A 115,343-nucleotide genomic window follows, 5' to 3' on the forward strand; every position below is an offset into this window, starting at 1 on the left:
CTGAAGACAGAACTCATTCATCATGAGGACTTTCAGACGCGGGAAGAGGCGCATCAGGCAATTTTTGAGTATATCGAAGTGTTTTATAACCGTCAGAGAAAGCATTCGACTAATAGCTACCTGGCACCGTTCGTGTATGAGCAAAAACTTGCCAAGGCAGCGTAAAAAAGTGTCCGGAAAATCCTTGCCATATCATCAGAGCCTGGTCCTCCTCCGACAGACAATATATCTACATGTTCAACCTCAAACCAAGAATCGAGCACATCACAAGATATATTGGTTGCACCATGATAGTTTTCCATGACGTGAACAACAAAATACCTTAGCAAATAAAGCTTTCTCTCTTCCTCACAGTCGTAACTTATCTCATTACCATCAAAGAATTGGTTCTGAAAACAGCCTAAACAATTTTCGCTTCTGGGCGTCTTTCTTTCACAATTGCCAAATGCCTATAGATTTAACTCATGGTAATAATCTGAAATCAAGTCATCCATTTAATAAATTCTTCAAAGATAAATTTAAAATAAGCAAGAAAGTAAAACAGGTGTCAGTTCTTTATATTTGACACTTTGTCAACCACTGTTGTCTTTGACCAATAAGTCAAAATCATACTACCATGGATTATACCATTGTCTTTTATTGACGCCGGGGAGCATGGGACCAGATAGCTCAGAGGGATGATGGTCTAGTTGGGAACTGAGTGCGACAGGGTAGTTTCATCCGATGTGTTCGGATGTGCATGATATAAAAATACCAGGCATGAGTGAATCCTGTTTTCTACGTATGGACCAGCCACTACTCCCTGAGCGAACCGCATCCAGCCCCCGACTCCATAAGTTGCTGCCCTGTGTTTCGAGCTGCGGGGGTGGAGAGCGTGAACCTAAAAATATTAAGCCTGCTTCAAAGGCTCAAAGAGTACACTGAGGTCTTCTGCGGTGATTGATGGTTTTTGTCGGCCGCTACCCTCACTCAGAATCGCATCGGCAATGGCTTTTTTCTTCTCTTTCAGCGCCTGGATTTTTTCCTCAACGGTGCCTTCGGTGATCAGTTTGTAGACAAATACCGGTTTGTCCTGCCCGATGCGGTGTGCACGATCACTGGCTTGATCTTCTGCCGCCGGGTTCCACCAGGGATCGTAGTGGATCACGGTATCTGCCGCGGTGAGGTTCAGGCCGGTGCCGCCAGCTTTAAGACTGATCAGGAAGACCGGGATATCACCGTGCTGGAAAGCCTCAATGGGTTGTTTCCGGTCACGGGTCTGGCCGGTCAGTTTTACCCAGGGAATACTGGCATTGTGCAGACGGTTTTCAATCAGGGACAGCATACTGGTGAACTGCGAGAAGATGAGTATCTTTCGACCTTCTTCTACCATGGGTTGTACCAGGTCCATCAGAAGATCAAGCTTGGCTGACTCCCGGATATTGGATGCCTGCTCCAGCTTGACCAGTGTCGGATCGCAGCATGCCTGCCGCATTTTGAGCAAAGCATCCAGAATAACAATCTGGGAGCGGGCAAGACCTTTCTTTTCAATCTCTTTTTGAACCCTGGCTTCCATACTGGCGCGGATGGTTTCGTACAGATCCCTTTGTTTGCCCTCAAGCGAGGTAGTGCGCAGAATTTCGGTTTTGGCGGGCAGCTCTCTGGCCACCAGGTCTTTACTGCGGCGCAACATAAATGGTGCAATGCGCTTTTGCAGTTTTTGGGTTTGTTGCTGGTTTCCCTGTTTTTCGATAGGGGTTCGATAAAAACGGGTAAACTGGTCCCTGGCACCGAGAAAGCCGGGCATCAAAAAATCGAACAGCGACCAGAGTTCACCCAGATGATTTTCCATTGGCGTACCGGTCAGGCAAAGTTTATGCACTGCGTTAAGGCAGCGCACTGCTCTGGCACTTTTTGCATTGGGGTTTTTTACCGCCTGGGATTCATCCAGGGCTAACAGGTGAAACCGGGTTTTTGCCAGTTGCTCAAAATCCCGCTGGATGACGCCGTAACTGGTAATCACCAGGTCTGCTTTTTGGATTTCCTCGCTGTCGCGTTTGGAGCCATGATGGATATGTACGGTTAAATCGGGTGTAAACCGGCTGGCTTCATGTTGCCAGTTATGGAGGAGGCTGGTGGGACAGACCACCAGACAGGGCGGGAGCTGGTCTCCAAGGCGTTGTTTTTCCAGCTGGATATGGGCGAGGGTCTGCAGGGTTTTGCCCAGCCCCATGTCATCAGCCAATATACCGTTCAATCCAAACTCTCTCAGGAACTGCAGCCAGGAAAGGCCATGCTGCTGATAACTGCGCAGGTTTGCCTGCAGATTTTTTGCCGCTTTAACTGACTTAAGTCGTTTAAAAGTTTTCAGCTTTTTGCTTAATGCCAGTAGCTTTTCACCACCTGCCCAAGGCAAACCAAGCTGTTCATACAGCTCCTGCCAGATTTCGGCGTGGTAGTTCTGCAGTTGGTATTCGTTTAATGGACGATCGCCAAAGAGTTCTAACAGTGTTCCGGCAATTACCCTTAACCGTTCAGCAGGCAGTTGAATAAACTTGCCACCGGGCAGGGCAATCGGAATCCGGGTGTCTTCCGGCATGTTCTTTAGTTCATCCAGTGTGGGCAGCTGATGAATCTGCCGGGCAAGCAAAGGCAGCAGGTCAATGGATGTGCCATCAATGGTGATGCCAAGACGCAGGTCAAACCAGTTGTTTTCGGACTCGTCCAGTTCTGCATACCAGTCATCATCGGAGATGGCTTCAAACTGGTAGGGGAAGTTGTCGTCAATCTCAATGATCCAGTCCTGCGCCTCCAACTCTGGCAGGACATTGGTCATGAAATGCAGCCAGTACCGGCGATGGTCTTCTCCGGGGAGTGCCATTATCAGGTCATAGGGCTTGAGTGCCGGGTATTGTCGGATAATATCACTGTGGCGCTGAAGTGCCGGTTCCATCCACGTTTGAAGCTGTTGCAGCAGTCGGTTTTCTTCCGATTTTTGACGGGGAATAACCTGGTGGTTATTGTTTTCTGCTGGAATGGTGTCTCCGGGACTTCCAAAAGGGATGCGATTATTGTTGTAGGCAAAGAAGAGTTTTGCCCGCGCCAACAGCTGATCCGTTTTCGAGCCTACCATAGGCAGGGTGTCTAACTGTAAAACGGGCTGTGGGGCAACGGTGATGGCGGTGATTTTTCTGGGGAGTTGTACACTTTTGCGCTCTTTGGTTTTCTCTCTCCCTTTAAAGAGCGATTTCAGGACTTTACTGGTCTCTTCAACGCCGGTTTCATCCAGAGGCGGAGCTTCCATAATGGCACCGAGTAAACGTACATCCGGTAAATGGGTTAATTCACCGCACTCGACCTGATCATGCAGTGTTTTCAAATAACAGGGAGGCGCGGTTGGCAGTAACTGCAACGGGTAGCCTGAACTGGCATCAAATAAAACAGGTCGCTGAAGCCCCTGGTCATCAAGTTGCCAGCGAATTTCCCCCTTCAGTTGTGGACCCTGAGCAACAGGCAGAAGTCTTTCTCCTGCCAGACAACGACCGGTACCCAGTATTTTATCAAGGAGCTCACGACCCTCTGATCCTTTAAGGCTGATCTGGGCATCATACAGGTCGATTCTAGCCTGTATATACGCCAGTTTGAAAATATGTTTGTCACCATCATTCATGCTGGCAGGCCAGTTGTTATGGTGCAGACAGTTGTAGGCGCTGGTATAGATCTTAGGCTTGCCAAAGCCTCCCTTTTTTAACCAACGGGATAAGTAGGGTTGAACAAAGATCCCTCCACTGTATGGGGTTTCATCGAGAATATAAACAACGCAGTTATTACTTTTTCCTGAATGGGTACCTGTTGATGCGGATAATTGACCGGAAACTTGCCGAGCCATTGCCTGCAGGTGATGTAGCCAGCTTGATCTGCGTTTTGTCAGGACTGACAGCTCATCTGTTTTTTGATCAGCTTCAGTTGGAACTGTTGAGGTATGATTTTCAATGCTACCGATTAATCGGTTAAGCCGGGGTGCACCATACTGCATTTCTCCCGCCAATAACAACGCAAGGGAATGTTTGCAATCGATACCAACAGGGCATGAACAAACGCCTGCAATGGGGTCTTCATCCGGGTCATCATATTCTGCCCCCAAGAAGACCTCAACGTCATAGTGGTGACCTTTACTCCCCATAACGGCACCCGACAATTTGTGTTCTTCTTCATCCAAGTCAACATAGAGCACATGATTATTTGCAAAGTAGTGTTGACCCTTTTTCAGCGTATTGGCGGTATAGAGTGCGTTCAGGTTAATGTTGAGCTTGGTCATGGGGAGAGAAGCCAAAAATAAATGTATTCATGTTGGTGTTGATTATGGTGGATTTTTTTGATCGAAAACATCAGTTTTTGACTTCGAAATAAGTTTTGAAATGTTGGTTCAAAAATGAGAGTTGGATTTTATCCTGAAGGGCTGGATGCACTAAAAATAGAGTCGTTTATCTTGTGAACGCTTGATATTATCCTTAAGCGATTCGATTTTTTAATACCGCCTTAAATTGTAGACAACAGATCAATGACATTCGCTTCGCAACACCGTCAGCCCTACACCGACCATCAGCCACTGGTTCATCTTCAGGGATCGGTGGAGCGGGTTACCTTCCACAGCGAAGCCAGCGGGTTCTTTGTGATTCGGGTCAAGTGCAGGGGGCAGCGTGAGCTGGTGACCATGACCGGCAACACGCCCTCGGTGACACCCGGTGAGTTTGTGGATGCCACCGGCATCTGGTTTAACGACCATAAGCACGGGGTGCAGTTCAAGGTTAAGCAGATCAAAACCGTCACACCCAATACCCTGGAAGGGATCGAGAAATACCTGGGGTCCGGCATGGTGAAGGGCATCGGCCCCCATTTTGCCAGGCGGTTGGTCAAAGCTTTTGGTGAACAGGTGTTCGATATTATTGAGGAGAATCCGGAACGGCTGATGGCGCTGGAGGGCATCGGTAAAAAACGGCGGGAGAAGATCACCTCGGCCTGGTCGGAGCAGAAAGTGATCCGGGAGATTATGGTGTTCCTGCAATCCCACGGTGTTGGCACAGCCCGGGCGGTGCGTATTTATAAAACCTACGGCGACGAGTCCGTGGCGAAAGTGCAGGAGAACCCGTACCGGCTGGCGCTGGATATTCACGGCATCGGCTTTAAAACGGCGGACAACCTGGCCATGCAGCTGGGGATCGACCGGGTGTCGTTAATACGCGCCCAGGCCGGGGTGCGCCATGTGTTGCAGGAGTGTTCCGGAGAAGGTCATTGTGCCCGACCGTTTGAGGCTCTGGTTAACGACGCGGTCACGCTGCTGGAAATACCGGAAGACACCATTAAGGAAGCGATTCAGTGCGAGATTAATGAAGAGCGGCTGACACCGGAGACCATTGGTGAGGTACCTTGCCTGTTTCTGACGCCGCTCTACCGTGCCGAGCAGGGGGTTGCCAACCATGTGAACCGCCTGCTTCAGGGACGTTCCGGCTGGTCTGGCATTGCCATGGACAAAGCCATTCCCTGGGTGGAGGAGAAAAACAACATTCAGCTGTCCGACTCCCAGAAAGGAGCAATTGACCTGGCGGTGCAGAATAAGTTCTGCATCATTACCGGTGGTCCGGGCGTGGGTAAGACGACAGTGGTGAACAGCATCCTGAAGATCATCCAGGCCAAGCGGGTTGAGGTGACGCTGTGTGCGCCAACGGGGCGTGCCGCCAAGCGTTTGTCTGAATCGACAGGGCAGGAAGCCACCACCATTCACCGGTTGCTGGATTTTGATCCGTCCGCCTTCGACTTCAAACGCAATGCTGAGAATCCCCTGGAAACGGATCTGCTGGTGGTGGATGAGTGCTCCATGGTGGATGTGGTGCTGATGAATCAGCTGTTGCGCGCAGTGCCTGACTCGGCTGCGGTATTGCTGGTGGGCGATGTGGATCAGTTGCCATCGGTGGGGCCGGGGTCGGTACTGAGAGATTTGATTGAGTCCGGCAAGGTGCCGGTGGCGCGATTGACGGAAATCTTCCGGCAGGCGGCCACCTCACAGATCATTACCGGCTCTCATGCCATCAACCGTGGCCAGGTGCCCAGGGTGACGAAAAAAGGGGAGGAGACGGACTTCTTCTATCTGACCGGCGAAGAGCCTGAAGAGTTGTTTGCCAAGTTGATGTCGGTGGTTACACGGCGGCTGCCTGAGACGTTTGGCTTTGATCCGGTCAACGATATCCAGGTGCTGGCTCCAATGAACCGGGGCGGACTGGGTGCCCGCAGTTTGAATGTGGCCTTGCAGGAAGCCCTGAACCCGGATGCCCACCCCCGGGTTACCCGGTATGGCTGGACCTATGCGCCGGGGGATAAGGTGATTCAGACGGTCAATAACTACGACAAGGAGGTGTTCAACGGCGATATTGGCCGGGTCAAAGCGATTGATATTGAGGAGGGCGAGTTGATGATTGAGTTCGACGGTCGGGAGGTACTTTACCCGGTCAATGAGCTGGACGAAGTGTCGCTGGCCTATGCCACCACCATCCATAAAAGCCAGGGCTCCGAATACCCCTGTGTGGTGATCCCCATGGCCATGCAGCACTTCACCCTGCTGGAACGTAACCTGCTCTACACCGGTGTGACCCGGGGCAAAAAGATGGTGGTGCTGGTGGGGCAACCCAAGGCGGTGGGTATGGCGGCCCGAAACCGAAAGTCGAACCGCCGGTTGACTAACCTGCAGGCGAGGTTGGGAGCCAATTAAAGCGACTTTTTGACGATACTCTCCAGAAGTTTGATTTGACTGGCAGGCATATCCTGTTCCAGTAACCAGCTGACAACGGCAAAATCCCGTGCCTGTTTTTGTCTCTGCTTACTTTCGCAGGCATTAGCCCAAAGACACATGCGCTGCATACGTTCACGCCAGACTCCTTTTTTGGGTTCAAGTACCTGGTCACAGACATCGCTGATCATCTTCTTCACGGTACCACCTGTGATGGTGAATGCATCCGAGATCAGCCAGCTGTCAGCAAAAGCAGAATTTGTCCAACTGACAGAGCGTTTTTGGACACTGGCAATCTCTTGATCGGATGGTGGCGTGTTGAAACTCAACAGTTCGGGGCTAAGGGTCTCAAATTGTGCCGACGCCGGATTCCAGTTATCGAGACCAAGCAGCTCCATGCCTTCCAGCATATCTGCACTGAGGCAGGTTTTACTGCTGAGATTCAAGGCCATAAATGGCGGGATAAGTTTCCGAATCAGTTCACTGGTTACTTTCTCAAAGGGAACGCCGTGTTGTTTTGTACTGGTAATGATGTGCTGGAGTTTTTTGCGGGTTTCTGGCGGCGACACGGAAATGTCGACAATCCCGACGGCTTCTTTAAGTACAAAATTTACCAGGCGGAATGCGCGAGGATGGTTGATATCATTGACTATGATCATCACTCCCTGGGCACCACTGCCATCCACGGAGGTCATCCATGCCTGTATCTCGCCATCGGTGGATACTTTTTTCCCGGAAGGGCAGACACCCAACTTACGGACATTTTTGATGAGTTTGTCAATGTGAGTCTGAACTGCTTTAGGCAGCCAGTTTCGAATACGGATCATTCGTTCCAATGTTAAGGGCGTGATCGCTTTTGGGTGGTTGGCCAGCAGATCTGCTATAGCGACAGCGCTCTTTTCCTGTTCATCCAGCACCAGTAAACTCAGGAAATCACCATATCGTGGGTTATCCAAAGAAAGTATCTGCTGGCCAATTAAGCTAATGCCTTCCGGTGGCATAAAGCCCATTTGATCCTGCCAGACGGAGGCAAATGTGAATTCATCGGGAATTTCTTCCAGCATGGCCTGACAGATCTTATTCAGGTCCTCCAGAGAAAAGTCACTTTTCGAGTCTTGCGAATCATGAGTCTCCGTTTGCCAATGATGGATGAACTCCATAAATGATTCTGACAGGTATTGCCGATGACCAGCCAGAACACCCAACAGGGGTGTCATTGCAACGCTGTCCAGTTCATCGTGCTCATAAGATAACATGATATTTTGTTCAACTTCCTGCCAGAAGTGAGTAGCCTGATGACTACCCTGACGAATCTGGATAAAGAGACTGTGCAGAGCAAACGAAAGGAGCGCGGCAACCGCATCAGACTCGTCTTCGTCAATGCCTTCAATACAGACGGCAAACAGGAACTGTGACAATGACTGGAGATCATAAAGGCGATGCCAGCTCTGAGGTGGTTCCGGTTGCTTACGGATGGTCGCGAGGTTGGTGACCGCATCTTCAATCAGTGCTTCTATCCAGTCATCTTGAGTACTGGTTTTATCGGGTGTTGCGCTTTCCAGAATGGTTACTGTTGGGCCTGAAGCATCGTGGTGGTTATAAATTTTCAGGTAGTCCTTTTTAATACTCTGAAGGTAGTTAATAATGGCTTCGGCATGCTTGAGCTTTTTCTTCTGGGCTGAACCATCAATCAAGCGCTGCAGGCACTGCCAGCAAGCGATAATCTCGGGGACTATCGTTTTTGCTTGCGTATCGGAACAGATCATCTTACGAGGGAATAGCTTGGTCATCACCTCGCGGGTTGATTTGAGATCTATGGACTCAAGTCCTTTACCCAGGTAGTTCATGTTCAGCTCCATAAACAAGCTGAACATCATGCCGCCAGATTTTTGATTGGCTTTTGAGAGTTTCTGATATTCAGGCGATTCATAAAAGATATCCAGAAACTGCTCAACCCAGTCCTGTAGTTGATCATTGCACTTATCAGGATCGCTCAGATAGGCGTTCTTGTTGAGCTTAAAAGGTTTTAATGACATACGAAATCTTAACCGGTGAACTGTGAATTGGCCGGATCATGCCAGATATACCATAGCGCATAAAGGGAATATGTTTTGGAGTACTATGGTAGTAATAAAATTATTATCAAAAAATTCCGCCACTGGTTCCCGCCCCATCGCCATATCTTCAAGCCCTTACGATACCTGTCGTAAGGGTTTTGTCGTTTATAGACCCTGTAAACAAAGGGTTAAACGTATGATGCTGTGGTTTGTGGCCTTCCGTATTTAAAGCTGTTTCCTCCCGTTTTTCTGACTTTTCTCTCTCCTCTCTGAAAAGCTGTGGTTTTGACCCTTGCGAGAATTACAGCGTTTAACTTTTTGATTCTATTATGCTTTCGCTGTGGTTTACGGTGTTGTAATTTTGTAGGTTCGCGGCTATTCCGGCGGTAGGGGCTGTGAAACATGTGCGAACTATCTTTGCTTTCTGAATCTATATTCGCTGTTGGCATCATTACCTGTGCGCGATTTTCACTATTCTCGGTCAGCCTCCTAAATGCCTGTCGACTTATCATCCTCCTGGTCAGTAAATATTTCAAACTCTGCACATATGCTTAACGAAATTGAATGGGTGCGATTTACTGGATCCAAAGGTGGCAGAAATGCTGCTGTATATGCTTTTATACATTGATCCGTGTGAGGGTTTTCTATTTTTTCCTGGATTCTGGTTTTAAAACCATTTTTTTTTTTATTCACCAATTGGTTGCCAGCGAAGACTGACAGGAATTTTGGATTACGTAATCCTGAATTATAAGGGCTCAATTGCGTATTGAGCAGAGCTGCAAGGAAATCATTATCGTTAATAAAGTCTGAATTATTTGATTTTTGATTAAATCCCGTTGTGAAAATGGTTTCCGGAGGCCTCGAATCGCCTCTATATACCATGCCAATATGGGATGGTGCTTTCAGAGTAGGAGTAAACCTGAAACGCTCATGCTGCCAGAATGGATTATGACTGAAGAACGCGTTTCGAGATTCTGACAGATAGGTTTTTCCTGGATATGCAGCAACCTCCCGGGCAAGGGCTTCGACTGTTTTAGTTGTTGCAGTTTGCCAGTCTGCAGGGGAGCTGGGTGGTTTGGTGATAATTGTTTCACTGATGTGCATGGTTTCACCTCTATTGGTCAATGATTATTAGAAGAACTGGATTTCCAGATTGCTCTTTCATCAGACGGAGTGTAAGTCAGCATGGCTTGAAAAACTCCAGAGGTTAATTGCATGAGTCCCCCGAGTCTGCAAATATAGGCAAATTTAGCTTTTTACACAGTTCGATAGTACAACTATAAAAAAGTTCCATTAATTTTGTGGGGTTTGTGCAGAATCTCTCTGGTTATATTGGTAAATATTAATAATGAAAACGATTGGATTGATTGGTGGGATGAGTTGGGAGTCAACTCTAAGCTACTACAAGGGAATTAATGAAGGCGTTAAGACATCTCTTGGGGGGTTACATTCAGCCAGGGTCGCCCTCTACAGTGTCGATTTCGCTGAAATTGAGAAGCTTCAGCATCAGGGTGAGTGGGATAAGACAGCAGAGATCCTGTCCGCTGCGGCTCGTTCTGTTGAAGCAGGTGGGGCTGATTTCTTTTTAATTTGCACTAACACCATGCATAAGGTGGCAGAGGCTGTTGAAAAATCCGTTGCTATTCCTCTGGTGCATATTGCTGATGCAACCGGCGAGCTTCTCGTTAAAGATGGTATAAAACGGGTTGGTTTATTGGGCACTCGCTTCACCATGGAGCAAGCGTTTTATAAAAATCGCTTGTCGGACAAGTTTGGTATAGAAGTTGTTATTCCGGATGAAGCTGAACGGGAGGTAGTCCATCAGGTTATTCACACAGAACTCTGTCTTGGCCAGATCAACAACGCTTCCCGCAACCAATATTTGAAGATCATTAGCAGCCTGCATAACCAAGGGGCTGAGGCAGTAATTCTTGGCTGTACTGAAATTGCCTTGTTGGTTCAACAGACCCAGACGACCATACCACTGTATGACACAACAGAAATACATGCGCAAAAGGCAGTGAAGTTAGCGATCAGTGAATAAAATAAACGGGTGGTAAATCGTAGACAGTTTCGAAAGTGCGTATACCTGAATTGCTGGAAGAAATAGCACCTCATCAATCGCTTGATGAGGCTTCAGGGGCTATGTTTGCCAGTTTGCTGAAAGCAGGCACTCTTCCCGGATGAGGAAATTACTTTTACTATCCCATCGGGGGCTACCAGTAATTATCCCGATTTTATCCGGTAGCAATGATTCGCGAACTGTGTGACTTAGTTTGCGTCCATCAACTCTGCTCATAAACCGCGCCCCTGAAAGTGGCGACAGTCTACTCAAATTTGATGTGGAAGGTTTTGGCACATATCAATATGTGAGGAGTACATTAATCAATCTTCGACATATATGGAGAGAAAAGGCTGATTATCTCGCCCCAATCCTCCAGAAATATGCCCGAGAGAGCGTGTACTGTATTTGGGCAGCACTTTTAACAAGTCATTTCTAATATGCCATTGCTGAGCCAGTTCCAGGAGGAAGGGTAATGCATCTGCCACTGATAACTGTCCCTTATAGCAATTGATATCAAAGGATTGTCTTGCATTGTCTTTCCCGATAACTTCAAGATAAATGAGCTGTGACCCTGCCAAAGATCGGTTTTGAAAAAGTACAGGGCTCAGGAAGTATTTGAAAATCGCATCATTAATAACTGTGAGTGATTTTATGCGGTTATGTATTTCAGTCAGTGTTAAAAGTGGGTAACACCAGTAAATATCTTCCTTCCAATGTTCTGGACTGTCAGCTTCCCATTTATATCCACGATTCAGGGCAAAAGGTTGACGATCATGTTTACCTTGTTGAATGAGGGAAACAAGAAAGTCCCAGTATTCCAAATATACTTTTAATGTTGCTTTATCATCCATCTCCTCTATTCCAAATAAAAGTGTGTCTGCATTTTGAATATTGTTGAGGATTTGACGTATGACCTCCTGCGGGACATTGAGAAATTTTAAAAATAAAGACCACTCCTCAATGGTTTTCTGCTCTTTTTCAAAACCCATCAGTATTCTGCGGTCTATGACTTGGCCAGGCTTCAGCTTAATAGATCGTTCTTTCTGGAATGCAGACTGGATACTGCAACAGCCGTGAAAAAAATTTTTTGTGTCGAGTCGCTGGAATAAATCATCGAATTTTTTTGGGGTTGAATTAGCAGATAGCATAATTGGTTCTCATGGCCATGATAGTATTGAACATTCTTAGGGTGGACATTAAGCTTACCCCTCCATTTTCAATGGCTTTTGAATGGAACCACGAAGGAGACAAAGAGCACGAAGGAAAAGAAAATCTCTTCTTTGTGCTCTTCGTGTCCTTCGTGGTTCCATCTTTAACTTCCCGAAGAGGGGAGTAGACGCTTAATGTCTACCCTAAGATTGAACATTAGGATACGGATGCATTTCGATTTTCTATCAAAGCAAAAAATCATTGAATGCTACTCGGTATTGCTGAAATTTCTATACGACACCGTGAACCTGCAATCAGTTGCAGTTGATCATTGTTGACCTCAACGGTGATGCCAAAGGTATCACTGGCCGCATCAATAATAGGGTCAAGAGTTTTTATCCGCGCTGTGAATCCTTGCTCAGAACCTTTGGTAAACAAAGTTATGGGGGTATCTTTTTTGATGTGTCCGTAAAGATCTGCCTGAAAAATGACCTGGGCATGCAGTGGGTCGAGACTAACCACCTGTAGAAAATGAGAGTCGTCGATATATTCCCCCGGCTCTTTAACAACATCGGTAATGACGCCGGAAAAAGGACTGCGGACTTCCCGCTGGCGCAGTCGGACAAGTGCTTCCTCGGCCTGCAGCATGGCAAGCCTTTTTTCGGTCAACAGTTCATCCTGCTCGTGGTCAGAGATCAGCTTATCTTTGTAGAGAGCTTCATTACGTTGCAGTTTGCGCTCAGCAAAATCCAGTCGAGCTCTCGCCGTTTTCAGGGTTGCCTGTTCGATATCTGAATTCAAAACCATAAGAACCTGACCTTTTTTGACGGTGTCGCCCCGTTGCACCTTCAGGTCACGAATGATACCGGGCACTTCGCTGCTCAAATCTGAACTTTTACTGGGCTCCAGAAGGCAGCTAAGCTGACCGAAATCGGTTGTGCTGGTCTGTGCGAATATGACCTGAGCACAGGAGGATAAAAGCAGTGCAGAAATAATGGTGGAGATTTGACGTTTAGTGCTGGTCATGGAATTCATACCCGCGAATTGGCAAATGAAAGAAGTTCCCGTTGATGCTCGTCACTGCGTAGTAAGTGTTTACGGGCTCGTTCATGCTTGTGTTCAAACTGGCTCTGGCAAAAACGGAAAGTTATTAATGCACACCAGTTTTTCAGAAATATTGGGAGTGGAAGATTGAATAGTTGTTGCAGTATCCCAGACCATTTTGAACTCAAAAGAGAGTCTTCAAGGGATAACAGGAGTTCATAACTTCCGCGGTCACCCTGGCGTGCACAACGGCCAATCAGCTGCCGGTCGATACGTGATGATTCGTGCAAGCCGGTAATAATGACATGAAGACCTCCGTTGTCGTCTGTTACTTCGTCGATCTTAATATCAGTGCCCCGCCCAGCCATGCTGGTGGCAATAGTGATCGTGCCGGGCGCACCGGCCTTGGCAACGATATCCGCTTCAAACTTATCCTGTCGGGCATTGAGAACCTGATGATCGATGTTCGCTTCGTCCATATACTGGCTCAGCTGCTCAGAGTCGGCCAGAGATAAAGTGCCAATCAATACGGGGCGATTTTTTGCTCTCAAGGTTCTCACCCGGGACACCACAGCCTGCCATTTTTGGTGCTCTTTCTGAAAGATTCTATAGTGGAGAAATTGTCTCCGACTGGTTTTGTGGGTGGGAATATCGACTACTGGCAGATTGTAAACCCTCCATAGTTCACTGCGTACATGACTGGTGGTTCCGGTCATACCCGACAGGTGATGAAAGTGACGGAAAAAGTTTTGAAAGCTGATGCTCGCCAAGGTTTCTCTGGGGGCCGATAAAGGGCAGTTTTCTTTTATTTCGATCAGCTGATGAAGCCCTTGCTCCCAAGTGCGATCCGGCATCATCCTGCCTGTGTGCTCATCGATAATAACGACCTTTCGTTGTTTCATCGAGTCATCAATCAAATACTGTTTATCGCGTTCGAAGAGATGCCAGGCCGTTAAGGCCTGTCTGATAAGTTCTAATCGGCGTACCCGTCCTTTCCAGAGCGCCCCGTGGTTTTTAGTGAGTTTGGCTATTTGCTCTTCACCGGAAGGAGTGATTTCGATATAGCGTCGATCTTTCCAGATTTTGTAGTCTTTACCTTCACACAGTTCAGGAACGATCGTCATGGCTTGAGCATAGAGTTCCTGCTGGACAGCGATGGGAGCTTCTTCTCCTGAGATAATCAGTGGTGTGCGGGCTTCATCCAGTAAAACGCTGTCCGCTTCATCCACGACGGCGAAGTGGAGGCCGCGCAGCATCAGTTCGTCTATATCAGTGGTTTTATGTTTACTGGAAGGGTTAAGCAGTTTCTGCGCATGAAGATTAAGCGAGCTGTTTTTACCTTCCAGAATGATGCTGTCTTTCAAATAATCAAAAGCCAGTTCGTTGTTAGTGCAATAAACAATATCGCAGGCATATTGCGACTGTCGTTCACTGGTTTGCAGCCCCTGAATAATAACACCAACACTAAGCCCCAGCCGTTGATACACCGGCATCATCAGTTCAGCATCGCGCTGTGTTAAGTAATCGTTAACCGTTACAAGATAGGATGGAATGCCTGCAAGAGCTGCAGCAGCAACGGGTAATGTGGCGGTCAGTGTTTTGCCTTCACCTGTCTGCATCTGGCCAATATTGCCATAGATAATGGCAAGCCCCCCCAGCAACTGGGAATCAAAATGATACATACCCAACTCACGACCAGACACTTCTCGTATAACTGCAAACGCTTTGGTTACTGAAGTGTGAGTGAGTCCTTTCTTCTGCAATACTGATTTAAGAACATGGATTTCGTTGTCCAGTCCTGAATCAGAAAGTGCAGATAAACCAGACTGATAGCTTTTTATTTTCCAGAGGAGAGGGTAGTACATCCAAACCTGAGCCTGAACAGGGCGCAGAACGATTGACGTTATCCAGCGCCAGATTCGTGCTGACATCTGCTGCCCGGGAATGGATTTCTGAGGGCGGTCTAGTGTTGAAGCCGGTCGTCGTTGTGGAAGCTTAAACATCAAACTGCCTCAGGAATAGTCGTCTTATATCTCGATACCACCTCCAGAATAGTGGCTCAGGGTCATGTTCAAAAAGCACATGCAGGCGCTCATCAAAGCGCTGGCGGGGTGCATTTTCAGCTTCAATATCGACCCGGAAGTAACCCTGATAACTTTGCAGTTCATATTCTCGATCTGGAGCAAGAGCGATGAGGCCACCACCTTCAGTTGATAATATATGACTTGGAAGAATGTGGGTTGATGAAGGATGTTGCCTGATAATCTCGGCGTGGTATTCCTGATTTGGAGAAGAGCTAAACTTCAGGGAAACTTGTTTGGTTTGATTCCTGACCTGATCGATATCACTCTCAGAAATCACCGTAGTTAGAGGTAAGTGGTCGTAATTGACGATGTAACCCAGTACATCACCACGTTGAAAGTACTTGCCATCAATGCCTGAACGATCAATAACCACTAACTCACCATCGGTCACTCCGTTAATAGTCAGTGCGCGGATACGTTCTGTGGCTTCCAGGAGTTCATTATTAATAAATTGCACTTCTTGGGAAAGAATGTCGGACTGAGTCCGGTCATCAATTGCAGCCTGGTATCTCAGCCTGGCTTCACTGGCCTGGGCGGTTAACACTTTCTTTCGGGCGATAAGTTCAGGGGCGTCCATAGTGAAAATGGAATCGCCGGCAGATACTTCAGAACCCGTTTCTGCCCACTGCTTTTCAATAAAGCCATTAGCCGGAGCCCGGATGATGGCTTCTTGCGGGATATAAACGACACCTTGGCTATAGGTTTGATAGGGCATCGGGATCATCAGCAATAGTGATAAAACAAGGCCAACGCAGATGCAGGAATATAGGTAAATGGTTTTTCTTTTATGCCAGAGCTGAGGGTCAGAGACTGGTTTGGCAATCATTTTGGTAATAGGTGCTAACAAGCTGCTCCAGATAGACCAGCAGGCCAGTAAAACACCAATAAAAAGATATTTGGAAGCAACCAGTAGCGAAATAGCCACCATCACGAACAGTCGGTATATGTAGGATAAAACAGCATAACCGACTAGCCAGATGGATTCTGAACGGCTTTGGGTGACGGATTTTAAGCCCTGAACCTTCAACAGGTATTGCTTCACCAGATAACCCACCTGAGCATTCCCTCTGGCGGCAAGGTTGGGTATTTCAAGGTAATCAGCCAGAACATAATAGGCATCGAAGCGCAGCAATGGGTTGCCATTGAAGAGCAGGGTAGAGAAACCGCCAATCAACATCACATTGAAAGCCAGTGCGCGCACGACACCCGGTTCAACACTGACCCAGATTATCATGGCAATAGCTGACATCAGCAGTTCGCCAAGAATACCAACGGCACCCACGAACATTCGTTGATATTTGTTATGAAAAGAAGATGCTGCGGATGCATCAACATAAGGCACTGGAAACATGACCAGTAGCATAACCCCCATCTCGTGTACTTCGCCGCCCCAGCGCTTAACGGCGTAGGCATGCCCTAACTCATGAATGAGTTTTACAAAGGGGTAGACTAGCGCCATCATCAGCAGGTTTTCTGTAGCCAATAAGCGGTCGCTGAGATTTTCTGTCAGGGGTTCCCAGTGAGTGATGGCCAGTACGCCACCCAGTAAAATAATGAATAAAAAGGCAATAGCGCCTAAACGGCTGAAGATGGCTATGGCAATAGATGATGTTGCAGAAAGAAATGCTTCCGGGTCTACCAATGGTATTCGTATGCTCAAGGGAGATTTAATCTGTTGCAGCCACTTGTTACGGATAACTTGTGATCGTTGTTTTTGTAATTGATCAATATCGGGCAGTTTGTCCGTTTGAATGACGTTAGCTTTGTTGAGCTGGCCCACCAGCTGGATAACTTCATCCTGAGTGGGTAGATTGTCCCCCAGCTCTTCACAGGCTATTTCCCAAATCTGTTGAAGAGTACGAGTGCCATCCATCAGGGCGATTATCTGATAGGCCGCAGGCTTGAACCGGTGGAACTGGCCTGTCACATGATCCTGAAGTACATACCAGACGTTGTCCCGATACACGTGGCGGTGGATATGGGCATGCTTTCTAAGCCGGACTTTAAGGTCTGCCACCTTATACCATGAGCTGCTGAACAGTGATCCTGACATCCGTTACCTCAACCCCACCAGGCCCATAGTTTAAGCTGAAGCCACTCCCGGGTTTCCCTTAGCCAGATGCCCAGAAGATTCCGCTCATCAATAATGATTTTGCCGATGCCTTCCATTCCGGGCTGTATAAGACTCGTGTCGGATAAGAGCTCACCCTCAACGATAAAGTAGGTAGAACCATCCAATGCTTCGGTTAAAGGCGTGATTTTGCTAAGGGTAAAATCAAAAGATGTTTCCGGCAGGGCTGAAAGATGAGCAGTACCTTCTTGTCCAGGCTGAATATCAGCAATTCTATTTTCCGGGACCAACATTTTTATGCGGTATTCATCCAGTTCAGATACCGATAATAAAACCTCTCCTTTGGTGACTGAGCTGCCAAGTCGCTGATCAAGGTCGCCGCTGATAACCAGTCCATCAAAGGGGGCGGTCAGGTTGGCTCTCATTAACTGGCTATTGACCAGCTCCAGCTGCGCTTCAGCCTGTTGAAGCTGTGCCGTGATGATATTGATTTTTGCCCGGTCCCTGAGTGCCAGGGCTTCCTGATACTGGCGATTAAGCTTTGCCTGTTCTGATAGCCATTTCAGTTTTTCCAGCCGCAGATCCCGATCATCAAGGCTGATGAGCGTATCTCCGGAATTGACTGTATCACCAGCGCGCGCATGGGTGCTCTCTATATAGCCATCATAAGGTGCCACAATTGCTCGCTGGGCTGAGCTTTCAATTCTGGCCTGGGTTGATAAGCGATAGGTGCCGGTTGCAAAGGTAAAGAATACAGAAAAGACGACTAACAACAGAGCGGCCAGTTTTCTTCCCGGGTAATTTGGCCCTGTAAGTCGTTTAAACTGGGTTTTCCAAGAGTCTACCGCTTTTTGCCACAGTGAAAGATCATTCTGACGTTTGTCGTTCAGAGAAGGGCTGATGAGACTGATAATACTCTGGCAAAGCGCTACCTGTTCATCGGTAAAAGGGTAGGCAGGGCTGGTTTCAAGAACAATGGCACCAGTCACTTTATGGTCGGAATATACAGGTATTGATAATATGCAGGCATCGCCCTGTAGCCCGGACAGTGCTTTATGGGCAAGCGTCAGTGCTGACCCATTGTTTTCTGTTTGGGGGAATCGAATAGGGCGGTCCTGATCGATAGATTCATCCATGACCTGTTCAATGGCACGAACCAGGTTCATTTTTTTGCCAAACTGTGTGTTGTGGGACAGGTACTTCAACGTCGTGTGATGGTTATGGTATTCACCCAGACTGACCCGATCACAATTAAAAAGAGTAGCCAGCTCTGTGACCAGCCCTATGGCTGCTGCAGAATAATTTGGTTCCGATAGCACTCTGGCGAGAATATTGACCCGGTCAGAAGTGCATTTCTGTTGAAAATTCAGCGCGTCAAAGCGGTGCTGATAATCAATAATCTCAAGCCCCGCAGTACTCCATTGAAGCGACGCCATCGCTTTTTGCAATGCTTCCTGAGAGTTGGCTTGCAGTGCAATGGCGACCAATGCTATAGGGCGCTGGTTAGGAAGAGATGGATCATTGGATTGTACCGGGTAGAGGAGAGCAAATGTTTCGCTACTGCTCCCATCACTATGCAGTGTACTGATTTGTGGTTGATCCCAATGGGAGAGTTGGCTGGCCAGTGCTTCCAGCCTTGGGAAATAAGTTGAGCTCTTTTGGCAGGATGCCACGTTGAAGAGCACGTTATCAGTTTGGACCATGATCAGGCTGCAATGCAGTCCGTCAATCATATAGTTCTGACCAAGCAGCCACTCCTTATAATAGTCAGCCGATGTCTGGTGAGTCAGCTGGCTATTGTCTTGTCGTATTTTTTCGGAGTCAGAAACTGCTTGTTCATCCATTGGCATTCGCTTCTATACGGCTGATTTTTTTTAGAAACCCATGGTGAAACTAAGGGTATTATTTTGTTAACTTTTGCACACTTCTTCTTGAAAGTGCTTGCCATTTATTTTTTAATCAACAGTTAAATAAAATATCAATAAAAAGTAAGTACGTATATACCCTTTCAGGGTGTTCGTCGAAATGTCACCGCTCAAGGAGGGGGTCGTGAACATGTCACCCGGTATCAAGGCTACGTCTCTGAAAAGGTTTATCCTTACAGTGTCATGGTTAACGGTAGTGCCTTTGTATTCTCAGGCTGCTGATTTGCTTGATGTTTATAAACAGGCGCTTGATCATGACCCGGTGTATCGGGCAGGGATGTTTGAGCACGAAGCTTCCAAAGAAATATACACGCAGGCTCGTGCGGTTTTATTACCAAGCCTCCAGTTTGAGTACAGCAAAACAAAATCAAAACAGGATATTGTCAGTTCAGACAATACGGTTTATGCAAAAGGCAGTACTTCGTTTCCCACCGATGAGCAAAACCTTTCACTGACCCAATCTATCTACAGCTACAGCAATTGGGCCTACTTCAAACAGGCAAAGGCCGAAGTGAGGAAGGTTGCTGCGGACCTGGAGAATGTGCGCCAGGATCTGGTGATGAGAGTAGCAGCTGCTTATTTTACGGTATTGCGAGAAAGCGACAGTTATCAGGCAATTGACGCTGAAGTAAAGGCGCTTGAGAAACATTTCCAGCTGGTGGATCGGGAATTTGCCAATGGTCTTGCTAATAGCACCGACTTACTGGATGCCGAAGCACGTTACATGCAGGCTCAGGCCGGTCAGATTGAAATAGCGAACAATCTCCATGATGCGCTCCAGGGCTTAAAGGAGATTTCTGGCAAGTTGCCAGATAACTTGAATGCTCTTGGCCAGAATCTGGCTTTGCAACGCCCTGACCCTTCTACGATGAAAAGCTGGGTGGATAATGCTCAGGCAAACAACCCGGCGGTTTTGTCCAGACAGAGTGCTGTCGACGTAGCCTGGCAGGAAGTGCGCCGCCAGAAAGGCGGTCATTATCCAACTTTTGATCTTGTGGTCACCCAGAGCGCCAGGGAAACCGGCGGCTCACTGTTTGGTGGCGGAAGTGAAGTGGATTCCCGGGATGTCCTCTTTCAAATGACCTTGCCAATTTATTCTGGTGGTGCGGTTTCATCAAAAGTGCGTGAGTCCATTAATCGTCATTACAAGGCTCAGGATGAATTAGAGCTGGCACTTCGTCAGGTGGCCCGAGAAGCTCAGGCAGCCTATACGGGGATTGTCAGTTCCATCAGTAAGGTCAATGCATTACAAAAATCCGTGGAAACCTATGAGAAAGCGGCAGAGGGTAAACGCACGGCATTTGAATCTGGCGTGATCTCCAGTGGCAGTGTGCTGGATAGTGAACGGTTGTTGTTTATTGCCAGAAGTGACTTCTCTGCTGCCCGTTATGATTATCTTATGAATCATCTGCGCCTCAAACGAGCGGCGGGTAGCCTCTCTGAAGCGGATATTGTGGGTATAAACCGGTTGTTGAATGGTGTCAGTTTATCAACGGATACAAATGCGTTATTGGCCTTTGGTGGCTGAATTCTAATGTAAGGGAATGAGGTAATAATAAATGAGTGTGCAACTGTTGATTTATGGACAGGTAGAAGCCGTCAATAAAAAACGTCATTCTGACTGGTCTATCAAGGCTGAAAACAATTATGCCTTTGCCAAAGAGGTTAACTCAGTACCTTTAATGGCAGTAGAGTTTCCAAAAGCGTCTCAGGACTACGCGATTGTCTTTGCTGGCAAAGACGACGGTGTGGTTCCAGTAGTTGTGATGGGCGTTCGTGAAGGTGAAAACGCCTATGTTGATGAAGAGGGGCAATGGCAAGCACCCTATGTGCCTGCGTTTATTCGTCGCTATCCGTTTGTTTTTGCGACCTCTGATGATGGAAAAACGCTGACGTTGTGTCTGGATGAAGCTTATGCCGGTTGTAATCAGGACGGTCGAGGAGAGCGCCTGTTTGATGCAGAAGGTGAACAAACCCAGTACCTTGAGAAAGTTTTGAGCTTTCTGCAGGACTATCAGACTCAGTATCAACGTACCCAGTTGTTTTGCAAAAAATTGAACGAGCTGGGTCTGTTGGAAGAAATGGGGGCGAAATTCACCCTGCCAGGCCAGGAAGAGCGGACCCTGACCGGATTTAAAACCATTAATCGTGAAAAGCTGAAAGGTATTCCTGCTGAAGAACTGTCAGCCCTGATGGCCAATGATGGCCTGGAGTTGATTTACCTGCACCTTCAGTCACTGAATAACCTGAATAAAGTCATTGAGCGACTGCCAAAGCAGGTTATCTCATCCTCTGAGATAGCCGATACTGAAAGCGCAGAAGCAGCAGGTATTCACTAAGGCTAATGTGGCTTTAGTGTTGATGTTGATAGGGCTCTATTAATAGCACGGCTTATGTCGTGCGTTTTGCTGTAAGGGTGTTGTTGATGTCTTTAATCGAAAAAGGTCTCCAGTCTTTGACCTGACCACCTGAGACTGGAAACCATTGGATTCAGAACAATAACAAGCGGACCGGCTAATGGATAAGCAAACCCATAACAGCAAATCATACCCGTCAGATATTGCTGCATCGGCTCGTAAGGGCTTATTTCCTAAATTAAACCGGTTGTTTGAGAAAATGTTCCGGCAGGAACGGCAGCAGGAGCGTCGTAAAAGGCTGGAAGACTTCTTCACTCTAGAGCAGTTGGAGCCCCGACTGCTGCTTTCAGCCGACCCCATTGCTGCACTGCAGGATAACGCACTCCAATTAGAGCAGGATGCCAAGGTTACACTTCAGGTCGTTATTAATGAAACTGATCAGCAACAATATCTTCGTTTGGTCGACGAAAATAAAACAGTGTTGGGTCAGAAGAAAATCAGTGATATTGCGGCGGGGAGCACTATTACTGTGACGGGGTCAGAAGGTGCGGACAGTTTAACAATTGATCAATCGTTCCTTGATCTGGGTGAGCAGTCTTTTGTGCTTCAGTTTGATGGGCGGGGCGGTAATGATACTGTCGCTGCAGGTGATGATGTCACAGACAGTGCCTGGCAGATTAACGGCGAAAATGAAGGCTCCATGGGCGCTAATGGCATTGTGGAGTTTCTGGATGTCGAAGCGCTTCAGACAAATCAGAAAAATCAGGCCGATGAATCCAGACACGTACTGGCCGCCATTAATGATGATTATCACTGGCTGATTGATAAAGACGAAGATGGTAAAGGTGTTCTGTCGACCCTTGAAGGTGTTGAAGGCAGCATTACACAGACACCGTCGAATACAAAGATCACCTTTTCCGGTTTTGATATTCTGGGTGGCAGTGGTTCAGATTATCTGGATTACAGTCAGAGAGAGACCGGTGTGGACGTTAACCTGGATCTGGAAACAGCCGCTGGTTTTGATGGCATTACCGGGTTTAATACCGTTATTGGCTCCAAAGCCAGCGATACGCTGACAGGCGATGGCAACGACAACCTGTTCATTGTCGGTGCTGGCGATAAGGTCGAGGGTAATGGTGGTTTTGATACGGTGCTCTTTGATCAGGTTGATGGTGACCTGAAGCTTAATGCATCCACAGAGGGGGGGGCGGGAGATGCAGTCAACGTTTTTGAATACGAAACAGGAACCTGGGCGAATGATGGCAGTGACTGGTCGTTTACATCCAGTGGCAAGCTGGAAGCAAAGGATGTAGATCTGCTGGCGGCGAGAGGTGATGACAGTAATAACCGCTTTGATTTTTCCGCTGCGACGGTTGAGGTTTATCTCGATGGTGGCAGTGGTGATGATACGCTGATTGGTGGCAGCAAAAATGACCTGTTGATCGGTGGAGCAGGTGCTGATCAGATTACAGGTGGTGATGGTTACGATCAGCTGATTGAAGTCCGGGCTGCTGACTTCAAGCTGGAAAATAACACGCTGACGATTGGTAATGACGGTTTAGATACTCTGGAGGGTATTGAATCCGTTTACCTTAAAGCGATCTCCAAAGCGGGAGATGTTTCAGGTTATAGACTGGATGCAAGGAATGCGAAGCACGAAGCAGACCTTGACCCTGCCCATGCAGATTATGATGCAGCCGCACATCGAGAGTACGACATTACCCTGGTCGGTACCGAGCTGGATGATGAACTTTATGCATCCTCCTATGGCGATACTCTGAGCGGCCTTGGCGGTGCAGATACCATCACCGGTGGTTCTGGTCAGGATACCCTCGAAGAAGATTTTGCCGGACGAGCTTCGATATCAGATGCATCCGGGAGTTATGAGCTTGATCTGGCTCAGGGGGCCTCTGAGGTTTGGGTATTTGATATTCCTACCGGCAAAACCAGTACCGGTTTTACGTTATCTATTTCAACATCTGATGGTACTTTTAACACTGACACCATTGCCTGGGATGCAGACGGTTGGGATATTGTTCGATCTATTGAAAAGGCACTGAACATACCGTTTGGCCAGATTGCTGTCAGTAAGACCGTTGATGGCAAGTGGCAGCTTGAATTCACCGGTTTGTATGCGGGAACGGGAATAGCCTCGGCAATCTCTGACAGTGAAAGTGCCAATATCGTTTCGATTACAACGAACGGTAATAAATCGGTTGATACCCTGAATAGCTTTGACAGTAATGACACATTGAAACTGTCAGGGAGTGAATTAGTAGACCATGTCAATCTATCTGCTTTTTCAGGAAAGTCAGAAATCACCACGTTTGGTGGCAATGATATCATTACCGGCACCCAGGGCATAAACATCATCAATGCCGGTAAAGGCAATGACTCTATTTTTGTTACCTCAATCAGCGCCGACTCCATTGATGGTGGCGAAGGTTACGACACCATTGTCGCTGATGTGAGTAATGTGGCTGATGCGGCCAGTGGCTATACCCTTGATCTTGACAATAGTCAGTTAATGCTGGGGGCAACGATTCTTTCGCATCAGGGCTTTGAATCGTCGGCGCTGATTGGTGGTGCTGGAAATGATATGCTGGATGCAGATGGCTTTCATGGAGTATCGGCCAGTACCAGCCTTGACAGTATTGCCGGATGGAATGCGCTTTCTGAACATACTCTGAGGCTGACTCTGGAAGATGGCAGCACAATTCTTGATATCGATGTCAGCTCCTCTTCAACCTTGCAAGAACTCATTGATCTCATCAATGCAGCAGACGACAGAGGTAGTGATAATCCCTTAATCAGTTTTGATCAGGCTTCTGCAGAACTGACATTTAATGGGCTGTCAACGCTGGGTGTGGCTGGTACTGACAACAGTATCCTTACGGTTTTAGGCTTTACTTCTGGCACTTCTGGTACGGTTATTAAAGGTGTGAGTTTAAGCCTGCTGGCATCTCTTCAACTGACCAGTCAGAAAGGGAATGGAGGTCAGGATAAATATACCGGCTCTAAGGGGACGGATTTCTTTATCATTGATTCCATAGACCTTGAAGTGGATGGGAAAGATGGCCGGGATATTCTGTCTGCTGAAACGACCAGCTTATATACAACACTGGTTATAAAAGACGATAAACTGACCTGGTCAGGTCAGGATGTTGACCCAACCGATTCCACTCAAACCATCGATGTTTCATCCTCCGTTACCATCGGTAATCTGGAAGCTGCTGAACTGCTTGCTATAGACGGAGCAGAGTTGCTGGATGGAAGCAGTGCCACACTGGATCTGGTTCTGGATGCTGCCACTTCAACGGCTACCTTGAAAGGCAGCTCTGGTGATAATGAAATTCGTCTCAGTGTGGATGGCCGGTCTGATGTAAACACTGACAAAGTCACCGTTGAACTTAATGATAATACCAATACGAATGAGGTTGTCTTTTACGGCAGCAGTGCTGACTTTACGGTCAGTGATTTTGGCTGGGCAACCATTACCGGTGGCAACTACGTTGCGGTTAAAGAGAGCAGCGATGATCTCACCATTAATAGTGATCTGATCTGGACGGGAGGGGATCTTAAATTCCGTGCATTGAATGGCAAGATTACTGTTAATGGCAGCATTCAAACTGATAACAGTAGTTCGACAGATCGTGCCGGTAATATTACCTTTGCTGCCCGCATTGTTGAGATAAACAACAATGTCACAGCGGTTGGCCAAAACACGGCAAGCAGCGGTGATATCACCATTGAAGCCATTGATGGGCGTAACCTGATATACGGTAGCCTAGAACAGGGTGCTGCATCGATATTGGCGGCACTGCCCGTGTACTATAACGTCGATCTGCAATCGGCCACGGTAACCATCGGTGATGTGACGATTCAGGGTAAAGATATCAATATTCTTGCCCGCGCGGAGTCGAACCCTGACAGGGATATGAATAACGATGATGGGGTTTTTGGTGAAAATATTCCCATCATTGATGATCTGGCAAACGAAGTTGAAGATTTCAAACTGATTGCTGGTGTCAGTCGCTCCGATGTGACCAGCAAAATTACCATCTCCAGTGGCACCACCCTCAAGGGTGATAACATCACCATCCATGCCAACTCCATCGCCAGAGTCAATGCTTCACCCATTTCCATAGGTCTTGCGGTGGCTGTCGGGGTGCTGGATACCGACGCCGTGATCGATATTCAGGGAACACTGGACGCTGAAGGTAATATCAGTATTACTGGTCAGGCAGATAATTACCTGAATATTGACGCTGAGCCATTGTTTGGCCTGAAGGGCTTTGCCGGCAGTGTTGCTGTGGGTGTGCTGAATTCAAACTCCCAGGTGATAGTGAACAGCGGCAGTAGCATTACCGCAGGTGGAAACCTGACAGTTAAGGCGGCAACGGTGGATTACAGCCTGGTGTCTGCTGCCAGTGAGGCGGGTAATTCAGGCAAGGCCGCAGCCAGTGTCGCGGTCCAGGTTGAAAGTGGTCATACCGAAGCTGTGCTTGCCGGTGATGTTCTGGTTAATGGGGATGTGATTGTAGAAGCGGCCCAGCAACAGGCGGAGCTGAATCCGACCAGTTCTGAAGCCATTGTTGATCGAGTGCCCAGTGTTCTTGATAAGTATGAAGATGCCGCGAAACAGAAGGTTGCCTTTAATAAAAAAGTACCCTTAGGCAAGTGGCTACAGAAAAAGGTTAAGCCCAGCGATCGTCTCAAGCCGACAAAAGCCACCGTCGGTATTGCTTTTGTGTATGCAGAAGACAGTAACCAGGTGCATGCTTATCTTGGTCAGGACAGTGCTGACAGTGATATTAATGCAGGCGGCAGCCTTGACTTACTGGCAACCGCCGAGAGTCGTCTGTTAACTGCAACATCTTCTACGTCCAGTACACCATCTCAATTAAGTCAGGTAGAAGGTACGGCAGGAACTGATACCAGCAGTGGCGAGTTTAAGCAGGTTCCGTTTGGTGCTGCTGTCTCGGTTACCATTGCGTCATTGGATAACAATGCTCAGGCACAGGTTCGGGGCAATACTGAGCTTGATGCACTGGGTGCCATTAATGTTAATGCAACGGCTCAAAACTTAACCGGCCTGATTGCGCCGGATACCACTATAAAATACGTAAAACCCAAGTTGGTTGATAAGTCTGAAATCGGTGGAAACTATAAGATTAATAATGGTGATCTGATTCGATTCGATGACTCAAAGTATCAATGGGGTAACACCGGAACCCCGCCAGAGATTGGTTATTTTGGTGCTGTATACAAATTTAAAGGTCTTAATGGTAGCTCCCTCACTCTGGCTACAGAGAATTTCAGTGATGGAACCCGCTGGGAATTGTTAGGGAATCAATATAGCAGTCTTCCCTATCAATTCTTTGGCGGTGATTCTGACTTGTATTTGCTGGATAACGATATCAAATCAGAAGCCGCCGGAGCGAAAACGTCTCTTGCACTGAATTTCTCATATCTGGATTCAAAACAAACAGCGAATGCCCTGGTTAAAGGGCTGGTGAAGATTAACCAGAAAGCTGACTTTATCAGTGCTTTTGATTCATTCAGTGATGCACCCGATGCTTCTGCTTCACGTAATCTCTCTATTACCTCAAATACCAATAATCAATCAGTAGACTGGGTGGGTAATAAAACTGCTACAACGTCGTCTATTGAAAAAATCAATAATCTCTACAAACTGCTTGGCGCTTCAGAGAGTGGTAACGGTGTCGGTGCCAGTGTCTTCCTGAATAATATCACCAATACCAGCACGGCTATGATAGAGACGGGTGCTGACATTTATGCAGATAAGGTCTCCGTTAAGGCGGATAGCGATGTTTTTGCCGTGAATCTCGGGTACGCCGGCGGTTCAGGTACAGCCAGCCTGGGAATTGCTGGCCTCTATATGCAGAACACCATTGATAGCACAACCATTGCCCTGATTCAGTCTGGAGTCACTTTGGTTGCTGGCGCAGATGATGGGGATGTCAGCGTTGAACGGCTGTCGGTTGTTGCTGATAACCGGGTTGATCTGATTGTTGCAGCAGGCGCGATGGGCAGTGCAGGCAAGCTGGGTGTGGGTGCGTCAGCGGCGGTCAGTGATATCACCAAAGTAACTAAGGCTTTGGTGGGTTCTGAAGACAATATGACCGAAGCGGGCTCAGTGGTCGTTAATGGTGACGCGCGTATTGCAGCGGACAGCGGAGGCCTGATTATTGGTACAGCGCTCAGTGCTTCCTGGGCAACCGGTAAGGTGACACCATCAGGTGGAGAAACGCCTAAGACAGAAAACACACCTTATGGTATCAGCGCAGCAGGTGCGTTCATTTTTAACACGATAAATAGCACTACTGTTGCCGGTATTCTGAATCTCTCCAGTTTCAATGCACAGAATCTTTCCCTGAAAGCCACGGAAAGCAGCGGTGTGTTTGCCTTCCCAATTACCTATGCCAGCGCCAGCGCTAACAAGGTTGCCCTGGCTGCTGCTGGCATTGGCTTAATGAACGATGCGACATTTACTGTGAGCTCCGGTATTACCAATGTTGGATCGGTGAATCTGACAACGCTGGATGTGCTGGCGAAAAACGACAGTATTGTGATTACCAGTTCAGTGGCTGCTTCCATCGCCGGTATTGCTGAGTCTTCAGTGGAAAGCAACTCCAGCAGTATAGCCCTGACAGGAAACGTGTCGGTCAACAATGTGACGGCGGATATCGATGCCTATCTTATTGATGTCGATGATCTAACGGTCACCGGTAAAAACGGTAGCGATGTTGCTGTCAGTATAGAGGCAAAAGATGAATCAGAGGTTTATGCCGTTGCCCTGGGTGTCGCCTATGCCGGTAACGGTGCTGTCAGTGCGACGATTGCTGAAAATAACATTAATAGCGACATAGATGCCCTGATCAGCGGTACCGACCTAACCGTTGAAACCGGAAAGATTAAGCATCAGGCAAAAAGTGAGGCAGATATGGTATCTGTCGCACTGGGTGCATCGTTTGCAGAAGACTCCAAACCGGACTTTGACACCAAAGTAGGGATTGCCGTTGGTGCGGCCATCAGCAATAACATGGTGCGCATGAACACACGTGCCCGCGTTATGAGCGACAGTGTGATTACACTGCCTGCCAGGCACCTTGATGACGCTCGTCTGGACATTGTCGCTGATAATGAAACCGATATTACTGCCGTTGTGGTTGGTGCCGCTATTGGGTCTCAAACCGGTGCGGATACAACCGTCACGTTAACCGGCTCCGGTGCTGAGGCGAACAACAAAGTCTATGGCGACACCGAAGCGCTGGTTGATGGTTCAATCATTAAACAGGCTACTTCCAATCAGGGCGCTTCAGACGAAGCGATCGGTGTGTTTCTGGATGCGGATGTCGATGGTTCGGTGACGGGTGTGGTTGTCGCTGCTAACCTGGCTTATGGCAGTGCCACGACAGGTGCTGGTGTAGTGGGAGGTATTGGCGTCAGCCTTGCTGAGAACACCATTGGTGGTGATCCGGACAATGGCGACAATGCCAACAGTTTACGAGCAGTCATTAATAACTCGGATATAGACATCACTGGTGAAGTCAGTACGAACGCAGAAAGCACTCAGAATATTTCATCGGTGATTACCGCTGCTTCTGTGGCTGTCGCCAAATCGGAGTCTGGTATTGGGGCTGGGCTTAGTGGTGTAGGTGCTGATGCCAAAAACACGGTGAAGGTTGATATTGACTCGGGTGTTAAGGCCAGCACAGATGGGCATACACTCCTGGCTGATAAACTCACCATTGACGCTAAAGACGACTCAGACATTTTAAGTACCGTTGTCGGTGCAACCATTGCCGGTGCCTATTCCGGAACATCCAGTACTGGCACATTGAGCATTGGTGTCTCTCTTGCAAAAAATGAGGTGAATACCAATACCAAAGCGATTATCGATAACGTTGATGTAGGTTCCTCAAGTCGTAAAACTGGTTCTGTTTCATTGAGTGCGTCATCCAACGCTGAGATCACTGCCACTTCAGTGTCGGCCTCACTGTCAGCCAGTTACTCCTCTGCATCGGGCAGCTCTGCGGCATTAAGTGGTGGTGGTGCTTCCTCAAATAATACGATTCTTGGGAATACGTCCGCTGTTGTCCGTAGCAGCGACCTCAAGAGCAATGCTGATCTTTCCGTTATTGCTGCCAATACATCAACCATTGATGCTTCAGTTGTGGCGGCTTCCGTTGCCGCTGCTGCAGATACCAGTAGTGGAAGTCTGGGTGTTTCCATCGGAGCCGCAGTCACCAGTAACCAGATTGGTGCTGAAAATGATCCTCTGGGAGTGAAGGCGTATCTGGAAAACTCGCAAGTGGATACCGCTGGTAATCTGACCTTTTCTGCGACCGGTGATATGACCATTAAAGCAGATGCCGGCGCGGGTTCTGGTGCTGTAGCAGGCAGCACTGGAGGCGCAGGTCTTTCTGCCAGTGGTGCGGGGGCAAAAGCCAGCAACAGTGGTTACGCGGATGTACTGGCTTACATTGATAATACGACAGCGACTGACGGCCATTCGATTTTTGCCGGGGCGGTCAGCATTACCGCGAAGGATGACAGCGAAATAACCAGCAAAGCGGTAGGTGCATCTCTTGGTGTCAGCTATGCGCCATCCAGTGCAACCGGTGCGGTCAGTATTGGTGTATCACTGGCGGAAAATGACCTGGATATCAATACAGCTGCCCGTATTGCCGGTGTCAGTGGCGGTTCTGCAGAACGTAAGCTTGGCAGTATTACCTTGTCAGCAGACTCAACAGCGACTATTGATTCTACCTCTGTCGCTGCATCTCTGGCAGGGACCTATGGTTCATCTGGATCGTTGTCCCTGAGTGGGGGAGGTGCATCATCCAATAACACCATTAACGGTGCTACCGAAGCCACTATAAATGGCAGTAACCTGTTCAGTAACTCAGATGTATCGGTGACTGCATCCAACACATCGACCATCAATGCAACAGTGGTTGCTGAATCCATAGCGGCATCAGGAAGCAGTGGTAGCAGCAGTGCAGCTGTGTCCATCGGTGCAGCGCTGACCAGTAATGCGATTGGCAACAGTCAAAGTGACCGTTATGGTGTTCTTGCTTATCTGAAAGATACCAGTATTGATGCTGACGGTGATTTAACCCTGTCCGCCACTGGTGATATGACCATTAATGCCAACAGTGGTGCTGGTTCTGCTGCGGTAACCGGCAGTAGTCAGGCTGCCATTGCCGGCAGTGGTTCTGGTGCCAGTGCTGAAAATTCCATCTTTGGCCAGGTTGCGTCGTTTATCGATAATACGCCAACCGGCCAGGCCACTGTCAGCAGTGATCGGATTATGGTGGGCGACCTGAGCCTGACAGGCACCAATACCTCAAAAATCACCAGTACGGCGGTAGGTGCTTCGCTTGCTGGCAGTTATGCCGCAGGTTCAGGTTCTGCCGGGATCACAGTTGGAGTTTCTCTGGCTGAAAACAAGGTTGATATTGATACAGTGGCCAGGCTTGACCATGTGAATGGAGGTAAAGAAGATCAATTAAACGGTAGTGTGTCTCTGTCTGCTTCATCCGATAACACGATCAAGGCACATTCCGTTGCCGCTTCTCTGGCTGCTACGTTTGGCTCTTCTGGCGCAATCTCTCTGAGTGGCGGCGGAGCCTATGCTGGCAATACCATTGGTGGCTCAACCGAAGCCCTGGTTGAAAGCAGTGACCTGTTCAGCAATGGCGACGTTTCCATTAAAGCGACCAATAAGTCGGATATAGATTCAACGACAGTAGCTGTTTCTGCGGCTGTTGCGGCAGACTCCGGCAGTGGCAGTGCCGGTATTTCCATTGGTGCAGCCATCACCGAAAACACTATTGGTACGAGTGATGATCGCCTCAGAGTCAAAGCTCTTATGGAGGATAGCGCTCTGACCATTGATGGTGATCTGAATATTGATGCGACGAATGACATGACCGTCGATGCTGAAGTTGGAGCGGGTTCGGCGGCTGTTGTGGTTAGCACTAATGGCTCGGGTCTCGCTGGTAGTGGCTCCGGAGTTGGTGCGACCAATAAGATTTATGGTGAGACGCTGGCCTGGATTGATCACAGCAGAGATATCAATGCAGGCAAAATAACAGTTAATGCCATTAACAATGCGTCCATCACATCTGTAGCGGCTTCTGCGAGCCTTGCCTTTGGTCTTGCACCCAGTGGTGGCAGCGTATCGCTTGCTGTAGCGGCTTCGGTTGCAGAGAACACTATTGATTCGATCGCAGGAGCCAAGGCTACAGGTCAAAATACTGGCAGGCCCAAATTCCTCTCTGAGTCCCTGGCTGTTAATGCAACCGATACGTCTACTGTTGATGCCCAGGTCGTCGGCGTTTCTTTAGGGGCAGCGGTTGGTGAGTCATTTGGTGGTACGCTGACCGTTGGCGCGGTGGAAGCTATTAACACCGTTGCTAATCAAATTTACGCAAATGTTGAATATCTGGATATTCAAGCCAGAAATGGCGGTGTGACCGTTGGTTCCCATGAAGGTACAACTGTTACCTTAAAGGCTGAAGCGGCTTCTGTTGCCATTGCTGGTGGTAAAGTTGGTGTCTCACTCGCCGGTGCCGGTGTAAAAGGTACCAATACAATAAACAACAGTAGTCAGGCATTAATCAGTGATTCAAAAATCACATTGGTTCCCCGTTCTGACTATGCAGGTTCAAGCCTGACTGATGAGCTGTTGGAAAGTGACCTGGTTGAATTTGCCGATGGCGTCTATCGCTATATTGGCAGTGATCTTGATCTTTCTCCTGATTTCGAGTCAGACGGCTACAAGTACGATGAAAATGGCAGTCGTGTAGGCGTGGCACAAACATCGGTAGAGAGTGGTGAGCAGTTCTACTTTATCGATGGTACTTATCGCAATAATGGCGCAACAGAGCTTTCGCTGGAGAAAGCCATTGCTGTAGCCGCTGCGCTGCGTGCTGAAGCGTTAGCATCAGAAGCGGGTAGATATGAAAGTCTTGCCAGCACAGCTCAGAGTAATGCGGATGCTGCCCAGGCATCGGCAGATGCGGCCCAGACTGAAGCAGATCGACTGGCTGCCCTTGCTGATACTGCGGTAGAAGCATCATTAAATGCCAGTACATCGAACGCGGTAGCAAAAGCCGAAGCGGCAGAGCTAGCCGTTGCTGCATGGCAGACCGAGCTTGAAAATGTAGTGAAGCTTCAGGAAACCGCTGACCAGCTTCAGGAAGAGGCCGATGTCTGGAATGCCATCTCTACATCAGCCAGATCGGCAGCAGATGATGCCCAGTCACTGGCAGAGAGTGCCGCTGCTGAGGCGGGGCTGGATGCTGCGGGAGTGTCAGCACTCAAACCGGATTGGTCACTGTTAGATCTTGACGAAGTTAAACGTACAACACCGGCAGATGACTGGATGTTGGTTTATGCCAATGCAGATTATGGCGATCAGGATGTTTCTGTTACCGCGGTTAATAATGCTGCTATTACCTCTGTCGTTGGAGCTGCCAGTGGCTCTGTGGGAGCCGGAAAGGGGGGTGCGGCAGCAGCCATCGGTGTAACGCTGTCCGAAAACACCATCGGATCCAATCATATTACCTCTGCCTACATTGAAGATTCGCAGATAACTTCACTCAACGACATTGTTGTTAATGCACAGTCACTGTCGACTATCGACAGCACCGTTTATGGTGCGGGTGTTGCCGTTGCCGCCGGTAAGTTTGCGATCGCTGGTGCTGGCGTTGGCATTGATCTTGACAATACCATCGGTGGCAGCACCTCTGCTTATGTCAATAACTCCGCCATGGTGGCTGGTAATGATATTTCCATCACTGCTGATGCTGATGGTCAGGTGGTTAAAGCGGATGCCGTTGCTGCTGCCATATCAGCAGCTATTGGACTGGGTGGCTCCTTTTCCATCTCCGCAACGGATATTGATAACACCATGGCTATGGCCGTGAGTGCCTGGCTGAATGTAGACGACAGCGAAAGTATTGCTAATCAGGATTACCGGGTATTTGCCGGCAACGATATTGAGGTTGCCAGCCATGCCAATGCCCTGATGAAAAATGTTGATGCGACAGCGGTGACCTTCAGTGCCGGTCTGGCCGGTGCCAGCGGAGGTGGTGTGGATATCACTAACCTGGTCAATAATCAGGTAAATGCAACCATCAGTGGCAGTGATAATAGCAGTGCTGTGATTGGCTCTATGGGGGATATCAATCTTAAAGCCAGTGAAGCGACCGATTTAAGCATCAATGTGACCAATGTGGCACTCAGTGCCAGCATTGGTGGCGCTCTTGGTATTGCCCTGGTTCGTAATGATGTCCGCAGCTCGATTTCCAGCAAGGTCAAAGATACTTCGCTGGAAGCCCAGAATATTTATATCGATGCCCAGGCGGATAATAACATCCATAAGACACAAGCCTTTGGTTTTGCTGCGGCGCTTGCGGCTGCCAGCGCTAACCGTGCCGATGTCGATATCACCACCACGGTGTCAGCCGTAACAGAGTCAGCCAAACTGACTGCGGTTGATGACGTTGTTATTAATGCCAATGCCACCAATTATGCCCGTGCCGATGCCAGTGGTGGTGCTGCCGGCGCGGTTGCTGCCGGTGCCATGATTGCAGATATTGAGCAGGGTAACGATGGTTCTGACGATGTGCTGGTGGAAATCGGTGATGGCTCACAACTGGGTGCTGCCAGTATTACGGTAAAAGCGTCCGGTAATGATGACCTTCTGCCAGAAACCATTGCGGCCTCCGGTGGCTATGTTGCTGGTGCTGGTGCAGAGAGTAATGTCACCAGTTACCAGGCTGTCGTCGCCAATATTGGTAAGGGTGTTGTGATTGAGGCAGATCAGTTTGACCTGAGCAGTATGCTCGATCAAACCGTCGATGCCAGTGCAGATGCCTTCACGGTGGCGTTAGCCTCTGGTGCCGGTGCCGGACTGAATATCATTATTAATAGTTACGCGGATGTGAATATTGGTGCCAGCACCGGCCTGCCGGGTTCTGATAATCCTTCATCCATTACCGCTCATGATATCAATATTAATGCCCTGAATCGCTTTGATAAATCACGGTTCAGTAACGGTAAATCCCTGAGAACCGGTTCTGGTAATATTGTGGGTGTCAATGTGATGGTGAGCCAGGCCATCCTGAACAATCAGGCGCGTATAAACCTGACCGATGATGTGCAACTGGTGGCAGAAGGCAGCTACGACGATAAAGCTTCCCTTCGTATTGAAGCCCGGAATGACATCACTACTGTTGATAGCATTACACTGGAAACCGTCAGTGCCGTAGGTGGCATCAATGCTGCGACCAGCAAGGTAGAAGCCAATTCTGATGCCAGGGTGAATATCGATGGTGCGGTGATAGAAAACGTCACGGGCAAAGTATTTGTGACCGCGAAAACGGATTCCGAGAATCGGGCCAGTGCCGATATTCTTGCGGTTTCCGGACTGTCCAGTGCGGCTACCGGTGTTGCGATTGCTACAACGAATGCTCGAAATAATGTCAGCATTGCCAATGCCACTATGAAGGCTGGAGACGTCTATCTCTATGCTGGTAAGAGTAGCCAGGGTGTGCTGAATATTCTTGAGAGCAGTGCCAATGTCGAACTGACATCAGTCTCTACCTCTGCCAATGTAGCAGTGCCGGTTCCAGATGCCGACATCACCGAAACCAATACCATCACTTTGGGTAACAACGCTGATATCAAGTCGATGACGGATATCACCATTGAAGCCCGTGAAGGTATCGGTGGTAGTGAGCGGGCGAAAGAGTCGGGGCTGACACTGTCTATATCCGGAGTTCCTTACGGTGTGGATATTGACCGTGAGGGTTCTGTCACTTCCAACAACCAGTTCTCGGTTGCAGATTCTGCCAAGGTGACAGCCGGCGTTAATAATAAATCCTTCCTGCAGATTCGTCCTGTGGCTGAGATACAAAGCATCCTTAACGACAGTAGTAAAGTCAGTGCTGATGGTGTCATCAATATCGATGCGCTGACCGATGACGATAAAAAACTGTTGTTTGGTGTAGATAATGCGCAAGGTGAAGTGGTTATTCCAGAATTGCCAGAGGATGTGGTGTATATGATGGAGGAGCTTGCGCTCAGCACCATCAACTTCCTGGTAACTCAGGATACAGTGATTGAGCACAACGGCAGTTATTACCAGTACACCCCTCAGAACAGCGCTGAAATCGACCTGCAGCAGGAAAATTACAGTAACAAAAATCGCTGGACCAAGTTGAATCTGACATTGGCGCAGATTGAATCTCTGGGCTACCCGATTTACGAAAGCTCTATTACTGACGCTCTTGCCAGCGCCATGACCGGTGAGTTCTTCGTGGTTAAACCCAGAGAGCTGGATTCACCTACCCTGACGTTTACCAATTTAAGTACGGTGCTGTTTGAGCAAAAGGCTCAGGTAGAGAGTTGGATTCGTGATCACAGTACGAACACTGAAGCCATTGCCCGCTATCAGGTTCAACTGGAAGAGATCAATAATAAAATTGATGAGCTTGGGCTGTCTGATTATGTCCATACTGTGGATGCAGGTCAGATTGTTAAGGCACCAGACGGCAATTACTATCAGAGCAAAATCAAACAGGAAAGCATTCTTGAGTTAGCGGACTATTCCGACACTACGTTGTGGCAGAAAACCAACTTAACGTCGGGTGCCTGGGATTATACCGATACTGCCCGCGCCACCAGTAAAGTTTACAATCAGGCACTGGATATCCTGATGGTAGACCTGCCGGATGTTTATGCAGCTCCCGGTTCCGTCTATCTGCAGATTGATGGCAAAAGCGCTGAATCTCTGGCTGCTCTGGACAATATGGACAACCTCCATGCCCGGGAAGGCGCAACCATTCAGATCGTTAATAGCACACCATTTGCCTTGCGTGTGAATGACGCCATTGTTCAAGACTCCCAGCGGATTGAAATGGTGGGTGGTTCCCTCAAAACCTATACGCCGGGTGCCGTTCAGATTAATTATAAGGATGTTAATTCCATTGCCATCCGTGGTGGTACTCAGTCCACCGATGGCCAGGGCGACAATTCTGACTCACTGAATGAAATTATTATTTATCAGGACAGTGACCCGCAGTTTATTAAAGATGCTTACGGAAATTTCACACTGCCTGAAATCCCTCAAGGGATGTACATTCAGGGTAATGTGGTGAATGAAAACGGTGGTGCCTATATCAATAACCGGGAAGGTTCTATTGAAGTCTCTACCCAGATTCGTGCTGAGACCGTCAATGTCTTTGCCGCTGGTGATTTCTCTCTGAACTCGGATGCGTGGTTTCATACCAATAAAGATCCACGCCAGTATATTAATTACCAGTTGATGCGTAACTTTGTTTACAACAAAGAAGGCAACTCGCGTTCTTATCAGACTGGTTTAAGTAATACCTCGCTGATCTACACAATGTTTAAGGCTAAATACAACGAACTGACCACCAATATCAATGTCGATAACTCCCAGATTGTCTCCATGGGCAAAATCACTCTGACCGCCCGTTACCTGAATATCAATGGGCTGATTCAGAGTGGGGTGAATACGGTTTATCTGGAGATTGATGAAAACTTCCGTGGTGGATCTAAAAATGTCGACCTGACCAATAAGAAAGGTCAGGCCATTGCGGGTGTCAGCTTTGCCAATCCGAATGACAGCAGTAATGTCAAAGTACCTGTCGATGGATACTGGGATGCTGTACGAAAGGCAATCATTATTGAAGACATTGTGCCTGCCGGTGGTGAGGTTGTAATTTCCGGTCAGATTATCAGCACAGGTAATGGACGTATTGTGGCGGCCAGTGGTTATGCTTCTGTCAATATCAACAATAACAGCGGTTATGAGCTGGTTATGAACGATATCGATAACCGTCAATATCGCGAAGGCAAGATCACCATCATTGACAGTAAGCAGCTGACCAGGGATGAGTACCAATACAATGGTTCTGGCGCAACTCACACGAAGTACACTGGCACATTGATTCCTGCCACCGGCAATGACATCGCCAGAATTGAATATGCGCAACAGAGCACCAGCAATGGCGCTGCGGATTCTTTTGCTTATAAAGTTGCTGCCGGTTCACGCTATGTATGGACAGAAGGCCAGAGCAAAACCAAAACAACGGTCCGTAAGTACGAGAAGAAGAGCTTTAACCTGTTTGGTGATAACTCGTTTGGCGACTGGCTGGTTAAGGATAAGAGCTATAAGTGGGAAACCATTGAGTTCACTGATAAGAAACCACTGCTTGAATCCGAGTCGGTGCTGCTACCAATTGAAGGGGCTGAGTCTGCAGATTATAAGGTGACTTATATTCAGACTGAGGGTGATCCTAATGTTTATGACTTTGATCGTGAATCCTGGACAACAGGTGGCGGATGGCTCCGCAAAAAAACGGTACACACCAAGATTACTGTGGTTGAGGGGCTGAAAGATTATTACACCCATTCCCTGAAAGCAGACTACGACATCGCCATTGATTTCCTCAGTGGTAATAGCCAGCCGGATGTGAATATTACCAGTAAGGGTAATATTACCCTGTCCGGTAAGATCAAAATGGCTGACGAAGGCAGCTTAAATATCCTGTCTACCAATGGTGCTATTACCATGAGTGACGGTGTTTATGCCCTGACTTCTCAGGCAGATATTGAAGCGAAAGGCACTGTCCGTGTGATTCTGGAGGGCAATACTACAGATAAAGGTCACCGCGTAGTGTCTAATACTGGCAGTGTCTATCTTGGTGTTGTGCAGGATGATAATCCCGGGGAAGGGAAGAGTAGTTCAAACAAGCTGTACATCGATGAAATCTCTGCTCGCCATACTGTCGAAATCAATGCCGGTGGCGGCATCTTCAAAGCCAGTGGCGGTGAAACGGTCTCTATTTCTGCCAATGTCATTGAGCTTCTGGCACTTGGTGGTGATATTGGGCACCTGACCATTGATTCAGCCACCCGAAATGATGCGGGTTACATCACTGTTGAGGCTCAGGGCAATGTTGCATTGACTGAGCACGCTGGTGATATGAATGTGAACCAGATTATTGCCGCAAAAGTCGATGGTGTTGGCAGTTCACCTTATGGTGTACAGCTGACCACCAACAGTGGTGATATTCTGGATGCCAATGATGATGAAGTGCGCGCCTCCAGTCTCGATACCTCTGCTGCCCAGCAGTTTTATGCGGAATCTCAGGTGACCAATGAAGCGGATGCAGTGACTGAACTGTATCACCAGTACTGGAATATCCTCCGAGATAATGGCTCAGTGGGCTATCTGTCCGATGTTACTGCGTACGACAAATACAATGATTTGTTTGAACAGCTTTCCGGCGATGAACTGGCAGATGCACAGAGTCGTATTGCGGCATTGAATAGCAGCCTGACGGTTGCCTCTGAATACGATATGTCCTTTGATCAGCTGACCGTCTGGAAAGCGACGGATGTCAGCTCTGCTGCTGGTACTATTAGTGAATTCGGAAGCCGTATTCAGCAACAGGTAAACAGCAATCGACCTGTATTTGAAAGTATTCTTTCTCCGGGCATTGTTGCGAAGCTCTACCCGGATACCCCGATTATTGGTGGCGCAGGAAATACCGGGTCAGCAGAAGCAGCCAATATCCAGACACTGGTCAGTGGTAGCGCAATTATCCTTAACGCTTCTGGCGGATTAGGCCAGACCGGTGACCGTATCACCATTGATATGAGCGGTGGTGTTGTTGCCCTGGAGGAGAGTGAGAAAGAGATCCTCGCCCAGGCGACAGGCAGTGATGTCGTCGCCACGGATTATGTCTTCTATGTATACACTGGTACGGCGGGTGATATCTCCCAGCTAGATATCAATTACAATGATGGTAACTGGACAGAAATCAGCAGCCTGGATGCATCCGCTAATGGTTTCACCTCAGTAACTTATGGTGACTATGTTCAGGTAGACCAGGACGGAGTACCCGTTCTTTATCAATACACGGGCACCAGTGACTCGATTGAACTTACCCAGGAAAACTTTGACGACACCGGCTCTCCATGGCAGCTCGTCAGTGTGACCAGTGTTGCGCCTGCCAGTGTGTTCAACCTGAACTCTGGCGATCTGGTGATGCAGCTGAACTCAGTCACGATTCAGCTGTGGGATGACTTGAACCTTCAAGGCGATGTTAACCTGACGGCACAAGCCGGAGAGGGCATTGCCATCGAACATGGCGGTGCACTGTCCATTGATCACATTGTAGGTGCAAGCTGGGTGCGACTGAACGTTGCCGGAGCATTGATTGACAGCGGTGAGCACAATACTGCTGCCCTGGTCAGTGCTGGCGACCTTGTTCTGATTACTAGTGGAAATATTCATTCCCAGGGTGATGGAGGGTTCCGTGTTCAGGTAGCGGAGTCTGCAAAACTGAGTGTCGATACCGTGGGTTCTGTTGATATCTGGCAGGTTGAAGGCAATGTCAGTATTGCGGGTAAGAATACGACGATTGGCGATCTGTATCTGGATGATGTGGCCGCTACCGGTGATCTTACCTTTACTGCTGGATTACTATCTTCCTTCACTCCAACCACTTTCGGTGCGGGGCAGGCAGATATTGTTGTTGAGAAAATCAGCACGACGGCAGGCAAGGTGACTCTGCAGGCTGCAGGCGATATTCTCGATGCTTATGACGATGCCAACAGTGCGATCATCAATATCCGTGCTCAGGATTTGATGCTGGTTGCTGGTGGCGGTATTGGCAGCCGACAGAACCAGATTGATAACTATCTGGACTTCAAACTTACCGGTGATGTTTCGGCCAATGCTCGCAGCGACGTATATCTGAATGCAATAGAAAGCTCTCTGAGCGTTGGTCAGATTACTTCCGATGCTAATGTCATTTTGGAGTCAGCCCAATCCATTCTGGATGGCGATCAGGACAATAATAATGAGTTGATCAGTCTGACCGGTGTTAGTGATATTACAGCGTCTTCTATTTTCCTTAATGCCACCAATGGCACCATTGGCCAGCTGGGTAATCAGTTGGAAATTGATACCACTGGCGGACAGCTGACCAGCCTCAGCGGTAAGAGCACGTACCTGAGAGAAGTGCGTGGCGACTTGTTTATCGCCAGTCTGGTTGCGGACAGCGATAACAGTGGTCGTGGTGATGCCAATATCTACCTTACCGCTGATGGTCGTGTTCTGAATGGTAATGCCTCCGGTGACACGATTACGGCAAGTGGCTTACGCATTGTTGCTGGCCAGGGTATTGGTGCTGCTGGTGATGCTCTCAGAACGCTGATTGATCATCTGGAAGCAGAAGTACTGGTCGGTAGTCTTATTCTTAATAATACCGGAGCCCTGATGGTGGGTGGCGTCAGTGATGAAATGGAAGGTCTGCTGGTGCAGGGCTCCATCGAACTGGTTGCACAAAGCCCGCTCACCATTAATGAAGATGTTATCGCCAGTACAGGCGATATCACGTTGACCGCGATGGATTCACTGTCTGCAGGTGATGATCTGACGGTAAATGCTGTTGAAATTGATGCTGAGTTGGGCAATCTGATTCTGAACGCTGGTGATAAATTTGAACTGAATCTGGATGGTCTGCTCAACGCCGCTCAAACGCTGACCCTTAATACTGACCTTGGCAGTGTGGACAGTGAATCTGGTGATATCAAACTTTACGGCAGCCTGAATGCTGCCACCATTCTGGTAAACACCGGACAGGGTGATGATGCAGCCCTGTTTGATGTGCAGGATATCGATGGCGATGTTGATGTCAATACTGGTGCCGGTAATGACCTACTGACCATTAACCAATTGGTCAGCCGTTTGGCAGAAGATGCCTTTGTGCTGGATGGTGAAGGCGGCACGGATACTTACACGATCTATCGCACTGGTAACAACGCGGACTATGTTGTTGATGTCCGTGATTCCGGTTCTGAAGCCGATGGTGCAGACACTCTGACCATCAATGGTACTTCAGAAGCTGACACCTTCCTGCTGCGGGCGAACTTTGTAGCAGCCATGCACACCGATAGTCAGGGCGAATACACTTCGACTGTCGAACGAATCAACTACGACCAGAATATCAATGCCCGCCTGACGCTGAATGGCCTTGATGGTAATGACAGTTTCTTCAGTGATGATAACAGTACTATTACGACGCTGGATGGCGGTGCTGGCAATGACCGTTTCCAGATTGGCCAGCTGTTTGGGTTGGATCGTAATACCGCGGAAGGCACCGTTGCTGCAGGTGATGAAATTGAAACCACCGAAACGACTCTTGGCTTCCTTAGTAAAGGTAATAGTCTGCCCATGGTTGTTTATGGGGGTGATGGTAAAGACGAAATCAAAGTTTACTCCAATAAAGGCATTACTAAACTTTATGGGGAAGACGGCGACGACAGTTTTGTGGTGCGCGCTTTCCTGAAAAAGAACACACTGCAAACCGCGGGTGGTGGTGATGTGGAGTTATTCGGCGGTGAGGGTGCCGACGATATTCAATACAGTATTAATTCACCACTGAAAATTGACGGTGGTAACGGCACGGACTCTGTTGTGGTTCTGGGTACCGAAGGTGATGACAACTTTATGATCACCGAAAAAGGTATCTTCGGTGCCGGTTTGAATATCAGTTTTGATGGTGTGGAACTGGCGGAAGTGGACGGGCTGGAGGGCGATGATACCTTCTATGTGCTCAGCACCAGTGATGATGTGGAAACCACCATTATTGGTGGTTTGGGTGCAGATACCTTCAATATCGCCAGTGATGTGACTAAGCCCATTGTTTCCTACTCAGTAGAAGGCCGCAGTAGCTTTGTTAACCACAGTGTGTTCAGTGATGACCTGTCCTACAACGATATTTTTGTGGAAGGCATCTCCCTGAACGTAGCCAGTAAAGAAAACGGTGCCATTGGTGTTGAACGTGATGATGGTGAGGTTGTGGTCAGTGAAGGCGGTGTTACTGACTTCTACGAGTTGCAGCTGAATGCACCAAAACCGTCGGATGCGACCATTGCTTATGTCACCGTTTCTGCTGCCAGAGCCTCTGGCAGCGATAAAGATAAAACCAATGGGTTGGCAGACAGTGTTCTGATTTCTCTGGATGGTCAGACTTTCCATGAGTCTCTGGTCATTGCCTACGACTCAGAAACCAACTGGGATGATGCCACCAGAATCTACATCAAGGCGGTGGATGATCAAGCTGCCGAAGGTCAACGGGATTATGTGATCAGCCACAGTGTCCGCAGTGATAACCCGGACTTCGATCAGCTGGATATCGATAATGTTGAAGTAGTCGTTAATGACAATGATATGGGTGGCATTATTGTCAGCCCCGTCAGCAACCTGACGGTGGTTGAAGGTGGTAGTGAAATCACCTTTGATGTCCGCCTCGCAACAACCCCTGAAATTGGGCAGGTTGTCACGGTATCTCTGGCTGAGATTATTCCTTCTGACTGGAGCAGTCAGCTGACTCTGAGTACTGATACACTGACGTTTGATCACACCAACTGGGCTGGCCAGTTTACGGTGACTGCAACAGACGATGGATCTGTTGAAAATCTCTATCGAGCAGGTATCACGCTCTCTGCATCTGGTGACTATGCGGCGGAGAGTGTGTCGTTGGATATTGACGTCGTGGATAACGACAGTGGTTCGGTCATTATTACTCAGACCGATGGCTCGACACTGGTGAGTGCGACGCAACAGGATGCTTACCAGATTGTACTCAGTAAACAACCTGCTGCACCAGTGACGGTAAATTTGCTGAATGATGGACAGGTACTGTTCAGCAGTGCTGATCCACGATTTGATGCCAGTACCAATAGTGTGACCTTCGGTATCGATGACTGGGATTCACCAATTGAGCTGACTTTGGCTGCTAACACCGGCTTCCAGCCTGAAACGGATTCTCAGCCGGTTCAGAACCCACCATTGCAGCCGCATACGCTCTCAGATATTCGCGGCAAACTGATTATCGAAGGTGGCACACCAGACGGTAAAAAGCGTGAACTGACAAAGGCCGTCATGTTGCCAACAGAGATTGACGGGCCATTGCCACTGGTTAACATTGAACTGAATGAAGATGAGCAGACCGATACACTGAATGTCTTTAACGATGGCAGCATCCAGAATGACTCCGGTATGTTGACTGAGGATACGATTACCGGACTCGGTATGACGTCAGGTAAGGGTATTGAATATCACGATATAGAAGTGCTCGAAGTTCTGCTGGGGAGTGGTGATGATGACTTCACCATTGAAAATACCGCTTCCAATGTGATCACCGTCGTACATGGTGGTGGTGGTAATGACACCTTGACTGTTAATGATAGTGCCAGTGAGGGAGCACTCATCCTCCTGGGTGATTCTGTTCAGAACGGTTCTACTTACAATGCAACATCGAACCAGAAGACCGAAAAGGCCAGAGAGTATACTAACCCCGGCAACGATGTGATTAATGCTTCAGGTGCCGGCGCTTCCGTTGTGATCTACGGTGGACAGGGCAATGATACGCTGACTGGCAGCCAATACAGTGACCATATTGCCGGAGGCTCTGGTAATGACAAGATCTATGGTCTTGATGGCGATGACCATATCTATGGTGATTCCGGTTTCAATCTGGACGTTTCAACTCGCCTGGATCTCTCCACGCAAATTTTGACCGTGGTAAACGATGCCGATTTGCTCAACGACAACCTGGATACTGCAGACCAGCTAACGGTGGGTAGTGACACCATTGATGGTGGTGAGGGCAATGACATTATTCTGAGTGACAAGGGTGAAATCGTACAACAGCTGGATACCAATCGGATTCTGACCACTGGTCTGGTAATCAGCATTCACAGTTCCCAACGTGATCAGGGCGGAGATGACATTGTTGATGGCAGTGCTGGTGAGGATGTCGTGATTGCCGGGTTTGGTAACGACACTATCCGTGGCGGCACAGGCAATGACATTCTGCTGGGTGACAATGGTCAATTAAATTATGTCGACGGTGATACTGACCTGCAGACACTGGACAGTGTTATTACTATCGACGCGGACCTGGGCGGTGATGATCACATTTCCGGGCAGTCCGGTGATGACATTATCTTTGGTGGTGCCGGCAGTGATTCACTCTATGGTGATGGCTTCGTCAATCGTCTGGCGATAATCGATGAGTCTGATAATGACATCATCATTGGTGATCTTGGTGCCATTGCTCTCGTTAGTAACCGAGCCGTTCGAATTTACAGTACAGACACCAACGTGGGTGATAGCGATACCATCCAGGGGAATGAAGACAATGATATTATTATTGCCGGTGCAGGTGGTGATGATGTTAAAGGCAATCAGGGGAATGATTGGATTCTGGCCGACTTTGGTGAAATAGATCTTCGTAATGGTCAGCAGGTGCTGAGTACCGCCTCTGGTGACAGCCACAGCACTGGCGATGATATTGTCGATGTTGGTGAAGGTGAGAACCGGGTTTTGGGCGGTCTTGGTGACGATCAGATTACAGCCGGCTCAGGCAGTGATATCGTTGTTGGCGATAACGGTGCTTTGACCTATGACAACGGTATTCTGGTTAAGTTAACCAGCCTTGATACAGAAACCGGTGGTGATGACACCATCAGAGCCGGTAACGGTAATAATCTTATTATTGCTGGTCTGGGTGATGACAATGTCATCACTGGCAATGGCAATGATGATATCGCTGGTGACAATGCCACATTGACCTTTAACGACAGTGGCATTCTTCGGGAAATGGTAACCATCGAAGCCACACTGGGTGGTGGTGATGTCATCAGCGCTGGCGATGGTAATAACCGTATTCTTGGTGGGCAGGGAGATGATGAGATCACCACTGGCAGCGGTAATGATCATATTGCTGGCGATAATGCCATTCTTGCCTATGATGACAGCGGGGTTATTACCCGTGCAGAATCCATAGCCCTTGCCTTTGGTGGTGACGATCTGATTGAGTCCGGTTCAGGCAATGACCTGATTCTGGGTGGCTTTGGTAACGATGAACTGACGGCAGGGGACGGTAACGATACCGTTATCGGTGATAACGGACAGGTTAACTTTGTTGGTGGTATTCGCAACGAAGTCTTCAGCACCGATATCAGCAACAGCACAGGTGGGAATGACGTTATCAACCTGGGCAATGACAGTGATCAGGCCATTGGCGGTGTTGGCAATGACCAGATGAACAATACATCGGGTGAGACCGTCATAATTGGCGACGATGGCAGCATTGTTAATGACTCAGCAGGGCGTTACCTCACAGTTCGGACCGGAAGCACAACCATTGGTGGTAATGATCGTATTGTAGGAGGTCTGAACCGTGACATCATGATGGGCGGCTTTGGTGATGACTTCCTGGATGGTCAGGCTGGTGATGATCTGATGGGGGGGGATGGCACACAGGTGACTCGCAGCCCATCAACCATTGTTATTGAAGCGGTAGACCTGTTCACTGGTGGTGTTGATACTTTGATTGGCGGCTCTGGCCTGGATCGTATGCAGGGGCATTTTGGTGGTGACTTCTTTGATGGTGACTTTAGTGAGGATGTCATGATCGGGGAATATGGTCGTTTCACCTTTAATGCCAATACCGAAGCGCAGCAGGCAACATTTGTTGTTTCTCTGGCACAGAATGGCCTTGATTTGATCAGGGGGCAGCAGACTAACCTGTTCAGTAATTTTGCCAAGCAGTTCTTTGCGGAATCGGGACTGGGGCAGGTAGCACGAGCCAGGGCTCTGGAAACACCACTGTTTACGGAAGACGCTCAAGAAGCCTTCGCACGATTAACGCCGGCTTCCCAGCAGAGAACTCTGGCTTCCAGTGAAGTAACCGCTACAGAGATTGAAGCGGAGCAGCAGGAAGTTCCGGTCGAAGAGGTACCCGTCAATGAGCAACAGGTGCCTGAAGAAGAATTGGTGCCGGTTGAAGGTGAGCCAACTGTTGAGCCAAGTTGTGAAGTTATTGATGATAACCCTGAAGGCTTCTGTGAACCAATGGGAGTGGCTCAAGTGCCTGAAAATCATTCAAGTGATGTGTCTGAGACGACATTGGAGCATCAAAGCTCAGGCATTGATTTAAAGGCGGTAATGGCTGGGTTTTCTGCCTGGGCAATTGTGCGGCCTGTTAGAAAACAACGGATTCGGTGAACTTCTGATTCGGAAATTGTGTAGTGCGTGTATTTTCAAAAAACTCCGCATTCGGTTCCCGCCACCCCGCCATACACTTTGACCCTTACGGTGTCTGTCGTAAGGGTTTTGTCGTTTATATGGCCTGTAAACAATGGGTTAAACGAATGATGCTGTGGTTTGAGCCTTTCCGTTTTTTAAGCTATTTCCAGAACACTGTTTAAAGAGTTGGAAGTACTTCAGCAAACACTTAACACCACCAGGGATTCAGCAACTCCCAACACATCAATTAGTGCATCCTTGCATTGTGTGCTTTAAATTTCTGGGCAGTCCGTGGCCATGCCAGCTCAGAAATCAGACCAGATTACATGGGAACGTCCAAGTGGAAGTTTCAGGTGACTGATCCTGCTTGCCCTCGTGTTTTTTCTCCATATAAAACTTTTGCCAGGGACCATCAGGATAGCCGAGGTCCTCAAAATATTTTTGTGTATAACTATCATTTCTATCCAATTGACTCTCATATTCTTCCAATGCTTTGGCCTGATCATCTTTTAGCTGCTTTTCATAGATTAACCTCTTGACATTACCATCCGATTCCAGGGCAACACTGCGCTTATCAAGCAATACCTCCTTAATCAGGTCAGCTGGCGTCTTCCCGTCATTATCCAGCTGCAACAGTGTTGACTCTCCAGTGATGTTCAGCTGATTTTCCAGCAGATACTCAAAGACCTTCGGATTTTGCTGCTGTGTAGCGAGATGCAGCAGACTGCTCTGGCTGTTTGTGCTGTGCATCAGATAGTCGTCAAAGTAAACCAGGCTAAACTCTCGCCTGAGACAGTTACAAAGCTCGGACACCACATCCAGGTTGCCAAACTCGGCGGCCACGCTTAGTAAACTACTGCCGGTATTATTTACCGTATTATTGAGTTTTCCAGCAGCTGACAGTTCGTGAATTAATTTTAAAGCACCCTCATTCCAGCTGTTATACAGGGCAAAATGCAAAGGAGTGTCACCGTTCATGGCAGGCATTTTCTTATCATCCTTTGTAATAATTGCCAGTTCGTCCACATCAATTGCGGAGGTGCATTGATCGATGATCCTCCAACATTGAGGGTCAGCAAGTGCTGCCTTCAACAGCACCCTATCCTTTGCCAGGCAGGCAATGTGGAGCGGAGTAAGCTGATGGGGAAGGTTCCAGCTATCAACCAGACGATCATCGTGGGTAAGCAGCTCTTCGGCAACGGCCCTGGCATTGTCAAGAAACGTTCCTAACTCTGCTGACTTCAGAAACTTGCTTGCCGACTCAGTGAACTCAGGCACCGCTGATGCCTTATCAGATTCATACATGGGACCCAGGACATTCTCCGGGGGCAGATTAATTACACCACCAGTACCATTCATAATATGCTCCTGTGTTAACTTATCAGTTGGAGCAGGTTTCCGGTAGAAAGTTCCCATAAGTCAGTGGTTTTTCTCGTTTTCTCTCCTCTGTCAATGAGCGGTTGGCTGATGGCTTTCTCAAGCTGGTGGAGATGATGAACCATTCACTTTGGGCTGATCTCGATATTCAGGCCATAGAAAACGCTGTCGTATAGGGTGCTTAAAAAATTTGACTGCGGTTCGAAGGAATACAGAAAAAGAGCCGATATTTCGGCCTCTGATTGATGATTAAACTCAGACAAAGACTTGGTCTGGCAATTCAAATTAACTTCAAAATTACCAGATCAGGTCTGAATCCAGCTTTACGCATCAATTACATTCAGGAATACCCTCAATAGAATCGGAGTATTGAACGGCCTGAATATAATCCCAGCATTTCGGATTTTTAGCCCACTCAGAAATCATTCTTCCAGAAGAAGACCCGTGCAGGTACTTTTGAACTTCAACTGACCAGATTGAGATCTGCTCTTTCAGATGGTTGGAAATATCCTGGTTATTCCAGATCATATCCAGATTCATTCTATCACCAAGCTTTAAGGACACCAGGGCCAGGGTATAGGCTGTGATGTTTGCCTGAAATGCCTGAAACTTTGGCCTGATCAGCTTAGTGGCAGCTTTAAACAAGATCCCTTTAGCAATCACTCTCTTAAAGTCAGCAAGGGTCGGAGTTTCTTCACCAGATTCCCAGCGAAACTCAGGCAATGTCGCCATAAATTTCAAGAAATTTTTCTGTGCTCCCTGAGAGACTACAGCAGGTTTTTGATCCCAGATGTTCAGAAACTTAGCCATATCCGGTTTGGTTACTTTTCTGGATGTAGGGATAGCTTTCTGAAGGGCCTTCTTTTTCGCAGGTGTACTGCCTTCACGTATCAACAGAGTTCGATAACTGCCTGCAGAACGCTCATAGAACCAGCGACTGACGCCATCCGGGCAATAAGTAGTATTAGCAAAATGCTCTAACTGCTTATGCAGTTCATGATGGGCCTCCAAATCTGAGTCATTTACCTTATTCTGGCTATTCGCATACTTGGAAATATTTCGAACCAGCGAGTCTTCACTGTCAGAATCAGAAGATCGCAATACAATAAGTTTTGCAGGCACTTTGACACTGGAAAGATCTACACCTTTATCTTTCTTCTTAGTGAAGTAAAGCGAAGCCGTTGTCTGACCACCATTTACAATCTGCATCCCCTTCAGCCAGGTGATCCCGGGGCCACCATCCGATGTCTTACCTAAATGCGCTTCGTCTGCAACAATAACCAGGCCATTATTGTAAGCCATAAAGCGTTCAGGATTTTCTTTCAGGGTATCCCTGATCCCTTTATTGACCTTGCCCGTCACCTGGAGGAATGAACGAACATTTGCCTCCAGAATTCTCTGGCCATATTTTTCATAGATAAAGCGCAGTGCCTCGCCAGGAATGACTGTCATGGCATAATCATACTCAGTCATTTGCCCCGGTACCCACACACAGGGCAACGCTTCACCAGCAACTTCTTCAAAGTTTACAACCAGTTCATCTCTGGGCTTGCCAGCGGATGTATGCCTGTACAACCGCTCAATATCCATTACCTCCAGCTTAATTGTCTTGCCCTGTATCTCTCTGGATTGAAACTGCTTTGATTTTGCATTCAGCACGCGGTCTGTAAGCACGTAAACCCGAACCTGGTCGAGACTCGGGTAAGCTGCTTCAACAGTTGCAGCAAACCCGTAAGCCTCGCTGGATTCATCCATTTTTCCAGACAGTTTCTTTTCAGCACACATGCTAAGAAAGCGCAGACAATAATCCGCTGCCTTTGTTGCTTCAGACAGAGGCAAAGACTGAAGTTCTCCTGAACCATTATACAGGCTGACAAACATATCCAGTTGATCAACTTCGTCAGATAATGCATACCCACTGAGCCTAACATTTGCCTTACTGACTTTAGCATCAAAGTGGCACACTACTGGTTCGAATGTCATACCGATGTCAGACATATGCTGCATCATAACTTCCGTGAAAACAGACTCCGGAAATGGATATGGCTCATCCGGCATATCCATTCGTTCATTCAGCAGTTCTTGAACTTCTGCCTGCGTCTGTCTTAAAAATTCTGCTAATTCCATTTCAAATAATACCTAACTGTCTGTACATCTCAGCTACAGGCACTTCATCAGATGCCGACTGATCGATGTCAATTTCATACCTGGCAGACCTGATTCCTGCCGGAACAGTACCCGGAGTCATTCTGGGGAGTTCTCCGCCCACTAACAGGATTCTGATCTCTGCAACTGAAAACTGCCTGATATAATGCTCACTGTGTGAATCAAGGTAACCTGCTCTCAACAGCCGATTATCAAATTCTGATAAGGCTTGTCTGTCCTGGGACATTAGCTCCCTGATAACACCAATCAACTCCGAAAGCGTCCATCCAGAAGGATTTCTACTCAGACGAACTGCCCCAAGAAAAATGGGTTGCACTACGGAATCATCCAGCTGTTCAAGGGAATGAATTTTTGCGGGAAAGCCCTTCTCAGCCAGAGTCGCTTTTACTTCAACAGCTCCATGGCCAAGCATAAAATCCTGCAATCCATCCAGTGGCCCATACCATGACTCAACAGCATTAAATGTGCTAAGTCCGGAGTCTGTCAGCTGTTTCAGGAAAATCAGCTCACCAAAAAGACCAACCTCGGCTTCTGGTCCGAGTGCTGCCCGGGGTTTGCTCATAAATTCCTGCCAGGCTCTTATTCGTCCAATAAATGCGCTGAACAGCGTTGCCGGAGGCATACCTGACTTTTTACCCACCATGGTCAGAACATCCCTGACCATGGTAAGAAATATCTCAAGGCTACCTGACTTCAGTCTTATAAGGCCTATCCATGTCAGCCCTTTACCAAGGCGCTCATCACGAATTTTTTCTACCCGAAAACCTTTGCCCTCAGGTAGCTGCGTGGACGATGGCTGACTTTCCAGATTAAAGCTAATCAGCAGTGCTTCATCATTTTCCGGAAAGTGGCGGGCAGCCATAATACGACAATCCCCCGGAGAGGTTACCGGTACAGCCTGCCAGCCGGTACCTGAACCCGGATTGTTTAATGCCTTCCAGGAAGCAAGGATCTCATCATCAATATGAAGGGTCATATTCCTGCTCCCAAAGTACGTTGTTCACTTCATACTTAACCTTTGTGCCGCTGTGACTTCCGGGGAAGCTGATACCAAAAGACACTATTGGTGGAGTATTCTCATCATAACTGTCATCAACGCCCTCAGGGCTCAGCAGGTAGATAAGCAGAAGCCCCCGTTCAGGGTGGCCGACTATATGGCCGGCACCAAATCCTCTGATTTTTCGCAGAGCAGGACCATTAGGCTGCTTTGGCGGCACACCTTCAGTACCTTCCGACCGGGCAGGATCATTCTTCCAGCTGTTCCGGGTTTCCGTCAGTGCTGCACTCCAGGCATCGTCGTCAAGGTCAAGTGCTTCATCCGCTGGCGACAGGAGTCTTCCAATAGAATAGCGATCCTCAGTAATCGTTTTAGGTGTACGTTTTACCAGCCGAACGGTACTGGACTCATTAATTGAGTAATTCCTCTTTTGACCCCCATTAATCACGGCTACTGTCCATGATGTCAGTTCGTGCTCTCTGGTCATGTTCTGAATAAAGTCTGAAAGCAGCCTGCTGTTGACTTTCGTGGCACCAAGGTGAGTTTTGTATTCGCTTAAAAACTGAATAACATCATCTGCAGGCACATTGGACCACTGAATACCATTACCGGACTTCTTACTGCCATTCCGGTTTCTGTCTGGAATCGGCTCAGGTTCACCCAGGCGAGCTGTGAGGCTGTCAAAGGCCTGCAGGTTTGACTCCAGAGAGTTTAAATCTTTTAAAAGAGAGACTGTTTCAACAGACTGCCCACTGAAGGAGAGGTAAAGGCTTTGAGCATTCCTCATTTTTAATCGGGAGGTAACCATCAGGACAGGATGCGAAGCTACCTTCAGTCCATATTCCTTTGGAGTCGCTCCACTTGCAGTCATCAGGTCAAACTCTTCGCGCAGTTCTTCTGATGCATCAGCAATATGTTCAAACCACTCAATAAGATCAATGGTTGTATACAGCCTGCACAGATCAAGATATCCCGGGCGATATCCAAACCAGCGCCCCATCTGCATCAAAGTGTCATACATTCTGGAAGCACGGAGGAAGTAACTGACACAAAGCCCTTCCAGAGTCAGCCCCCGGGCAAGTTTATCCCCACCAACAGCAATGACTTTCAGACCTACGGCACTGTCCGCATAATCAAGCGCTTCTTTCGCAAAACCGTTGATAGCTCTTACTTCAATCTCTGAGATAGCATCCGAAAGTTCTGCTTCTACCTGCGACCAGGTCAGCGTATTTTCATCCACCATATCAGGGTGCATGGAGTGAATGGTTTCTGTTGTTGTCAGAAAATCACTTTCCCAGAGCAATCGAAGTTGATGAATGACTGCGTCATGATCAATCCGTCGCACCAGGCGCTTCTTGAGCCAGTCCACATAAGCTGCCACCTGATCTTTCACATGCCCCTGAACGGATGTAAATCGAGTGACGTGTATCAGCATGGAGCAGTGCTCATCTTTCTGCCCTCTAAGCCTGCGCAGTGTACAGGCAAGCACAAATGCATCGACTGACTCCCTCAGAGACTCAGGTATGCCATGCTTCTGGTCACTTGATGGGTAATAACCATTTTTATGCCTGGTTGGCATCCAGCCTGATTTTTCATCTTCAGCGCAATGGTCATTTACCACTTTAACAAGAGGAAGGCCTCCATCCCTGCCATTTTCAGAAGAACGACCAAATACTTTTGCAGGACCGATGTAACTGGATGATGCTGAAAGGTTTGCGATAAAGGCTGATGGAAAAAGATCAGGCCCTTCTTTTTCAGTCTCACTACGGTTGTGAATGAAAATATTTGCGAATGGTGTCGCTGTATAGCCAACATAAGCTTTACGGGTAAAGCTATGAAGTATTCTTCGGGTCAACCTGTTTATTGCTGTGGGTTCATGCTCAAGGTCAGGTTTACCGAACTCATCATAAGCCTGGTCACCGGTATCAACCGATGCATTGTCCGCCTCATCATCTATGATCAGAAGAGGAAGGTGGGTAACAAGTTTTCTGCCTGTCTCAGGATCCTGAATATTGGCCACATGCTCCTGAATCCACTTCAGTAACCGCTCCAGAACCGATTTGTTCTTTTTCACAACAAACAACCAGGGTCGCTCTTCTGGGGATATGCCAAGATGTCTTGCAGCCTTGGTGTTAAAATCGCCTTTTTCTGAACGGTTAGTTGCAAAATTTGGTCGTATGGCCGGGTCTTTGTCAATCTCGCCCACACCAACAACGTGCATTTCATCCTGAATGATACTCGTCGTGAAACCCAGAAAGCCTTCGTCCAGTCGTATCTGAGTCTGGGAGCGCAGGTTATTGTGCATGCCGGCAAGCACAATAATTATTTTGTAACCGGCATCAGCCGCCTTGCAGATCAGGCCTGTATAGTTGCCCGTTTTACCAGACTGTACGTGCCCAACAACCAGCCCTCTTCGATCCCATGATCCCTGACGTTTTGGATCTTCAAGATTGCCAAGAATCTGATCTGTTGACTTATCCAGTCCTTCAACAATATTCCAGGACAGTTTTTTCTCCTGGTACTCACGGTAGCGCTGCCAGTAGCGCCAGCCCTGTTTACGGTCCTGGTTCAGCCAGGCAATATGGCCTTCGTCGTTGGTCAATAATGCATCATCACCAACCCATGTGCTCGCTCTGCGGATAAGCTCATCAATAATCGCACTCTCATCAGTGTCAGCTCTCCACTCTTTTTTCATATTCAGAACAAGATTCATCTGCTCCTGAATAATCGCTGGAGTAACCTGACTTTCTGCCTCAAGCATATTCTGTACAAAAATGAGGACCTTCTGTTCAGTGGGATTTAATGCCATTTTCCTTTCCTTGTCAGGCTGACTATTTCAGTGATGCGACCAGCTGAGGGTAATCATGAAACGGTTCTGTCTGAAGAAGCTTTCTTTTAGCCTCTTCAGCACTGAAACGTTTTTTACTCGTGAGGTTCTGATACATGACAGACAACACCTCAACCACCTCTGATGGTGCCTCACCATCAAAGCAGGTGCGTGGTGTTTCTTTATTTTCTGCTGTATCCAGCCATATTCGCTGAACCGGAATGGTTTCTTCCAGTATTCTCAGCATGGCTTTAATCTGCGGTAACAGAGAGCCAGCGTCATCCAGCACGGCCCTGACTGCAGGGTGCGCGTCATCCACTCTGTAACGTACGCCGCCTGCCGTCTGATCAGCACGCCATGCCTGAACCACAGTCTGCCCGTTACCCGTTCTTGCAGGTCGGCCTCTTGATGCAAAAGTTTTCCTGGCTCTTGCCCTGGTATCTTCAGCCAGGCGCATCAACCACTTTCTCATATTGACCGGAGGACGTGCGGTTGCCTTGCGAATATCTATTTTCCAGTCTGAGTCCACAGTATTGGGAATATCCAGCCTGATGCGTGCAAGTCTGTGCGCTTCTTCTTTAGTCCACGAACGGCCTCTGCCCAATCCGAGCCAGCTGCCCGCCAATAACAGTCTCCGGTTTCTATAAACATAAAAACCCTGCTGAGCAGTCCAGCCATCAGGTCCACCTGCTGACTCAAACTCTTTATCCGTCAACCTGTCTTTATGAGGTAAAACATGACACTCAACGCCGACTGTGCCACCTTGAGTTGCCTGTGATGCCAGCGGTGAGTTCCAGGATTTAGCGGGGTGGCCAGTCATAAATGGATCCCAGGGTTTCACCCTGCAGCCATTTATATAAATTTCAAAACGCTGACTTTTATCTTCAAGATATCGATGAAAAACCATCGCCAGATGTCGTTCAACTTGATCCATCAGCTCCATAAAATTATCTTCGGTAAAACCATCTGTGAGAATACGATCCAGCTTTTCCCAGAGAACAAGTGTTCCGTGATCGATATTTTTGACGGGTTCTACCAGGGGCAGCCCTGTATCTGACGGCCCTTCCAGCATAAACCAGCCATCACCAGAGCTTTCAACCAGTACATCAAGATCCCAGCGAAGACAGTTAAACTGATTATTCTGCGTTGTGGCAACTGTCAGGCTTCTGCATTGAGAAAAGGATGCAGTCTTCAGCCCCATGCCAAAACGACCAAGATCTGACTCCTCACGATCATCAAGAGGGTTCAGCTCACCCAGCCTCATTGCCTTATCGAGACCAGTAGCATCCATTCCGATACCGTTATCCTGGATTTCTATGCGTCTCTCTTCTCCCTGCCAGACAAAATTGATATCAACCCGGCTGGCTCTGGCAGCAATACTGTTGTCAATAATGTCTGCAAGCGCAGATGCTGTCGTATAACCAAGGCCGCGCAGGGCCTCTATCATTGCACCTGCCTTTGGTGGTGCGTGCCTTCTATTACAATCAGTCATTAGCCATCCTTAGCAAGGGTGTTTCCACAGCATCATAGTCAACAAAGATTCTCAAATGACTTGTTATGGCTGGAACTCTCAATTTCCGAAGTGCTTTTGCTTCAATCTGCCTGATTCGTTCACGAGTCACGCCATACTCTTGGCCTACTTCTTCAAGGGTGTAGTCAGATTTTTCATCAATACCAAAACGAAGCTCAAGTACCCTTTTTTCTCGATCAGTCAGCGTTTTAAGAACAGCTTTGAGCTTGTGATCCCGGTCACTCTCTATTTTTAAATCTTCTGGTGTAACAGAAGCAGGATTGGGGTAATCATCGAATGCGATTCCATCAGCATTCTCAGCCTCAAGAGAAATACACTTTTGTATTCTGATAACTTTATATTCGGGAATATCCAAGACTGTTGCTAACTCAGATACTAATGGCTCTCTACCCAGTTTTTGCCTCAACTCCCTGCTGACACTCTGTAGTTTATTGACACTCTCTACCATGTGGACAGGCAGTCGAATATTTCTGGCCTGATCTGCAATAGCCCTTGTAATGGCCTGGCGTATCCACCATGTGGCATAGGTTGAGAATTTGAACCCTCTCCTGTAGTCAAATTTCTCAACAGCTTTCATCAAACCAATGTTTCCTTCCTGAACCAGATCAGCATGATCAAGACCTCTGCCGTTGTATTTATTGGCAATCGAAAGCACCAGTCTGAGGTTGAAGGTAATCATTTCATCCCGTGCAGCAGTAATATCACACTGCAATTTTTTTACCCTGGAGCTGATACTCACTAGATTCTGGAAATCAATTCCTGTCTTTTGCCTTACGTTCTGTATCTGATCCTGCAACCGGTTGATTTCATCAGCATGCTGATCAAGTCTGCCTGCGCAAAGAGGATACTCTGCTTTAAGCTGATGATTCAGTTCGCTGCCCGGATTTTGACCTGCAGCACTCACCGCAGCCGTACGTGGAATCCTGATTTTCCGGGTATAAAGATTGATCAGAGATTTTTTGATCTCGCTGACCTTATCAATTGACTGGTACAGCGCTTTAACCAATATGTTCAGTGTATCCTCAGTGAGGACAAGACTCTTGAACGCATCCTGTACACCCGATTGATTTGATGAGCCTGGTGCATCGAGGAAAACTTCAAGAGCTTCAACAATTGCCTCAAAAGGGTATTCCTCACCAGGTTCCTCCAGCTCATCGTCATCATCTTCCTGTTCATCCGCGAACAGGGGGCCAGTAACTCTTTCCTCAGTGCTGTCCTCATCTGAGACGATGTGCAGCTCAGCAATCACTTTCTGAAGGGCCTGTTCAGGGTTATCCTCTCGAAGTGCTTCCAGGCAGAGATGAGCAAAAAGCTCACAGATAAACGGCACTTCAGACAATGTCTCCATGATGGCAACCCGGGCTGCTTCTCTACGCCTGCCATTCTCTACTTCCTGCCCCCGGGTAAGAAGCTCTTTACCGGGAAGGCTGGCGTAGTAGTAGCCCATGGGCTCATCCCTGGCATAAAGAATGTCATCAAGCAGGAGCATTGCCTCATCAATGGAAGCTGCATCATTATCTTCATAGCCATCAGAAACAGGCTCCCCCTCAAACATATGGCTGTCTATCAGGAAGCCATAACTTTCCAGCACTTGCCGGATATAGAAAACCTTTTCTTCCAGCCGGCTGTCAAGCTGCTCATATAAAGCATCATTCTGCAGGACTTTTGACAAATTACTTGGTTTGGACAATTGAGAAGCACGGGAACTTTTTAATATTGGATCTGCATACAGGTCAGTCACATAATCGGTAACAAAACTTTCCGACAAAGTACCCGTACGGGCACCCTCTTCAAAGAGCTTGCTGAACCCCTCAAAAACCCACTTTTTCCTGAAAAGTTCAAGATCAGGGTTATCCGAAAATTCTGGCAACTCAATAACAATGTCCGACCAGTCTTCTCCAGAATCAATCGGAATATGTTTTGTGATCCGTGACTGTATTTCACCGGCCTGATCTTTACTGTCGCTGTCTTCCTGTGGAGGAATATCTTCACTGGCTATCTCCCAGCCACCAAGATCTTCCTCTTCGCTGAATGAGGCTTCATTACCGGCAAAAATATGCGTTGAGCAAGAATCCTTATGGTCTGGCTGCGTTACATGATGAACATGGTCACACCCTTCTACAGAGACTATCCGTTTACCCTGTTCATGCTTTTCACAAACCGATACTGTTTCACATCCCTTCTCACTATTGGGAGAGATTTCTGGCTCAATATCTTCTATCTCCCAGATGTCAGCAACAAAATCATCACTGGATTCAAAGCCATTCCCGTTAACTTCACTGCTTTCGGTAATGCTATTGTCTGTCTCATTAATAGAACCAGCCACTTCAGCCAAAATGGCTGTATCTTCCACTGAACTCTCAGGAGGAGAGCTATTTCCCGGTGTATCATTCAGACTTTCTGAAAAACTTTCCAAGACAACTGTCTGCTTTCCGGAGCTCTCCTGACTGACAGCATTATCAATTCCTGCAATTGAATCATTATCGGATATGGCTGTTTCTGAGCTGGACGTATTCACACTGCTCCTGTCAGTCGCAAGGTGACCGTTAATGCCAGGCAGGTCTTTCAGGTTGCTGTCAGTTGAGGGCAGAAGTTCCACTTCCAAATGGGGCTTTATATACTCAGTAAGCAGATTCACAAGATGCTGATATTTTTTTTCTACTGCGTAATCCAGAGCCTTCTTACCACTGTAATCTGGCAGCTCAGGATCAGCACCATTCTCAAGCAGCAGCCTGCAGATCTTGAAATGCCCTTTTTGCACCGCAAGGATCAGAGGCGTGGTGCCATCACTGTCCTGTACGTTTACTGACGCTTTGGATTTAAGCTGAACCTGAACAGCCTTCTCAACACCAGTCAGTACCGCAAGTTTTAACAGACGACTGAAATTCCCCTTTGTACTTTTACTTATAGCTTTCATACCTGACTTCCCTGAACAACATACCCTGGCGCAATCAGCGCATTCTTTACGCCATAAAGCTCCAGTGGATTGCTAAGCCACAGATCATACTCTAACCCATCAAGGCTATAATCCATCGTACAGTCAACATTCCAGAACCGGAGGTAATAACCGGCAACTGCCGCACGAAGCTTAATCCTCAATGATTTACCGGTAATGCCATAATCCATCACTATGGCTTCTTTATACTTCTGCCCCGGATGCGGAACCAGGTGAAGTTCTACCCATCTATTCCACTGATCATCATTCTCAATGGTTTCATGTCGGGCAGAGCAGTCTTCCAGCAGTCTGGATTCAGAGATACGCGACAGAATAAAATCCCGGAACTCAGATCTTTTTCGATCATACGCTCTGACATGCCAGCGCTTGCCACTGTTAACCAGGGCCGAAGGTATTATTTCTCTTTCAGACCAGCCACTGCTCTTTGACAGGTATCTTATCTTAATGGCCTTCCCGGTCTTGATCGCCCTTGTCACTGTAGACAGGTTGTCTATATCAAAATCATTAAGGAAAGCCGGGATGATACAGTTTATCTGAGGAGGAAGGCTGCTGACGATATCACCAAAACCTTCAGTAAGAGCACCCAGGGCTCTTTGCAGTGAGTGACTGAAGACAGGGCTGAAGACGATAGATGGCCCATATATTTTTTTTGTCTGATCAAAAACAAGATTGTCTGCTGCGTACTTCCGATAAAGCGCTATATCTCTTGTAGCACCAGCAGGCCCCACACCAAATTTTTCAGATATGTCAGAGCGCCTGAGTTCACCAAGAAAATATAATCTGAAATCAATAAACGCCAACCGCTCACATTGACTGCGACTGAGAGAGTCCATGGACAAATCTGACATAATGCTCTGACAAAAATATATATTGCAGAGCATTATAACAACCCCGGTTTGTAATTAAATTGCGTATATTACCTGATCATATTGATTACATGTCGTATATCAAAAAAAACTGACAAATCATAACCTGGCAGGGTATGCTTTATCAGCCTGACACAACCAGACGCTGCCACAACCCACATACGACTTTTGAAATATGATGCGCCAGTAATGGCGGCACTGCATTTCCTACCTGGGTTCTCTGCTGAGTAGCTCCCCCTTCAAAGAAATAATTATCAGGAAAAGTCTGAAGCCGAGCAGCCTCTCTGACAGTGAGACTTCGACACTGAACAGGATCGGGATGGATATAATAGTGACCATCCTTTGATAAATGGCAGGTCACAGTCGTTGAAGGGCTTTCAGCTCTCTGAACCTTAAACCTGTCAACAAAAGACTGAGTATTTTGATGATCCGGATCAAGCTCTACCTGCTTCAACTGTTTGATGGATATCCTGTCATAAATTCCAGCTTCTTTTTTCAGGAAGTCTTTCACATTATTTACACGGGCCTTTTCCAGAACCCAGCCCGGAATCCCTTTGCCAAACTCCTGCTCAAGCTCTTTATACACTTTTGCATAACAGGCTGCATAAACGTAACGAGCCAGGTCGGTATCCATATGACCGCGGGGAAAATGGTTCAGCTCAGGAAGGCCGTCCGACTTGTTTTTATACCAGGACTTGAGAGCCTCTGAATCTGGCTGATCATTCTCCCACCGGTAGTACTCACCCAACTCTTCAAGAGAGTCAACTTTAGCCAAGATGCTCCGAATGGTGTCATCAACATCCTTCAGTACTGTTCTGATCCTTGCGTTAAAAAGACCATCAATGAATGGCTCAGCCCCATCACTCTGCAGAAGATCCTCAGATTCAAATTTGCGTCTGATTGCAGTGAGGCACTGCTGCAATTGCTCATTCCATTCACCTTCAGGCAAATCCATGGTGGATAAATGCCTGTCCAAAGCGTGAACAACATCCCCAATCAGAAAATGAATGTTTTTTTTCCACTCCGACTCAGCTTTGGCTGACGGCACAATTATACGACGACGCACGTCTGTATTGATAGAGCTCAATGTGCTGAACAGGGGCTGCAAATCACTTATTGCTGTTCCAACACTCACATTTTTCGGGACGTCAGTGGGTAGCTTTATACTCTGAAGCACAGCTTCCAAAGAAACATCTTTCAACAGATCAGATCTTATCCCAAGAAGAATCACCCTGTCCCTGTGTTGAGGAACACCATAATCGGATGCTCTCAGAATAAATCTTTTAGGGGCCAGCGTATCCAGCTGGCACTTATCGCCTGCGTAATAACATTCACTCCCGGCAGCCAGAGAGGCAATCACATACTTCTTTCCGGTATTGGTGTGCACACCCTTACCGAGCGCCAGTGCAGGGTCATGGAGTTCAGAAACCACTCGTTTCCATACAGGCTCTTTCGTTCCGTCTTCATTGGTAAACTGAGCAGACAGCATCCCCCGGACATTCTCCATAACAAAAAATGCCGGTTTATTTGCCTCCAGAACCCTCAGATATTCTTTATAAAGAGTTGCCCGGGGGTCTTTATCAAAAATGTATTGCCCCGTCTCATTACAGACGTACTGTTTCAGATCATTCCTGCTTCGCCTTGAACGACCTGCATTAGAATATGCCTGACATGGAGGACCACCGACCAGAATAAACTCACTTTCAGCGCCCGACTTACGGTTAAACCCTTCCATTGCATCACGAATAACAGGGCTGATGTTGCCTGATTTTTCTGGCACCTCATCTCCGCCCAGCTCAAACTGCAGGACATCATTTCTTGCGTAAAGGGCCGCAGCCAGAATATCGCTTAACTCATCAGAATATTCAGAGGCAAAAACTTGCCAGTCTCCATTTAGGCTGGATGCAATAACGTTCTCAAACATCTGAACACTGTCGGCTTTTGGAATATCAGCATGTAGAACATTATGAAGAATCAGTGAAGGTGACTGACGGACACCACTGGATCTGTCAGCCACATAATCAATATACACCCTGGGCGGAGCTGGTCGTTTCAATGTGTAAACAAACCAGCGCAGGAAGGCTCTCAACCTCAACGTGGTAAATGCTGACTTTTCTTTCTCAGCGGAGAGTATACTTTTGAAAGGATAAATATCACCGCAATCGCCTGATGAAAGAGTGTATGAAGAAAAACCTTCACTCAATCCGCCAGGCCCTGCAAAAATATCCACAAATGGTATTTTCTGATGCATGTCAGTCCATAACTCAAAAATCATAACCGCCAGGATACCAGGTTAGAGGTAACGTGGAAATGGTAGATATACTGGATAGCCTTTCCCGATCCCGAAATATGGCAAAAATCAAAAGCAAAGATACTAAGCCAGAGATGATTATCAGGAAGTATCTGCATGCAAAGGGCCTTCGATACAGACTTCATGATAAGCAGCTCCCAGGAAAACCCGACATTGTACTGCCAAGATTCAAAACAGTAATTTTCGTACATGGCTGCTTCTGGCACAGGCATGAAAATTGCCGTTTGGCTTACACCCCGAAAACCCGCTGTGATTTCTGGAACAAAAAATTTGAAGCCAATATAAAACGAGACCGGTTTGTTATCGCAACTCTGATAGAGAAAGGCTGGAGAATCATTATTGTCTGGGAGTGTGCTATACGCTCAAAGTCAAGGGATGAATACCTTATGCAAACTTATAATGAAATCTTCTCTGATCAACAAATAACGCACATACAGGATATGTGATGCGCATTCCGGAGCATTCGGCCACCCTCCATCGGAGCACAGCGATGCATCGGTTTGCAGCTTAGAACGTATGTTCGGACTTCGCCAGTTTTGCTTGTTTCGTTCGCGGTGACTCACCCTTCAGAGGAACGCGGTGAGCGTTATGAACCAGCTGGTCCAGATTCGCATCTGCCAGTGTCGAATCACCGTTCAGTTCATGCCAGTGATCAACCGGCATCTGGCTGGTAATCAGGGTGCTCTTCAGGTTATGCCGGTCTTCAACCAGCTCCAGCAAGTCACGCCTCTGATTCTTGTTTAAGGGGGCCTCAGCCCCCAGTCATCCAGCTATCTCTTAGTCACAAATTCTATATTTGACTTACCTTTTCTGAGATAGGTCAAGACCATGCTTCCACCACTGCCTCCTCAGCAATGGGCTGAACATACTTTTAAGTACTCAGACTTAGATGATAAACGTCGTACAAAAAGATTAACTCTTGTAGCCGCTGAATTGGCTGCCCACACGGGTTCATCTTTAGCCTCCTCTTCTTTTTGAAGCTTTGGCTGAAGAGCCTGCCTTGGGAGCTTACACGATTAAGGTGCCTCAGCGTGGTGGGCGAAATGCCCGTAAAGCACGCAAAGTAACTCTGGAAGTGAACAAGAAAACCGCTACGATTCAATCACCCTTGTTGGCCATGGCCAGGAAAAGCCGCCGGTACGAATGGTTGAAAGATGCTGATTCCATTGCCTTGCAGCAGGCCATCATTAATCTGGATAGGGCATTTCAGAACTTCTTTAGCCCCAAACTTGAAGCTGGTAAGCCTCGCTTCAAATCCAAACATGGTCAAGAACAGACGACTGGCCTAAGCTATCTCTGATGCCGGATGGTCATCGCTGATCCCAAGCTGGAGTACAAGGCAAAGCAGACAGGAAAACACCAGGTCAAGATTGACCAGTGGTTTCCATCGTCAAAAACCTGTTCTTGCTGTGGCCAGAAACGAAATGAGATGCCATTGAAAGTCCGGTCATGGTTCTGTTCCTGTGGAGCAATCCACGACAGGGATATTAACGCTGCCGGAAACATTCGACAGCAAGGCATCCTGAGATTAAAGGCGGAAGGGCAGTCTATTCTCGGACAGCCTCCTGGCCCGCCAGGGCGGGTAATGTCACCCTCAAGCCTGCCTCCATTCTTCAACATTCCTTTCTCTCGTCCAGGTTGGTTCCATTATGTATAAATTCATATGTCACCTCGCCTGCCTTTTTCTCTCTCTCCTTATTCTTCAAGACAGTAGCGCCAACGTCATTCTTCATGCTTTCAACTGGAAGTACTCGGAAGTCAGCGAAAAAGCTGATGAGCTAAGTAAGCTGGGCTACCAGATGGTCCTGGTATCCCCGCCACTGAAAAGCACCGGTGAAGAATGGTGGGCTCGTTACCAGCCCCAGGACTATCGTGTGATAGAAAACCCTTTGGGGGACACCAATGACTTCAGGCAAATGCTTAATACCCTTAAACAGTATGGTGTGGTCGTATATGCCGACATCGTCCTGAATCACATGGCCAACGAAGCTTATGAACGGGATGATCTTAATTTTCCCGGGCAAAAAATCCTTGCACAATACGCAGCCAGCCCCACAAAGTACTCCTCCCTGCGGCTTTTTGGTGACCTGGGCAAGAACCTCTTCTCTGCCTCGGACTTCAATCCTGCAACCTGCATCAATAACTATAACTCGACTTATGAGGTTCAAAACTGGCGGCTTTGTGGCGCTCCCCCGGATACCGGTCTGCCGGACCTGGTTAACAATGACTGGGTTGTTGAACAGCAACAAAAGTATCTTCGGAGTTTGCGTGACATGGGGGTCAAGGGCTTCAGGATTGACGCAGCAAAGCATATGCCCCTTGAACATGTAAACCAGGTCATCACGGCTGACATCAAGCATGGTATGCACATTTTTGGAGAGATCATTACCAGTGGTGGGGCGGGAAACTCTGAATACGACAGGTTTCTGAAACCTTACCTGGATGGTACAGGCTTTGCCGCTTACGATTTCCCGCTATTCAGTAGCCTGTATAATGCTTTCAAAATCGGCGGAAGCCTGAACCTTCTTGTTGATCCCCTTGCCTATGGTCAGGCTCTTCAGCCAGGAAGAGCCATTACTTTTGTTACCACCCATGACATTCCCAATAACCAGGGCTTTCGTTACCTGATCATGGACGAGACTGATGAGCAGCTGGCCTATGCCTATATCATGGGACGTGACGGTGGCGTCCCCCTGGTGTTTTCCGATCATAACGAGAGCGGGGACAACCGCTGGGCAGATGCGTACAGGTCCGGCAGCTTAACAGCCATGCTTGAATTCCACAGGGCCAACCAGGGGCAACCCATGAAGATAATAGGGCATGGTGACTGTTTTCTGCTGTTTAGCCGGGGAGAGTCTGACGCTACCGGAGTGGTTGGTATCAACAAGTGTGAACATGGCCAGGAATACTGGGTAAACACACAGGAGCATAAATTCTTCTGGCACCAAACTTACTTTGATGTCCTGGATCCTGCTGACACATTCATAGTCAGCAGCCAATTTCACCGGTTCTACATACCAGGGCGCAAAGCTAAAATGTGGATGCGGCAGTGATGGTCTAACCTGGAAAATTTTCGCTTTATATGCTTTGCAGCAGAGTGAAAAAAGGCCTGCGGTTCAGGCCAGTGCAATGGGTTAAGGGAACGTCTGTGAGAACCTGCCATTAAAACGGTTGGTCTGGCAACGGTTAGACCGTCCTGTTACTGACGGCTGAGCTGTGTGGTCGTGTCTTCTACAGGAACCTGCATATTTTTGCCGGTGGCATGTCGGCAGCGGGGCCTGTTGTCTTATCATCATACTGTGGTGGCAGCAGCAAAGAGTCCCTTGCAAGCCCGGAATTGGGCACCATTTGGTAAAAAGTTCTCCCTTCATGTGCACGTGACTTCACGATATAACCGCGCTCATTGAGTAGACGGGCACCCGGCGATTCTGGCTGTAGGAGCATCTGCTCCAGTTCAGATTGTGCCGGGGTACCAACAGCGGGCAGGATAGCTTCCTGCTGGAGCCGCAACGCCTCAGCTTTCAGAGAATCAAGGATGCCAGCGGAAATCTGATTTTCCAGCCCGGGTTGATCAGCCGCCACGATGATCTTATCTGCCAGGGTCATGGCTTCTGGTAACTTGATTTGTCGAAGTTCCTCTTCATTGTGCAGACTTCGATAAGCGCCACCGGAGCCGATATCCGGATCCCAGCAGTCTGGCAGCCGGGAATCTTCGTGCTTGCGGTGTTCTGCGAAGCAGGCTGAGATACCGGCTTTCTCAGCGATAACGAACCGGACCAGATCGTCCAGACACTCACGCAAACACTGATAGGGGTCCGGTGCCTGTTCAATCAGTAATCGTCGTTTATGGTTATCAACCGGGAGATGGTATTTACTGGTGAACGGATTGGTCGTCTGGTGATGCCAGCCACCGGTAATGCTGGCCAGATCCCGAAAACTCAACAATGCTGACTGGATCAGCAGGGTGAATTGCGGGTTATTGACCACGGCCAACAGCTCGATCATTTCCGGATGAAAATGGCCATCATGGATCATTTCCAGGGTGTCCATTGCGGCTGAGTCAGTTGACAGTCTGATCGCCGGAAAGTCCTCCCGGGGCGGTATGACCCGAAGGATATCCACTATATCCCCAAAGCGCAGCACCTGGCGCAGCAGTAACTCATCCTCCGGGCATTGGTGGTCAGGGATAAACGACGGGTTACCCACACCCATCATTTTACAATTTTTGTTTCTCAGGGCGCTGGCCACCAGAGTAACCAGCTGGCCGGGGTACTGTTGCAGACCGGTCATATCACGCTGGAACAGTTCCGCTGCCCGAAGCTCTTCAAGATATTTATGCTCATCTTCAGCGACAGCATCGTGGTAGAGTTCGGCAATGGGCAGCAACTCCAGCAACTGCGGATGCTTAAGCAGTAACTCCCGGAATGGCTTATGAAAGTGCGGCAACACCTTTTGATCCATAAGGAATTCGGTGGCCAGCTGGGTGCGCAGGGCGTGATCCAGTCCGTGCCATTTGCGGTAAAAGGGTTGTATGCCCTCCGCCAGGATGGTTTGCGCCCTGTAGGGATGGGGAAACTGGTAATAATGCTGACCGACCACCTGGGTAATTGACCCATAGCGGCTATCAGGCAGGTTTTCCCTGCCCTCAAAGGTTGGCGGGGATGCCAGAAATGTCTCCAGCCAGGCAAGCTGGTTCGGACCGTACTCTATTGAGCGGACCACAGCAGGAAAAGGAAAGCGATAGGCCTTCCCCAGGAACATAATAAAATTATCGCTAACAGATGATTTGCGCGTCGCTATATTCTCTAAATGCTCACGTAACTTTTCATCACTGTAGCACCGGGGTGATAATCGCTGTTCCAGAAATTCCCTGACTGCACCCCCGTTATCAGATCGGTTCACAACAAAGCGATAATAAAACTCTATGCCAAACAGTTCATCGACCATCTGATGAAGATGGATACTACCGAACTTCCTCCTGTAGTTGTCATGATACCAGAGCAATAGCTTCTTCAAGGTCGACAAGCGACTGATAATCTCGTCAGAATCAGTAACGGGGCCGTCGTCACTTTGGCAAAGAAGTGACCACAGCATCTCGTGTCGTATGATATCGGCTTCATCTGCTGTCAGCAGATTCGCCCTGCGAAAATGTGCGGCAGATATTAACAAGGTACAGTCAGGCAAGTTCCAGGATGAAGTGAGATGGACTCTTGTACCGTGTGCGGTCAGAAGACAGCACACCAACGGATTATTGTGGGAGACTCCTGAACACTCTGGTGACCCTGATAATAATGGTACAAACAATTTGTGTTTTAATAGCTCCCGACAGATAACAGCTTGTGCCGCAAAGTGGGATTTGGTTTGTTGCAGGAGGTAATCCCAGCTGAGTTTGACGCGCTGTTGTTCGTAATTATTATCTGCCCCGTCGTACTTGATTCCGGGAAAATGTTCTTTTATCGGGCATTGCCTGATCAACGCTTCCATCAATAGATTTGGTAAACCGACCGGACTTTTAACCTTGTCGTCCAGGGCTGAAAGTGCGGTCATGAATTTTGCTGAATCGTAGTGCTCAATGGCTGTCAGGAGGGCGTTGATATCAATATTTTCTTCTCCAAACTCCACTGCTACCGTGCTGACCTGCGGTGGGATATTTTCTAACAGCTTCAGGAATCGCTCACAGCCGGACTGGCTCAATAACTGGTAAAGGTTATGCTCATAACCAATGACGCTCCCATATCGGGAAAAAGTATGGGTGTGGTATTGCAGCTGTTGCACTTGTGCACGGCTGAGTGTCACCGGGGAGTGAACCACGCCCTGAAAGCTGTTGAACAGGCACAGTTTAACCGGTTCACGGAACTCACCGCCGGACAGGTTACCTTTCTTTTGCTCAAGCGTCAGGATATTGCCCATAACTTCTTCAATACGACGAAAAGAGAGCTCCCTGCCAAAGTCAAGAAGATAGCCATAGTGCATGTGGTCAAAATTAATTTGACAGATAATCTCGGGATATTTGCCAATTTTCGTATTGAATGTGGGATGCGCTTTGTGGAGTAAATAGCCATTCTTGCCAATGTGACCTGAGGATAATCTAAAAGTTGATCCGTCAAATAACGAATGCCATCTGCGTTCCAACTCATCCATTTTCATTGTTAACACATCCCAACTGGTAATTTTCTTGATACGATTCGAGTGCAGATGTTGGGGTTCTCCATTAGCATCTGAAGCAACATCTTGTTTAAAAGCCCAGCGCATATCGCAGCCGCGTTCAGGTTTCAGAATAGTAAGGATCCGGTCTGATCCCAGCAGAAACTCATTAAAGCGCTTATGGTGAGTGGTTACCGCATATCGGGAACCCCGGCGCAATAAACTCACCGGTCTGTATTGATTTCCGGAACCCGCTTCGTTTGACGCATTGACAACACGGACCATCATTCCGGAAAACTGACCGTTTAATGCAGTAACAGGGTGATAATTGTCACCTGCAGATTGTGATTCATTAAATACCGGTGAACCAGCGCCTGCTCCCTGCTGAGGTATGGACATATCAATGATCTCCTTGAATTTAAAATCGTATACGACTTACATTTTATTGTTGTTTCAGAGTGTCTATTAATGTTTAAGCGTGTCGTGCTGATCAAACCCGAAAGACCCTTGCCCTGTTAAATGCACTGCCTTTTGCATGGGGGCACCATAACGTAATCTGAATTCAAGCGAACATAAGCATCAGACAAAAAAAATACCAAAAGGTTCTTTAAAATCCGGAGCCAGGCAGGTCAGGAGGACGAACCCGGATATCTAATTCCCTGATTTTTGCGACGCTGCATTCTTTGCTCCCTGGAACGCTTCTTTTCTCGCTCTGCGAAAGCGGGATCATTCTGGTAACGCTCCTTTTGGCGCTCTCTTCTGAGCTTGTTTTGGCGCTCGGCGTAAGCGGGATTTTTGCGCCGCTCCCTCAAGCGCTCCTGTTGGCGCATGAGATAACCAGGACTTTTGATACGCTCCCTCATGCGTTGTCGTTGGCGCTCGGCAAACTCTGGATCATTCTGGTAACGTTCCCTTTTTTGCTCCCTTTGGTGTCTCCTTTTTTTCTCCAGTGAAGTGGGATCGCTTTGGCGCTTCATTATTGAAGGGGGAGCATCAACAATTTTTTTTGTCTGGATGTTATCACTTGAAGTCTGGTTCAGGTTTAGTGGGGTTATTAAAGTAACTGGTGGTGAAATTTGTGGTTCAGAGACGTCGTCAGGAGGGTTGGTTAATAGACAAACCGGATTCAAATAGTACGCTTGTGTTGCGTCACTGGTCTCAGGCTGACACGTGGGTAAGAAGATCTGCTGATTAAAAGGAATGTCTGGTGTTGACGGTAGCGTATACTTAATGGATTTATTACTGGAGTTCTCAAATGTATATTTATCAGAAACTGGTTTTGATCTATCAGGAGTATCTGTACCTAAACTTTCTTCTGTATCGGAAGGTGCCAGAGGCTTAATACCATATTCACTTAATAAACTAATAGGATTAGGGGAGAGGTTGGGTATATCTGATTGGTTATGGTAAGCAGGAAAAGGAGTGTCCACTATCTGAACAGACATGCAATGATACGTCAGTGATTTTTCGCTGCCATCAGATATATACGTTTGTTCTAATAAGTCTGATGACCCTAAATAAGGATCAGAGAAAACGGGATCAAGTAACGGTGACTTATTTGAGCAATCCATGGAATTACTGAATTATTAAATTACAGCTTAAGACCTGTCTTTCTTATCAAAGTTCCTCCCCAACATAATCCATTCAATATTTAACTACAAAATAAATGCAGGTTAAGATGACGCCAACAATATCAGGATCATTGAGCTGTTTTGCCAGCCCGGCCCCTCCGGTTCTGCCGGAAATAAAGGTACAGGCTGTCACCGAAAAGCACTTGATCAGTGTTGATGATGAGAGATTCAGGCCTCTGAAAGCGGTCATGGACAGCAAAAATATAAAGTCTCTGTTCATCCGCGAACTGAAACAATTGTCAGACAGAGTGATCACGGTTTTTCCGCCAAAGGAATTTCTGTACATCGGGATAGGCCGAAGCCCGGCAACGGTCATTGCAGAGCTTCAGGGGCGGTTAGGAAAAGACGCGGCATGCAATATACCGCTTTCCGATTTTCAGTTTCTGGAATCCCTTAAAAAGGGCAGGGTTCGATTTAAACAAAAGATGACTCCTGAACAACAGAAGGCTCTTTTCCATCATTTTGATAAGGTTCTTGGGTCGATAGCCAGCAACCGAAAAGTGCTGATTATTGATTATGTCTGGTCAGGATGCACACTATTGTCAGCCACCTATTTTTTTCATCAGTATTTTCGTGAAAAAGACTCAGCCATGGTCGTGAGTCCGGCGACGGGCAACAGCGAGAGAAAGGTGCATGCCCTGGCACTGGGCGACTGTCTGATATTACCAAAAGATATTACTTCCTACGGTGCGAATCTGATGCAGGCAATCCAGCCGGTACTTCCTGCCGGGTGCTATGACCAGTGGGAATACGGCGATGGTTTTGAACACATCCTGCATTTTTCCCATGCCAAACCGCTTGCCGAGTACACCCAGCGGGTCACTGTAGCTGATCTGGCCAGGGGTAAGGCGGAAAATTTATGCCGCAATCCTCTCTACGATCTGCTGGTTGACTACTTGCGCGCAGAAGATCATGAGGCAGTACCAGCAGCACTGTTTACTGAGTGGGTTCTCTATCATGAATATGTACCTTGATGGGCTGGGAGCCTGTCCTACACGGCAACTGCTCCTGCGTTGCTCTAGCTCCTGCATCCATGCAGTCGTGCGGTTGCGATAAATTGGTCTAAAAATTCCTGCTTTTTCGTCAAATAGCCCCGCTATTCTCCTCAGAAGCAGAAATTTTTATCCTCAATTTTCTGCCATCCTCGCTACGGGCGCTATTCTCGGACAGCCTCCTGGAACTGAATGTTCATGCTGGTCAGATATCTTGATAGCATGGTCTGCCCGGGTAATCTGAGCCATCAGTTGTTCATGCACCCCGGCAGGACCGTGAACTCTGAATATGCGCATCAGTTTTCTCAGCATGGTTTCAGCGGCTTGTCGTTTTACCGGAGATAGTCCTTCGAGGTTATCAATACCTTTCATAAAACATTCAATGGATTTGCCGGACTGCTCAACACTGAGAGACTCCGACACGGTTATCCATAGGCTTTTGGCCTCATTGATCAGAAAATCATTGCTATAGCTGGCGAGTGCCTGAACATTATCTTCTGGCCATTCCCGGATTCTTTTAGCAACATTGAACAACAACAGGTCGGTGGGGTGGAGCCCTTCATAATCGGCCTTGGTCAAGAGTGTTTTTAACAAGTGTTCCCTATCCAGGGCGATCCGGTTTTGCAGGCAATCAGAAGGATAATCGGTATCGAGATCCTGTTTATTACTGACATTATTGAGCAGTTGCAACAGGGATTTAAGCAGGGCTGGCTTTGCCAGTTGCGCTATCAGGTGCAGAAGGTTTCTGTTATCACCGGAAGGGTTGGCTGTCAGCAACTGATTAAGGTAGTACAGGCGGAGGTACCGGGTTTCTTCAAGACATTTGATCAGTGTTTCGCAAGCCCTGTCGTGCCCTTTTGCTGCAGCGAAAATCAGCGCGCTGGATGGCTTACCCTCATCATCCTGCCCCAGCAATTCCGATGGAAAGATTCTGCCCTCTTTATGCAGTGACTCCAGTAAGGGGAATGCCCCCGAGACATTAATAATCTGGAAGGGCAGGTTGTCCGTTGACCGCCAATGGCAGCTGCGCTCATCGGTAGCTGGCCAGGGAGGCTCAATGATATCCGTGTATTCGCAGGGGACGTGCTTTTCCTGAGCTTTACAGTCCCCAACAATTTCTTCAATAACGCTTGCAGTATCTTTGTTTTCACGGAGATATTGACACAACACCCGCTGTATAGTGCGGTCTTCTGACAAGTGATGTCCATGCTCAAAGGCTTTGCTGAACAGTGCCAGCTCGGCGGCTCTTGTGTTTTTTTTCTGAGCCTCAAGCTCTGGCTTCAGGCTGGCTTCCAGTTGTGCAACCGCTGCCCTGACCCGCGCTGTATTTTCCGCAACGATGTATTCTGTTGCCTGAATTTGTTGTTGTAAGTCCGCCATTTTGTTTTCTATATCATCAATGGGTACCAGACTTTCCAGCTTCATTAAACGGAGGATATCCGGAAGGATTTTCGGAAGAGTTTCCGGGTCGATATGGTGAGACTGACACTTCCTTGCAAGCTCCAGCCATTGCATATCTTCGTGATATATTTCACGGTTTCTGCTGTGTTGCAATCCCTTTGAATACAGCGTTGAAGTTGCCTGCCGCTGGGCACTGCTTGCATCGATCAAGCCGCCATAATCATTTCTCTTATCATAGGCAATAAGTGCATCAGCATAAGAATACGTTCGGTCTTCAATCATTATCTCGCAATTCATTCGGTTTTCTAACAGGTTAAACAGTGCTTCCTTACATTCTTGCAACTTCCCGGCAATTTTATTATGCGCCTTTTCCACCGCGACCAGGATTTTGTTTTCTCTCTCAATCTGTTGTCGTTGATTGTCAATCTTTTCGGTATTCTTTTCCCTGAGTAGATTTATAGTCTCAAACAGGTCATAGCCGAAGTTGCTGTGTCTGCTAATAAATTTGCGGGAGCGGTTGCTCGCAGCAGTTTTCAGCGGTTCGCTGTTTGCTCCCATACCGATCAAGTCGAACAGGCTTTTTCCGGCAGATAATGCAGGCTCCAAAGGAGCAGACTCAATGACTTCCTGTAATTGCTGTTGTTGTTGTTTGCTCAGCGGCTCCGTATCAATACCGGAAGGTTTTGCGGTATGTGCCTGTGCCATCGACTCCAATGTTGATAGCAGAGGTTGGTCATGCAGGTAATCAATCTCATGCAACGGGTGTAACTCACACTTTTCCTGCTCGCTCCGCAAGCGGAACATGCTGTGGTCATGCCTTTCACGGGTCCGATGCAGCGCTTTTTGTTGCTCAATATCAGGTGCGCTGTACATGGGGTCTTCGTGTTGCAGATAGTCCAGTGTGTACTGTAATGATCGATATCTATTATGTTGATCCAGGGCTCTGTAACTCCATCGCTGGCCCACCTCGGCAATACGTTGGGCCAGTTGCTCAGGCTGTTGATTGAACGCACGGATATCTGGATGAAACAGAGCCTTGCTGACTGGCCCTGTTTCGTAATAGGTTCTTAATGCAGAAACAGTGTCCAGCAGTTTCCGGTCCTCCGGGGAGATTTCAGGGTTTTCAGGCCCGGAAATGATCGCGTTTATCAGTTCCTGCAACTCTTGTGGGGGAGTGAGTCGGTGTATTTTTGAGAGTTTTTTCAGCGTATTTCTGGTTTCAACCCACTGGTTATGGATGGACGCTGTCTCATGGGTTGATTGCCACTGGCTGTGCTCCTGTTGTATACGGTGGAACTGATCAGACAACGCAATAATCTGTTTTAAGGTTTCGTCCTCATTTTGAATGGGGCGATTGGCACTGGTCGTGCTGTTGGCAAACTGCTCCAGCCGATCTATTCCGGCTTTAGCAGCCTCTTTCTCGGTAATCAGACCATCGTCATTGATTTGATTGAGCCAGGTGCCAATCAGTGGGATAAGTGTCTTGAGTTGGTCATACAGGTAATGTCGGGATAGCTGGGCTCTATCCTCAGTGGGATTGATCTGGTCAGACATTGCCATGTCAGAGTCAATACGGGAAGCATCGCAGGCTATCGGTGTTGTTCTACTGACGTACTCTTCAGGAAGAAACTGCTGACAAAGTTCGGAAGCTATTTTAATCAGGTTTTTGATTTCACGGTTAAGGTTTTCCTGGTAGGCAGGCTGGTGATGAGCCGTTAATATCTGCTGCTGCTGCTTCAGACTGTTTAACTCCCACCGTTGGTCCATTCTGTTTTCTACTTTCCTGATCATCTGGTCGATTATGAATGGGTAGTCATCAGAGGGCTGCTTCGATGGGCGGATGGATTCCAGGATTGAATCCATTATTTGCTGATAGCTGCAACTGCGGTCACTTTGCCGGAAAGCGGCTTTCACAGACTGCCGGATCCTGTTCCCCAGTAAACCATCAGGTTGGCACCACTCGTTTCTGAAAAGCTCACCCATTTGCAGCTTTAGTTTATTGGATTCACTGTTAGCGTGGCGACCGTAATAGTCATTGGCAAACCGGAGAGAACGACTTCTGGATTGAATGATATACAGCGTTTTGATTAAACGCCTGAATAGGTTGTCTGTTGGGTGTAAATCAGCAAATAACTGAAAGGCCGTTAGCTCCAGCAGCTGTTTGCACATGTTAGTGTCAGGTAGCCCGGGGAGCAGGGCTTCTATTTGCTGTAACAGAGAGCATAATGTCTGGCTTGATGCCTGGCCCTGAAAACGGGTGATGATTCCCCTGAGGTTAAGGCCTGGCTCTCCGGTTGTCTCTGCCACTGCCAACAGTTCCCTGATAACGTCCATAGTCTCCCGCTCGGCAGGGGGGAGTTCGGTGATGCTTGCAGAAGAAGCTTCTGTTTTTCGCGCTTTTCGGGGGACAGACTCGGTGGCGGGGCTGATAGTGAGCTGCCTTTTCAGTGACGCTTGTACATTGCCACTGTTTGCCAAAACAGTGCTGTCGTTTTCTCTGGCCACCTGCTGAATAACTGGCAGAATTTCGGTGTTGAAAACCTGGTAGACATAGGTGATTTGACGTTTATCCTGAGCGCTCCCGGTAAACAGGAAGGTGATGGGTACCTCAATTTTTAGCCAGTCAACCGGTTTTGTCAGATCAGTTGATCGGGTCGATAGCAGAAAATCCTCCCGTAGTTTTTGTTCGTCGCGTCCCATTCGTTCAATCCTCCGGGTACGTGAACTGTCTTCAAGTTTTGCTGAAGGAATACGAAAGTGTTTGTCCCTGGGCAGAAGCAGATGTTGTGGATCAAGTGTGACAGCTCGGTGGCTGGTCAGCAGATAGTCGGGAACGCTAAGATAGTTCTCTGCTGAAATGGTGTTGTTGCCATAAGGTGCTATGTCGTAATAACGGTCCTTCCGGCACTCCATTTTGGAGAATCTTACCCAGCGTTCACCGTCGTCGCTGTCGTCGCTGTCATATAAACTGTGCTGGTAACGTCCATGGGTGCGCTGCATGGCTTGAAACCCTTCCACGTCGCTATCATCGTCGTAGCTATCATCGTCGTAGCTGTCATCGTCGTAGCTGTCATCTGAATCTTGTCGGGCAGGTTTATGGGCGCGCAGTGCGGCTCGCAACTCTCCAAAGTCGCTATCGCCACCGTAGCTATCATCTGAATCTTGCTGGTAAGGATTATGACCGGCTATTTCGGCTTGCGACCTTTCCAGGTCGCTCACCTCGCCGTAGTTGTCATCTGAATCTTGCAGGTAAGGATTATGACCGGATATTACAGCTTGTGACCTTTCCGAGTCGCTATCCTCGCCGTAGCTGTCATCTGAATCTTGCTGGTAAGGATTATGACCGGGTATTACGGCTTGCGACCTTTCCAGGTCGCTATCCTCGTCGTAGCTATCATCTGAATCATGCCGGGCAGGTTCATGGGGGCGCAATCCGGCATGCAGCTCTTCCGGGTCGATATCATCGTCGCAGCTGTTATCGTCACAGCTATTATCGTCACAGCTGGCATCTGAATCAGGATTATGGGCGGGTACGCGGTGTGACCTTTTATAATCGCTATCGTAGTCGTAGTAATCATCTGAATCTTGCTGCTCAAGTTCATTGGCAGGCAGTACGGCCTGCAATCCCTCATTATGATGGTCAATAAGGGTTCGGGCCTTATTCACGGCCTCCAAGGGCACTGATAGCCCATCCGTTGACGCCATCATTATTATGCACTGCGCCATTCTCAGCTGGAGAGTTTTAATCAGGCAGTTAACCGATTGTTCTTTGGACTTCTTTATGGCTTCAGTAACATTTTCATTGATGGAGTAGGTCAGGATCAGTTGGGTTTTGTACATTTTCAAGAGAATATCCTTACCAATGCTCCCTGTTGCCAGTAGTTTTTTCAGCAGGGACTGGTCTCTGAATTTAAGCAATGTGTAGATAATGCCCAGGCGGTTTTCTGCACTGACTGACGGGGTGAGATCACAGAGCAGTGTGTTAAAGAGCTCAACGACTTCAGACAGTTGTTGTGGGGTGGCATCATTAATGGCCTTATCCATTCCCTTTTTTAGCCACTGCATACTAGGGTTGTCCGTTTCATGGCCACTACTGAGCAGACGTTCTTTATAGATACAGAGTTTCTGCAGCCCGGTCCTTCTCAGGTCTGGTAATTTTGTGTAAAGCTTGTTGGTAACCATACTTTGCAGCCAGGTCAGCTGCTGACTGCTGAGTTTGCTGCCTTTCAAATGGTGTTGTGATAGCCAGAAAAAAAGCGGCTTCAGCAGGGTAAAGCCGGGATGGACGGTTAATTTCAACGTTGGAATCAGGGCGGTCAGTGCCGTGCACTCTGCCTCGGTGGCAGGTAACAAACCGGGCTCTGTGTTGAGAGCATGGGCAATGTGCTGCCCGATGGCTGAGTCCTGAATTTTCAGAACCATCAACAGTATCCTCTGCCAGTGAGCCATGGCTACTGCTTTTCTTTTTTGCACATGATCCAGAATAACACCCGGGTCTTTACCTGCCGTTTTTCCCGGAGGGGCTAGACGATCACGCAGCTCCCGGAATGTCTCATCACCGAGATCCTCCCGGGTAAAGTGATGCAGGCCAATACTTATGGTCTGGGGCTGCCCATTGGTTTTTATATGCGCTGAGGCGGGCTGCTCACCTGCCAGGTGATACAGATCCTGTAGTTTATACCCCTGTTTTATCCGGGTTATCAGTTCCAGTAAGAATCCGGTCTGAAGATGTGATGGGTGATCTGAGACTTTGATCATCTCCTCCGGGTTCATTTTTCTTAAATAGGGGGTGAACTCAAGGGCTGGTAACAAATGCGTCAGGACAGACGTTTGCGACATCCCTGTTGTTGACATTAACGACGGAATGAGTTGTTCAAAAAGACGGTTTTTTTTAAATGTCTGTTTGTAATCAGTCTTGGTCAGTTGGTGAAGATGCACTCGGTCAGCAATGGTTTTTTCTGGAACCCTTCTTGTGACATAGCCTGATACATGGTCTGTGGAAATAACAGGAATCTGTTTTTTGGTTGTCTGAGTGCTGCAGTACGGGGAGCCTGGGGTCAGCTTGCCTGATTGTGATGAAATCGTTAAATCAAGAAGCTGTGGACTTAATGCGGTGTTGAGTTTATCCATACTGCTGCTCTTAATGCTAATTGTCTGTTTTGATCACAAAGACCGGCGAAGTACCATGTGGTTGATCAGATGTATTAATAGCTTTCGTACAAACCCGGGTAATCAGAAGCTGCCCCCAAGGACAAATGTACGGCAAATTACGGGAAACTGGCTCAGTAAGTATCCCGTTAGTTCATCCAGTTAAGTAAAAGTTCCCGCTTTATATTTTTTTCTGTAAAGGTTGGTCTAACGTGCTGATAATGAAAATGGCGGGATGATGATGGAGCTCAACGGCCGGTAGATCAAATCAGGGTCATGTATAGTCCGCCCCGCTTTGCAAGGAAAAGTTTTCCATCGTGTATCAACAGGATTCGCAGGTAGGTATCGCCCCGTTTACTGATCCCCAGCAACGTGGGCACGCCACCGGTCGATTGCTGCTTTGGCACCAAGCCAGCCAGGCAGCCATTTCTCTGCCATTTTTAAATGCTGATATATCACCAATCGCAGCAAACAGTGCTGTAGCACTGAGTAACCCAATGCCGGGTATGGTTAGCAAAAGTTTGCAAGCTTCAATGCCGATAACGCATTGAGGCAGGTTAGCCATAAAGGGCAAGAGTTCCTTGCGGTTAAGTTTCTTTTTGAGAGCCACATGACCTTTGGCATTAACTCCATGTAACTGGAAACTCTTTTTGCTCAGATCGATTCCGAGAAAAACAACCGATCTTTCTGGTTTGCTCCTGATTTGTTAATCTTGCCCATGAATGGCTCGCTCCGTTTCTTATTCTGAATGATGTCCGAACAACTCATTCTATCTTGGCTCATTTGAAGCCGTTTTGGGAGCGGGGCGGATCATTCCATTAGGTCTTTCTTTTTGCACGTCACTGGTTATCTACCGTCTAAGGAATTGTCTTTTAATAAGTTCCCGATTTCCGTTCACCCTGAGTGCTGAGCTTGTCGAAGTATCGAAGGGTCGTGCCATCGAACTTCGATACTTCGACAAGCTCAGCACTCAGTCCGAACGGAGTCAGGCAATGAGAATAGGGAAGTTATTTCCAGACAACTCCTAAGATATGCAAGATGAAAGACCCCAAGTTTTGCTGGTTCAGGTGCATGGCGAGGTTGTGTTCCCCAATGCCATGGTATTCAGCGAAGGCAAAACCATAGCGGATTATGTCAACAGTGCCGACGGTTATTCCCAAAAGGCGGATCAGTCTCGAGTACTGGTATTGCATACCGGTGGCACCATTACCCGCATCGAATACAACGATGGCTGGCTCACCGGTGGCAAGCTGGCGAAGTACGGTGTCAAGCCCGGCGATGAGATTCTGGTGATGCCAAAGGTAGACGACAAAACCATGCAGTACACCAGTGATATTACGGAAGTGGTTTACCAGGTGGCCATGAACGCGGCGGTGGTGTTGAAACTTTAATACAGGGTTGAAAGTGTCTCATCAATCAAAAGGGTTAGTCACAGAAAAACCAGGGATTTTCCTGAAATCGGTATCCCTGGTAAGAATCTCACTGACGCTGTGCTCTTTCATAACTGCTGCAATACGACAGTCGTGAACAAAGTTGCCTCTGACAGGTGCCACTTGTTGGATAATTTCTGCAAAATACAGCAGATGGTCAGAGCCGGGATCAATCCGGAATACCGCTGGTTGGTCGAGAAGGTTCCTTATATTGGCGAGTGCTTGCTCAATACCCAACGGTTTCGGCTTGATTAATTTTGGATGGGTGACCACCCTCAGATATTCAAATATATTGATCCAGGTAATGCAGTGGCGGGTTTTCTGTGAGGCAACCTGCTCCAGAAGTGCCCTGGCCAGCTCATGCTCATCAAAAAAGGGAATGCTGGCGTAGACAAGAATGTTGGTATCAATCAGCTTCATGGCTTATTCCGCTCAACTCATGGGGCATTAAGCCAGGTCATCAAGGTAGCTGCGATCCGATGGATCGAAACCATCGGCAGGTTTGCCATTTTTTGCCACATGCCATTGGAAAGGCACTTGGTCGGGTTCATTTTGCTGTGCGGAAATAGCCATGCGAATGAGCTGGTTTGCCAACTGGCTCACGGTTGTGCGTTCTCTGGCTGCTTGCTCCTTGAGCTGGGCAAGCAAGCCCGGTTCCAGGTCCAGTGTTGTTCGCATGGTTTAACCCCTTTTTCTTTTTTAGTTTGATACATCATGAATATGATAATAGTGCATCATGATGCATTGGCAAGGCATCATTGACGTCTCCGGTTTTGGATACTCACCTTCCCAGTGGTATCCAGTGAAGAAGGCAGCCCGACACTGAAAACCATTCTGGCAGATATTGATAACCCGGCGCTGGTTGAGCATATTCAGAGGGTGGGGCAGCTTTTTTATCAGAGGTAAAAAGGCAAAGTTTAGCTTCGAAATCGCTCTGGCCAGAAGCCGACATCCATAAACTGGTCAAAACTCCAGAGACAATCCGGGGGGAAATCCTCTTCAGGTAAACCTGTCTCAATGTGCGCATACCAGATTGCATCTTTATATGCCTTCGAGATGCACTCCACCAGCTTGCTTTGAAGGCTAGGGCTATCTGACAAAAGTGCGGTGATCTCTTTTCTCTGAACTTCCTCAAAATATTCACTGCTCACCTGGGGATTAAACAGGTGGATAACTCCACTATTGGATGACGCGGATATCTCGGGTTTGCTATGCGCTGTTTCGATAAATGCGTGGCTCGCTACCAAAAATAGGTAGAAGTGCTTGATTTGATTGGCGGTAGCGTGCTTTTTGGTTGGGTGTTCGGTTTTGCTGCTTGAGCTTTGCGAGCAGATCAAGAATCAAGACTTAATGGAATGGTCCGCCCCGCTCCCAAAACGGCTTCAAATGAGCCAAAATAGAGGTTCTGGAAGATGCTGAAAACGGTTTAACAGTGTTGTTCCGTGAACTGCTCAGTGAACTGTACGAAGAGATGAAACACTTGGACGAGCGAGTAGAAAAGCTTGAACAAAAGCTCGAAACCATTGCAGCCAATAATGAAGCTTGCAAACTATTGCTAACCATACCCGGTATTGGGTTGCTCAGTGCTACGGCACTGTTTGCTGCGATTGGTGATATATCAGCATTTAAAAATGGCAGGGAAATGGCTGCCTGGCTGGGCTTGGTGCCAAAGCAACAATCGACCGGTGGCGTGCCCACGTTGCTGGGGATCAGTAAACGGGGCGATACTTACCTGCGAACCCTGTTGATACACGGTGGCAGAAACATCGTCAGGGTAGCCGACAAACACGACGATCGACGTAATAATTGGATTAAAGAGCTTGATCAGCGCAGGGGCAAGAATATATCAGCAGTAGCTGTTGCCAATAAAAACGCTCGCATTGCCTGGGCTGTGTTAACCAAGAAAGAGCCGTACAAGGCAGCTGCATGAACATAGTCATTAAACTATTAAACATTTGTCGTTAGACAAGAAAAGCAAAAGCGTTTAATCAGTGTAAGAAGCCTGCAACGAGTTGCGCGGATAAAGTTCAAATGATGGCATAAAAGGTAAGACCTGCACTCCCTTGAACCTGACCGGGGTCAGGGCCTGTAGAGGCCGAAGACTTGATGAGGTGGGAGTGAGCGGATTCCATCAGGGCCAGAGGCATTGAGACCTCACCCCAAAGGCCGGTCTCTTTATTAAGAGAATGGAAGCATTACTCTTTAGTCATGATGGAAAACTTATCCTTGCAAAGCGGGGCGGACCATATATGACCCCGGTTTCTTGACCCCGGTTTCTTGATTGATGGGTATGAGTGGCGGGTGAATCGGTTCCGGATTTTTTGAACCGCAATGGGTGACGGCTCCCACAGATAAAATCCTGAAGCAAAATTCGGCAGGTAAACAAGACTCTCTTGATTAAAGCCGCGGGTAGAGAGTCACAGCCTGGTTTCCTCAATGCCCGGCATTAAGGCGACAGTCTCATTCACAGCTATTGTTCTTGGCAGTTTGACGGCTCTCCTTTTTTCTTGAAGGAGGCATTCCAGGCGGCGTTCCGTCACTAGATGGCCGCTCTTGCCTGCAGCCTTCAAAGGCGACCTGGCGAAGCACCATTTAAATACCCGGTATTTCCCGAGAAAGCAAAGAGCCCATTTCTGTTCCGGGTCAGCGCCCTGTTCAAGCAAAAAATTCAGAACCGCGCCGTGCCCGTTCTGGGCAGCGACGAAGAGGGCGGTCGCTCCATCCTTGCAAGCGGCCGACAGGAACGCCCTGACCGCCGTGGACTTGTCCGCCTCCGGCAGGCTTTCCACGGCCTCGTTGAGCGCCCCGACCAGGTATTTCACGACGCCGAGATGCCCGTTCTGGGCTGCGATGTAGAGGGCAGTCGCTCCGTCCTGGCAAGCGGTCGACAGGAACGCCCTGACCGCCCTGGACTTGTCCGCCTCCGGCAGGGTTTTCACGGCCTCGTTGAGCGCTTCGACCAGGTATTTCACCACGCCGAGATGCCCGGTCTGGGCAGCGATGAAGAGGGCAGTCGTTCCGCCTTTGCAAGCGGCCGACAGGAACCTCCTGACGGCCGTGGACTTGTCCGCCTCCGGCAAGGTTTCCACGGCGTCGTTGAACGACTCGACCAGGCATTTAACGACGCCGAGATGCCCGCACTGGGCAGCGATGTAGAGGGCGGCCGTTCCGCCTTTGCAAGCGCTCGACAGGAACGCTCTGACGGCCGTGGATTTGTCCACCTCCGGCAGGGTTTTCAAGGCCTCGTTGAGCGCTTCGACCAGGTATTTCACCACGCCGAGATGCCCGTTCTGGGCAGCGATGTAGAGGGCAGTCGTTCCGCCTTTGCAAGCGGCCGACAGGAACCTCCTGACGGCCGTGGACTTGTCCGCCTCCGGCAGGGTTACCACGGCCTCGTTAAGCGCCTCGCTCAGGTATTTTACGACGTCAAGATGCCCGTTCTGGGCAGCGATTAAGAAGGCGGTCGCTCCGTTTTCGCAAGCACTCGACAGGAACACCCTGACCGCCGTGGACTTGTCCGCCTCTGGCAGGTTTCCCACGGCCTCGTTGAGCGCCTTGATCAGGCATTTTGCGACGTCGAGATGCCCGTTCTGGGCAGCGATGTAGAGGGCGGTTGCTCCGTCCTGGCAAGCGGCCGACAGGAACCTCCTGGCGGCCATGGACTTGTCCGCCTCGGGCAGGGTTCCCACGGCCTCGCTGATAGCCTCGATCAGACATTTCGCGACGCCGAGATGCCCGTTCCGGGCAGCGATGAAGAGTGGATACACATGCCAGGTAGTATTAGCAACTTTCGACGGGAATGACCTGTTCACCAGAGCCGGATCGTTCGCCAGCAACTCTTGAACCCAGGGAAGATTATTGCCGCGACAGGCCGCCAGTATCGGGGCCTCACCGTTTGGATTTGATCTGTCGTCATCGACAGCACTGGCAAAGGAAGGCGCAGCACTCGGCCCCGATAAGGGGGCGTGTTGAGCGGTTAACCGGCAGGTAGAAAAACGACTCCGGATAGCATCCATCAATTGGCCACTCGATACGATACGGAAAGTGGAATTATAGGTGTTCAATCGTTTTTGTCTTTTTTTTTCTCGCGTTAAGAAAGGGTCAGAGACGCCAGGGTGGGTGGGCGCAGTTTGCAGTCTGCGGAGGCGCGGAGGCCCAAGGCAAAGAAGCGCTGCCCGGGAAGGCCGTCTGTCCGCCGGTACGATGGTAGGGATCGGGGAAAGACAAAAATCAGGGTCATCATTTTGCATAACACGTGTCGTTTATGGTGATAAACAAACAATATATTTGCACAATGAAAGACCTGCCCCCAGCTTTTCTGACCCCAGCTTTTCAGGAACGTATTGAGCTGCCCCCGGAAGAGAAGCAGGGTGCCATTGAGACCTTCTTCACCAAAGTCCGGGAGGAGCTGGATATCATTCCCAAATCCGCAGTGACCGTTAGCATGCTGGCCTGGATCATCATTGCCAAATATTGCGATGCCCTGCCATTGTTCCGGCAGGAAAAAATACTGGCACGCTATGGCGACTCCATTACCCGGACGACCATGGCCAACTGGCTGATCCGGTTGTCCCTGCAACTGCAGTCCCTGATCAACCTGATGGCAGACCATCAGCGAGCTGGGCACATCATAAATGCTGATGAAACCCGGATCCAGGTACTCAAGGAACTCAGCAGGGCCATCCACTCGGATAAGTACATGTGGGTGACCCTGGGTGGCCCACCAAGGCAACCGGCGGTGCTGTTCCATTACGATCCATCCCTGGGCAAGGAGGTTCCCCGGCACCTGTTCGAAGGGTTCAGCGGTTACCTGCAAACTGACGGCTATGCCAGTTACAGTGCCGAAACGGTTGAGAAACTGGAGCAGCTTCTACCCTGGGCAGTGAAGGCATCTCAAGAATAAGCCGATCCGGCGGGGTTGGCTATTACGCTGGTTAAATTAGCGTTTACGTTCTATTGTTGTCATCCCCAGCCGATTCTCCAACTGGAAACAGGTAATCCCCGAAGAAACCATGCAGTCACCTTCCTCCTCAGTAACCGCAGACACGGCATCCCCTTAACATTCACTGAAGCCGGAAGGCACCAGCCAGCAAACAGCCGAAAACAAGAAAGAAAGCGATCCATGTCAGGTTACCAGGTGGAACAGACAACAACGGTCACTGGAACATTTCCACCGCATCAACTGCAATCTGAATCCGGGCCCATCCCATCCATAAAGCGCAGGCGTGTTACTGACAACAGCAGGAGTATTGTGTGTTCTGCAACTTCGCTACCTGCTAATCCGGAGCCAATGGAGACCGAACCGGCCATGCCTGCTGACGCAGCCTCCAGGCTTCCGGGAGTGATCAGTTCCATATCAAGAAATCTACCAACCCTCAGCGACAACAGTCTATTAACTGGCAATGAACATACCTCAGCGATGGTGCAGGTCATGCCTGACCCAATGGAGGATGTACCGCTCACTACAGAAATTAGTGAAACATCAATTTCAGAATTTTCTGTAAGCCAGCAAAATGAACTGCGAACACATTTAAAAAAGCAAGAAATTCAAGCAATATTAACGAATGCCGGGACTTTTCTGAAAAACCTCAAAGACAGGAAAATCCAGTTAGCGCGAGACAGGGGAAAGCCGCCCGTACATTCCCTCTTTTCCAAGTTAAAAAACTTCAGCATTGTTAAAGATTCAGCAACGGTTGCTGGAAGGAATGCTGCTCACAAACCACTCTCTACCTGAACTAGAGAAAATACCGGATCTCTGCTTTTCAAACCGAGTGTCAACGATGATAAAAGAGGGGTGATAATCGGGAAATGCAGAATTTGAACTGTTGGAACCCCACCAAAGCCGAATGACTTATGTTGAATTAAGCACTGCTATCTGCAAAATGAGCTACGCAGTGGATTCAGAAACACGGAAAGAATGGAATGACGCCAGCGAGAAAAGGAGAAGAGACCCACTTGGGCTTGATGAAATAGTGGAATGGAATTTGGATTCATTGGCGACAGAGTCAGAACTGGTCAACAACGATGACTGGATGGAAGAGTTCCTACAAGGGCTATGTTGTGTTTAAGGGTTGAAAGTGAATAAATTCCAAAATCTTGTTGGTCAACCGATCAGTTGTTAAAGCATTAATGCCAGCTAGGAGGCTTGAAATAATTCCTCATTGAAATTTGGAAGCGATTAAAGGCAGTTCCTCAGCTTGCCGGTTTAGCCGTATCTTCGCTTTCCAGGAACTCCTCAGCATCAGAACGCGGGTCAATCTGCGCAACAATAGGTGTTGTGCGTGGTACTGGAATAAAGTGCTGCTCTTCGCTGGTGTAGATCGCAGGACGGTAAGCCATCCGAATCAGGAAGAAAAGACCGGTAGTGCCCATCACCGTGATGAAATACAGCATCAGGCCTTCAGGAATGTGGCTCATAAACAGTGAAGCGAAGATCGGGCCGATACACGCACCAAGGCTATAGGCCAGCAGAAGTCCCTGAGTGCCGGCAACAATATCATCCGGGTGCATATGATCACAGCCGTGGCTGATGGCCAGTGGATAGAGCGTGAAGGTAGCGCCGCCAAACAGAAACAGTGCCGGATAATACAGCCAGCTCTCGTGGGAACTGAGGATCAGGGCAAAGCAAATAGCACAGCCAGCCAGGGCAACCAGAATCAACATTTTACGCCGATCGATAATATCTGACAGGTAGCCCACCGGAAACTGCAGTGCCATTCCGCCAATCATGGTGATGGCCAGAAAGAGCGCGACGGTGTGATCATCACTGCCGCTGAGGTCGGCCAGGTAGATGGGCAACATTGAATACAAACCACCCAGTACCAGGCCACCGGCAAAACAGCCGAGTACTCCGGAGGGTGTCAGTTCAAACAGCTTTCTGAATCCCAGGGTAGAAGCCTCTTCAATTTCCGGTGTCGGGATTCGGGTCATGGCCGGTGGAAAGATCGATAATGACAGGAGAATACCGATCAGGATAAACGGCATCAGACTGCTGCTGTCAAGGAAGCCGACAAACAGCTGTCCGATAGCGTTGGCACCATAGAGTGACACCATGTAGAAAGACAGTACTCTGCCGCGGTTGGCGCTGTCACTTTCACAGAGCAGCCATGACTCAACCACAACAAATATACCCGCCACCGCCATGCCATTAAGGAAGCGCAGTATCAGCCAGCTGGTGGTATTCTCCGAGAGTGCCAGGCTCAGTACGGTGGCACAGAGCAACGCCATAAAGCAGGCAAACGAGCGAATATGGCCTACCCGGCAAACAATGCTTTCTGAGCGAAATGACCCGGCCAGTAATCCCAGGTAGTAGGCGGTACCCATAAGGCCGGCCAGAAAGTCATTGCCATCTGTCGCATTGATTCTCAGGGGAATCAGAGTCGTCAGGTATCCGCTGGCCAAAGCGAAAATAAACATGCCTGACAGTGGCGCAACAAAACGTATCATAGTTTGTAGCCCGATAACGGTGTTAATAAGTAGTTAACCAAATGAGCGTTGTATTCCGGGTTTTATCGGCCTGACAGGAAAGCGGAATAGAGCAGCTCGACGGGATTGAAGATGTTCTCAGAAACGCTCTGGTTAAGATAATATTATGGTTCAGAATCCGTTATTTTGAGGAACTCTGCAACTGATCAAAGGGTTGTACATGCCCACCCCGCTGGTGCATTCTGCGGGGCACCAAGCTTTAATATCTTCTTTGGCACCAGCATTGGCCATTCTCTCGGGGAGCCATTGTCGGTGAAGTAGGGACGCTTCTCGCTGATCACGGCAATACCACGTTTCTTCAGTACTTTCCGGGCTTCCTCCGAAGCCAGCGTTTCCTGCGTCAAGGTGCCCGGATTCATCCGTATACCTTCGCTCTTCAGCCGCTGCACCTCTTGCGCCAGTGCCTGTTGCGTTGCCGGGCTCAGCAGTGATGGGTCATGTTCGTACTGCATCTTTTCCAGCAGCGTCATTCCTGTCGGAATCGCCACCTGCCGCAGATCATACCAGCTGTTATGAATACCATAAGTGACCCCTTTGTTCTGATCAGCCTTGCAGGCCCGGTGGCCAGGGTCTGAACAGACAATAATACCAGCCTCCCGGGCCATTTTGCGCCGGACATTGTCATCAATAAACTGCATCATTCTCTGCACTGGCTCAGTTGTCCATTCAAAATTTTCAGAGATCCTGGAGCCGCCATGCTCATTCAGACCATAGACTTCGGTGTAGTCTTTTTTGCGATGATCCTGAAGTCGCGTGGTTATTCGCGCCAGATCAGCCGCACCGTGCATGGCGGCTTCCAGGTGACGTTGGAATTCACCCTTGTTGCCAGGCCCGGGGGTAAACTTTCCAGTCAGCTTCGGTGGTAAATCAAGACGTGCAGCATCAAAACCCGGGGGCTCAGTCACCGTGAATCCGGGAAAATCAGCCCCGACCCCATAACAACGGATAATGTCCAGTCGATCCGCAAAGCGTAATATGCGCAGATACCAGCGCACAGGGTCAGGCAGGTTCTGCTCGTCTTTACCCCTGGTATCGTTTTCCTTGCTGACCATCGCCTGTGCGATATTACCCAGTAGCAGTTCAGGGTAGTGCCCGGTCAGGTCCCGTTTGAAATAGCCCGCAGACCTTGTTTCTTCCGCGGATTTGTCGACATCTTCGGCAGCGGCATCATGGAAGATAATCGCCAGTGCCAGAAGTTCTTTTTCTATTTTTTTCAGGCGACACAGCTGAAATTTTTCCAGCAATTCCATATACCAGAGCCCATTATTCCTGGCCCGCAGAACATGACTGCAGCTGTGCTGTGGTTTCCACACGGTTGGCATGGTCTGTCTGGCAAGGCTCTTGATCACCCGTTCCGGTCCCGGGCGGCGGTAATAATGCTGCAACACCGTCAGGATGGTTTTTTCATTATCACCGACATGATCAGGCAGGACCGGCGGTTCGCTGAAGGCGTTCACCAAAAACTGTAACGCTGCGGGTGACTCAGCTGCCAATGATGTTGCCGATGTGCCGGGATCGTCGTGATGGAGCGATTGTTTCAGGCGCGCATTTTCACGCCGAGCCCACTGTACATGCTCTGGCCAATGCTGGTAGAAAAGATAAGTTTCCCGTTGCTTCCATAGATTATCAAGCCAATTGGTATAATCATTTGGAGAAAAATCATCAACAATCATCTTACCTTTAAGATCTCGCTTCTGCATATTGGATTTAAAAGATTTCATGAAGTTTTTGTTCAGGGAAGCTCCTGAGTAAAACAGGGCCAGTAAGTGAGACTTGATGGTGTCGAGAGTCGGGAATCTGCAATCTTTCACATATTGTTGCACTATCTCTTCCAGAGCGTCCTGCCGTTGCTGTTGACTAAGCCCCTGACAAATGCGGTCAAATTCAACAACGGCACCCGGACAGCAGGTCAAAGGTATCTGTCTGAGATGGAGCAGAGTCAGGAAGTCAAATGGACTAAAGGCAGCCAGCATGCAATTCATTATGCCCAGAGGCATTGTGTTACTGTCAAAACGGTCCATCCAGTAAATGAATGACACGCACCACTCTTTCGGCAGGCTTGCCCCACTGTGCAAAAGCAGCTGAAACATTCGGTAAGCTTCTTTCTCCTGTTTCTTAATGTGCTTCTGCTCAGGATGTGAGTATCTGCACATTTCGGAAGTCAGGAGCATTTCAAGCAAAGATTCAAAACTTCCTTTATGAAAAAAAGGCTGGTGGATTGGCAAGCCACTCTGTTTTAATCCCAGAAGTTTCTCGTAACTGTAACAACCGGGATCACTCACCAGCTGGATGGCCTGTTGCAATTTGTGCTCAACATCTGGTGAGACGGTTAATTCTGAGCCCAGTGCCTGTGTCCGCAAAGACATTGGCAGCAGATTTAACATGGCTCTGAAATTTTCTGGGGGTATGCCCTGTGAAATCGCAAAATAATCCAGAGAATCCTCATTCTTGGCCAGGTGTTTACTGTCCAGCTCACCATCAAAATTGACCTGAACAGAACCTGTTCGGTGGCAATAAACAACCAGAGGCAATGATTCAAGACCCAATACCTCTTCACACTGACGCTTGTGCCACAGGGTATCGGCAATATTTATCTGTGCATCGAGGTATACAACGATGCATTTGATGTCTTCTTTGCCATATTTGGTGAGCACCAGTTCCGGGTAATCGAGTACAGGGGTGTCATTGCCGGGTTTCAATTTTGGTAAACTGAACGTTCCATCCTTTCGCAGATGTCCCGAGGTGAAACGATGAGGGTAAGCTCTCCAGATGACTTGTTCGCCATGCTCACGACGTCTATAGAACATTGATGGCAGATCTGGCAGCAGTTTTGCTCGCAGTTGTTCCGGAGTCAAGCCAGGCTCCAGCAGCAGACGTTGAGTATAAGCATCACATTTATAGACATACAGGCATTGTGGATCAACAATGCCTACCATCCATTGGCAATACCTCTTTGGTATGGGCTTGGTGGGCATCATTCCCCCCGGCAGGACGAGGGAGAAGGGTCTTGGTGACCCCTTACCTGAAAAGTACTGTTTTTCTGTATTTAAATAAATTCGCCGAAACGCCAGACGCCCACTCCTGGCGGCCCACAGTAGCGCTTGCCGCTCAGGCTCCCTCGGATGAGGGGTTCGCCAGTTCGATTTGCTGGCACTCCATTGGCCAGAGGCTGTTACGGACTGGGTGTCAGACTTTGGTTGAGGGTACAGGCTTGCGTAATTCCCTGTTCCGTAGGCAACATCCATGGCAATACTCCATTAAAACTTGTCCTCCATGAGAGTAATTGGCTGGTGAAAAGTTCCATCACGGCCCTAAGGATCAGGCTTCTCTATCTTTCCAACGGTGTCATAACCGATTTAATTGGCTGAACAGGCCAACGAGTTAAGGAATGGAGCGAGTGGTAATTATGCGACAACTTCTAACCACAGAATTGACAGCAAACAATCAGTCAGACATCCGTAGTTCAGTGATCTTCGCTGTGTTACCGCCATGGAGGGTCAACACATGGCCATTGATGCTAAAGATGGCTGATATGATTGCACTACGATGGGAAGTGGTGGCTTTTTCTTCCCATGATCCATCGCTGTTCTGACCATAAATTTTCACTGTACCATCGAAACTGGCAGTGACCACATGGCGGCCATCGACACTAAAGGTTGCTAATCTAATATCCTTACCATTGGAAATAACGGCTTTTTCTCTCCATGATCCATTGATCGTCAGGCCATAGATTTTCACCGTGTGATCTATGCTGCATGTGATGACATGACGGCTATCGGGGCTGAATTTGGCATAGTAGACTCTTTTGTTATGGGAAATCATGGCTTTTTCTTCCCATGATCCATCGTCCTTCTCGCCATAGATTTTCGCTTTGCCATCTAGACTGGCGGTCACCACATGGCGGCTATCGGCGCTGAATTTGGCTGAGAAGAAACTTTTGTTATGGGAAATGGTGGTTTTTTCTTTCCATGATCCGTCTTTATCCTGGCCACAGATTATCGCCTTGCCATCGTCACTGGAGGTCATTAAATAGCAACTATCGGGGCTGAATTTGGCTGAGTTGACCTTTGCATTGTGGGAAATGATGGCTTTTTCTTCCCATGAGCCATCGGCATTCAGTCTATGGATTTTTGCACTGCCATTTTTTCTGGTGATCACCACATGGCGACTATCAGGGCTGAATTTGACTGAGACAAAATCGGAAATAATGGCTTTTTCCAGCCATGACCCATCGTCCTTCCTGGCATAGATTTTCGCTTTGCTATCCAGGCTGGCGGTCACCACATAGCGGCTATCGGGGCTGAAGGAGGCTGTGTAGAGAATTTCATCATGTGGAATGATGGCTTCTTCTGCCCATGACCCATCGTCTATCAGGCCATAGATTTTTGCCCTCTTATCCCAACTGGTGGTTACTACATAGCGACCATCTTTGCTGAAGGTGGCAAAATTGACCCTATCATCATGGGAAATAGTGGCTTTTTCTTCCCATGATCGTTCGTCCTTCTTGCCATAAATTTTCGCCTTGCCATCGTCACTGTAGGTCAACACATGGCGGCTATCGGGGCTGAATTTGGCTGAGCGGACCCAGTGACTGTGGGAAGTAGTGGCTTTTTCTTCCCATGATTGTTCGTCCTTCTTGCCATAAATTTTCGCCTTGCCATCCATACCTGCGGTCACTACATAGCGGCTATTGGCACTGAAGGTGACTGATCTGACTTGCTTATCATGGGAGATAGTGCTTTTTGCTACCCATGATTCATCGCTCTCCTGGCCATAGATTTTACAGGTTCCAGAGTGACAGGCGATCACCAGGTGGCGTCCATCGGCGCTGAAGGCAGCTAAGTCCTTTGAACTATTACAGGGGATGCTGGCTTTAGTCTCTAATTTAAATGATTTACATTGACACATCAGTTTAGTGAGAGTGGAAAAGAACAGAGCAGGAAAATAAAAACACGCCTGGCGATCCATGATTGGCTTGACTAATGCCTCATCCGTTGTAAAACGGCTCAACCAATTCTCGAGTTGACCTTTATTTTTTGCAGTGAGGATTGTTTGCGTAATGGCCTGGTGTGATGAAGCAATCTGGCGATACCACGCCCTTATCATTGATGCATCTTTTTTGAGCGTTTTGTAAATGCATGAATTCGCCTGTGTTAAACGGGCAATATCACGAGTCTGCAAATAGGTATAAATTTTGGATTGTATTTCAAAGGGTAAATCGAGCAATAATGAAAGCTCATTCTTGTCACGAACAATGACGTCCCTACGCGTGCTGATACCACTTCGTGTCTCTGATTGAGATTGAACTGGTGTTGATGAAAGTGCATCACCAATACCGGAACTACTCTTTATGTAATCCATAAATAGTCGACATTATTTGGCGGATGGTTTTCACGAAGATTTAGCGATAATGGCACAGTCCTCTTTTCCGTCCTGTGCATTGGTACTCTGGCCGTAAAAATTCACCAGTCTTTTTATCCGGCTGCGTCCCTGGGCCATTCGGTAGCGGTTGGTGTCCCTCAGGCTGTATACGCAACCGCAGTATTCCTGTTGATAGAACGCTTCCCGTTTGGACAGCTCAATCATTCTCTGGCTGCCCCCTTGTTTACGCCAGTTGTGAGTCCAGTAGGAAACACCGGGGTAGTGCCCTGCAGAGCGGATGCCACAGTCATTGATCTGTTCCATGTTCTTCCAGCGTGAAATACCCAGTGTGCTGGAGATTACCGAAAAGTGGTGTTCATAAGCATAAAGGGCGGTTCGTTCAAAGCGCATATCAAAACAGACGGTGCAGCGTTTGCCCCGTTCCGGCTCATTTTCCAGGCCCCGGGTGCGGGCAAACCAGTTGTCGGTATCATAATCAGCATCAATAAACGGAATATTGAGTTTGTCACAGAACCGTTTGTTTTCATCCTTGCGAAGCCGGTACTCCTCAGCCGGGTGGATGTTCGGGTTGTAAAAGAATACGGTCTGCTCAATACCCGATGCCTGAATCGCTTCCATCACTTCACCGGCGCAGGGGGCGCAGCAGGAATGCAGCAGGATTTTTTCAGCACCATCAGGAATATTCAGAACAGGGCGTTGATAATTTTCCAGGGAGAGAGGGGTGTTTTTCATGGCAGCTATACCGGTCTGACAGGTAGAGTGTTTACACAACCGGTAAGCATAGCAAAATATTGTCGTAAACCTGCTATCCAGCAGAAGAACCGATGGTTTAATCGCTCCTATTGGTAAACAGTATTTGTAATGCCTCCTGATGAGCCTCAAATAATTGATGGTAGTTTTGACAAAAGGCGTCTTCATTCGGTTCCACCAGTACCTCAAAGGAAGGCGCTATACCTTTTGCCCAACCGGGTAGGTAGTACCCTTTGGCAGCACACAGTGCATGAATGATCATTTCTACAGTACCACCGGGTCCTCTGACCGTTGGTGCCAAGTGCACATACCACCAGTGAATGCGAGGGATTACCGAAAGGTCGCCAGCCATCGCCTGATCAATTAAACCCTGAACATGCTGTAACCCCGGATTCAGTTGATCAGGATCCGTATGGATAATTAAAGCAGAGTGCTTATGCTTGCCAACATAATGCAAATAATATGCACCAAAAAAATATTCAATTCCATAATTCTTGATTCTGGGGCTGGTCACTATTTGGGTTAGATAAACCTTATTCTCTCCTGCATTACCCACAACCACGCCATAATGTATTTGATCAATTTCAAGGGGGGTTAGTTTATATTTGTCAGAGAGATGGTTAATAAACCTTTCTCCTGCCTTGGTTTTGTGATTGATAAAGAATTCATTATGGGCCAGTGCAACCGCACGTTGTTTAGCGCAGGAATAAGTAGAGTTTAGTGGGGTGTGGGTACAAATGGGATATTTACTCACTAATTGCAGATTATTACGAAGAAGGCCAAATTCTTCAGCACAGTCGTTATTTCTGGTAATCTCAATGTGTTTGCGAGTATTAATTGCTTTCTTAATTAACTCTTCAGCAGTGATTGTCCTTTTAATAATACTGTCTTTTACCCGGTCAACAAATAATCTGAATTCTGAGTTAAAAACATCTGGATCACCATATGGCAGCCAATTATCTCTTTTAACCAGATGATTGGGATTTTCTGGCCGAATCATCAAAGGTGACAGCAACTGTTCATTTTTTACTGGCAAAACCTCAGTTTCTGGTGTTTTTTCAGGGATCTGGCTGGACAGCTGAGGATGCTCCAGGGAATTTTCCGGCCTTTTATCAGCAGTTACTGTTACTTTTCTAAGTGTGCCATCATCGGCTTGGGTGCACTGTTCAGGGGGATTACCGGTGGCATGCTGGATATTGACCATTAAATTTCGATTCGATAACTGTTTTACCGGTATTTTCTGATGTTCAACCGATGATGGCTGAGTGGGCAATGAAGATGAATTTGTCCGACCTGCAATAGGGGGGGCATCATTAATTGTGTTCACAACTTTGAATTCTTTGTTTTAGTGGTTGTAATAATTTTTCTGGATTTCAAGCCATATTCAGCTTAAAAAATCCTTTTAATGTCAGCTGTCAATCAATCAGTTTTAAATCACACGTATCCTCTGAAGACTTTTAAACATTTTCTCTTTGTCGTCTTCGGACAGGTGCCTTGCATTTACCAACCTGACAAAGTCTTTCTGCATGTTATTATCAAATGTTCCTCCATTTTTAAGATATGCGCTGATTTGTTCCACGATCTGGTCACCAAGCTCCATAAGCTTGGGCCTGACCTCAGAATCCAGGTCGTGGTGCTTTTTATTTGCTGGCTTGGCAGAAGACCATTGATCAATATATGCCTGTTGAATAGCCTTGGCCGCATTCATCTGAGCCTGAAAAAAATGAGTGATGGAATCCGGTTCTAAACCAGCCTTCTTAGCAACACACAGTGCCTTCTCAAGCACGATTTTTTCTCTGTTCAAATCTTCAACAGCCCGACCATTCATGTTCTTGAATAAGGCTACAGCTTTCATATAAGTTAGCCGCTGGTTGATTAACTCAAAGATTCCATGTAATTGCTGATTTCTGGCTGGCAAAACCTCAGTTACTGGTGTTGTTTCAGGGGGGGGGCCGGGCTGTAGAGTAAGACCTGTAGAATTTACCAGCCTGGTTTTCGTAGTTATTGCAACTTTTCGAAACGTGCAATCACTGGCTTGGGCACATTGTTCCGGGGGATGCTTGATATTTACCTTTAAATCTGTATTCGATAACTGTTTTACCGGTATTTCTTTATCTTCAACCGATGATTTATCTTCAACCGATGATTTATCATCAACCGATGATGGCTGAGGATATTTGGAAGATGAACTTGTCTGACGTATCGTAGTGGATGCTTGATTAACCGGGTTCACTGATTCGAATCCTTTGTTAAAGAGGGGTAATAATTTTCCTCGATGTCAAACCATTTTCAGGGTAATAACATCACCATAACATGGGCTATCAATCAACAAACTAACTATGTTGTCAGTAATTCTAACGGACAGTCATTTATGAGGCAGGTTTCGGCGCACATTCAGAGTGAGATAAGAAGAATGAGCAGGCAGCAGCAGTGCTGAAGGCAGGAAATGGCTGGATTTTCATCGGTGGAGCAGGAATATGGTATTCGAATCTATTGAGCTATTGGCCAGGCGGGTTCCTGTTCAGCCAGTAACAACCCGGTGGCTCGATGAAACCGGTGTATCCCTGGATATTTTGCGCCTGGATCAACTTGACCCCGAGATCAGCGGTAACAAGTGGTACAAGCTGAAACATAATCTTATTGCCGCGCAGCAGGAGGGCAAATCGGCCATTCTCAGCTTTGGTGGTGCCTGGTCCAACCATATTCATGCACTGGCTGCGGCGGGTCATCGGTTTGGCATGCCAACCATCGGCGTTATCAGGGGAGAGCCGGGGGAATCTCTGTCAGCAACCTTGACCGATGCGGTTAACTGGGGAATGCAATTACAATACCTGTCCAGAAGTGATTATCGTCGAAAGAATGAAGCCGTCTTTGTTAACCATCTTTTGCATCAATCAGGTTTGTCAGCCCGGGATGTGCATGTTGTACCGGAAGGCGGGAGTAATTTGTCCGGTGTACAGGGTTGCCGAGAAATTCTGGCAGCAGGGGGCATCACTGCGGGGAGCTATGATGAGATCTGGCTGGCGTGTGGCACGGGGGCCACGCTGTCAGGGGTGGCGCTGGCTGCGGCAAAAGAGATGCCGCAGACGCAGGTGACCGGTGTCGCCGTCCTTAAAGGAGGCGATTTTCTGCGGGGTGATATTCATCACTACACCAGGCAGGCATTGGCTAACTGGACGCTGTTGACGGACTATCATCATGGCGGTTACGCTCGCACTACCGAGACGTTGCTGTCGTTTATAAAATCCTTTGAGCAGGAGACGGCAATCCCTTTGGATCCGGTATACACCGGCAAAGTCATGTTTGCCATCCGGCATTCACTGGCGGAAAACCTGAAGCAAGGCCTTCCCTGCCGGGGCAGACGGCTGTTAATGGTTCATACCGGAGGGCTTCAGGGGCGGCGCGGAATTGGTTTAAAAATATAAGAGCAATGGTGCAGTAATGAATACTTCAATAGCCCGACAGATTGCCAGAATTGTTCTTGAAGGGTTCAGTGACTATCGAACACGCTTTACTGACATCACCCTGGGTGCCCGGGACCATTTTCTGAAGGCAGACTGGAGTGCTGCACAAAATGCCGCTTCTGACCGGATTAACCTTTACCATGTTGCCGTCACCGATGTGATGACAACCCTGGCATCCCGGATTGAAGCGTCCTATCTCAGCGATAGTAGCTGCTGGCAGGATGTGCATGATGCTTACCTGGATTTGATCTCTTACCGGACCGACCCGGAACTGGCGGAAACCTTTTATAACTCCATCTACCGCAAGTTGTTCAGGGGCGAAGCGGTGAACCCCCGTCACTGTTTTATTCAGTCTGAATTTGATGGTTTTAAGGTTCACAGCGCCAGGGGCATTTATCGATCCTATGCTTTTAATGATAAAAGTAATGACCAAAGCCAGCAGCAGGGGCTGGTCAGTCAGGTTGGCCAGATACTGGATGATTTTCAGTTTGAACTGCCCTGGGAGTACCGGCGCAGGGATATTCGCAATATTATCCATGCGTTGCAGAAAACTCAGCCATCATGGGTCCGGCGCAGTGATGTTCGGGTGGATGTGCTGAAGTGGGTCTTTTATCGGAATAAAGCCGCTTACCTGGTGGGAAGGCTGGTGGCAGGAGACGACCTGCAACCGTTTGTTCTGGCGGTTCTGAATAATGAACAGGGTGCGCTCTACGTTGACGCCCTGCTCTGTGAAAACGACAGTGTTAGTGTGCTGTTCAGCTTTACCCGCTCTTATTTTCTGGTTGATGCCCGGATTCCCTCCGAGTGTATTGAGTTTTTGCACACACTGGTGCCTGAAAAGAAACGTGCCGAGCTTTATAACTCCATCGGTTTCTTCAAGCATGGTAAAAGTGTCTTCTATCGGGATTTTCTCCAGCATTTGCACCACTCTGCTGATCAGTTTGTCATCGCTCCGGGTGTAAAGGGCATGGTGATGTCGGTGTTTATGCTGCCTTCCCTGGATATGGTGTTTAAAGTCATCAAAGATCATTTCGCCCCGCCCAAAGATATCAGCAAGGCCATGGTTAAAGACCGGTACTATCTGGTGAAAACCCATGACCGGGTGGGGCGGATGGCAGATACTCAGGAGTACTCCAACCTGATATTGCCCCGTTCCCGGTTCAGTGATGAGTTGTTGCAGGAGTTGCAGCAGGTAGCTCCCTCTACCGTTATTGTCTATGGCGATAAGGTGCTGATTCGCCATCTATATACTGAGCGGCGAATGATGCCCATGAATATCTATGTTGAACAGCTGGTTGACCATGGCAACGAGCAGGCACTGGAAGCAGTGCTTGATGAGTATGGCCGGGCGATCAAGCAACTGGCCGCCGCCAATATCTTCCCGGGCGATATGCTGCTGAAAAATTTCGGGGTAACTCGCCATGGTCGTGTGGTTTTCTACGATTACGATGAAATTATCTATCTGACCGAGTGCAATTTTCGCGAGATACCGGAGGCGCTCTATCCAGAGCAGGAAATGTCCGCTGAGCCCTGGTATTCCGTTTCACCGGGGGATATTTTTCCGGAAGAGTTCCCGGTGTTTCTATTTCCTGATCTGGCCATCCGCAAACGTTTTATCCGTCTTCATGGTGATCTTTTTACCGCCAGTTACTGGCGCAGTGTTCAGCAGCAGATTACCCAGGGGCAGGTGATGGATGTATTGCCATACACGCCATCACTGCAACTGAAAAAACACCATGTTGACCGGGCTGCTTCCCGGAAAAAAACAGCGCCTGTGGTTTAACAGGCGCTACTTACGGTGTTCACGCTTTTTTCAGATACTTGGTCAACAGAACAATTCTGACACCATTGACACGGCCTTCGATCTGTTCAGGATTACCGGTCAAAGAGATATTGCGTACAGCAGTGCCGCGCTTGGCAGTAAAGCCAGCACCTTTGACCGGCAGATCCTTGATCAGCGTGACTGTATCACCCGCATTCAATACACTGCCGTTGCTATCCAGTGTGGGGGCTGCTGATTCTTCACTGCTTAATTCGGACTCTGCCCACTCACGGGTCTCATCATCCAGATACATCATATCTACCAGGTCCCGGGCCCAGCCTTCCGATGACAGACGGTTGAGCAGACGAAATGCCATAACCTGAACGGCGGGAACCTGGCTCCACATACTGTCACTAATAGGTTTTTGGCCTTGTTGTAACAAGCCAGGTGTTTTGCCGGAGGCAGTTTCCGGCGCTGGCAAAGGCTGGTCAAAACCGGCATTGCAGCCCGGGGCTGCCAGAGCGGGTGAAATTGGCTGCATAATTACGTCCTGTTGAAAAGCTGACTTAATGACTGTTGTTTTTTGGCAATTGATAAAGGTTGGTGAAACCCATGGATGAAACTACGCCATGGAAATAGCCGGGAAACGGGAGTTGGACAAAAGGCTATGGGTAAAGTTCGCTGTCAGCAGCTTGACTGCTCCAACCCCGGGCTGTTGCGGTGCAGCCAGTTCAGACTTTTTTGCGCAGCGGGGTACCCCTGCCTGGCGGCCTTGTCAAACCAGGTCAGGGCCACGGCGTAGTTCTGCTCCACCCCCAGGCCCTTCCGGTGCATCGTGCCCAGATGATATTGCGCAGCGGCGGCACCCTGGTCGGCAGACTTGCGGAACCAGAACAGGGCTTCGGCATAGTTCTGCTCCACCCCCAGGCCCATCAGGTACAACCAGCCCAGGTTGTTTTGTGCATCGGCGTTTCCCCGGTCGGCAGACTTGCGGTACCAGGCCAGGGCCTCGGCATAGCTCTGCTCCACTCCGAGACCGTGTTGGTGCATCCAACCCAGGCTGTGTTGTGCACCGGCGTCTCCCTGGTCGGCGGCCTTGCGGAACCAGATCAGGGCTTCGGCATAGTTCTGCTTTATTCCCAGCCCCTTCAGAAGCACCCAGCCCAGATGATACTGGGCAGCGGCGTGTCCCAGGTCGGCAGACTTGCGGAACCAGATCAGGGCCTCGGCGTAGCTCTGCTCCGCCCCCAGACCCTTCTGGTGCATACAGCCCAGCTGATATTGCGCAGCGGCGTGCCCCTGGTCGGCAGCCTTACCGAACCAGGTCAGGGCTTTGGCGCAGTTCTTCTGCGTCCCCAGCCCCTTAAGGTGCATCCAGCCGAGCTGATATTGTGACGTGGCGTGTCCCTGGTCGGCAGCCTTGTCGTACCAGGTCAGGGCTTCGGTGTGGTTCTGCTCCGTTCCCAGACCCTTATAGTGCATCCAGCCCAGGTTGTTTTGTGCGGGAGCGTGTCCCTGGTCAGCGGCCTTGCAGAACCAGATCAGAGCCTTACCGTGGCTTTGTTCCACCGCCACCCCCTTAAAGTACATCCAGCCCAGGATGTTTTGCGCGGCGGCGTCTCCCTTTTTGGCGGCCTTGCGGAACAAGATAAAGGCCTCGACGGAGTTTTGCTCCGTCTCCAGAAGCAACTCCCTGAGGATCCAGCTCAGATTGTTTTGCGCGGCGGCACTTCCCTGTTTGACACTCTTACGGAACCAGGTCATGGCTTCGGCGTAGTTCTGCTTTACCCCCAGGCCCTTTGAATACATCCAGCCCAGGTCGTTTTGTGCGTCGGCGTCCCCTTGGGCGGCGGCCTTGCGGAACCAGGTGAGAGCCTTGGCGTAGTTCTGCTCCACCTCCAGACCCTTTAAGTACATAGAGCCCAGGTTGTATTGTGCGTTGGCGTCCCCCCGGTCGGCGGCCTTGTGGAACCAGGTCCGGGCCTCGGCGCAGTTCTGCTCAACCCCCAGACCTTTCAGGTACATCCAGCCCAGGTTGTTTTGTGCGTTGGCGTTCCCATGGTCGGCGGCCTTGTAGAACCAGGTCAGGGCCTCGGCGTAGTTCTGCTCCCCCCCCAGACCGTTCAGGTACATCAAGCCCAGGTTGTTTTGCGCTACTTTACTGTTGGTGGTCAAACCCGCCCTGATCAACAGTGCTGCTATTTCCCAACATTGTTGCTTTAACGACAGGGTTAGAGGGTTTTTCCTATCCGGGAACGACCGCTGATCAGGGTTGAGCCCGGTTGACAGAATATCCTCCACATCCTCGATCCGGTTGCCCTCAATTGACTTGAATAGCTCCTTCCGCAGATCTACGGGCCAGGTCATTGAGGGAGTACTGCCCGTTATCAAGCGGCGATCAATTGGACATCGTGAGGATATTCTTACCCAATCGCTTATGCATGCGTGGTGGTATTCATGAGTGCACGGCTGTAGCCTTACGACTGTAGTCGTGTCTTTGATTCGGATCTTTCGAGCCAGGGCCGCTGCAGTGGGAGAGCGCCTTGTACCAAGACTTTCCTTTATTTCATCAAAGCAGATTGCACAAGATTGACTGACACTGTTCATAACTTGTCAGACTTGTTTATCAACCTGAAGTTCCGTGAAAAAGTTGGAGAAAACCGGGGGGCTTTAATCTTGACTGCCTCAGACTTCCCCTTGAGTAGAATCAGGAAGAAACCGACTGAAATCCTGTCGGCTTATCATCCTGCCGGAAGTAACTATACACGATGTTCGACTTTTAACTGACCTAATAGGGCATGGCTGTCCTTTCTGTCTGCTATTAAAAACAGTGGACTCCAAAAAGGATATCAGCCATGCCAGTTGAACAGTTTATCACCACTGTCTTTTGTATGATCGATTATTTGATCAAAGAACTGTCGAACATCGCGTAGGTTTTACAGCCTTTATCGCTCTCTCAGGCCAGTCATCAGGCACAATAAACAAATGCATCTGTTGTTGCAGCGCCTGATGGATTGCCCTGATATACACCGGTCGTTTTTGCGGTTGCAGCTGGCGTATCAGCGCATCATGATCGAGCAACTCTGCAACAGGGTTCTGATTCAACCACTGCACTTTCTGAGGTATCTGGAAGCGGACATCCCTGGTGATGGACCGGGTACTCAGAAGGAAATGGCTTTGAGTTAACCAATAACCTTTCAGGTGATTCTGGTTGCAATACTCGGGTGGCGGGCATTGCGCTGTTATATTCTGTTCTGCCTGAGTTATTAGTTGGATGTCGTTCAGTTGCGGTATGGCTGTTTTATCTGTGCGGTACAGGGGATAAAAAAGCCTTCCCTGTATCAGGATCTCTTTAGCAACCGGCTGGACAATACCCTGCGTTAATAATGTTTCCCGCCCTTCATGGCTATCACTCAACAGGGCTTGATGATGGAGCAGGCGATCCATCTTGCGATCCAGCCGGTCCCTGAGTCCGGGACCGACCCAATGTTGCCATGGAGACCCCATGGCATTGTCAGCTTCACCAGGCATACCCAGATAAAACTTAACGGCCAGCTCCCGATGGATAAACTGGTTTTTCCGCTGGTAGATAAGGTCATATTCACCCAGTGTGGCAGGCTGACCATTTTTCTCACCATTCACCTGCAGGTTAACGGCAATGGTCTGGTTATCAGGCAGCTGGTTCAGCAGGAACTGCCATAGGGTTTCGTTGAAAATGCCGAGCAGGGGATTGCCTTTTTGGTTAACCAGACTTTCCAGAAGGGCCAGTTGCTGTTGGTCAGGAATCACCGGGGCTGTTCCGGCCGGTAAGGGGGAGTCAAGAAAAAGAGGGCTGGTCGTACGATTAAATAACGGCGGGCTGTTTTGTACCCACTCTACTGCCTGTTGTAGAGTGTGATGTATGCTTTGATGTGAAAATCTGTTCATACTGACGTTTATATACTATTACATGGTTTCAATGTAATTGATGGGTTCTTTTTATCAATGGCCTCCAAACTCTGTTCGTCCTGAGGAACCGAAGGACGCTAAGGGTGAACGGAGATTGTACACATCAAAATCATCGAAATAATGTACTATGGATAATATCAGTCAGAATCCACCTTGTTCATCTGCTGAAATACCTGGTAATGATTCTCAATCTGTCAATGAAGAGACAACCCTCACTGGATTTTCGCGAGCTGTTAAGTCTGTTGATCCAAAAAACATTCCCGGGGAAAAGAAAAGTAAGTCAGCCAATGTTCCCCAATATGCATCTCTGATTAGCCGTAAAATCGAACAACTTAACCATCAGGGACGTATTTACCTGTTGCAGGTGGATAAGCCCCCGGATAGTGGCAATATACCCACAGAATCTTCGACAGAGACCCTGCCTGTTAATACCTCCGGGATTTTGCAATACGTATCAAAGGGCGACCTGAGAAGGTTCAACGGCATGGCGAACAATCTCTTTGATCATGAACCGATTAATTGCAGGCATTTGGCCTATGCGTTTGCCACAGGCAAGTTTGGCACGAAAGATGTGGGCAAATTCACGTCCATTGATCGGCTTGATAAAATTTCCCGTCATAGCGGTATTAAAATGGATCAGGCCCTGGATGACACCACGGCTGATGGATATAAAACTGCACAGGAAGGTTATTACTTTGACCGGGCTGGCTTAGGCCAGGCACTTTATACGGCTTGTCAACAGCAGCTGGTCGATAGCGAACAAAATAAAACCTATCTGTTTTCGTCATTGAACCATTTGATGGCTCTAAAGATAAACTGGTCGCCTGAGCGACCGGAAATAAAAATGGCCTTTTATGATCCCAACGACACCCTGAGAGTCCGACGACTCATCGTCCCTGACCTGCAAACCCTGAAGGCGATTAAAATAGAGCACCTTTTCCCGAATTCTTATTCAATCAAATTATATTTCCCCAAGCCTTCTTCGGGTGGATGTTTAACCACGCTAGCGGTTGAGAGCCGGGCCGGTAACTCGTTGGTCAGGATTCTGGCGGATATGAATTCGTCCATCCTGTTTTTAATGCTCAGGAATGGACATTTTTCTTCAAAAATGGTGGATCAATTCATGGGGCAACTGAACCGGCTTGATCCATATAATCAAAAAATTGTCCTGATGGCTAAAAATGACGATGGTGTGCCAGGGCTGTTCATGGCATCACACAGGGGCCATGGGGAGTGCGTCAGGAAATACCTGGATTGGGTCCTGGCCAGCTCCTTGAGCGACGAGGTCAAACAGGATCTGTTGATGGCGAAATCCGACAGTGGTTTTCCCTGGCTCTGCGTGGCAATGCAAAGCGGCCACGGGGAGTGTGTGAAGCGTTACCTGGAGCGGGTGATGGCCAGCTCCCTGAGCAACGAGATCAAACAGAATCTGCTGATGGTGACATCCCCCAAGGGTTATCACGGGCTCTTCGGGGCGCTGCAAAACGGCCACGGGGAGTGTGTGAAGAGTTACCTGGATTGGGTGATGGCCAGCTCCCTGAGCGACGAGGTCAAACAGAATCTGCTGATAGCGAAATCCCCCGATGGTTATCCCGGGCTCTTCGTGGCACTGGGAAATGGCCACGGGGAGTGTGTGCAGAGTTACCTGGATCGGGTCCTGGCCAGCTCCCTGAGCGATGAGGTCAAACAGAATCTGCTGATGGCGAAGTCCCTCAGGGGTTTTTCCGGGCTCTGTGTGGCGCTGCAAAACGGCCATGGTGAGTGCGTCAGGATTTACTGGGATCGGGTGATGGCCAGCCCCTTCAGCGAGGAGGTCAAACTGGATCTGCTGAGGGCGAAATCCGGCTGTGGTTTTCCCGGGCTCTACGTAGCACTGCAAAATGGCCATGGTGAGTGCGTCAGGATTTACTGGGATCGGGTGATGGCCAGCCCCTTCAGCGAGGAGGTCAAACTGGATCTGCTGAGGGCGAAATCCGACAGTGGTTTTTTCGTGCTCTACATAGCACTGCACAATGGCCATAGTGAGTGCGTCAGGATTTACTGGGATCGGGTGATGGCCAGCCCCTTCAGCGAGGAGGTCAAACTGGATCTGCTGAGGGCGAAATCCGACAGTGGTTTTTTCGTGCTCTACATAGCACTGCAAAATGGCCATAGTGAGTGCGTCAGGATTTACTGGGATCGGGTGATGGCCAGCCCCTTCAGCGAGGAGGTCAAACTGGATCTGCTGAGGGCGAAATCCGACAGTGGTTTTTCCGGGCTCTACGTAACACTGCAAAATGGCCATGGTGAGTGCGTCAGGAGTTACTGGGATCTGGTGATGGCCAGCCCCTTCAGCGAGGAGGTCAAACTGGATCTGCTGAGGGCGAAATCAGATTGTGGTTTTCCCGGGCTCTGCGTGGCATTTAAAACTGGCCACGGGGAGTGCGTGAAGAGTTACCTGGATCGAGTCCTGGCCAGCCCCTTCAGCGAGGAGGTCAAACTGGATCTGCTGAGGGCGAAATCCGACAGTGGTTTTCCCGGGCTCTATGTAGCACTGGAAAATGGCCATGGTGAGTGCGTCAGGATTTACTGGGATCGAGTGATGGCCAGCCCCTTCAGCGAGGAGTTCAAACAGGACTTGCTGAGGGCGAAATCCGACAGTGGTTTTCCCGGGCTCTACGTAGCACTGCAAAAGGGCCATGGTGAGTGCGTCAGGATTTACCTGGATCGGGTGATGGCCAGCCCCTTCAGCGAGGAGTTCAAACTGGATCTGCTGAGGGCGAAATCCGGCCGTGGTTTTCCCGGGCTCTACGTAGCACTGCAAAAGGGCCATGGTGAGTGCGTCAGGATTTACTGGGATCGGGTGATGGCCAGCCCCTTTAGCGACGAGGTCAAACTGAATCTGCTGATGGCGACATCCGACACGGGATTTCCGGGGTTGTTTAAGGCGCTGCAAAATGGCCAGGAGGCGTGCGCCAGGGATTACCTGAGTCTGGTTTTGGCCAGTCCCTTCTGCGATGAGGTCAAACAAAACCTGCTAATGGCGACCCGGGGGGATGGTATTTCCGGACTTTACGTGGTACTGAGAAATGGCAAGCAGGAATGCTTCAGGACGTATGTTACACAGATTATAAATATCAGCTTAACCCGGATATTTCATAAACGTGCTCCCGAGCTCGCTGGTCCTTTGTCGCTCTAAGGGAGTTTTGCTCAGTCGACCGTACTCCCCGGTACGGCGCTCCCTCACAAAATCCTCGGAGGCTGACCGAGAATAGCGCCCGTCTAGGCGACCCCGTAGTGAGGATGGCAGAAAATTGAGGATAAAAAGTCGGAAATTTTTAGTGAATAGTGGTTCTATTTGCTAAAAATTTCCGACTTTTTAGACCAATTTGCTGACACCGCAGTAGGGCAGTCTATTCTCGGTCAGCCTCCTCGGCTTTGGCATCCTGCGTCGCCCTATCTCCCACATCCGTGTGGTCGTGCGCGAGATTCGGGGTAGTTTATGAAATATTCGGTCTAAAGCATCTGGCAGACTTTCGTTTATAAAATCCTTTGCCAGAATTTGATACTTATATTGATGATGTCAACAGATGCCAAGAATCACAGACTACGGATAAACACCCATTAGCCTATGTATAATATCAGGCAGAATCCTCCACGCTCATTTGCTGGATCACCACAGAAGGATTTTCAATCTGTCAATGAAGAGATACTCATCACTGGATTTTCGCGAGCCATTAATTCTGTTGACCAAAAAAACATTCCCGGGGAAAAGAAAAGTAAGTTTGCAAATGTTCCCCAACATGCATCTCTGATCAGCCATAAAATCGAACAACTTAATCGTCAGGGGCGCACTTACCTGTTGCAGGTGGATGATAAGCCCGAAGTGGATAAGCCCCTGGATAGTGGCAATACACCCACAGAATCTTCGACAGAGACCCTGCCTGTTAATACCTCCGGGATTTTGCAATACGTATCAAAGGGCGACCTGAGAAGATTCAACTGTAGAGCGAACAATCTCTTTGATCATAAACCGATTGCTTGCAGGCATTTGGCCTATGCGTTTGCTACAGGGAAGTTTGGCTCGAAAGATGTCGGTAAATTCACGTCCATTGATCAGCTTGATAAAATTTCCCGTCACAGCGGTATTAAAATGGATCAGGCCCTGGATGACACCACGGCGGATGGATATAAAATTGCACAGGAAGGTTATTACTTTGACCGGGCAGGCTTGGGCCAGGCACTTTATGCGGCTTGTCAGCAGCAGCTGGTCGATAGCGAACAAAATAAAACCTACCTGTTTTCGTCATTGAACCATTTGATGGCCCTAAAGATAAACTGGTCGCCTGAGCGACCGGAAATAAAACTGGCCTTATATGACCCCAACGACACCCTGAGAGTCCGACGGCTCATTGTCTCTGACCTGCAAACCCTGAAGGCGATTAAAATAGAGCACCTTGTCCCGGATTCTTGTTCAATCAAATCATATTACCCCAAGCCTTCTTTGGGGGGATGTTTAACCACAACAACGGTTGAGAGCCGGGCCGGTAGCTCGTTGGTCAGGATTCTGGCAGATATGAATTCGTCCATCCTGTTTTTAATGCTCAGAAATGGACATTTTTCGTCGCAAATGGTCGATCAATTCATGGGGCAACTGAACCGGCTTGATCCATATAATCAAAAGATTTCCCTGATGGCGAAAAATGACCAAGGTGTACCAGGACTGCACATGGCATTACAAAAGGGCCATGGGGAGTGCGTCAGGAAATACCTGGATTGGGTCCTGGCCAGCTCCTTGAGCGACGAGGTCAAACAGGATCTGTTGATGGCGAAATCCGACAGTGGTTTTCCCGGGCTCTTCGTGGCACTGCAAAACGGCCGCGGAGAATGTGTGAAGAGTTACCTGGATCAAGTGATGGCCAGCTCCCTGAGTGACGAGGTCAAACAGAATCTGCTGATGGTGACATCCCCCAGGGGGTATCCCGGGCTCTTCGCAGCACTGCGAAATGGCCATGTTGAGTGCGTCAGGAATTATCTGGATTGTGTCATGGCCAGCCCCTTCAGCGACGAGTTCAAACAGAACCTGCTGATGGGGAAATCCCCCAAGGGTTCTCCCGGACTCATCGAGGCACTGCGATATGGCCATGATGAGTGCGTCAAGTGTTATCTGGATCGGCTCATGGCCAGCTCCTTGAGTGACGAGGTCAAACAGGAGCTGATGTGGGCGAAATCCAGCGATGGTTTTCCCGGGCTCTACGTAGCACTGCGAAATGGCCATGTTGAGTGCGTGAAGAGTTACGTGGATCGGGTCCTGGCCAGCTCCTTGAGCGACGAGGTTAAACAGTACCTGCTGATGGCGAAGTCCCCCAAGGGTTTTCCCGGGCTCTGCGTGGCGCTGCTAAACGGCCATGGGGAGTGCGTGAAGAGTTACCTGGATCGGGTCCTGGCCAGCTCCCTGAGCGACGAGGTCAAACAGAATCTGCTGAGGGCGAAATCCGGCAGGGGTTTTCCCGGGCTCTTCGTGGCAATGGAAAACGGCTGCGGGGAGTTTGTGAAGAGTTACCTGGATCGGGTCCTGGCCAGCTCCTTGAGCGACGAGGTCAAACACAATCTGCTGATGGCGAAATCCCCCAAGGGTTTACCCGCGCTCTTCGTGGCACTGCAAAATGGCTATGTTGAGTGCGTGAAGAGTTACCTGGATCGGGTCCTGGCCAGCTCCTTGAGTGACGAGGTCAAACAGGACCTGCTTAGGGCGACATCCAGCGATGGTGTTCCCGGGCTCTTCGAGGCACTGCGAAATGGCCATAGTGAGTGCGTCAAGAGTTATCTTGATCGGGTTATGGCCAGCTCCTTGAGCGACGAGGTCAAACAGGACCTGATGAGGGGGAAATCCAACGATGGTTTTCCCGGGCTCTACGTAGCACTGCAAAATGGCCATGTTGAGTGCGTCAGGACATACCTGGATTGTGTCATGGCCAGCCCCTTTAGCGAGAAGGTCAAACAGGACCTGCTGATGGCGAAATCCGGCGATGGTGTTCCCGGGCTCTACGTAGCGCTGCAAAATGGCCATGGTGAGTGCGTCAAGAGTTACTGGGATCGGGTGATGGCAAGCCCCTTAAGTGATGAGGTCAAACTGAATTTGCTGATGGCGAAATCCAGCGCTGGTTTTCCCGGGCTCTATGCAGCACTGCAAAAGGGCCATGGTGAGTGCGTCAGGAGTTACTGGGATCGGGTGATGGACAGCTCCTTCAGCGACGAGGTCAAACTGAATCTGCTGAGGGCGAAATCCGACAGTGGTTTTCCCGGGCTCTACATAGCACTGCAAAATGGCCATGGTGAGTGCGTCAAAAGTTACTGTGGGCGGGTGATGGACAGCTCCTTCAGCGATGAGATCAAACTGGATCTGCTGATGGCGAAATCCGGTAAGGGTTTTACCGGGTTGTTCAAGGCGCTGCAAAATGGCCATGAGGCGTGCGTCAAGGATTACATGAGTCTGGTCATGGCCAGTCCTTTCAGCGATGAGGTCAAAAAAAAACTGCTGATGGCGACCTGGGGCGATGATATTTCCGGACTCTACGTGGTAATGAAAAATGGCAAACGGGAATGCTTCGAGACGTATGTTACACAGGCTATTAATAGCGTCTTGAGTAACGATTCAAAACAATCAATGATATCGTCGACTCAGGCTAACTGAACGACCTTGTCCCGGATTCTGATTTGCATCAAATTATGTTATTCCGAGCCTTCTTTGGGTGGATCGCCACTCTGCTGTCTGTTGAAGAACCTGTTGTAGAACCTGTTGAAGACTATGATGTATGCTTTGATGTAAAAATCTGTTCATGACTAACGTATACTAACTCACATTCTAAGGCGACATCACCGAGTTTATGGAACACTTCAAAATTGTCGGAGTAACCGGCCGCCAGGGGCGTATTCAGGTGGAGGATACTCTAAGGCATCTGGCAGACTTTCTGCGGAAGCGGGGGGCGACCGTAGTTCTGGATGAACAGCTGGACGGTCTGTTGCCTGCTCACTCCTTTACCATGATCAGTCGTGAGCAAATGGGGCAGCAGTGTGACCTGGTGATCGTTGTGGGTGGTGATGGCAGTATGCTGGGCGCTGCCCGCACACTGGCGCTGTACGATATTCCCGTGATCGGTATCAACCGCGGGCGATTGGGTTTTTTGACCGATATCTCCCCGGATGAGCTGGATGACCAGCTGGCAGAAGTGCTTGAGGGACGCTACCTGGCCGAGAGTCGTTTTCTTCTTGAGGCCCGGGTCCGCCGCCAGGGCAAGGTGATTGGTCAGGGGGATGCGTTAAATGATGTGGTGCTGCATCCCGGCAAGTCGACCCGAATCATTGAGTTTGAACTGTATATCGATGGGCAGTTCGTCTATAAGCAGCGGGCAGATGGCTTGATTATTGCCACGCCAACCGGTTCAACCGCTTACGCGCTGTCCGGCGGTGGTCCCATTATGCACCCCAGGCTGGACGCCATTGTTCTGGTGCCCATGTATCCCCACATGTTAACCAACCGCCCCCTGGTGGTGGATGGCGATAGCGAGCTGAAACTGGTGATTCGCCATGAAAACACCATATCCCCGCAGATCAGCTGTGATGGACAGATTCATATCACCTCGGCACCGGGGGATGAAATCACGATTCATAAGAAGTCTCAGCGTTTAAAGCTGCTGCACCCTCTGAACCATAATTTTTATGAGTCCTGTCGTTCCAAGTTGCGTTGGAACTATCAGGAAGAGCGCTGTTAATTCAAGGACTTTTTTCACGTTATGCATAGGGCATTGGAACTCCCCGGAGACATCGACCTGAGCGACCTATCCTACTTTCTCTATGCCCGGGGGATTCCCCATAAGGTCACAGAAGAGTCAGGCAAACAGGTGATCTGGACTGAGAATGAGGAAAAGTCCCGTATTGTTACCAGCCTTTACCAGCAGTGGCAGTCCGGTGATTTAAAAGTGCTGGCAGCGCCCCCCAGGGCTGGTGTGAATGCGGGTGCTTTGCTCAAGAGTATTCCCTGGCAGAGCATACCGGTCACCTTGCTGTTTATGGTGGCCTGTATGGTGGTCGCGCTGATCACCCGGGCCGGTGCCAACTGGCAGGCAATAGCCTGGTTCTCCTTTATTCCCTTCGAGGTGGCCAACGGCTATCTCTACTTTGGCAGTTTTGGCATGGGGCTCGATCAGGGGGAGTACTGGCGGCTGATCAGTCCGATCTTTCTTCATTTTGGCCTGAGCCATCTGGCGTTCAATATGCTGGCTCTGTATATTTTTGGCAGTCGGCTGGAGACTCGTCAGGGGGGCATTCATCTACTGGCCATCATCGTTTTTACTGCGGTGATTTCCAATGTTACCCAGTATTTCTGGGGTGGCGATGATACTATTTTTGGTGGCTTTTCCGGTGTGGTGTACGGCCTGATGGGGTATTGCATGACCCGGGAAAGGGTGGACCGGAACTGGCAGTTTGGACTCCCGCCGTTTTACTACGGCTTTATGCTGACCTGGCTGGTGGTGGGTTATACCGGCGTTCTGGGTACTATTGGCTTTGGTAATATGGCCAATGCCGCACATACCGGAGGTCTTGTTGCAGGTTGTCTGCTGGGTGCCATTGCCGGTTTACTGTTTAAAGAAAAAGATTGAAAAGGATTCGATACCATGCAGTTAGATGCTTTTCTGGAGAAGATGACGCCTGCTATTCATCAGGCATTGAAGTTGGCTCTGGAGCTGGGTAAGTGGCCTGATGGCCGGGCCATGACGGAAGAAGAACGGGATGTCAGCCTGCAGGCGGTGATTGTTTATGAACACGAACACCTGCCAGAGTCAGAGCGGGTCGGCTATATGCCCGGCAAATGCAAATCCGGTGGTACATCGTCCAAAGAGGACAGCTCTGCTGAAGAGGCCACCATTCTTCGTTTCAGGAACTGAACATTCTCTCTTTATGTTGATGTCGCTCTGTTGGTTGATAACAGGGCCGTTCTTACCCTACACAAGAGTACAACTGTGTCCGAAAGTACCATCACCGGATCGCTCAGTAAAATGCATTCAGACCTGTTGACCGGGACTGAAAACAGCAAGAGCCAGGTTACCTACCAACTGCCCGTTGGCGATCAATTGCTGCCATTGAATGAGCTGCTGGGACAAAAGTTGTCCATGCAGTACCAGGGGGAAATTCATTGCTGCCACTGTGGCCGGAAAACCAAAAAGAGTTTTAACCAGGGGTTCTGTTATCCCTGTTTTAAAAAGTTGCCCCAGTGTGACAGCTGCATTATGAGTCCGGAAAAGTGCCATTATCATCAGGGCACCTGCCGTGATCCCGCCTGGGGAGAAACTTTCTGTATGACAGATCATGTCGTCTATCTGGCCAACTCATCCGGTCTGAAAGTTGGCATTACCCGGGCAACCCAGGTGCCAACCCGCTGGATTGACCAGGGTGCCACGCAGGCCATGCCATTTATTCGCGTGGCGACCCGACAGCAATCAGGGCTGCTGGAAGTGATTTTCAAGGAATTTATCAATGACCGGACCAACTGGCGGGCTATGCTGAAGGGACCCGCTGACCCTCTGGACCTGCAGGATACCGCCCGGGAACTGTTGGACATGAACAATAGTCGGATTACCGCATTGCAGGAGCAATTTGGCATTCAGGCGATACAACCTTTGGCAGGTGTAAAGTCAGATATTGACCCGTCTGCCGTACTGAATATTGATTACCCGGTGATTGAATACCCCGCCAAAGTGACATCCCGATCCTTTGACAAGGAGCCGCTGATTGAAGGCACGCTATTGGGTATTAAGGGACAGTATCTGATTTTTGATAATGGTGTGGTCAATATTCGTAAACATACCGCCTATAAGGTGAGCGTGGCTGTAAATTAATCACAGTCCCTGTGCAAACGCTTATGAAAAAGACAACAGGATGGACAAGATGAAAGACTCGCAACCAAAAGCGATTTACCTGAAAGATTATCAGGCACCTGACTACTGGATTGATCAGACCAACCTGACCTTTGATCTGTTTGAAGACCATACGATGGTTACCTCAGTGCTGAGTATTCGTCGTAATCCTGATAATCCGTCAGCCAGCGCTGCAGAAAACGCTCCCCGGAACAAGCTTCCTGAGCTGGTACTGGTGGGGGATGACCTTGAACTTCTTTCTCTTGAAATTGATGACCAGCCATTTCCGGACTTCGTGGAAGAGGGAGGTTTTCTCAGGATTGCCACACCCACAGAAGCGTTCACTTTAAAAACCGTCTGCCGTATCAAACCCCAGGAAAACACCTCCCTGGAAGGGCTCTATAAATCCAATGGTATGTTTTGTACCCAGTGCGAGGCAGAAGGTTTTCGCAAGATTACCTACTACCTGGACCGTCCTGATGTGATGTCCCGGTTTATCACCCGAATCACCGCCGACAAGACAGCGTATCCGGTGCTTCTCTCCAATGGTAATGATATTGAGCGTGGCGAGCTGGACCATGGCAGGCACTTTGTCACCTGGGAAGACCCCTTCAAAAAGCCAAGCTACCTGTTTGCCCTGGTCGCGGGTAATTTGCAGTATGTGGAAGATCACTTTACCACCATGAGTGGCCGTGAGGTGACACTGAGGCTGTTTACCGAAGCGCACAATATTGACCAGTGCGATCATGCCATGATCTCTCTGAAGAAATCCATGAAGTGGGATGAACAGGTCTATGGTCGTGAATACGATCTGGATATTTTCATGATCGTCGCCGTTGATCATTTCAATATGGGTGCCATGGAAAACAAAGGTCTGAATATCTTTAATTCAGCCTGTGTGCTGGCCAGTCCGGAAACGGCGACAGATGCCCGCTTCCAGCGGGTTGAAGCGATTGTTGCCCACGAATATTTCCACAACTGGTCCGGTAACCGGGTTACCTGCCGGGATTGGTTTCAGCTGAGTCTGAAAGAAGGGTTTACCGTGTTCCGGGATTCGGAATTTTCCGCGGATATGAACTCCCGGGGGGTAAAACGCATTGAGGATGTCAACATTCTCCGTACCGCCCAGTTTGCTGAAGATGCCGGGCCAATGGCGCATCCGGTAAGACCTGAGTCGTTTATTGAGATTTCCAATTTCTATACCGTCACCGTTTATGAAAAAGGGGCGGAAGTCGTACGGATGATTCATGGCATTCTTGGGCCAGAGGATTTCCGCAAAGGGTCAGATCTTTACTTTGAGCGCCATGATGGTCAGGCCGTGACCTGCGAAGATTTTGTCAAAGCCATGGAAGATGCTTCTGGCCGCGACCTGGGCCAGTTCCGCCGCTGGTACAGCCAGGCAGGTACGCCAGTACTTAAGGTCAGTGATGAATACGATGAAGAGAACAAGCAGTACCGGCTGACCATTGAGCAATCCTGTCCTGCGACACCGGGGCAGAAAGAAAAGCTGCCATTCCATATTCCTGTGCGTATCGGCCTGCTGGACGGAGAGGGTGAGGATCTGCCGCTTAATAACGCAGGAGACACCGATCAGGTACTGGATGTTAAACAGGAAAAGGAAACATTCACCTTTGACAATATAGAAGAGCGCCCACTGCCTTCTATATTAAGAGGGTTCTCTGCGCCGGTGCGGGTCAGGTATGACTATTCCCGTGATGACCTGCTGTTCCTGATGGAAAACGACAGCGATCACTTTAACCGCTGGGATGCCAGCCAGCGTCTGGCCAGTGGTGTGATTGATGAAATGGTGGCGGCCCTGGAACAGGGCAGGGAGTGCAGCCCGGATGAAAGCCTGATCAAGGCGTTCGGGACGATTATCACCGATGAGTCGCTGGATCTGGCGGTGAAAGCCGAGATGCTGTCATTGCCATCGGAAGCGTCCCTGGCGGAACAGGCGATTGAGGTTTACCCGCAGTTTATTCATCAGGCACGCTTGACCGTCAAGAATGCGATTGCCTCTGCGCACCGTGAGTCACTGGAAACTCTGTGGCGCTCTTTAAGCATCAATAAGCCTTACCGACCTGAGGCGGAAGATATTGCTGAACGCACGCTGAAAAATATCAGTCTGTCCTATCTGACCAGTCTGGATGATAAAGGCATGTTGGCGCTGGCGGAGCAGCAGTATCACGGCGCGTCCAATATGACCGATCGTTTTGCAGCACTGGTCAGTATCGTTAATGCTGGCTGTCAGAATCGTGAGCTGGTTGAGGAAGTGCTGGCGGATTTCCGGGAACGTTATCAGGATGATACCAATGTCATGGACCAGTGGTTGTCGGTACAGGCCGCCAGTCCATCACTGGGAACCCTGGAACATGTTCTGGCACTGATGCAGCATGAGATTTTTGATGCCACCAGTCCTAACAAGCTGCGTTCTGTGCTGGGTGGTTTTGCCGGCAATATGAAGCAGTTTCACCGTGTGGATGGCCTGGGGTATGAGTTCCTGACGGATCAGTTGCTGGATCTCGATAAGAAAAACCCGCAGATCGCTGCACGGCTGATGACGCCTTTAACCCGCTGGCGTAAATTTGAGCCTGGCTGTCGTGAACGTATGCGTAAGGCATTGGAGAGAATTAAAGCAACGCCCGGCCTTTCTTCTGATGTTTATGAAGTAGTCACCAAGAGCCTCTGAGGTTTCGATTTAAGCCGGCTTCCTGAACAAGGTGCCGGCTTCCACAAGCATTCGCCTCGTTCGTTCAGTGGCACCCACAATAGCAGTGCTGGTGCCATGACCAGATCGCATGTAAATCGATGGCAATGATTAAGCCGTGCGTTTCCACACCAGCTTATCGGCGAAATCACCATCGGTGGCGCTGAGGGTTAGCAGATCACCGTCAAACTCATACTTTCTTTCCAGAACAGTACCTATCCACTGGGGTATCAGACTGTTTTTAATATGGTGTTGTACCCTATCTCCGCTCACAGTAAATGGGCCGCAATAGGCAACATAGCCCATGGCGGAGCGGCAGAAGAGTTCTTTTAGCCGATCAAACTTCTGTTGTTTTTCAGCGGTCAATTCTGGTGCCTGGATACCTGCCGGGGGGGCGAGTTGCATACGGGCGGCAAACAGATGGCGACGATCCTGCGGTACGGGCGGACGATCTGTTTCCATCAGGGTGGCTGATACCCAACCGTTTTCAGTGTAGATAATATGGCCTTCGGAATTACCGTCAAATGGGTAGACAACATAGCCGGATGGTTTGTGGGTAACGGACCATTCCTCAAGAGCCCAGACGCCGACAAAGTCGTTAGTGTCAGTCATTCTGTGTTCTCCTGCCGGGGGGTGTTGCCACCTTGGTGCCTTGATAGTACGAGCTGTTTGTTATTCATGACAGGTGCCTTTTTTTATCGTTTTTTATAATGTAAAACCGTTGGCTCGGCTAAAGCAGGCGTATACTAACACAAATTGCCGTTTATTATGCTCAAAAGCCGCTGGCAAAAAATAGCCTCCCTGGCACAGCTGGTCACTACCGATGGCGATACCCTGCAATGAACACAACATGACCAGGCGGACAGATGGCTTTTTTTATCCATAATCGTTTTATTTTCAATATCTACACCCGGATAGACTTCGCTGTTCAATAATGTTTGTTTATACTCGTCTCACTAAAAACAAGAATATAAAAAGAAGGGAAGTCGTATGCCTGTTGCCATTCTGTCTTTCGTATTACTGTCTGTTGCAATCTTGTCAGCCGAATCGGTGTATGCCTTATCTTCAAAGCCTCCTGTTGACCGCCCGGCGGTCCAGTCCATAAAGGCAGCCAACAGTCTTCTATTGGATGTGACCCGTACTGATGGTGGTGTAAGGCTGGTTTCAGTGGGTGAACGTGGTCACATTGTCTACTCCGATGATCACGGGGTCAGCTGGCAGCAGGCCAGTGTGCCAACCATGCAAATGCTGACGGCGGTGCACTTTCCCTCAGAAACGATTGGCTATGCCGTCGGTCACGATGCCATAGTGCTGAAGACAGAAGATGGTGGCGAAACCTGGCAGCAGATGTATGTTGATCGTGAGGCAACAGTACCGTTGCTGGATGTATGGTTTAGCGACAGCCTTCACGGCTTTGCCGTGGGTGCGTACGGTTACATTATTGAAACGGTAGACGGCGGCAAGAGCTGGGAATTTATCGATG

General features: G+C 48.7%; 59 protein-coding genes and 4 pseudogenes (1 of these 63 running past the window's edge). 26 read left to right on the plus strand and 37 right to left on the minus strand.

The window, feature by feature from the left end:
• Positions 1 to 165 (plus strand): IS3 family transposase (locus tag J7439_RS06175; RefSeq protein ID WP_209201036.1); only part of this gene is annotated, 165 nt, incomplete at its 5' end.
• A 724-nt stretch (positions 166 to 889) separates the two neighbouring features.
• On the opposite strand, the gene J7439_RS06180 is transcribed toward J7439_RS06175, so the two are convergent.
• Entirely contained in the window at positions 890 to 4,312 is a 3,423-nt protein-coding gene (locus J7439_RS06180; protein WP_209200956.1) for a DEAD/DEAH box helicase, read from the minus strand.
• A 228-nt stretch (positions 4,313 to 4,540) separates the two neighbouring features.
• Between J7439_RS06180 and recD2 the strand changes: the two genes are divergently transcribed.
• Entirely contained in the window at positions 4,541 to 6,742 is a 2,202-nt protein-coding gene (gene recD2, locus J7439_RS06185; RefSeq protein WP_209200957.1) for an SF1B family DNA helicase RecD2, read from the plus strand.
• On the opposite strand, the gene J7439_RS06190 is transcribed toward recD2, so the two are convergent.
• Both J7439_RS06190 and J7439_RS06195 read right to left on the minus strand, forming a co-directional pair.
• Positions 6,739 to 8,796: a Y4lR C-terminal helical domain-containing protein gene (locus J7439_RS06190; RefSeq protein ID WP_209200958.1), complete on the minus strand. Its 2,058-nt coding sequence runs from the start codon at positions 8,794 to 8,796 to the stop codon at positions 6,739 to 6,741. The two genes, recD2 and J7439_RS06190, sit on opposite strands and share 4 nt — an antisense overlap.
• Positions 8,797 to 9,306: 510 nt before the next feature.
• On the minus strand, positions 9,307 to 9,921 hold the full coding sequence (locus J7439_RS06195; protein WP_209200959.1) for a hypothetical protein: 615 nt from the start codon (positions 9,919 to 9,921) through the stop codon (positions 9,307 to 9,309).
• Positions 9,922 to 10,165: 244 nt separating this feature from the next.
• On the opposite strand from J7439_RS06195, the gene J7439_RS06200 reads away from it, so the two are divergent.
• Positions 10,166 to 10,861, plus strand: a complete 696-nt coding sequence (locus J7439_RS06200) for an aspartate/glutamate racemase family protein (protein ID WP_209200960.1) — start codon at positions 10,166 to 10,168, stop codon at positions 10,859 to 10,861.
• A 341-nt stretch (positions 10,862 to 11,202) separates the two neighbouring features.
• Here the strand turns inward: J7439_RS06200 and J7439_RS06205 are convergent, their stop codons facing one another.
• The 5 genes from J7439_RS06205 to J7439_RS06225 all read right to left on the minus strand — a co-directional run bounded on the left by J7439_RS06205 (position 11,203) and on the right by J7439_RS06225 (position 19,074).
• Positions 11,203 to 12,030 carry a hypothetical protein gene (locus tag J7439_RS06205; protein ID WP_209200961.1) on the minus strand — a complete coding sequence of 276 codons (828 nt, stop codon included), beginning with the start codon at positions 12,028 to 12,030 and terminating at the stop codon, positions 11,203 to 11,205.
• A gap of 259 nt (positions 12,031 to 12,289) precedes the next feature.
• The gene (locus J7439_RS06210; RefSeq protein ID WP_209200962.1) at positions 12,290 to 13,057 is read right to left on the minus strand and encodes an efflux RND transporter periplasmic adaptor subunit; all 768 of its coding nucleotides are present in this window, start codon (positions 13,055 to 13,057) and stop codon (positions 12,290 to 12,292) included.
• Positions 13,058 to 13,062: 5 nt separating this feature from the next.
• Complete coding sequence (locus J7439_RS06215) at positions 13,063 to 15,078, minus strand: preprotein translocase subunit SecA (protein WP_209200963.1); 2,016 nt, start codon at positions 15,076 to 15,078, stop codon at positions 13,063 to 13,065.
• Positions 15,071 to 17,212, minus strand: coding sequence for an efflux RND transporter periplasmic adaptor subunit (locus J7439_RS06220; RefSeq protein WP_209200964.1), 2,142 nt, complete (start codon positions 17,210 to 17,212; stop codon positions 15,071 to 15,073). Before J7439_RS06220 ends, J7439_RS06215 begins: the two co-directional genes overlap by 8 nt.
• An 8-nt stretch (positions 17,213 to 17,220) precedes the next feature.
• On the minus strand, positions 17,221 to 19,074 hold the full coding sequence (locus J7439_RS06225) for a GAF domain-containing protein (RefSeq protein WP_209200965.1): 1,854 nt from the start codon (positions 19,072 to 19,074) through the stop codon (positions 17,221 to 17,223).
• Positions 19,075 to 19,255: 181 nt separating this feature from the next.
• Between J7439_RS06225 and J7439_RS06230 the strand changes: the two genes are divergently transcribed.
• The 3 genes from J7439_RS06230 to J7439_RS06240 all read left to right on the plus strand — a co-directional run bounded on the left by J7439_RS06230 (position 19,256) and on the right by J7439_RS06240 (position 46,671).
• Positions 19,256 to 20,683: a TolC family outer membrane protein gene (locus J7439_RS06230; protein WP_209200966.1), complete on the plus strand. Its 1,428-nt coding sequence runs from the start codon at positions 19,256 to 19,258 to the stop codon at positions 20,681 to 20,683.
• A 31-nt stretch (positions 20,684 to 20,714) separates the two neighbouring features.
• A complete protein-coding gene (locus tag J7439_RS06235) occupies positions 20,715 to 21,494 on the plus strand; it encodes a SapC family protein (protein ID WP_209200967.1) in 780 nt (259 codons plus the stop codon).
• Between the two features lie 178 nt (positions 21,495 to 21,672).
• On the plus strand, positions 21,673 to 46,671 hold the full coding sequence (locus J7439_RS06240; RefSeq protein ID WP_209200968.1) for an LEPR-XLL domain-containing protein: 24,999 nt from the start codon (positions 21,673 to 21,675) through the stop codon (positions 46,669 to 46,671).
• 333 nt (positions 46,672 to 47,004) lie between these two features.
• Here J7439_RS06240 and J7439_RS06245 read toward each other — a convergent pair whose 3' ends face one another.
• The 8 genes from J7439_RS06245 to J7439_RS06280 all read right to left on the minus strand — a co-directional run bounded on the left by J7439_RS06245 (position 47,005) and on the right by J7439_RS06280 (position 61,429).
• Positions 47,005 to 48,051, minus strand: a complete 1,047-nt coding sequence (locus J7439_RS06245; RefSeq protein WP_209200969.1) for an ankyrin repeat domain-containing protein — start codon at positions 48,049 to 48,051, stop codon at positions 47,005 to 47,007.
• Between the two features lie 348 nt (positions 48,052 to 48,399).
• On the minus strand, positions 48,400 to 50,196 hold the full coding sequence (locus tag J7439_RS06250; RefSeq protein ID WP_353623008.1) for an AIPR family protein: 1,797 nt from the start codon (positions 50,194 to 50,196) through the stop codon (positions 48,400 to 48,402).
• Position 50,197: 1 nt separating this feature from the next.
• Positions 50,198 to 51,211, minus strand: coding sequence for a PD-(D/E)XK motif protein (locus tag J7439_RS06255; protein WP_209200971.1), 1,014 nt, complete (start codon positions 51,209 to 51,211; stop codon positions 50,198 to 50,200).
• Positions 51,195 to 54,041: a Z1 domain-containing protein gene (locus tag J7439_RS06260; RefSeq protein ID WP_209200972.1), complete on the minus strand. Its 2,847-nt coding sequence runs from the start codon at positions 54,039 to 54,041 to the stop codon at positions 51,195 to 51,197. Before J7439_RS06260 ends, J7439_RS06255 begins: the two co-directional genes overlap by 17 nt.
• A gap of 22 nt (positions 54,042 to 54,063) precedes the next feature.
• Positions 54,064 to 55,506, minus strand: a complete 1,443-nt coding sequence (locus tag J7439_RS06265) for an ATP-binding protein (RefSeq protein ID WP_353623010.1) — start codon at positions 55,504 to 55,506, stop codon at positions 54,064 to 54,066.
• Positions 55,507 to 55,543: 37 nt separating this feature from the next.
• Complete coding sequence (locus tag J7439_RS06270; RefSeq protein ID WP_209200974.1) at positions 55,544 to 58,507, minus strand: sigma-70 family RNA polymerase sigma factor; 2,964 nt, start codon at positions 58,505 to 58,507, stop codon at positions 55,544 to 55,546.
• Positions 58,504 to 59,379, minus strand: a complete 876-nt coding sequence (locus J7439_RS06275) for a WYL domain-containing protein (protein ID WP_286198231.1) — start codon at positions 59,377 to 59,379, stop codon at positions 58,504 to 58,506. The genes J7439_RS06270 and J7439_RS06275 overlap by 4 nt, the downstream gene beginning before the upstream one ends.
• Positions 59,380 to 59,536: 157 nt before the next feature.
• Positions 59,537 to 61,429 (minus strand): DNA cytosine methyltransferase, encoded by a 1,893-nt coding sequence (locus J7439_RS06280; RefSeq protein ID WP_209200976.1) that lies wholly within the window; start codon positions 61,427 to 61,429, stop codon positions 59,537 to 59,539.
• A 293-nt stretch (positions 61,430 to 61,722) separates the two neighbouring features.
• On the opposite strand from J7439_RS06280, the gene J7439_RS06285 reads away from it, so the two are divergent.
• Positions 61,723 to 62,169 carry a very short patch repair endonuclease gene (locus tag J7439_RS06285; protein ID WP_209200977.1) on the plus strand — a complete coding sequence of 149 codons (447 nt, stop codon included), beginning with the start codon at positions 61,723 to 61,725 and terminating at the stop codon, positions 62,167 to 62,169.
• Between the two features lie 61 nt (positions 62,170 to 62,230).
• Here J7439_RS06285 and J7439_RS06290 read toward each other — a convergent pair.
• Positions 62,231 to 62,493: pseudogene (locus tag J7439_RS06290) on the minus strand (ATP-binding protein); the annotation flags it as partial.
• Between the two features lie 58 nt (positions 62,494 to 62,551).
• Between J7439_RS06290 and J7439_RS06295 the strand changes: the two are divergent.
• The 3 genes and pseudogenes from J7439_RS06295 to J7439_RS06310 all read left to right on the plus strand — a co-directional run bounded on the left by J7439_RS06295 (position 62,552) and on the right by J7439_RS06310 (position 64,776).
• A complete protein-coding gene (locus J7439_RS06295) occupies positions 62,552 to 62,701 on the plus strand; it encodes an IS4/Tn5 family transposase DNA-binding protein (RefSeq protein WP_209200979.1) in 150 nt (49 codons plus the stop codon).
• Between the two features lie 127 nt (positions 62,702 to 62,828).
• A pseudogene (locus tag J7439_RS26945) lies at positions 62,829 to 63,380 on the plus strand (zinc ribbon domain-containing protein); the annotation flags it as partial.
• A complete protein-coding gene (locus J7439_RS06310) occupies positions 63,373 to 64,776 on the plus strand; it encodes an alpha-amylase family protein (RefSeq protein WP_209200982.1) in 1,404 nt (467 codons plus the stop codon). The pseudogene J7439_RS26945 and the gene J7439_RS06310, both read left to right, overlap by 8 nt.
• A 178-nt stretch (positions 64,777 to 64,954) precedes the next feature.
• On the opposite strand, the gene J7439_RS06315 is transcribed toward J7439_RS06310, so the two are convergent.
• Both J7439_RS06315 and J7439_RS06320 read right to left on the minus strand, forming a co-directional pair.
• On the minus strand, positions 64,955 to 68,266 hold the full coding sequence (locus tag J7439_RS06315; protein WP_209200983.1) for a hypothetical protein: 3,312 nt from the start codon (positions 68,264 to 68,266) through the stop codon (positions 64,955 to 64,957).
• Between the two features lie 230 nt (positions 68,267 to 68,496).
• Positions 68,497 to 69,312: a hypothetical protein gene (locus J7439_RS06320; RefSeq protein WP_209200984.1), complete on the minus strand. Its 816-nt coding sequence runs from the start codon at positions 69,310 to 69,312 to the stop codon at positions 68,497 to 68,499.
• Positions 69,313 to 69,545: 233 nt separating this feature from the next.
• On the opposite strand from J7439_RS06320, the gene J7439_RS06325 reads away from it, so the two are divergent.
• On the plus strand, positions 69,546 to 70,472 hold the full coding sequence (locus J7439_RS06325) for a hypothetical protein (RefSeq protein ID WP_209200985.1): 927 nt from the start codon (positions 69,546 to 69,548) through the stop codon (positions 70,470 to 70,472).
• A 153-nt stretch (positions 70,473 to 70,625) separates the two neighbouring features.
• Here the strand turns inward: J7439_RS06325 and J7439_RS06330 are convergent, their stop codons facing one another.
• Both J7439_RS06330 and J7439_RS06335 read right to left on the minus strand, forming a co-directional pair.
• Complete coding sequence (locus J7439_RS06330; protein WP_209200986.1) at positions 70,626 to 77,021, minus strand: hypothetical protein; 6,396 nt, start codon at positions 77,019 to 77,021, stop codon at positions 70,626 to 70,628.
• Positions 77,022 to 77,338: 317 nt separating this feature from the next.
• Positions 77,339 to 77,556 (minus strand): annotated as a pseudogene (locus tag J7439_RS06335) (transposase); the annotation flags it as partial.
• A gap of 514 nt (positions 77,557 to 78,070) precedes the next feature.
• Here J7439_RS06335 and J7439_RS06340 point away from each other — a divergent pair.
• The gene (locus J7439_RS06340) at positions 78,071 to 78,430 is read left to right on the plus strand and encodes a hypothetical protein (protein WP_209200988.1); all 360 of its coding nucleotides are present in this window, start codon (positions 78,071 to 78,073) and stop codon (positions 78,428 to 78,430) included.
• 21 nt (positions 78,431 to 78,451) lie between these two features.
• On the opposite strand, the gene J7439_RS06345 is transcribed toward J7439_RS06340, so the two are convergent.
• From J7439_RS06345 to J7439_RS06355, 3 genes are all read right to left on the minus strand, one after another.
• Positions 78,452 to 78,889 carry a type II toxin-antitoxin system VapC family toxin gene (locus J7439_RS06345; protein WP_209200989.1) on the minus strand — a complete coding sequence of 146 codons (438 nt, stop codon included), beginning with the start codon at positions 78,887 to 78,889 and terminating at the stop codon, positions 78,452 to 78,454.
• Positions 78,890 to 78,916: 27 nt separating this feature from the next.
• Complete coding sequence (locus J7439_RS06350) at positions 78,917 to 79,147, minus strand: hypothetical protein (protein ID WP_101749147.1); 231 nt, start codon at positions 79,145 to 79,147, stop codon at positions 78,917 to 78,919.
• Positions 79,148 to 79,386: 239 nt separating this feature from the next.
• Complete coding sequence (locus tag J7439_RS06355; RefSeq protein WP_209200990.1) at positions 79,387 to 79,806, minus strand: DUF29 family protein; 420 nt, start codon at positions 79,804 to 79,806, stop codon at positions 79,387 to 79,389.
• A gap of 68 nt (positions 79,807 to 79,874) precedes the next feature.
• Between J7439_RS06355 and J7439_RS06360 the strand changes: the two genes are divergently transcribed.
• The gene (locus tag J7439_RS06360; protein ID WP_286198234.1) at positions 79,875 to 80,399 is read left to right on the plus strand and encodes an IS110 family RNA-guided transposase; all 525 of its coding nucleotides are present in this window, start codon (positions 79,875 to 79,877) and stop codon (positions 80,397 to 80,399) included.
• 487 nt (positions 80,400 to 80,886) lie between these two features.
• Here the strand turns inward: J7439_RS06360 and J7439_RS06365 are convergent, their stop codons facing one another.
• Positions 80,887 to 82,719, minus strand: coding sequence for an ankyrin repeat domain-containing protein (locus tag J7439_RS06365; protein ID WP_353623009.1), 1,833 nt, complete (start codon positions 82,717 to 82,719; stop codon positions 80,887 to 80,889).
• 44 nt (positions 82,720 to 82,763) lie between these two features.
• Here J7439_RS06365 and J7439_RS06370 point away from each other — a divergent pair, with 44 nt between their 5' ends.
• On the plus strand, positions 82,764 to 83,372 hold the full coding sequence (locus J7439_RS06370; RefSeq protein ID WP_209200993.1) for an IS66 family transposase: 609 nt from the start codon (positions 82,764 to 82,766) through the stop codon (positions 83,370 to 83,372).
• A gap of 275 nt (positions 83,373 to 83,647) precedes the next feature.
• Here J7439_RS06370 and J7439_RS06375 read toward each other — a convergent pair whose 3' ends face one another.
• Positions 83,648 to 83,872, minus strand: a complete 225-nt coding sequence (locus tag J7439_RS06375; RefSeq protein WP_209200994.1) for a hypothetical protein — start codon at positions 83,870 to 83,872, stop codon at positions 83,648 to 83,650.
• 28 nt (positions 83,873 to 83,900) lie between these two features.
• On the opposite strand from J7439_RS06375, the gene J7439_RS06380 reads away from it, so the two are divergent.
• Positions 83,901 to 84,203 carry a hypothetical protein gene (locus J7439_RS06380; RefSeq protein WP_209200995.1) on the plus strand — a complete coding sequence of 101 codons (303 nt, stop codon included), beginning with the start codon at positions 83,901 to 83,903 and terminating at the stop codon, positions 84,201 to 84,203.
• A gap of 148 nt (positions 84,204 to 84,351) precedes the next feature.
• A complete protein-coding gene (locus J7439_RS06385) occupies positions 84,352 to 84,537 on the plus strand; it encodes a hypothetical protein (protein ID WP_209200996.1) in 186 nt (61 codons plus the stop codon).
• A 124-nt stretch (positions 84,538 to 84,661) separates the two neighbouring features.
• On the opposite strand, the gene J7439_RS06390 is transcribed toward J7439_RS06385, so the two are convergent.
• The 6 genes from J7439_RS06390 to aroQ form a co-directional block, all read right to left on the minus strand.
• The gene (locus J7439_RS06390; RefSeq protein WP_209200997.1) at positions 84,662 to 85,915 is read right to left on the minus strand and encodes an MFS transporter; all 1,254 of its coding nucleotides are present in this window, start codon (positions 85,913 to 85,915) and stop codon (positions 84,662 to 84,664) included.
• 185 nt (positions 85,916 to 86,100) lie between these two features.
• Complete coding sequence (locus tag J7439_RS06395; protein WP_209200998.1) at positions 86,101 to 89,199, minus strand: hypothetical protein; 3,099 nt, start codon at positions 89,197 to 89,199, stop codon at positions 86,101 to 86,103.
• A gap of 199 nt (positions 89,200 to 89,398) precedes the next feature.
• Positions 89,399 to 91,315, minus strand: a complete 1,917-nt coding sequence (locus J7439_RS06400; protein ID WP_209200999.1) for a WD40 repeat domain-containing protein — start codon at positions 91,313 to 91,315, stop codon at positions 89,399 to 89,401.
• Positions 91,316 to 91,345: 30 nt separating this feature from the next.
• Positions 91,346 to 92,068, minus strand: coding sequence for an epoxyqueuosine reductase QueH (locus J7439_RS06405; RefSeq protein ID WP_209201000.1), 723 nt, complete (start codon positions 92,066 to 92,068; stop codon positions 91,346 to 91,348).
• Positions 92,069 to 92,165: 97 nt separating this feature from the next.
• Positions 92,166 to 93,413 carry a hypothetical protein gene (locus J7439_RS06410; RefSeq protein ID WP_209201001.1) on the minus strand — a complete coding sequence of 416 codons (1,248 nt, stop codon included), beginning with the start codon at positions 93,411 to 93,413 and terminating at the stop codon, positions 92,166 to 92,168.
• A gap of 102 nt (positions 93,414 to 93,515) precedes the next feature.
• A complete protein-coding gene (aroQ, locus tag J7439_RS26950) occupies positions 93,516 to 94,319 on the minus strand; it encodes a gamma subclass chorismate mutase AroQ (protein WP_209201002.1) in 804 nt (267 codons plus the stop codon).
• A 244-nt stretch (positions 94,320 to 94,563) separates the two neighbouring features.
• On the opposite strand from aroQ, the gene J7439_RS06420 reads away from it, so the two are divergent.
• On the plus strand, positions 94,564 to 95,511 hold the full coding sequence (locus J7439_RS06420; protein WP_209201003.1) for a 1-aminocyclopropane-1-carboxylate deaminase/D-cysteine desulfhydrase: 948 nt from the start codon (positions 94,564 to 94,566) through the stop codon (positions 95,509 to 95,511).
• A 16-nt stretch (positions 95,512 to 95,527) separates the two neighbouring features.
• On the plus strand, positions 95,528 to 97,333 hold the full coding sequence (gene aceK / locus J7439_RS06425) for a bifunctional isocitrate dehydrogenase kinase/phosphatase (protein WP_209201004.1): 1,806 nt from the start codon (positions 95,528 to 95,530) through the stop codon (positions 97,331 to 97,333).
• Between the two features lie 19 nt (positions 97,334 to 97,352).
• Here aceK and J7439_RS06430 read toward each other — a convergent pair whose 3' ends face one another.
• From J7439_RS06430 to J7439_RS06440, 4 genes and pseudogenes are all read right to left on the minus strand, one after another.
• On the minus strand, positions 97,353 to 97,853 hold the full coding sequence (locus J7439_RS06430) for an alkylphosphonate utilization protein (protein WP_209201005.1): 501 nt from the start codon (positions 97,851 to 97,853) through the stop codon (positions 97,353 to 97,355).
• Between the two features lie 143 nt (positions 97,854 to 97,996).
• Positions 97,997 to 99,679: an SEL1-like repeat protein gene (locus J7439_RS06435; protein ID WP_286198232.1), complete on the minus strand. Its 1,683-nt coding sequence runs from the start codon at positions 99,677 to 99,679 to the stop codon at positions 97,997 to 97,999.
• Between the two features lie 39 nt (positions 99,680 to 99,718).
• A pseudogene (locus tag J7439_RS26955) lies at positions 99,719 to 99,919 on the minus strand (RING finger domain-containing protein); the annotation flags it as partial.
• 300 nt (positions 99,920 to 100,219) lie between these two features.
• Positions 100,220 to 101,239, minus strand: a complete 1,020-nt coding sequence (locus tag J7439_RS06440) for a DUF1853 family protein (RefSeq protein WP_209201007.1) — start codon at positions 101,237 to 101,239, stop codon at positions 100,220 to 100,222.
• 148 nt (positions 101,240 to 101,387) lie between these two features.
• Between J7439_RS06440 and J7439_RS06445 the strand changes: the two genes are divergently transcribed.
• The 7 genes from J7439_RS06445 to pepN all read left to right on the plus strand — a co-directional run bounded on the left by J7439_RS06445 (position 101,388) and on the right by pepN (position 113,842).
• Positions 101,388 to 104,438 carry a ShET2/EspL2 family type III secretion system effector toxin gene (locus J7439_RS06445; RefSeq protein WP_209201008.1) on the plus strand — a complete coding sequence of 1,017 codons (3,051 nt, stop codon included), beginning with the start codon at positions 101,388 to 101,390 and terminating at the stop codon, positions 104,436 to 104,438.
• A 432-nt stretch (positions 104,439 to 104,870) separates the two neighbouring features.
• The gene (locus J7439_RS06450; protein WP_209201009.1) at positions 104,871 to 107,933 is read left to right on the plus strand and encodes a ShET2/EspL2 family type III secretion system effector toxin; all 3,063 of its coding nucleotides are present in this window, start codon (positions 104,871 to 104,873) and stop codon (positions 107,931 to 107,933) included.
• A 193-nt stretch (positions 107,934 to 108,126) separates the two neighbouring features.
• Positions 108,127 to 109,011, plus strand: a complete 885-nt coding sequence (locus tag J7439_RS06455; RefSeq protein ID WP_209201010.1) for an NAD(+) kinase — start codon at positions 108,127 to 108,129, stop codon at positions 109,009 to 109,011.
• Between the two features lie 21 nt (positions 109,012 to 109,032).
• Positions 109,033 to 109,899 (plus strand): rhomboid family intramembrane serine protease, encoded by an 867-nt coding sequence (locus tag J7439_RS06460; RefSeq protein WP_209201011.1) that lies wholly within the window; start codon positions 109,033 to 109,035, stop codon positions 109,897 to 109,899.
• Between the two features lie 15 nt (positions 109,900 to 109,914).
• The gene (locus J7439_RS06465; RefSeq protein WP_209201012.1) at positions 109,915 to 110,184 is read left to right on the plus strand and encodes a YeaC family protein; all 270 of its coding nucleotides are present in this window, start codon (positions 109,915 to 109,917) and stop codon (positions 110,182 to 110,184) included.
• Positions 110,185 to 110,295: 111 nt separating this feature from the next.
• Positions 110,296 to 111,135, plus strand: a complete 840-nt coding sequence (locus J7439_RS06470) for a DUF2797 domain-containing protein (RefSeq protein WP_286198237.1) — start codon at positions 110,296 to 110,298, stop codon at positions 111,133 to 111,135.
• A gap of 49 nt (positions 111,136 to 111,184) precedes the next feature.
• Complete coding sequence (pepN, locus tag J7439_RS06475) at positions 111,185 to 113,842, plus strand: aminopeptidase N (protein WP_209201014.1); 2,658 nt, start codon at positions 111,185 to 111,187, stop codon at positions 113,840 to 113,842.
• A 129-nt stretch (positions 113,843 to 113,971) separates the two neighbouring features.
• Here the strand turns inward: pepN and J7439_RS06480 are convergent, their stop codons facing one another.
• Positions 113,972 to 114,472 carry a lipocalin-like domain-containing protein gene (locus J7439_RS06480; RefSeq protein WP_209201015.1) on the minus strand — a complete coding sequence of 167 codons (501 nt, stop codon included), beginning with the start codon at positions 114,470 to 114,472 and terminating at the stop codon, positions 113,972 to 113,974.
• 378 nt (positions 114,473 to 114,850) lie between these two features.
• On the opposite strand from J7439_RS06480, the gene J7439_RS06485 reads away from it, so the two are divergent.
• Positions 114,851 to 115,343, plus strand: partial view of a YCF48-related protein gene (locus J7439_RS06485; RefSeq protein WP_209201016.1) — the start only. 509 nt of this gene lie beyond the right edge of the window; the window shows 493 of its 1,002 coding nt (coding positions 1-493); its start codon is at positions 114,851 to 114,853; its stop codon lies beyond the right edge, outside the window.

This window comes from Salinisphaera sp. G21_0, assembly GCF_017744115.1.
Classification (GTDB): Bacteria; Pseudomonadota; Gammaproteobacteria; order Pseudomonadales; family Endozoicomonadaceae; genus Endozoicomonas.

Coding starts and splice junctions, on each gene's coding strand:
- recD2 (WP_209200957.1), top strand. CDS start 4,541: ATGACATTCGCTTCGCAACACCGTCAGCCCTACACCGACCATCAGCCA.
- J7439_RS06190 (WP_209200958.1), bottom strand. CDS start 8,796: ATGTCATTAAAACCTTTTAAGCTCAACAAGAACGCCTATCTGAGCGAT.
- J7439_RS06195 (WP_209200959.1), bottom strand. CDS start 9,921: ATGCACATCAGTGAAACAATTATCACCAAACCACCCAGCTCCCCTGCA.
- J7439_RS06200 (WP_209200960.1), top strand. CDS start 10,166: ATGAAAACGATTGGATTGATTGGTGGGATGAGTTGGGAGTCAACTCTA.
- J7439_RS06205 (WP_209200961.1), bottom strand. CDS start 12,030: ATGCTATCTGCTAATTCAACCCCAAAAAAATTCGATGATTTATTCCAG.
- J7439_RS06210 (WP_209200962.1), bottom strand. CDS start 13,057: ATGACCAGCACTAAACGTCAAATCTCCACCATTATTTCTGCACTGCTT.
- J7439_RS06215 (WP_209200963.1), bottom strand. CDS start 15,078: ATGTTTAAGCTTCCACAACGACGACCGGCTTCAACACTAGACCGCCCT.
- J7439_RS06220 (WP_209200964.1), bottom strand. CDS start 17,212: ATGTCAGGATCACTGTTCAGCAGCTCATGGTATAAGGTGGCAGACCTT.
- J7439_RS06225 (WP_209200965.1), bottom strand. CDS start 19,074: ATGGATGAACAAGCAGTTTCTGACTCCGAAAAAATACGACAAGACAAT.
- J7439_RS06230 (WP_209200966.1), top strand. CDS start 19,256: ATGTCACCGCTCAAGGAGGGGGTCGTGAACATGTCACCCGGTATCAAG.
- J7439_RS06235 (WP_209200967.1), top strand. CDS start 20,715: ATGAGTGTGCAACTGTTGATTTATGGACAGGTAGAAGCCGTCAATAAA.
- J7439_RS06240 (WP_209200968.1), top strand. CDS start 21,673: ATGGATAAGCAAACCCATAACAGCAAATCATACCCGTCAGATATTGCT.
- J7439_RS06245 (WP_209200969.1), bottom strand. CDS start 48,051: ATGAATGGTACTGGTGGTGTAATTAATCTGCCCCCGGAGAATGTCCTG.
- J7439_RS06250 (WP_353623008.1), bottom strand. CDS start 50,196: ATGGAATTAGCAGAATTTTTAAGACAGACGCAGGCAGAAGTTCAAGAA.
- J7439_RS06255 (WP_209200971.1), bottom strand. CDS start 51,211: ATGACCCTTCATATTGATGATGAGATCCTTGCTTCCTGGAAGGCATTA.
- J7439_RS06260 (WP_209200972.1), bottom strand. CDS start 54,041: ATGGCATTAAATCCCACTGAACAGAAGGTCCTCATTTTTGTACAGAAT.
- J7439_RS06265 (WP_353623010.1), bottom strand. CDS start 55,506: ATGATAGAGGCCCTGCGCGGCCTTGGTTATACGACAGCATCTGCGCTT.
- J7439_RS06270 (WP_209200974.1), bottom strand. CDS start 58,507: ATGAAAGCTATAAGTAAAAGTACAAAGGGGAATTTCAGTCGTCTGTTA.
- J7439_RS06275 (WP_286198231.1), bottom strand. CDS start 59,379: ATGGACTCTCTCAGTCGCAGTCAATGTGAGCGGTTGGCGTTTATTGAT.
- J7439_RS06285 (WP_209200977.1), top strand. CDS start 61,723: ATGGTAGATATACTGGATAGCCTTTCCCGATCCCGAAATATGGCAAAA.
- J7439_RS06295 (WP_209200979.1), top strand. CDS start 62,552: ATGCTTCCACCACTGCCTCCTCAGCAATGGGCTGAACATACTTTTAAG.
- J7439_RS06310 (WP_209200982.1), top strand. CDS start 63,373: ATGTATAAATTCATATGTCACCTCGCCTGCCTTTTTCTCTCTCTCCTT.
- J7439_RS06315 (WP_209200983.1), bottom strand. CDS start 68,266: ATGTCCATACCTCAGCAGGGAGCAGGCGCTGGTTCACCGGTATTTAAT.
- J7439_RS06320 (WP_209200984.1), bottom strand. CDS start 69,312: ATGTCTGTTCAGATAGTGGACACTCCTTTTCCTGCTTACCATAACCAA.
- J7439_RS06325 (WP_209200985.1), top strand. CDS start 69,546: ATGACGCCAACAATATCAGGATCATTGAGCTGTTTTGCCAGCCCGGCC.
- J7439_RS06330 (WP_209200986.1), bottom strand. CDS start 77,021: ATGGATAAACTCAACACCGCATTAAGTCCACAGCTTCTTGATTTAACG.
- J7439_RS06340 (WP_209200988.1), top strand. CDS start 78,071: ATGCAAGATGAAAGACCCCAAGTTTTGCTGGTTCAGGTGCATGGCGAG.
- J7439_RS06345 (WP_209200989.1), bottom strand. CDS start 78,889: ATGAAGCTGATTGATACCAACATTCTTGTCTACGCCAGCATTCCCTTT.
- J7439_RS06350 (WP_101749147.1), bottom strand. CDS start 79,147: ATGCGAACAACACTGGACCTGGAACCGGGCTTGCTTGCCCAGCTCAAG.
- J7439_RS06365 (WP_353623009.1), bottom strand. CDS start 82,719: ATGCAAAATGATGACCCTGATTTTTGTCTTTCCCCGATCCCTACCATC.
- J7439_RS06370 (WP_209200993.1), top strand. CDS start 82,764: ATGAAAGACCTGCCCCCAGCTTTTCTGACCCCAGCTTTTCAGGAACGT.
- J7439_RS06380 (WP_209200995.1), top strand. CDS start 83,901: ATGCCTGACCCAATGGAGGATGTACCGCTCACTACAGAAATTAGTGAA.
- J7439_RS06385 (WP_209200996.1), top strand. CDS start 84,352: ATGAGCTACGCAGTGGATTCAGAAACACGGAAAGAATGGAATGACGCC.
- J7439_RS06390 (WP_209200997.1), bottom strand. CDS start 85,915: ATGATACGTTTTGTTGCGCCACTGTCAGGCATGTTTATTTTCGCTTTG.
- J7439_RS06395 (WP_209200998.1), bottom strand. CDS start 89,199: ATGGATGTTGCCTACGGAACAGGGAATTACGCAAGCCTGTACCCTCAA.
- J7439_RS06400 (WP_209200999.1), bottom strand. CDS start 91,315: ATGGATTACATAAAGAGTAGTTCCGGTATTGGTGATGCACTTTCATCA.
- J7439_RS06405 (WP_209201000.1), bottom strand. CDS start 92,068: ATGAAAAACACCCCTCTCTCCCTGGAAAATTATCAACGCCCTGTTCTG.
- J7439_RS06420 (WP_209201003.1), top strand. CDS start 94,564: ATGGTATTCGAATCTATTGAGCTATTGGCCAGGCGGGTTCCTGTTCAG.
- aceK (WP_209201004.1), top strand. CDS start 95,528: ATGAATACTTCAATAGCCCGACAGATTGCCAGAATTGTTCTTGAAGGG.
- J7439_RS06430 (WP_209201005.1), bottom strand. CDS start 97,853: ATGCAGCCAATTTCACCCGCTCTGGCAGCCCCGGGCTGCAATGCCGGT.
- J7439_RS06435 (WP_286198232.1), bottom strand. CDS start 99,679: ATGACCTGGCCCGTAGATCTGCGGAAGGAGCTATTCAAGTCAATTGAG.
- J7439_RS06440 (WP_209201007.1), bottom strand. CDS start 101,239: ATGAACAGATTTTCACATCAAAGCATACATCACACTCTACAACAGGCA.
- J7439_RS06445 (WP_209201008.1), top strand. CDS start 101,388: ATGGATAATATCAGTCAGAATCCACCTTGTTCATCTGCTGAAATACCT.
- J7439_RS06450 (WP_209201009.1), top strand. CDS start 104,871: ATGTATAATATCAGGCAGAATCCTCCACGCTCATTTGCTGGATCACCA.
- J7439_RS06455 (WP_209201010.1), top strand. CDS start 108,127: ATGGAACACTTCAAAATTGTCGGAGTAACCGGCCGCCAGGGGCGTATT.
- J7439_RS06460 (WP_209201011.1), top strand. CDS start 109,033: ATGCATAGGGCATTGGAACTCCCCGGAGACATCGACCTGAGCGACCTA.
- J7439_RS06465 (WP_209201012.1), top strand. CDS start 109,915: ATGCAGTTAGATGCTTTTCTGGAGAAGATGACGCCTGCTATTCATCAG.
- J7439_RS06470 (WP_286198237.1), top strand. CDS start 110,296: ATGCATTCAGACCTGTTGACCGGGACTGAAAACAGCAAGAGCCAGGTT.
- pepN (WP_209201014.1), top strand. CDS start 111,185: ATGAAAGACTCGCAACCAAAAGCGATTTACCTGAAAGATTATCAGGCA.
- J7439_RS06480 (WP_209201015.1), bottom strand. CDS start 114,472: ATGACTGACACTAACGACTTTGTCGGCGTCTGGGCTCTTGAGGAATGG.